Consider the following 113,308-nt stretch of genomic DNA (forward strand, 5'->3'; position numbering starts at 1 on the left):
ACGGCGCTGGTCTGGCAATACCCGGAACTGGGAAGTAACCGGACCGGTATCGCTCAACCCTGGCAAATTGCAGGAAATAGAGCGCAATAAATTGGCCGCTTAAACGCGGTCATTTGGACAACTGGGTTGAAAATCGCCGCTCTTGATGGTCACGAGACCATAAGTTTGCCTTAGATTGATTCCATAAATTGGTCGCTCGGGTCGCAAAGCGGACATTCAGGCTTAAGGCCTGGGCCCAGACTCCGAGGTTTCTTTAGTTCTATCGAATTGGAAAACAGTCTTTCCCAGGATCTAGCTTGCGTTAGGCTGCATGAATCTGATTAACAAGACGAAATGTTCCATTGGCAAGAGGGCCAGATACTCTTCCAGCCCTCTCGTAGCCATACCGCATAAGGCTATACATCAGTGAAAGAATGGAATTGCTAACATCGAATAACATCTGAACATCATTTTTATTTGTCTTTAGCTCAAAAGAATTGGGCAATTTTAACCACTCAGTGTTTCGAAGGACAGCATCAGGATCATGCACGGCCCCCTTGTATGGATACCAAACGCCGTGACTCTGCTGATAATTTATTCTGTTTCTCAACATCGATGGCCAGTTGCCTTTAGAGGCTCCAGATCTTGTCAAGGATGCCTTCATACCTGAAATTATATCTATGGCACTAGATTTATGCTTACCCAACCCCGACGTATTTGGAAGGTTATTTATTATCCAAGTAAGTAGATTATTAAATGAAAGCCATGTATCCGCGTGAGACTCTTTTAGCTTTTTATATTCAACACATCCGTTTTCGATTATTGAGATATAGAATCCATTCTCTATGCCAGAAACGCTATCACCCATCTGCGTAGCCTGGGCTACTTGGTAAACCATGTCCACATGAGTGGTATCTAACTGAGTGCATGCCCTGCCAAACAGCCTCAGAATCGCATGTGCGGCAAAAAAGGCAGAATAATACATTTGAATTGAAGCCCAACTGGTACTTTTGGGTAGCCTTTCCACTTTCCCTATGCACCACATTGTTTCTATTGAAGCTTGAGAGAACCTGTTGCAGTCATTAGCCAGAGCAGCAAACAAAAACCGCGGCTCCTGAAAACGAAGCTTGAACTCTGCCGCCCGGCCATTGGCGGTTGCAGCCAATGGATGCTCCAACAAATATCGCCCAGAGGCAAGCCACGCCTTTAAATCTGCCTCCGTGCGAGAAGTAACCTCAAATATTTGGTTCTGAGTGAGTTGATGAATCAAACGAATTTCAGGAAGCATTTAAAGCGAGAACTCCTGTTTCAATGACTCTTCGAAATGCTCAACAATTGGTTTGTAAGCATTGGATGGGTTCTCAATTTTTGATGGCCTAATCCGCTGCCCAACAACCTCAGTAAATTCATAATAGTTATCAGGGGAATAAATCGCGCCAAATCGGTCCTTAACTCTTGCGGTGATAATAGGGAAAAATCCTGCAATAGCCTTAAAAACTGTTGTGTTAAAGGCTTGCTCTTCAAGGTTGTGTGGAGCTAGTATCCCCTCATTAAAAGCTATCAAATACGAGTTATATATCTCGTATACCTCATCTGGTGATTTATTGCCAAAGAACTTTACCAGCGGCTTCATTGCAGTATTAAATACTGACCTTGTTATTTTTCCTTTTTCTCTTCTTGATGCTGACAATCTGTTGTATAAAGCGCTATCATTCTCGTTCGAGAACGTATCAAATAACTCTCGGAGATACTGTTCAGTATCATTTTCGTATTCAGCCAGCTTTTTTATGTCCAAAAGAAGTTCGGTTGGCACACCCTTTTGCTTGGAGTTAATGTCTATAAATAGCCTTGTTTCATCTCTCTTTGACAAGCCTTCATATACAATAACAGGAATTCTAAGGGCAGTTTTTGCTAGTCTGAATCCATATACCCGGTGTTGCCCATCAATAATAAGGAAAGATTTATTTATTGGCTTAAAGCTGATGGACTTGGTTTTTGAATCATAGCTGAACTCGCAGTCTTCCTGAGCGGATAGTACTATCGAACTTGGGATCGTCCCAAGCCCTGAATCAATATAGTTTGCGATTTCTGCGGCACGCTTTTTATCTAGCTCTCGTTGAAAACCCTCGATGGGATCTTCGTCCCTATTGATGACGTAGCAAGTTTCAGCAAGTATATCGCTAGGCATTGTAAAGGAATAGAATCTGTGCTCACCTTGGCGAACCAAACTCACGCTGCCAAAACTTTCTTTCTCAGTCATATTAAACCTTCTAATTATGTTCCGTGTTGGGATTGACTTCTGCCAATGGTAACCAGGCTCACTCTGACGAGCTTAAGGAATTCAACTCTCCAATTTTCGCCAAAAGGGAGAATAAGACACCTGCCGAAGGTATTAAACAATAGCCTACCTCACACTTATGGATACTGCCATTCAATCGTCTGCATAGCGTGCAGGCCCGCCTAATTACATCGCGCTAGCAGATCAAACTACTTAAGCCTTGGGGACAGCACGGCTGACTCCCTCTGACGTGGCACTATTCTGAACGATCTAAAAGCGGGGATTGAACGAGGGCTCCAAGAGAAAGTGAACATTGGCAGAGCGAATGTCCGCTTTTGTTTAAAAGGCGTCACTTTGGAATTGGCATCAATGGCAGACAACCTCAATTCCGCCCGGCCAATATATGGTGACAAACTGCGGCCACATTATGGTGTCATTACCAATCGAGCGGGCTTTGTCATTTCTGGGCAGACGGCAGACCTGGCACATGTTGACTTCCTTTACAGTTGGACGCATGGCGGCTTTGCTCCAATCACCCATCTCATTGTGCAAAATCGACTTTCTTCTTTTGGCATAGCCCCTGCTTGACATGGACAGGATCAAGCATGTCGCCAAAGGAGGCCCATCATGACCGCACAAAAAAGCATATTTAAACTATTTTTCGGGCTCGGTATCCTGCTGCTGGCGGCGTCATACGCACAGGCTGCTGTTATCTCCTGCAACACCAACCCGACCATCAACTACATGCAGATGAGCAGCACTGAAGCCACCGGTTGTCTTGCCTCGGGCTCCGGCAACATCACCGGCGCCAACCACAACGACCTGTTCATCAACAACGGCAGCACCGGTGAGGGTTACCTCAGCGCCGGCAAGACAGACGGCGCCAACCCATTCAACATTCACTACACCCAGAATGGCAGCACAGGGACCTGGAGCTTCGACAACAGCTTCTGGGACAACTACGCCCATGCCGCCCTTGGTTTCAAGTTCGGCACTGGCAACCAGCCAGATGAGTGGTTTGTATTCTCTCTCGCGGATGGCGTAAGTTCCGGATCATGGTCGTTTTTCCACGGCTCAAGCTTTAATAAGCCGAAGGGTGGCGGCCTTTCCCACGTCAACCTTTATTACAAAGACATCGCCAAGGTTCCCGAGCCAGGTACGCTCGGCTTGCTGGGCCTGGGCATTCTGGGCCTGGTCACTCTGCGCAGAAAACTGCACCGCCCAGCCTGACTGTCGGCTTTTCTTACACAACCTCCAAAGCTCCCACTGGGAGCTTTTTTATATCCGCAGAAATAATCCGCAACAAAAATACACACGCATGGCCTGTTATGCCTATGAATAGTGGGTAATTTTGAACAACGATGACCATGATGTGGTTCTGCAGACACTGATTTTCGTCACAGAAGCCAACGTCCCGATCAGACAAGCCCAATACACTTAAACCTGAAAAACGTACCCGTCCTGCCTGAATTGCCAATTCACAGGGCTTACGACAAAAACAATAGTGCGAATGGAGTGTATCAATGGTTCTTTCCCCTCGATTTTCTGTACGGGCGGTGTCCCTGGCTGTTGCAGCTGTATCCACCACCTTTGCTTTTCCTGTCAATGCCAGCATGGGCAACCTGGGCACCAGCTATGGCGTAATGCCTGTTGATGTCGCAACTGCCCAGTCACTGTCGATGTTTAACGATCAGGTTTCGGCCACCTACTACAACCCTGCCTATTTGACCAAAGACCCGAGGGGTGAGCTGACCACCGGGCTGCTGCATGCCGAGCAGGAACTGCGCGCATCCGGCCCGAATCGCGATGGTGATGTGGTTTCAAGCTCACCCAGCCAGCATGTTCTGATCGGCATGAAGACCAACCTGGGCTCCCTCACTCGCTTCGGTCATCCTCTGTATCTTGGCTTTATTGCCGGTGTGGAAAAGTACGGTAAGGAGATGCTGGCGTTTTCATCCGAAACCTCCGAAACCGGTCAGTTTTTGCAGTATGGAAAAGAGCCGCTGTTCCTGAATCTGGGGGGCGCAACCCGTATCTGGCGCGGAATAGACGCCGGTGTGTCGGCTCGCATCACACTGGAAGCGGAAGCCGAACTGATCGCAACGTCCAACCTGGCCGGCGATACGGAGAAGGAAAAGCTCAGCGTTAACGCCAAGCCGTCGCTCAAGAGCATTCTCAGTGTCAATATTGATCACGGAGAAACCTTCTGTCCTGACAGCAACTGCTTCCTGAGTGGCTGGGAGACCGCGATTGCGTATCGCACCAAGTCCACCTCATCAACCACCGTTTCATCCAACGTCATCGTCAGTCAGACCATTCCTGATCCGGGCTTGAGCCTGGCGGTTTCCACCATCGACTCTTTCCAGCCGGAAACCCTCAGCATTGGCACCCAGTATCGGGGCGAAGGCTGGCGGATCGGCGGCAGTCTGGAGCAGCAAAACTGGTCGGAACTGGAACGTATATTCGCCCGCGACAGCATCAAAGATCAGGGTGACGTTGCACCGGCCAGCCGGATGAAGTTTGACGACATTCTGGTGCCTCGGCTGGGTGGCGAGTACACCCTGAACGAAAACTTCGCCCTCAGAGCCGGCATTGCCTACGAGGAATCGCCGCTCAAATCGACCCGCAATCCAGAGGTTAACTACCTCGACACCGACAAGATTGTGCTTGGCCTGGGTCTCAGCGCCACCTACAACCGCACTCGCCTGCTGGCCTACCCGGTCCGCATTGATATCGGCTACCAGTACCAGCAACTGCAGGAACGCGATTTCACGATTGTTGACTTCAATGGCAACGAAGAAGCGGTAACGGCCGACGGCGACATCCACGTTGTCAGTGGCTCAGTCACCCTGAAGTTCTGAGAGGCTCATCATGAAAAAAACAATGATTGCACTCGCAACGGCGGGTCTCGGTCTAGTGGGTTGCGGTGGCGACACGCAGACGGTAAGCAAGCCAGCGGCTGCACCGGAACTCTATTTTGCCTATCCGGCAGACACCCCGGTCATGGCTGACGGGCAGCCCATGTTCACCACCGCCGTGCCGGTAAGTGCGCCTGTTTTTCTACGCTTTACCGACCGGATTACCACGCCCGAAAGCGATATCGCGGACGCTCTGATCCTGAAAGATGATCAGGGCAATAGCGTCACGCTGGAATCGGCGATGCTCACCGCCGGCGATAAGGGGTTGGCAGTAAAACCAGCTGAGGCTTTGTCCCCAGGCAGGGTCTACACACTGACAGCCGACGGCCTGGAAGTGGCCGGGCAAGCCGTGTCCCTCACCGACGATGGCATCGTGTTCAGGACCGAGCCGTCATCCAGTGGCCCTTTACTAAGCCAGACCGAAGGTGTCGACTTCCGCGTGGCAAGGCTGATCCCATTGGGTGACGACCGCTATCCTGCAACCGACCTGTCGGTGTTACGAGTTCAGTTTACTGAGCCGGTCAAGGCCTCAACGGTGGTCTACGGCGAAACCTTCAGCCTGCTCGACAGCGAGGGCGAACTGGTGCCCGCAGAGGTCTATCTGCGCGGGCACCGCCTGACCGTCGACCCGGATGATTATCTGGACCCGGCACAAACCTATTCGATCGAAGTGACCGACGGCATTCAGAGTGACATCCTTGGCGCCAATCTGACTGTGCCAGCGGAAGCACCCTGGACATTTCAGCCGATGGATACCCGGTCTCCCAACGGAGAACGCCAGTTTGCTGCGCAAAAAGCGGCAGACAGCGAGGGCCTGGTTGCTATTTCCGGCGCCGAATTCAACACCGTGAACCTTCAATCAAAACTGCTGGGTGACAACAACCCGACCACCGCCGGCGGGGTTGTTTTCGCGGAGCTCGGGTACATTCCCCGATTTGAGCGTGTTGGCAAAAGCGTGCCTTTGGCCATCGGCCGCGGATCGCTGATGACCGGCTCCAGCGTCGTAATTAATGTTGCCGGCGCGGTTCCGGCCGGTTTCGAATCCGAGGATGTGAGCGTTCGCTTCATCTCCGATGCCAACGGGTTCCTGATGCCCAACCCGTACACCGACGCCGAGGATGCCCCTCGACTGGTCGAGCTGTACATCGACATGGCGCTGAACGCCGATAATCCGGTGGCAAACGCCGCCTTCGCTCAACAGCTGATGCATGTACAACTGGTCGGAACCGCCATCGTCGAGGACGGCACCCTGACCATAGAGGCGGTCGGCGTCATTGAACCCGGGGTGATGGGCGTAGACCAGGCCTCAGGGCTGATCTCATTCCGGCTGGAAGGCTTCCGTTTTGAAAAGGACGCGCCATCGCCGGAGCAGTTTGCCGATCAGGAGGCACCGTTCATCAAGAGCTGGTCGCCAGGAAGCGATTACCAGAACCGACATCGGCCCGGCGATCCGGTTGTGATCTATGTGTCTGAGCCGGTGACCCCGAACAGCGTCAATGGTGATACGGTTAAGCTTTTCGCCGATGGCGTTGAACAGTCGGTGGAGGTGCAACTGAACGGTTCGGCCATCAAAATTCAGCCCACTGAGCCCTTGAAGCACCAGGTTCAATACAGTGTGATGCTGGATGGCCCGGCAGACACCTCCGGCAATCTGTTGGCGACAACCTCTCTGGATTTCAACCTCGCCCCAACCGAGCAAGGTACACCGTCGGAGCAATCCCCACTTCTTCTCACAACCATGCCCGGATACCCTTGCGCCAAGACAGGAGCGTCGCCAGGAGACGATCACCAGGGCCGTTGTGCCGGCGGAAAATCGACAGATGACCTGCTGCCGATAGCAGCGCTGGCAAAAGACCAGTCCATTCTGGTTCGGTTTTCCCAGAACATGGACCCGGCAACGTTCATACCGGGCAACACCCTGAACATCGAAAAGCAAAACGACGACAACTCCTGGTCACCCCTGCCGGCGAGCAACTACGATATTGAGGTTCAGAGCAGAGCGCTGATCATCCGCTCGGTAGCGGGATGGGATGAAGGCGCACGTTACCGATACACGCTCAACGATCAGGGCTCGCTCAGGTCAATGGCCGGGCTGCCTTTACAGGCAATTCCATTGAGCCAGGGTAAAGAAGAGCCAGGCAACAGAACGTTCGGAACAGGCCCGGTGGTCAACTACTTCGTCGCCACCGACAAGGTTGATGAGCTGCCGTTGCCACTTCGAAACCTGCCCACTGCCGATGCAAACGCAGACCTTGAGTACATCAAAGGGCTCGAAGACGGTTCCCAGAACGGCGAAGCACTTCCAAACAGCATTGGCCTGACAACCGATGAGAATGGCAGCGTCTCGGCAATTAACGATTCAACGCTGGTTGAAGCTGCCAATGTTGGCTGCGCCGTTGGAGAAGACTGTCCGGAAGATCAGTTTATCTATCTGACCGCCATGCTCGACACAGCTGTATCCAGCATGGCAGACGATACCGGTCGCGTGGGCGTGGACATTTTTCCAGCAGTACTTGCGACCACCTCAACGGATGTTTGGGTCAGTCTCGACACCAGTTTTGTCGATGCCTTCCCGGACTTTATCCTCAGCGTAGATCTTGAGCCGGACGAAGCCATTCCGACCGGCCCCATGTTTATGCGGATCCGCTACGAAGAAGATAATGAAGGCAACAAACTTGCCCCCAAAGGCTTTATCTTCAGCGACGAAAACGGTCAGCTGACGTTTGAAACCACGTTGAACGTCTATCTCGATGCGCCCTATTTGAACCCCAGTATTGGCCCTGCAGATCTAAACCATAATCTTCGGAGCTATCCCATCGATGATCTGACCATCCGCGGGCCAATTACCTTCCTGGAAGACGGGCGCATGCAGATAAGCCTCAACAACATTGAGCCAGTTGCGGTGAACGTTGAGGTTCGTGGCAATATCAACATCACTGCCGAAAACACCGGTGGACTTTGTGCACTTCCGTTTATATCCGGCCTATGCGGCGGAATCGCTAACCTGGCCATCGACGCCAACACTCGCATTCATCTGGTTATTCCACCAGACAAACTGAATGTGACCTATCTTTCGCCGTTCACTCAGTGATTAATCAGGCCAGCAACCGCTGGCCTTTTTATTGGCTACATCGAGACTCCGGGCGCAAATTGCCTTTTCACCTCACCGCCATTTCCTGCTAATCTGGTTGCACTTTGAAACCACGACAACCTGATCCAGCATAAAAACAATTCGGGAGCTCCCATGGAAAACGGCACTCACTACCGCACCTGCCACCTCTGCGAAGCCATGTGCGGCGTTGCCATTGAGGTTAATAACGGCAAGATCTCCTCCATCAAGGGTGACGAGCAGGATCCGCTCAGCCAGGGCCATATCTGCCCCAAGGCGGTGGCGTTGCAGGATTTGCATGAAGACCCGGAGCGTCTGCGCAGACCGGTTCGTAAAACCGCCAATGGCTGGCAGGAAATGTCGTGGGATGAGGCGTTCGATCTGGTCGCCCGACGCTTGCACGAAGTGCGTAGCAAGCATGGCAAAAACAGCATCGGGGTGTATCTGGGCAATCCCAACGTTCACAACCACGGTGCGCTGATGACCACGATGCCGTTTTTGCGCGCTATTGGCACTCAGAATCGCTTTTCAGCCACCTCCAATGATCAGTTACCACATATGCTGGCGAGCCTGGAAATGTTCGGGCACCAGATTCTGTTCCCGATTCCGGACATCGACAACACCGACCTGTTTATCTGTATTGGCGCCAACCCCATGGCCTCAAACGGCAGCCTGATGACCGTGCCCGATGTCCGTGGGCGGCTGAAAGCGCTGAAACAAAGGGGCGGCAAGCTGGTGGTCATCGACCCCCGCCGCACTGAAACAGCCAAGCTGGCGGACGATTTTCACTTTGTTCGCCCGGGCACGGATGCCTTACTGCTGATGGCCATGGTGTACACGTTATTTGACGAAAAGCTGGTCAATGCCGGCGCAACCGAGCGCCTGATCAAAGATATTGACCTACTGCACCTGGCCAGCCTGAGCTTTGCACCCGAGTCGGTTGCTGATCACACAGGGCTGTCTGCCGAGGCGATTCGCCAGCTGGCCCGTGACCTGGCCGGCACCCGCAAAGCCGCGCTGTATACCCGCATGGGCACCAGCACCCAGGCGTTCGGAGGCACAACCACCTGGCTGGCTTACTGCCTGAACATTCTTACCGGCAAACTGGACATCCCGGGCGGTGTTCTGTTCACTCAGCCGGCGGTGGATCTGGTTGCACTTGGCGCGATGTCTGGCCAGAACGGCCACTTCGGCAAGCGTCACAGCCGGGTAAAGAAGCTGCCAGAGTTCGCGGGTGAATACCCCGCCAGCACCATGGCGGATGAAATTCTGACGCCGGGCGAAGGCCAGATCCATGCGTTTGTCTCAGTGGCCGGTAACCCGGTGCTTTCCAGCCCCAATGGCCAGCGTTTGGAGCAAGCTCTGGGCGGGCTGGAGTTCATGGTGTCGGTCGATTACTACCTGAATGAAACCACCCGGCATGCCGACGTGATTCTGCCCCCGACGGCAGCCCTGGAGCGCAGCCATTACGATCTGATCTTCAGCATGTTTGCCGTTCGCAACGTCGCCAAATACAGCGAAGCTCTGTTTGATCCGGGCCCCGATGCCCGTCATGACTGGCAGATTCTTCTGGAGCTGGCCCACCGCCTGGAAAAACAGCGCAAAGGCGGCCGCCTGCCGTGGCGTGCAGAGCTTGGCTGGCGCGCGTTCAAGCGTTTGGGACCAGACCCGATTCTGGACATGATGCTGCGCAGCGGTCCTTACGGCGCCAGCCTGGGCAAGGCTGGCAAGCTGGTTCAGCCGGCGCTGGATCTGGTTATGGATATGCTGCCCAAGCGCCACCCTCTAAAGAGCCTGGCCAAACTCAGCCCGCTGAACCGGCGCTGGCAGGAATTGCCCAAAGGGCTGTCATTGTCCGCCTTGAAGGATTACCCAAGCGGCGTTGATCTCGGCTCGTTACAACCCAGCCTGCCAGACCGGCTGTTCACCCGGGATGGCAAGATCCAGCTTGCACCGCGCCGCTACCTGGCGGATATTGAACGCCTGAGAGCCCTGCTGGAGCGGCCGTCGAGCGACCAATTGCAACTGATCGGCCGCCGCCACGTGCGCAGCAACAACTCATGGATGCACAACAGTCAGCGCCTGGTGAAAGGCAAGAATCGCTGCACCCTGATGATGCATCCGCAGGATGCCACAAACCGTGGCCTTGTGGACGGTCAGCAGGCGCAGATCGGCTCCGGCGACCGCTCGGTGGTGTTACCCGTCGAGATTACCGAAGACATCATGCCCGGCGTTATCTCTATACCCCATGGCTGGGGACACAGCCGGCCCGGCACCGGCCAGTCGGTTGCGACCGCCCATGCCGGCGCCAGCATCAACGATATCCTGGACGACACCGAAACCGACCCGGTTTCCGGCACATCGGTACTGAACGGGCAGGCAGTGGAAGTGAAAGTCTGGCAAACTGGCGCCCAAAGCAAACAGGCCTGACCCACCGGGCAGGCCTCGCCATTCATTGATACGAGGTTCAACAATGCCCAGAGGACTGCAACTGTCGTTTATTGTTGTCGGGCTGGTGGTGATCGGGATTCTGCTGTTCTACATCTGGCGGCAATCCAGGGTGCTGAACGAAAACCGGATGCGCCAGAAGAAGGCGGAAGAGTTCCAGGCCAAGCGGCGCGACGAGATGATCGAAAGCATCCGCATTATTGCCCTCGCGGTGGAAGAAGGACAGGTGGAACATTCTGAAGCCTGCCTGCGCCTGAAGGGCCTGCTGGATTACGTGGCCCCGGAACTGCTGGACCAGGCGCCCTACCGGGTGTTTCAGGAAGTGCACGACAAGATCCAGCACATGCCCACCCACCGCGCCCGAAAGGCCACGGATGCCAAGCTGGTTCAGAAGATGGACAAGGAACGCTTCGCGGTAGAACGGCAGCACGCCGAGGATGTGCGCAAGGCGGCTACCGCCATTCGCCATTACCGGTTCGACTGAACCGCAGTTACCGGGCCAGCGGCATCATTCCGGCCATGGCCATGATGCCGTCCCGGTTATGAACCAGCGCATCAAACTGCTGCTCTACCCTTTGCCGGCTCAGGCCCAGTTCTTCAAAAACAGACTGGGGCACCGGCTCTGCCCGGCCCGGCATCAAGCCCCGGGCGGTGAGCAACTGCCGGCCCAGCCAGACAATTCTGGCCAGGTAATGATGAGGGCCGCTGTAGTCGGCATCCGCCTGGTGCCGCACCGCCAGGGTCACTTCATCGGGCATGCCCCAGTTCTCCAACAGGCGGGCGGCGATCTGTTCCCGGCTGAACCCCATCAGCTTCTGCTCCTGGGCCGCTCGGTCACCGGCCGGGTTATCTCCCAGCCAGCGCATCAGTTGCTCGTGGTAGGGCGGGAACACCTGCACCAGCACCAGGTCGCCAAAGTTGTGCAGCAAACCGGCCAGGTAGGCCAGCCCGAACAGGGGCCGCTTTGTTCTCGGCATCATCCCGGCGAGGATTCCGGCAGACTGGGCCTGCCAGGTGGCTTGCTGCCAGTAGTCCCGGTAGCCTTCGGGCTGATCCAGCGGCGCTTTGAGGGTACGGCCAAGGGCAAGGCCCATGGCCAGGTTCATCACGGTATCGAAGCCCAGTACCCGAGAGATGGCATCGTGTACCGAGCGCACCTGCCCGGCGGAGGCGTAAAAGGAAGACGATGCCCAGCTCACCACCTGGGCGGCCAGGCCCGGGTCGCTCTCCACGATGTCGACCAGGTCTCCCATGACGGCTTTCGGGTCTGACCGAAGGCGCATGATGCGCTGGGTGGTTTCCGGCAAGGGCGGCAGCTCCAGGGTGTCTTCAAGGCGCTGCAGAATGCGCAGACTGGTGAATTTGCTGGAGGCCGGGAACTGCATGGTCAGACCTCTCCGTACCGGGTGTTTTCGCCGAGCCAGCGGCGCACCAGGGCTTCGGCCACGCCGGGCTGCTTCACCAGCGCCGGAGCCATTTCCCTGACCGGCTCTATCCAGCCCTTGTCCCGCTCGAAATCGGCCAGGCGGAACTGCATCAGCCCGGTCTGGCGGGTGCCCAGCACTTCGCCGGGGCCACGGATTTCCAGGTCTTTCTCGGCGATAAAGAAGCCGTCCTGGCTGTCCCGCAGGGCCTGCAATCGGGCTTTACCATTATTCGACAGCGGCGGGTGGTACATAAGTACGCAAAAGCTCGCCTGGTGGCCCCGGCCGACCCGGCCACGCAACTGGTGGAGCTGGGCCAGGCCCAGCCGTTCGGGGTTCTCGATGATAATCAGCGATGCGTTGGGCACATCCACCCCCACCTCGATTACGGTTGTGGCCACCAGCAAGTCCAGCTCGCCGTTCTTGAAGCGTTCCATCACTTCGGCTTTTTCCTGGGCTTTCAGGCGACCATGCACCAGGCCCACTTTAAGATCCGACAAGCGCTCGGAAAGTTCCTGGGCCGTCACTTCAGCTGCCTGGCACTGCAGGGCTTCGGATTCTTCAATCAGTGTACACACCCAGTAGGCCTGGCGCCCCTCCCGGCAGGCGCTGCGTACCCGTTCGATGATGTCGTCCCGCCGGCTGTCTGGCAGCACAATGGTTTCAATGGGTTTACGGCCGGGCGGCAGCTCGTCAATAACCGAGGTATCCAGATCCGCATAGGCGCTCATGGCCAGGGTACGGGGAATGGGGGTGGCGGTCATGATCAGCTGGTGCGGGGCAAGGCTGCCACCCACGCCTTTTTCCCGCAGGGCCAGGCGCTGGTGCACGCCAAAGCGGTGCTGTTCGTCCACAATCACCAGCGCCAGCCGGTTGAACTGCACCTCATCCTGAAACAGGGCATGGGTGCCGATGGCTACCCGGGCTTCTCCGCTGGCGACAGCCTCCAGCGCTTCCTGCCGGGCCTTGCCTTTGACCTTGCCAGACAGCCACGCCAGCCGGATACCCAGAGGCTCCAGCCAGCCCCGGAAGTTGTTGTAGTGCTGCTCTGCCAGTATTTCCGTGGGTGCCATCAATGCCACCTGGGCGCCGGCGCCGATGGCCTGCAGTGCAGCTAGGGCCGCCACCACGGTTTTGCCGGAGCCCACATCCCCCTGCACCAGCCGCAACATGGGCAAAGGCTGGCTGAGATCCTGCCGGATTTCTTTCATCACCTGGCGCTGGGCGCCGGTCAGGCTGAAGGGTAACTCTTCCAGAAAACGTTCGGTCAGATCACCGGTAGGCAGCAGGGGCAAGGCCTGCCGGGCCTGTATCTGTTCCCGCACCTGCAGCAGGCTGAGCTGGTGCGCCAGCAACTCTTCCATCACCAGCCGCTGCTGGGCCGGGTGCCGGCCTTCCACCAACTGGGGTACCGGGGCACCGGCCGGGGGCTTGTGGACCAGTTTTACGGCTTCGGTAATGCCCGGCAGCTGGTAGTCCGCCAGCAGTTCCGGTGGCAACCAGTCTTTGATGGGGTAACGGTCCAGGTACTGCAGCGCCTGCTGGCACAGCCCGCGCACCCGGGGCTGCTGTATGCCTTCGGTGAGCGGATACACCGGGGTGAGCGTGGCTTCGTCACCCGCCGGCATGGGCGGCGGGTTCACCTGGTATTCGGGGTGGTAAAACTCGTAACCGGCGCGGCCCGGGCGGACTTCGCCAAAGCAACGTACCCGGGTGCCTTCGGTCAGCTGGTTACGCTGGGCGGCATTGAAGTGGAAAAACCGCATTACCAGAAAACCGCTGTTGTCCCTCAGGGTGACCTGCAGGCTACGGCGCCGGCCCATCACCAGGTCGGTTTTCATAACCTCCCCTTCCACCACCGCAACATCGCCAATGCGCAGGCTGCCCATGGGGATTACCCGGGTGCGGTCCTCATAGCGGTGAGGAAGGTGGAACAGCAAGTCCTGTACGGAATGGATGCCGAGTTTTGCCAATGTTCCCGCCAGGGCGTTTCCTACGCCCTTGAGCTGGGTAACGGAGATGTCTTCCAGTGACGTCATAGTGGCACTCAGGCGCCCTTGGCAACCGCCGGCGTTTCGGTTTTGGCTTTTTCGATCACCCGGCACTGGCTGGCCGCCAGCGACAGCACATCAATGGCCTTAGGCCGCGGGAAAGTCACCCGCCAGGCCAAAGCCACGGTCCGGAAAGGCACCGGCGCGGCAAACGGGCGAACCGCCAGGATATCTTCGTGGTATTTCATTCCGGTGGCCGCAGACAGCGGCAACACGGTAATACCAAGGCCGGATGCCACCATGTGGCGGATGGTCTCCAGGGAACTACCTTCGGTCACCAGGTCCGGTTTGTCACCATCGGCCCGTTTGGTGATGGCATCCACCAGCGGCGGGCAGGATTCCAGTACCTGGTCCCGGAAGCAGTGGCCCGGGCCCAGAAGAAGCAATTGCTCCCGGGACAGTTCGTCTGCGGTTATCTCATCTTTTGCGGTGAGCGGATGATCCGCCGGCAGCAATACCACGAAGGGTTCGTCGTACAGCGGCATGGTGACCACTTCCGACTCTTCGAACGGCAAGGCGATGATGATGGCGTCGAGGTCTGAATGGCGAAGCTTCTGGCGCAGGTTGGCGGTGTAGTTCTCTTCGATATACAACGGCATTTCCGGCGCCGCCCGGCGCAGTTCCGGCAGCAGGTGCGGGAACAGGTAGGGGCCGATGGTGTAGATGGCCCCCACTTTCAGCGGTGAGTTCAGCTGGTTTTTGCCGTCCTGGGCCATGTCTTTGATCACGCCCACCTGGTCCAGCACCCGCTGGGCCTGCTCGATGATGCGCTGCCCGGTTTCGGTTACCCGGATGCTGCTTTTGCTGCGTTCGAACAGGGGAATACCGAGTTCGTCTTCCAGCTTCTTAACCGCCACACTGAGGGTGGGCTGGCTGACGTGACAACGCTCGGCCGCGCGGCCAAAATGCCTTTCCCGGGCAAGCGTAACAACGTATCGTAACTCGGTGAGTGTCATGGTGAGCTCCGGTCGGATCGATCAGGTCGAAGTTTCACATACTTTATCAGCCTAAGCATAAGGATTGAAATTGTCTATGGCAATGACAGATCGCAACCCATCTGCACGAATTCTGGTGGCCGGCTGCGGCAAGCTTGGTGGCGACATTGCCCTGGCCCTGACCGGCGCCGGCCAGGTGTACGGTTTACGCCGCAATCCGGACAAGGTGCCGGCGGGAATTACCGGGATCGGTGCGGACCTCACCCGGCCGGAAACCCTGCAAGGCAAGCTGCCGGACAACCTGGACATTGTGATCTACTGCCTGACACCTTCAAGCTATGATGGCGAGGGCTACCACAACGCCTACGTCGCCGGCCTGCAGAACCTGCTGGATGCCATCGGCAACAACCCGCTGACCCGCCTGTTCTTCATCAGCAGCACCAGCGTGTACGCCCAGGACGATGACAGCTGGGTGGATGAAACCAGCCCCGCCGAGCCGGACCGGTTTACCGGCCAGCATATTCTGCAGGGCGAGCAAACGGCCCTGAACAGTATTCACCCGGCTACCGTGGTGCGCTTCAGCGGCATCTACGGCCCTACCCGCCAGCGGTTCCTGGAAGAAGTTCTGGAAGGCCGGATGAACCCGCAACCACCGGCACCGTTCAGCAACCGGATTCACGAACAGGATGCCGCCGGGGCCATCGCCTACCTGAGCCAGCAGGCATTGCAGGGCCAGGAGCTGGAAAACCTGTATATCGCCAGTGATTGCGAGCCGGTGCGGCTGGATGAGGTGGTGAACTGGGTTCGGCAGCAGGTGCCGTGCAAAGATCCGGTAGAGGGTGCCCGCAAGGGCGGACGTGCGGGGAGTAAGCGGTGTAACAACCAGCGGTTGCTGGCCAGCGGTTTCGAGTTCCGGTACCCCGACTACAAAGCGGGATACCGGGAGATGATCAACAACCTCAGCTAAGCACCATTACCGCTTCCATTTCCACCGGCACGCCTTTCGGCAGCGCTGCCACGCCTACGGCGGCGCGGGCCGGGTACGGCTCCTGGAAGTAGGTGGCCATGATCTCGTTCACCGTGGCGAAGTTAGCCAGGTCGGTCATGTAGATGTTCAGTTTTACGATGTCTTTCAGCTCACCACCAGAGGCTTCGCATACAGCCTTCAGGTTTTCGAAGACCTGACGGGTCTTGGCGGCAAAGTCACCGGGCACCACTTCCATGGTTTCAGGGTCCAGGGGAATCTGGCCAGACAGATACACGGTATCTCCGGCTTTGACTGCCTGGGAGTAGGTACCAATCGCCTGCGGGGCGTTTTCGGTCTGGATAACAGATTTATTGGTCATGACCTGCGTTTTCCTCTCGTTCAAAACGCCAATCCTCTCCCTTCAGCGTGGCGACTGTCAACCACGCTAAAGTCGCACTCAGTGGCGAACCCGGCTGATGTGAGTAACCGCACGGATATTGCGCACCCGGCGCATCACCCGGGCCAGGTGCCGGCGGCCATTCACGTGCACCACCAGGCTGACAATACCGAACTTCGCGTTCTGGTCTTCCACGTTGATGCGTTCGATATTGCCGTCGGCCATGGCTACGGCGTTGGCCACTTCGGCAATCACACCGCGCTGGCGCTCCAGTTCTACCCGCAACTCTACCGAGAATTCATCGGTGATGTCCTTGGCCCACTTCAGGTGGGTCAGACGGGCGCGCCCTTCGTCGTCTTCCGGCAGGCTGGAGCAGGTGTCGGAGTGGATGACCATCCCGTTCCCGGAATCCATAATACCCACCACCGGGTCACCCGGAATGGGTTTGCAGCAGCTGGCAAAGCGCACCAGCATGCCTTCGGTTCCGCGAATGGTCACCGCGCCCTGCTTTTCGGCCGGGGCGTTTTCCAGGTTTGCGGTAGTTTCCAGCCCTTCACCGCCGCTGACCAGCTGCCGCGCCACCAGGTAAGCCATGCGATTACCCAGGCCGATGTCACTGACCAGGTCATCAAAACTGTTCACCTGATTATGGCTGACCACAGCCTGGCGCTGGACTTCAGTAATGTCCGAAAGCTTGGCGCCAAAGCCTTTCAGGGAACGTTTGAGCAGGGTACGGCCCAGCTCCAGGGATTCTGCCCGCTTGCGGGTTTTCAGTACGTGGCGAATGCTGCTGCGGGCCTTGCCGGTTACCACAAAACTGAGCCAGGCCGGGTTGGGCCGGGCGCCGGGGGCGGTGATAACTTCCACCGTCTGGCCGCTTTGCAGGGGCTGGCTCAGAGAGGCCAGGTTGCGGTTAACACGACAGGCTACCGTGGCGTTGCCGATATCAGTATGAATGGCGTAGGCGAAATCCACCGGCGTTGCCCCGCTGGGCAGTTCCATAATCCGGCCCTTGGGAGTAAACACGTAGATTTCGTCCGGGAACAGGTCGACCTTCACGTGTTCGATGAACTCCATGGAGTCGTCGGCCCGCTCGCGCATTTCCATCAACCCTTTCACCCAGCGGTCCACACGGGACTGGTTGATGTTGGTAACGCCGGATTCCTCGTTCTTGTACATCCAGTGGGCAGCAATACCATTGTTGGCGATGTGCTCCATTTCCTCGGTACGGATCTGGATTTCAATGTTCACATGCATGCCGAACAACGTCGTGTGCAGCGACTGGTAGCCGTTCGCCTTGGGCATGGCTATGTAATCTTTGAAACGGCCCGGCAGGGGCTTGTACAGGCTGTGCACGGCGCCCAGAATGCGGTAACAATCGTCTTCCGTGTCGGTGATGATGCGGAAGGCGTACACATCCATGATTTCATGGAAAGATTTCTGCTTGAACTTCATCTTGTTGTAGATGGAGTTCAGGTGTTTTTCCCGGCCCAGTATCCGGCCCGGCAGGCCGCGCTCTTCCAGCTTTTCCTGCAGTTTGCCCCGGATGTCATCGATGATCTCCTTATGGCTGCCCCGCAGCTTGGCCACCGCTTTCGAGATGTATTTGGAGCGCATCGGATACAGCGAGGAAAAGCCCAGGTCTTCCAGCTCGGTAGAAATCGAATGCATACCCAGGCGGTTGGCAATGGGGGCGTAGATATCGAGGGTTTCGGTGGCGATGCGCTGGCGTTTTTCGTAGGGCATGGGGCCCAGGGTGCGCATGTTGTGCAGGCGGTCTGCCAGTTTTACCAGGATCACCCGGATGTCCTTGGCCATGGCCAGGGTCATTTTCTGGAAGTTCTCGGCCTGGGCTTCGGCGCGGGAGCGGAATTCAATCTGGGTCAGTTTCGATACGCCGTCAACCAGTTCGGCCACGTCTTCACCGAACTGTTCGCTCAGGGCGTCTTTCGGAATACCGGTGTCTTCGATAACGTCGTGCAGCATGGCTGCCATCAGGCTCTGATGGTCCAGCCTCAGGTTGGCAAGGATGCCGGCTACGGCCAGGGGGTGGGTGATGTAACGGTCGCCGCTTTTGCGCATCTGCCCTTCGTGGGCCTGTTCGGCGTAATAATAGGCCCGTCGCACCTGATTGATGCGATTGGTATCCAGATACGAGCTAAGCTCTCTGGCCAGATGTTCAACCGTTGGCTCTACCGACACCGCGCCTCCAATGTTTCTCTGAAAACCGGGGACAAAAAAGCCCGAATGCATGCATCCGGGCTTTTTTGTTGTCCTTCCGGCGGATTTCTATAGATACACTATAAAACCGCGCGGTCAGATTTCAATGCTTCTTAACGGTTGGCAGCAATTCTACGCACAACCGCAAGCGGGCATTTTAGTCTTCGTCGTCTTCGGTCAGCAGATCGCGAGTCACTTTGCCTTCGGCAATCTCGCGCAGGGCGATAACCGTGGGCTTGTCGTTCGCTTCCGGCACCATCGGCTCAGCACCCTTGGTGGCAATCTGGCGGGCGCGCTTGGTGGCCAGCATAACCAGCTGGAAGCGGTTATCTACGTTTTCCAGACAATCTTCAACGGTAACTCGTGCCATTATCTTCCCCGAACAAAAAGAATCACTGATTTAGCAGACCGCGTAGTTTACTGGCACCGGCTCAATTTGTATACAGTGGAAGCCACTATGCATGCCGGCACGCCAATCAGCTGCGGCCAGACAATCCCGACAGCAGGCTGGCGTGGCGAACTTGCTGCACGCCCATCTTCAGCCGGTGGCTGCGCGCAATCGCCAGAAGATCAGTCAGCGCCACACTGAAATCGTCGTTCACCACCAGGTAATCGAATTCTGCCGCGTGGCGACACTCCTCTTCTGCCTCCGCAAGCCGGCGCTCCACCACGTCTGGCGCATCCGTACCACGGCCAACCAGGCGCTGGCGCAGAACCTCGGCCGACGGCGGAACAATAAAGATGCTCACACATTCAGGAATCAGCCGGCGCACCTGTTCGGCACCCTGCCAGTCGATTTCCAGGATGACGTCCTGCCCGGTGGCCAGGGTTTCCCGCACCCATACTTGCGAGGTGCCATAGTAGTTGCCGAAAACGTCTGCATGTTCCAGGAAGTCACCCCGGGCAATCATCGCCTCGAACTCGTCCCGGCTGACGAAGTGATAGTTCACCCCGTCCTGCTCACCTTCCCTCATCGGGCGGGTTGTGTGAGACACCGAAACCCCCAGCCGGGAATCCTGGCGGAGCATTTCCGACACAAGGCTGGTTTTACCCGCGCCCGAAGGGGCGGAAATCACAAACAGGGTACCCTGCTCACCGGCCTGACTCATGGCGTGATGACTCCTGAACAACAGTTTGTGGCCACTACGGATGGCCAGAAAGCGGCAAATTATACGGGGTTTGACTTATCTCCGCACCCCGGGTGACTTTCTGCTGATAGTATTGGAACAAATTCCACGTTAGCTGACGGATACCGACATGGACAAACTGCTGATCATCATGGACCCCCAACACAAAGACCAGACCGCACTGACCCGCGGTGTTGAACTGGCCCGGGCAACCGGTGCCAGTGTGGAAGTGGTGGCGTTCGTGCATGACTACCTGGACGCCCTGCCGGGCGACCCGGAGGTACAGAACCGGGCCAAGAAGGCGCTGATGGACCTTCGCCAGAAATGGCTGGAACAGATGCTGGCGCTGGCCGACTGCAACGACCTGAAGATCAGTGCACGAACCGTCTGGGAAAAGCAGATTCACCTGTGGGTCATTGCCCAGTGCCAGAAAGAGAAAATCGGCGCCGTGGTCAAAACCGGAAACCGCTCGGAAACCTTCCTGTACACCCCGACAGACTGGCACCTGCTGCGGGAATGCCCGGCGCCGGTGATGCTGGTGGCCGGGCAGAAATGGAACAAGGCCCGACCGATCCTGGCAGCGGTGGACCTGAGCTCAGATAAAACGGTCAAAAAAGCCCTGAACAACCGGATTATCGACCAGGCCTGGCACCTGGCCAAAGCCCTGGGCACAGAGCTGCACCTGGTGCACGCCCTGCATACCTCGGTGATTCTGGCAGACCTGGACATCATCGACCCGGTTGCCCACGCCCGCAAACGGGAGGCGGCACTGAAGCCCCACATTGAACACCTGTGTAACACCTGGCACCTGGCGCCGGAGCAGGTTCATATCGCATCCGGCCCGGCCCAGAAGGTGATCCCCAGCGTGGCCAACAAAATCAAGGCCGACATGATAGTGATCGGCACCACCGGCAAAACCGGCCTGGCCGCCAGGGTGATCGGCAATACCGCCGAGAAGGTACTGACTCATTTGCGGACGGATTTGCTGGCTATCAAACCGGCGGAGTAAAACAAAGCGGGCCGGCTCAACCCGGCCCGTCAATCACTCCAGATTCTGGATCTGCTCCCGCATCTGCTCAATCAGCACCTTTAAGTCCACCGCTGCGCGGGTGACGGCGGCATCGATGCTCTTGCTGCTCAGGGTATTAGCTTCCCGGTTCAGCTCCTGCATCAGGAAGTCCAGGCGCCGGCCGATGGCATCGTCGTTTTGCAGGGTGTCGGTGACTTCACTGATATGGGCATCCAGGCGGTCCAGCTCTTCAGCCACGTCACTTTTCTGGGCCAGCATGACCATCTCCTGGGCCACGCGCTCCGGGTCCAATTCCACCTTGGCTTTCTCAAAGCGATCCCGAAGGTTCTGCTCCTGGGCAGCCAGCAGCTGGGGCATTTTCTCCCGAACTTCCGCCACCAGCTTGCCCATGGTGGTCAGACGCTCCTCGAACAATGGCCGCAGGCGCTCACCTTCCCGTTCACGAACCGTCATCAGCTCCTTGACAGTTTCCGCGAACAGCCCCGCTGCCGCTTCCTTGGCTGCGCTGTAATCCTTCTCCGGCAACGACATCACCCCCGGCCAGCGGAGAATATCCAGTGCGTTGATGTGGGCCGGGTTATCCAGCATACGGTTAATGTGGTTGGCTGCCTCGTTCACCGCCTGGGCCATTTCATCGCTGATCTCGAAGCTCTGCACCTCGCTCTCCACCGACTGCAGGCGCATGGAGATATCCACCTTGCCCCGCTTCAACCCCTGCTTGCGCAACTCCTCCCGAAACCGGTTTTCCAGTTCACGGAAAGCCTCCGGCAGGCGAAAAGACGGCTCCAGATAGCGGTGGTTTACGGTACGGATCTCACAGGTGAGAGTACCCCAGTCACCCCGGGTATCATTGCGGGCAAAAGCAGTCATGCTGCGGATCATAATGGCTCCAGTCATGTTCAACAGAGTTTCGAGTTTAACAGGCAAACGCCCGGAGCAGCGAACCCGACCAAATGCTATACTCGGTGCCCTTTCAAAACGCCCGACCGGCAACAGCCGGACATTCATCTTTAAAAAAACAGGACACACTATGCGACCAAGCGGCAGAACGCCCGAGCAACCCAGAGACGTCCGCATCACCCGCAACTACACCCGCCACGCCGAAGGCTCGGTGCTGGTTGAGTTCGGCGACACCAAGGTTATCTGCACCGCCTCGGTAGAGAACAAAGTACCGCCCTTCCTGCGCGGCGAAGGCAAAGGCTGGATCACCGCCGAATACGGCATGCTGCCCCGCTCCACCGGCAGCCGCATGGGCCGCGAAGCCGCCCGCGGAAAACAAGGTGGCCGCACCGTAGAAATCCAGCGCCTGATCGGCCGCAGCCTGCGCGCCGCGGTAGACCTCGAAGCCCTGGGCGAACACACCATCACAATAGACTGTGATGTCATCCAGGCGGACGGCGGCACCCGCACTGCTGCAATCACCGGTGGCTGCGTGGCCCTGGTAGACGCCCTGAACCACCTGGTAGCGAATAAGCGCCTGAAAAAATCTCCGCTTAAGCAAATGGTCGCCGCCATTTCCGTAGGCGTATTCAAGGGCACCCCGGTGGCCGACCTGGACTACCCGGAAGACTCCGAAGCCGAAACCGACATGAACGTAATCATGACCGATCAGGGCGGGTTCATCGAAATTCAGGGAACTGCCGAAGGCGCACCGTTCGAACAAACAGAGCTGGACGCCATGCTGACGCTGGCAAGGAAAGCGATTAATCAGTTGTTTGAACTGCAGAAAGAAGCCCTGAAAGGCTAACTCAGGAGTCTGGGGTGGCGTTGTGGCAAGCCTTCCCCAGAATTTCGAAGGCCATGGATGGCCTGAGAGAAGCGCACATGGATGTGCTCGTAGCGGTTCTGGGGAAGGCTTGCCACAACGGCGCCCTCCCCCAGATTAAGGATCGGCTTAAAAACCGATTTCGATATCGTAGTCCATGATCACCGGCGCGTGGTCAGAAAACCGCGTACCGTCATCAATCCAGCCATCGCGAATGGTCTTGCGAATCCCCGGCGTCAGCAAATGGTAATCCACCCGGATACCGGCCTTCTTGCGGGAACCCTCGGTCTGCTCCGGCCACCAGGTAAACTGGCTGCTCTGCTTGTTGATCTCACGGAATGCATCAATACAGCCCATCTCATCGAACAAACGATCCAGCCACGCACGCTCATGGGGCAGGAAGCCGGAAAAATCCGTCTTGTGGTAGAGCGGGCTGGCATCCGTTACATGGTGAGCCGTCTGCAAGTTGGCACAGAAGATAAACTGACGACGCTTGCGCAGGGTTTTCTGCATGTGCACGCCAAAGGCTTCCATGAACTCGTCTTTGTGATCGAGAACAGTCAGATCGTCTTCACCAGTCAGCTCTTCTTCGCGGCCCAGGGCACAGGGCGCCAGAACACAGGCTACAGATACCTTGTCGAAGTCGGCCTGGATAAAGCGACCTTCACGGTCCGCCTGCTCGTTGGCAAAGCCGTACATGATGGCTTTCGGGAAGTGGCGGGTATAAATGCCCACACCGCCGTGCTCGTTCAGCTCGCCATCGATGAAGTAGGCCTCATACCCTTCCGGAATCAGGTTTTTGTCTTCAACTTCGTAGGCACGCATCCGGTGGTCCTGAACACAGACAACATCAGCGTCCTGTTCTGCCAGCCAGTCAAAAAAGCCCTTCTCAACAGCCTGCTCCAAGCCATTGACGCTGATTGATACTACGCGCATACGTGTTCCCTGATTCGGTTTGTGTAGTATGATACCGGTTTTACGCTTTAATTAAAGATCCTATCCCGCCAGAAGCCTTGCCATGCATGACTATCAGCAAAAATTTATCGAATTTGCCATCCAGCGGAACGTTCTGCGTTTTGGAGAGTTCACCCTCAAATCCGGGCGCACCAGTCCGTACTTTTTCAATGCCGGACTGTTCAATACCGGCGACGACCTGCTACAACTAAGCAAAGCCTATGCCGCCGCGATAGAACGCAGTGGACTGGATTATGACATCATTTTCGGGCCTGCCTATAAGGGCATTCCGTTGGCTACGGTTACCGCCATGGCCCTTGCAACAGACGGTAACAGCAAACCTTTTGCCTTTAACCGCAAAGAGAAGAAAGATCACGGTGAAGGCGGTAATATCGTAGGCGCCCCCTTGCAGGGTAAAGTGCTGATTGTGGATGATGTGATCACCGCAGGCACCGCCATCCGGGAGTCCATTGATATTATCCGGGCCGCCGGGGCCGAGCCGGCCGGCGTATTGATTGCCCTGGACCGCCAGGAAAAAGGTAATGGCGAACTCTCGGCCATCCAGGAAGTCGAAAAAGAATTCGGCATTCCGGTCGTCAGCATCATCCGCCTTGAACAGGTACTGGACTACCTGAAGTCCAACCCGGAATTCGCCGGCCATGCGGAGAGCGTAGCCAGCTACCGGGACCGTTACGGAGTCTGATAAATGCAACACCGTGTGATCGCATCGCCGGTTCTCGCCGGTCTTGTCGCCCTGGGGCTCCTGGCCTCTGCCGGCGCGCAGGCGACCATGTATCGTTACACGGATGAAAATGGACAACTGGTGATCGGCAATACCATTCCCCAGGAAGCCACCAAGCGCGGCTATGAGATCCTGAGCGACAACGGCCGGGTTGTGAAAACCATACCCCGGGCGCTGACAGCCGAGGAAATCGCCGCGCGGGAAGCTGCCAGGCAAGCCGAAGAAGAGCGCCAGAGGCAGCTCGAGGCCCAGCAAGAGCTGGACCGGCAATTGCTGAAGCGCTTCAGCCATCCGGACCAGGCCATCCGGGCCCTGCGCCGGAAAATCCAGGAAATGAACAGCCTGATCCAGCTGAAACGCGGCAATATCAACGTGATTTCCGGGCAGCTGGATAACGAACAGAGCCGCGCCGCCGATATGGAGCGGGCGGGGCGTGAAATCCCCGAAGCCACGCTGGAGAAAATCCGCCGGCTGGAAGCCCAGATTCGTGAGGTGGAGCGGGAAATCTCAGCCCAGCAGCAAGACATCGAATCAGTGCGCAAGGCCTACGAGGAAGACGTTCTCAGGCTGGAAGAAATTACCGGGGAAAAACGAACCATTCCCCTGAACCCGGAAAGCGAAAATGCCGATCCGGAAACAACAGAGGGCGCTCAATGAGCGCCCTCTGCTTTTACACTACCGGCCTTAATCAGGCTGAGGCAGTTTCTTTCTTGGCCGCAGGCTTACGCGCCGCAGTTTTGCGGGCAGCCGGCTTCTTGGCGGTGACTGACTTCTTGGCGTCCTGGGCCGCCTCGGCCACGTCTTCAGCGGCTTCGGATACGGCATCAGCACTTTCAGCCGCTTCTTTCTCCAGCTTGGCAACCAGCTCAGCTGCGAAGTTACCGAAACGGCCGTTCAGGGAGCGCAGTTGCTCGAACAGGGTTTCGGAGTAGCCGTTGTAACGCTTGCGCAGGCTCTTCACGCTGTACTCGCGGGCTTCCGCTTCCAGCTTCTCGGCGTAGTCGAACGGCTTGGAGGCCAGCTTCTTCTGCTGCTCTTCCGCGGCGTTGATGCCCTTCTCTACGATATCCTGCAGTTGTTCCTGGTAAGATTTGAGTTTACCCATGATGACTCTCCTGACGTTTCAGACGTTCGTGATTTTCCAACTTCGGCCGGCACTTCAGCGATCAGCGCAGCCGGCTTCTGGTAACTTTCACGGTCAGGTTACGGGCAAAAATTAGAATGTTCATACTAGAACTGCTCAGGTAATCACCAACGGAAGATTACCCAACTCGGAACCAGCAAGTCTGAATCGGTATCCTGCACCCAGCCACCGCCATCGGCAGGCACCAGGTAGTATTCCGGACCGATTTCCGGCACCACCTTGATCTCCATAAGCTGGCCGTTGACCCGGTACTCGTAGAAGACTTCGTTCTCACCCGGGCGGATGACAATCTCCGGACCACCCTCGGGCGGCTGGTAATCGGAAATCACCAGCGGCTCCTGTGGCGTGACCACCGGAACGGCATCCAGGGCCCCCTCATCCTGGGCCACAGCCGGCACACAGAAGCAGCCCAGCAACAGGGCGGAACAGGCGATTCGTTTCATTTTCGTGGTACCCTTTGGTTCATCTTTCTGGCTAGAGTTGCACAAGCCAACCCACGCTTCAATCAGAATCCGGACCCGTTTTGACATGACTGAGAAAAAGACCCCACCCGTGGTTCTGGTAGACGGATCTTCCTACCTGTTCCGTGCCTACCACGCCCTGCCCCCGCTCACCACCAGCAAGAACCATCCCACCGGCGCCATCAAAGGCGTGGTGAGCATGCTGCGGCGGCTGGAGCAGGACTTCCCGGAATCAAAAGTCGTGGTGGTGTTCGATGCCAAGGGCAAAACCTTCCGGCACGACATGTACGAAGAGTACAAAGCCAACCGGCCGCCCATGCCGGAAGACCTGGCCATGCAAATCGAGCCGATCCACAACATTGTGCGGGCCATGGGCCTGCCGCTGCTGATTGTGCCCGGGGTAGAAGCCGACGACGTGATCGGCACCCTGGCCCACGAAGCCACCAGCAAAGGCATTGATGTGGTGGTTTCGACCGGCGACAAGGACATGGCCCAGCTGGTGAGCGACCACGTTACCCTGATCAACACCATGACCGAAACGGCCATGGACAGGGACGGTGTAGTGGAGAAGTTCGGCGTAACGCCAGAGCAGATCATCGACTACCTGGCCCTGGTGGGCGACAAGGTGGACAACATCCCGGGCGTGAACAAATGCGGCCCGAAAACCGCCGTGAAATGGCTGCAGGCCTACAACGACCTGGACAACCTGATCGAACACGCCGGCGAAATCAAAGGCAAGATCGGCGAATACCTGCGCGAAGCTACCGACACCCTGCCCCTGAGCCGTGAACTGGCCACCATCCGCCTGGATGTGGAACTGGAGTTCGGGCTGGAAGACCTCACCGAACGGGAGCAGGATGACGACAGCCTGCTGGAGCTGTTCAAGGAATACGAATTCCGCAGCTGGATTGCCGAGCTGGAAAACGCAGGCTCTGCCAGCGACAAGAAAGCCGCCGCCTCTGAGCCGGAGCCGACCAAGGCCATTGAGAAACAGTACTCAGTGATCACCGAACAGGCCGAGCTCGACAAGTGGCTGGAGCGCCTGAAAGCCGCCGACCAGTTCGCCTTCGACACAGAAACCACCAGCCTGCGTTATATGGACGCTGAAATTGTCGGCGTATCCTTTGCCATCGAGCCGGGCGAAGCGGCCTATGTGCCCCTGGGCCACGACTACATGGGCGCACCGGACCAGCTGGACCGCGACGATGTACTAGCCCAGTTCAAACCGCTGCTGGAAGACCCGAAACAGAAGAAGATTGGCCAGAACCTGAAATACGACAAGAACGTGCTGGCCAACCACGACATCCACCTGGAAGGCATCAGCGACGACACCATGGTGGAGTCTTACGTGCTCAATTCAGTAGCCACCCGCCACGATATGGACAGCCTGGCCCGGGAGTACCTGGGTGAGCAAACCATCACTTACGAATCCATCGCCGGCAAGGGCGCCAAGCAGCTCACCTTCAACCAGATTGACCTGGAAAAGGCCGGGCCCTACGCCGCCGAAGACGCCGACATCACCCTGCGCCTGCACCAAGCCCTGAGCCCGAAACTGAAAGAAACCGGCAAACTGGAATCCGTCTACCGCGACATCGACCTGCCCCTGGTACCGGTACTGTCGCGCATGGAACAACGTGGCACCCTGATCAGCGCCAGCACCCTGCGCCAGCACAGCCAGGAGCTGGCCGAACGCATGGCGGAGCTGGAGAAGGAAGCCCACAAGGTAGCCGGCGAAAGCTTCAACCTGGGCTCCACCAAGCAACTGCAGGCGATTCTGTACGACAAGTTCGGCCTGCGGGTGATCAAGAAAACCCCGAAGGGCGCGCCCTCCACGGCCGAGCCGGTGCTGCAGGAACTGGCCCACGAGCACGAACTGCCCCGGCTGATTGTGGAACACCGCAGCCTGAGCAAGCTCAAATCAACCTACACCGACACCCTGCCGGAGCTGATTCACCACCGTACCGGCCGGGTGCATACCTCTTACCACCAGGCGGTCACCGCCACCGGGCGCCTGTCGTCCTCCGAACCGAATCTGCAGAACATCCCCATCCGCACCGAAGAAGGTCGTCGCATCCGCCAGGCGTTTATCGCTCCGGAAGGTTACAAGCTGCTGGCAGCGGACTATTCCCAGATTGAGCTGCGCATTATGGCGCACCTGTCTGGCGACAAGGGCCTGCTGACCGCCTTCGAACACGGCGAAGACATCCACAAGGCCACGGCCGCCGAAGTATTCGGCGTCAGCCTGATTGAAGTCAGCTCCGACCAGCGCCGCAGCGCCAAGGCCATCAACTTCGGCCTGATCTACGGCATGTCTGCCTTTGGCCTGGCCCGCCAGCTGGGCGTGGAAAGAAAGGTGGCCCAGGAATACATCGACCGCTACTTCGAGCGTTACCCGGGCGTGCTGCGTTACATGGACAACATTCGCAAACAGGCCCACGACGATGGCTACGTGGAAACCCTGTTTGGCCGTCGGCTGTACCTGCCGGAGATCAACGCCCGTAACAAGCAGATGCAACAGGCTGCCGAGCGTACCGCCATCAACGCTCCCATGCAGGGCACCGCCGCCGATATCATCAAACGGGCGATGATCGATGTGGACCAGTGGCTGCACGCCGAGCACCAGAATGACGCATGCATGACCATGCAGGTGCACGATGAACTGATCATCGAAGTACGGGAAGACGCCGTGGAGAAGGTCCGCGAGGGACTGGTGAAACGCATGTCGGCCGCCGCAAAGCTGGACGTACCGCTGCTGGTGGAAGCCGGCGTGGGCGACAACTGGGACCAGGCCCACTAACCCGGCGCTCGCATGGCATAAAAGCTGCATCGGCCCAGGTGTCCGGGATAACACCCGATGCAGTGACATCCATGCGAGGCCTTTCCATGAATTCCGCAACCATTGAACGCAACTGGCTGTTCGATCCTTCCCTGTTAAAACTGGTACACCAGTGCCGGCGCCTGATCCAGTCCGAGTTCGGGGTAAAACTCCACCTTAACGAAGCCGACCTGGCGCAGAACCTGGCCAATTATGCCGGCAAGAGCCGGTCAAAGAACCTGGTGTATACCTGGCAAGCCCTGAAACAGCGGGTACCCGAGTTGAATGAGGAAACGGAAGAGGAAAGTGTGGCGCCGCGAATGTACCGGGGGCAGCCGATTGCCGAAAGCCAGCAGGTAAAGGAGTCTTCAGAAGGGGAACCCTGCCCCCGGCAGAAGAAAGTGATCTACCGGGGGCAGGTGGTGGGCTGATTCCGAAGGGAGTCAGCCCGGGGTTGATGTCAGCTGATTAGAACGCCTTGCTGACTTCGAAGGCAGCACTCCAGGCGCTGAGGTCGTATTCGCCAGTGTAGTTAGACGCACCAGCATTTGGGTCCTTCTGGGACGGCGCATCGTGCTGGTATTGGAACTCATTAACCTTCACGTCGTCCGCAAAGATCAGGGTTCCAACCGCCGCATCAACGGTCCAGCCACTGGCCACATCATTCCACTGTGCACCCAGCGTCAGCCAGTGGCGATCTTCAGATGGAATACGTGCCGTCACGAACTGGTCCACAGGTGACTCATCAAACGCGTAGCCTGCTTTGAAAGCCCACTCAGGTGTGGCTTGCCAGATACCACCTACGTTGAACTGCCAAGTATTTTTCCACTTCTCAGTGATGTGAGTGATTGGAGTGTCGCCTGTGCGACCGGTTGCTTTCGAAACGTCGCCGCTCGCGCCTTCTCTGGAGTTAATGTCCAGTTCTTCAAAGCGGCCCCAGCGAGCGTATGTGGCTCCCCCCAACACCGTAACAGTGTCAGTCAGTTTATGCCTCGCACCCACGGTGATGCTCTCAGGAATTGCCAGCGGCACGGTTACGTCTTCAGACAATGTCGTAGGTGAAACTCCACCCTGCCCATCAGAAACCGGGAATTTGGTGATTTTCACATCACCGTCCAGATTGAATTCAGTGTCAGTTTGGGCAGACAAACCAAACTGAGTACGCTCGTTCATTTCGTACAAAAAGCCTACTCGAAAGTTTACTGCGACATCGTCACCTTCGATATCGGCATAAGGCCTACCATAAGCTTGCTCGTATCCATCAGCTTGGGCACTAGCTCCCGCTTGAATCGCGGCCAGAGTGCCTGGAGGAAGCAACGAAGGGTCTGATACACCAGCCTGCGCCATAGCCTGAGCTATACCGGCCTGCAGGAAGCCTCCCCGAACATCTTGAAACTTGGTTAAGCGTCCTTCGGCATACATGATATTAACACCGAGGCCCATCGACAGCCCTTTTCCATTGTTTAGGGCAATGGAAGGAGAGAAGGATATTGCCGTTAGCTCTGTTTTATCCGCAAAGTAGCGGCCAACAAAGTCGTCGTCATAATCAGCCGCCAGGCCATAAGGAGCATGAATCCCGAAACCCACATCGATGGAATCATTCACTTCATGAGTCAAATAGAAGTTAGGCAACACCGCTAAATCTGCGATATCCCCACCCTTGGAGCCTGGTACACCTTCGCCGAAAAAGTTTCTGGCAGAGGCACTTTTCGCCTCAGCATCAATATCCAAAACCGCCGCACCAAAAGAAATATTGGTACCAGACAGCTGGCTCATGCCCGCCGGGTTGAACAATACCGTGGTAGCGTTTTCGGGGTTGGCGACAGCGCCGGCGTTGGCGACGCCCATCTGGCTGGCGCTTTGTTCGTTCAGAGAGAAACCACCGGCCATAACGGTTGCTGGAGCAGCAACAGCGGCCAGGGTAGCAAAGCGGATTGCTTTTACGAGTGCATTGGTGTTCTTGTGCATGGTGTCTCCTTATTAGTTTCGCGCGGAGTATACGCAGCACATGGCAACGGCCTCAAATGCCAAAGCTACTGATTCAACAGGCTAACCATCTACGACTTTTGTCTTAAATCAAAGCCCCGAAGCCGGGGCTTTGTACTGCGGAATTAATCGTGCTGGATCGAGAGTTTGTCGACGGTAGAGGACAGCTTGTCAGCCCCCTGGGCATCTGCGCCCAGTTTGATCATCAAACGCAGGTCGTTGGCGGAGTCGGCATGGGCCAGCGCATCCTCGTAGGTGATCGATCCTTCAGAGTATAGACGGTACAAGGCCTGGTCGAAGGTCTGCATGCCGGATTCGTTCGACTTCGCCATCAGTTCTTTGAGCTTGTGTACCTCTGCCTTACGGATCAGGTCAGCCACCAGCGGGGTGTTAATCAGGACTTCGATAACGGCCTTCCGGCCTTTGCCGTCCGGCGTCGGCACCAGCTGCTGGGCCACGATAGCCTTCAGGTTCAGGGACAGGTCCATCCAGATCTGGTTGTGCTGCTCGGGCGGGAAGAACTGGATAATCCGGTCCAGGGCCTGGTTGGCGTTGTTGGCGTGCAGGGTTGCCAGGCACAGGTGGCCGGTTTCGGCGAACTGCACGGAGTATTCCATGGTCTGGCGGGTACGCACCTCACCGATCAGGATAACGTCCGGCGCCTGGCGCAGGGTGTTCTTCAGGGCCACTTCGAAGCTTTCGGTATCAATACCCACTTCCCGCTGGGTCACGATACAACCCTGGTGCTGGTGCACGAATTCGATCGGGTCTTCGATGGAAATGATATGGCCGCGACTGTTGCGGTTACGGTGCCCCAGCATGGCCGCCAGCGAGGTGGACTTACCGGTACCGGTGGCACCCACAAACATGATCAGACCCCGCTTGGTCATGGCCAGGTCTTTGACGATTTCCGGCAGCGCCAGGTCGTCAATCTGCGGGATCTTCACTTCGATACGCCGCAGCACCATACCGCACAGGTTGCGCTGGAAGAAGGCGGACACACGGAAACGGCCGATACCCCGGGCGCTGATGGCAAAGTTGCATTCGTGGCTTTCGTCGAATTCGGCGCGCTGCTTGTCATTCATGGCGCCGTACACCAGCTCTCGGGTCTGTTCCGGGGTCAGGGCGTTCTTGGTGACCGGCAGAACCTTGCCGTTCACTTTCATGCTGGGTGGTACGCCTGCTGTAATGAACAGGTCTGAACCACTCTTCTCCACCATCAACCGCAACAGTTTTTCGAATTCCATCTTGCTACCTACTTATCTCAGAAGTTATCCGGCATCTTGGCCTTGGCACGGGCCTGTTCGCGAGAAATGAGGCCCTTCTGCAGCAAACGCTCCAGGCACTGGTCCAGGGTCTGCATGCCAATGGAGCCACCGGTCTGGATAGACGAGTACATCTGGGCGATCTTGTCTTCCCGGATCAGGTTCCGGATAGCCGGGGTACCGATCATGATTTCGTGGGCCGCAATCCGGCCGCCACCCATTTTCTTCATCAGGGTCTGGGAAATAACCGCCTGCAGGGATTCCGACAGCATGGAGCGGACCATGGATTTTTCTTCCGCCGGGAATACGTCAACCACCCGGTCAATGGTCTTGGCCGCGGAGGTGGTGTGCAGAGTGCCGAATACCAGGTGGCCGGTTTCGGCGGCGGTCAGGGCCAGGCGGATGGTTTCCAGGTCCCGCAATTCGCCCACCAGGATGATGTCGGGGTCTTCCCGCAGGGCCGAGCGCAGGGCTTCGTTGAAGCCCAGGGTGTCCCGGTGCACTTCCCGCTGGTTCACCAGGCACTTCTTGGATTCGTGCACGAATTCGATCGGGTCCTCGATGGTGAGGATGTGCTCGTAGCGGGTGTCGTTGATGTAGTCCATCATCGCCGCAAGGGTGGTGGACTTACCGGAACCGGTGGGGCCGGTGACCAGCACCAGGCCGCGGGGCACCGAGGAGATATCCTTGAAAACCTGGCCCATGCCCAGATCTTCCATGGTCAGAACCTTCGAGGGGATGGTCCGGAACACTGCGCCGGCACCACGGTTCTGGTTGAAGGCGTTAACCCGGAAACGGGCCACGCCGGGCACCTCGAACGAGAAGTCGGTTTCCAGGAACTCTTCGTAATCCTTACGCTGCTTGTCGTTCATGATGTCGTAGATCAGCCCGTGCACTTCTTTGTGCTCCATGGGCGGAAGGTTGATACGGCGAACATCGCCATCAACACGAATCATCGGGGGCAAACCGGAAGACAGGTGCAAATCCGACGCACCCTGTTTGGCCGAGAAGGCAAGCAGTTCAGTAATATCCATAGGATTCCTCGGAGGGCTTTTTCTTTTAGTCCAGAAGCGGCAAACTCACACTATGAGCAGCATAGCAGACAACATCGGGAGCGTAACCCGACGCATACAAAAAGCAACACTGAAGGCGGGGCGCGACCCCGACAGTGTGCGCCTGTTGGCAGTCAGCAAGACCCGGCCACCGGAAGACCTGCGCGCCGCATTCGGAGCCGGCCAACAGGCATTCGGTGAAAACTACCTTCAGGAAGCGCTCGACAAGATCGGCGCGCTGGACGACCTGGATGGCATCGAATGGCACTTCATCGGGCCTATCCAGTCCAACAAAACCCGGCAGATTGCCGAGGCCTTTGCCTGGGTACACAGCGTGGATCGCCTGAAGATTGCGCGCCGGCTGAGCGAACAGCGGCCGGAGTCTTTGCCGGCCCTGAACATCTGCCTGCAGGTGAACATCAATAACGAAGACAGCAAGTCCGGCTGCACGCTGGACGAACTGCCGGAACTGGCGTCTGCAATCAGTGACCTGCCGAACATCAGCCTGCGCGGACTGATGGCCATTCCGGACCCGGACCAGCCGGAATCGGAGCTGCGGCTGAGTTTCCGAAAACTGGCCGGCACCCTGAAAAACCTGAAACAGGACCACCCGGACGCCGGCCCGCTGGATACCCTTTCCATGGGTATGTCTGACGACCTGGAACTGGCCATTGCCGAAGGCGCCACCTGGGTTCGGGTGGGCACCGCCCTGTTCGGAGCCCGGGCGAAGAAACAGAGCCTGAGCTGATCGGCCCGGTTCCTGCTATCATCCGGATCAACGAATTCATCGACCAAGCCCGGAGTTTACCGTGAGCAACTCATCCACCATTTCCTTTATCGGTGCCGGCAATATGGCCAGCGCCATCATTGGCGGCATGCTTGATAACGGCTACCAGGCCGGGAACATCTGGGTCAGCGCGCCCGACGACAGCCACCTGCAGGCCCTGCGCGACCGCTTCGGCGTAAGCGTGACCACCGACAACCGCTACTGCGCCCAACAGGCCGACATGGTGGTGCTGGCGGTGAAACCCCAGGTGATGGCCGAGGTTTGCCGGGATATCGCCCCGGTGGTGCAGAACACTCGCCCGCTGCTGGTATCGATTGCCGCCGGCCTGGCGTCTGACACCCTGGACGGCTGGCTAGGTGGTGGCCTGCCCCTGGTGCGGGTAATGCCCAATACGCCGTCACTGGTTGGCAAAGGCGCCGCCGGCCTGTTCGCCAATGCGGCGGTAACAGCCGAACAGAAAACCATGGTGCAGTCGGTATTTGAAAGCATCGGCTCTGCCCTGTGGGTAGACGATGAAGAACAACTGCATGGCGTAACCGCGCTGTCGGGCAGTGGCCCGGCCTACTTCTTCCTGATGCTCGAAGCCCTGGAAGCGGCCGCCACTGAAGCCGGCATTGCCCCGGAAACAGCCCGGGAACTGGCCATTCAGACCATGGCCGGCGCCGCCGAAATGGCTGCCCGCAGCGAGCACGACCCGGCCCAGCTCAAGCGCAACGTGATGTCGCCCGGCGGCACCACGGAGCGGGCGATCAATACCTTCGAAGACGGCGGCATGCGAGACCTGGTGCAGAAAGCCTATAATGCCGCCTTCGAACGCTCGCAAGAAATGTCCAAAGAACTGGCAGACAAACAGTAACCGATAACGGAGACACAGCTTCATGCTGGCAGACATTGTCATTACCATCCTGCTGATCGCGTCCACCTTCTACATGACCATCGTGTTGCTGCGCTTTCTGCTGCAACTGGCGCGGGCGGATTTCTACAACCCCATTTCCCAGTTTGTGGTGAAGGCCACCAACCCGCCGCTGCGCCCCCTGCGCCGATTCATTCCCGGCTGGGGCGGCATTGACGGCGCCGCGCTGGTACTGGCCGTCATTATCCAGGCCATCACCTTCTTCCTGATCCTGGTCGCCCTGAACGGCGGCATCCCCGCCATCAACCCCATCACCCTGCTGGTGTGGGCGGTGCTGAACGTGCTCAGCCTGATTGTGAAGATCTACTTCTGGTCAGTTATCGCGGTGGTTGTGGTGAGCTGGATTGCGCCCCAGAGCGGTCACCCGGCTATCCAGCTGGTGGCGCAGATTACCGAGCCGGTGATGCGCCCGGTGCGCAACATGATGCCATCCATGGGCGGGCTGGACCTGTCTCCGATCATCGTGTTCCTGATCCTGAACGTGATTACTGTGGTGATCGATCACATGAAGGTGGCTGCCGGCCTCGGCTCGATCGGCCTCGGGATGTAAAACAGGTCTCGAAAATACATTTTGTTACACAAAAGTCGGAACGCAGACTTTTTGAGAGCCGGAAGATCAACCTTTTGATTTTCCGGCTTTTTTATTTTGTCATCCCGGGCCTTCCGCCTTGATCCGCGACAGGTTCGGGCGCCAAAAACCGGCAAAGCGGTTATGATTAACGGCATTTAATCTGGGAGCACCCGGAAGTCGCGCAGAAGGATAAACCGATGAAAATGCACGGAACTCTGTCGCAGCAGGTTGAGGCCTATCATAACTGGAAGAAGGAACTCATCCGGCAGATCGGCCGCTACCGGCTGTGGCTGCAGGACAACGACCTTTTCTCCGAAGACGTCAGCACCCGAATCCGTAACGGCCTGGAGCTGCTCATTGAAGATGAGCTGACCATCGCCTTTGCCGGGGAATACTCCCGGGGCAAGACCGAGCTGATCAATGCCCTGTTCTTCTCCGGCTATGGCCAGCGCATGCTGCCGTCCCAGGCGGGCCGCACCACCATGTGCCCCACCGAACTGTTCTACGACCGCAGCGCCAACCAGAACTACCTGCTGTTGCTGCCGATCGAAACCCGCACCGGCGAGCTCTCCCTGCAGCAACTGCGCAAGCAACCGGAGCACTGGGTCAGGCACGACCTGGACGAGCACGACCCCGAAGTGATGCGAGAAGTGCTGGCCGAAGTTGCCCGCACCAAGAGCGTAACGCCCCAGCAGGCCCGCAAGCTCGGGTTCGATGAAGACATGCTGGAGCACGACCGCAGCAACCCCGGCAACGTACTGGTACCGGCCTGGCGTAACGCCCAGATCAGCATTCGCCACCCGCTGTTCGAACGCGGCTTGCGCATTCTCGACACCCCGGGCCTGAACGCCCTGGGTTCCGAGCCGGAGCTGACCATCAGTATGCTGCCCCGGGCCCACGCCATTATCTTTGTGCTCAGTGCCGACACCGGCGTAACCGCCAGCGATATGGCGATCTGGAACGAGCACATCGACACCGAGTACGCCGACCACCGGGCCGGCCGCTTCGCGGTCCTGAACAAGATCGACGTACTCTGGGACGACCTGCAGGGCGAGCAACACACCAACGATGCCATCGAGCGGGTGCGCGGCTACACCGCTGACCACCTGGGCATCCGCCAGCAGGATGTGATTCCGCTGTCTGCCAAGCAGGGCCTGATCAGCCGTGTTCGTAATGACGACGCCCTGTTTAAACGCTCCAACATCGACCAGCTCGAGCAACTGATTGTCCGCCGCATACTGATGCACAAGGAAGAGCTGATCACCCAGAACCTGATCAACGATCTCCTGGGGATGCTGCAGAACAGCCAGGCGGCCATGCAAATCCGGCTGTCGGCCCTGGAAGAGGAACGCACGGCCTGTAACGGCGCCACCGTAGACAAGGCCTCCATTGCCCGGCTCGCCGAACGGGCCCACAAGGATTACGACTTCTACTACAAGAAGCTGATTACCCTGCGCTCATCCCGGCGGCTGATGGACTCCCAGGGCGAGATGTTGCGCAAGCTGGTGAGCGAGGAACGCTTTGAAACCCATGCCGCGCAGGTGCGGCTGAAAATGTCGAAAAGCTGGACGACCGCGGGCATGAATGCGGCGATGGATCACTTCTTCGAGCTGCTGGAAGCCGACCTGACCAACCTGCTCAGCGAGGGCCACCTTGCGGAAAAAATGGTTGGCGCCATCTACCGCCGCTATAACGAAGATAACCGGGCACGGCACCTGGAGCCTATCCCCCTGCGGGCCGGCCGCCATGTGATCGCAGTGCGGGAATTACGCAAGAAAGCCAGGCGGTTCAGGGTCAGCCCCAAGAACCTGCTGACCGAGCAATCCCTGCTGGTTCGCCGGTTCTTCAACGTGATGGTGGGTGAAGCCCGCACCCTGCATGCCCGGGTACGAGCTGACGTGGAGCGCTGGCCCCATGAGGCCTTGCTGCCGATTATGCAGTACTCCATGGAGCAGAAGCAGTTGCTGGAGCACCAGATCCGCCGCCTGCGCGACATGGTGCGAACCGACCGCGACACCCGGAGTGAACGGGAGCGACTGGACCACACCATTGCCGACCTGCGCAAACAACTGGAGCTGGCCGATGCCATGATGCGGCAAATCCGCAAGCCGGCCCCCACCCTGTTGCAGCAGAAGGTGGTCAATATTTCCGGCGCTGTCTGACATACCGGAGCCCGGGCAACGCACCCCCGGGCTCCGGGCCTTGCTCGCCGGCACCGCGCCGGTTGCAGCAACCACCCCCCGCCTTTAAACTGCAGTGCTGGCGCGTTTTTTCCGCGCACCCCATGGCCTATGGCCAGAACCTTGTGGACCGGATCAGGAACTCAACACACCCATGCCCGATTCCCTGCCCTCGGATTCCGTTGGCCTTGTCAGCCCGCAGACCATCCATTTTAACGCCCCGATCGACCTGGCTTGCGGCCAGTCCCTCGAGAACTACGACCTGGTGGTGGAAACCTACGGCACCCTGAATGCCGATGCGAGCAACGCGATCCTGATTTGCCATGCCCTGAGCGGGCACCACCATGCCGCCGGCTATCATTCGATGGAAGAGCGCAAACCCGGCTGGTGGGACAGCTGCATTGGCCCCGGCAAACCGATAGATACCAACCGCTTCTTTGTGGTCAGCCTGAACAACCTTGGCGGCTGCCACGGCAGCACCGGGCCCGGTTCCGTCAATCCGTCCACCGGCAAACTCTACGGCCCGGACTTTCCGGTTATTACCGTAGCAGACTGGGTAAAAAGCCAGGCCCGGCTGGCCGATCATCTCGGCATCCAGCAATGGGCGGCGGTTGTGGGCGGCTCCCTGGGCGGCATGCAGGCTTTGCAGTGGAGCCTGGATTTCCCGGAGCGGGTGCGGCATGCGGTGGTGATTGCCTCGACCCCCCGGCTCAGCGCCCAGAACATCGCTTTCAACGAAGTGGCCCGCCAGGCCATCACCTCCGACCGCGAATTCCACGAAGGCCGCTACTACGAACACGACGTCCTACCTCGCCGGGGGCTGATGCTGGCGCGCATGGTCGGCCACATTACCTATCTGTCCGATGCGTCCATGGGCGAGAAATTCGGCCGGGAACTGCGGGAAGAAGCCTACAAGTTCGGCTTCGATGCCGAATTCCAGGTGGAAAGCTACCTGCGCTACCAGGGCGAGCGTTTCTCCGAAAGCTTCGATGCCAACACCTACCTGCTGATGACCCGGGCACTGGACTACTTCGACCCGGCCTACGAGCACGGCGGCGACCTGTCAAAGGCCCTGGCACCGGCACAGTGCGAATACCTGGTGCTGTCATTCAGCACCGACTGGCGGTTCTCGCCTGAACGGTCGGAAGAGATGGTGAATGCCATGATCTCCGCCCGCAAGAAAGTCAGCTATGCGGAAATTGATGCGCCCTGGGGCCACGATGCGTTCCTGATCCCGACACCCAGATACACCGACATCTTCACGGCCTACATGGACCGTGTTGCCAGGGAGGTTGGCGCATGAGACCAGACCTCGAAATCATCCAGCAATGGGTTGAACCCGGCCACCACGTACTGGACCTCGGCTGCGGCGATGGCACCCTGCTTGATTTCCTTCAGCGGGAACGGGGCGCCAGCGGCTTTGGCCTGGAGATCAACCCGGACCACATCACCACCTGCATGGGCAGGGGCGTGAGCGTGATCGAGCAGAACCTGGATACCCAGGGCCTGGACAACTTCGATGACGGCATGTTCGATGTGGTGTTGATGACCCAGGCCCTGCAAGCCGTTCGCCGGCCAGACAAAGTCATCGAAGAAATGCTGCGGGTAGGCCGGGAAGGTATTGTTACCTTCCCCAACTTTGCCCACTGGCGACTGAGGTGGGGCCTGGCCCTGAGCGGCCGCATGCCCGAATCCAACGCGCTGCCGTATAAGTGGTATAACACGCCCAATATCCGGCTGTGCACCTTCAAGGATTTCGAGGCGCTGTGCCGCCAGAAAGGTATTCGCATCAAGAGCCGGCGGGTGGTCGACGGCCAGCACCAGAACAGCTGGCTGGCCAGGTTGTGGCCGAACCTGCTGGGAGAAATTGCCATCTACCGCATCACACGGGAGAACCCATGATGATCACACGCACTGTTTCAAAACTGGTGTTTCTGGCCTTTGCCCTGTTGGTAGCCGTTCAGGCCCAGGCCGGGGAGAAAGATTTTGGCGACTACCAGGTTAACTGGAGCGTTTTTCCCAGCACCTTCCTGGACCCGGAAGTTGCCAAGGCCAACAAACTGCAGCGCAGCAAGGGCATCGGCATCGTCAACATTTCCATCATGGCCGAGAACGAACACGGCCAGCCTGCGCCTGTGGGTGGCCAGGTTGAAGGCCAGGTGGCCAACGACATCCAGCAGGTAAACTTCCTGGCGTTCCGGCGCATCCAGGAAGGCGATGCGGTGTACTTCATCGCCCAATACCAGTACCGGTCCGGCGACCTGATGACCTTCAACATTACCGCCCGCCCCACCGGCCACCAGCAGGACCTGCCGGTGCGGTTTTCCCACACGCTGTTTAACGACTGAGCCTATGTCACAGAAACTCGTCATCGCCAGTAACAACAAGGGCAAGATTGCCGAACTGACCGACCTGCTCGGCCCACTCGGGCTTGAGCCCGTTGCCCAGGGCGCGCTGGGCGTGGGTGAAGCTGAAGAGCCGGCGGTCACCTTCGTGGAAAACGCCATTCTCAAAGCCCGCCATGCTGCCCGGGAAACCGGTTTGCCCGCACTGGCGGATGACAGCGGGCTGGCAGTGGATGCCCTTGAAGGCCAGCCTGGCGTGCGCTCTGCCCGCTATGCCGGCGCCAATGCCACCGATGCCGACAACGTGCAGGCCCTGCTGGCCGCCCTGAAAAACGTGCCTGAGGCAGAACGCAGTGCCCAGTTCCACTGTGTGCTGGTATACCTGCGCCACGCCGACGACCCCACACCGGTTATCTGCCACGGCCGCTGGCCCGGCAGAATCCTGGCCGAGGCCCGCGGTGAAGGCGGCTTTGGCTACGATCCGGTGTTCTACGCCCCCGAATTCGACTGCAGCGCCGCCGAGCTGACCCGGGAGCAGAAAGGCAGTGTCAGCCACCGTGGCCGCGCTCTGGCCAGCCTGCTGGAACAGTTAAAGGCGGAGGCCTGACGGCATGACCGCCACCTCCCCCGTGGCGGTCTGCCCGCCCCTGAGCCTGTACATCCACGTACCCTGGTGCGTGCGCAAGTGCCCCTACTGCGATTTCAACTCCCACGCCATCCGGGGCGATATCCCGGAAGCGGCGTACCTGCAGGCCATCCTGGAGGACCTGGAGCCCGACCTTGCCTACCTGCGCAGCCGCCCCATCGAAAGCGTGTTTATCGGTGGCGGCACCCCGTCACTGATGACCGGGGACTTCTACCAGCAGCTGTTTACGGCTTTACGCCAGCGTATGGACTTTAGCGACAACGCCGAGATTACCCTTGAGGCCAACCCCGGCACCCTGGAAGCCGGCCGCTTTGAGAGCTTTCGGGAAGCCGGCATTAACCGGCTGTCGATCGGTGTGCAGAGCTTCAACCCGGAGCACCTGAAAACGCTGGGCCGCATCCATAATGCCCAGGCCGCCCACGAGGCCATCGAAGCGGCCCGGGCCGCAGGTTTCGACAATTTCAATATCGACCTGATGCACGGCCTGCCGGGCCAGACCCCGGAACAGGCGATAGCCGACTTGCGAGAGGCCCTGAGCCACAACCCTGCTCACTTATCCTGGTACCAGCTGACCATCGAGCCCAATACCGAGTTCTTCTCGCGGCCGCCACCGCTGCCGGATGACGACCGGCTTTGGGCGATCTACCAGCAGGGCTCGGAGTTTCTGCATGCTGCCGGCTTCACCGACTATGAAGTGTCCGCCTGGTCCCGGCCCGGCCGGGAAAGCCGCCATAACCTGAATTACTGGTTGTTCGGCGATTACCTGGCCCTGGGTGCAGGTGCCCACGGCAAGGTCAGCCTCGAAGACGGGCGCATCATTCGTTACTGGAAAACCCGGCAGCCGGACGCCTATCTGAACCGGATCGGCAGCCGCACTTCAGGCACCGAAGCCATCGAGCCGGAAGACCGGGCACTGGAGTTCATGATGAATGCCCTGCGCCTGAAACAGGGGGCTGATGAGCAACTGTTCAATGAACGAACCGGTTTACCCCTGAGCACGGTTGCGGTACAACTTGAACCATTAAGAAAACAGGGTTTGTTGACCCCGCACCGGATTCAGGCAACGGAGCAGGGGCAGAGGTATCTGAACAGCCTGCTGGAGCAATTTCTCTGATGGTTACCGTACAGCGTCCACCGTTCCTGCCGGTAAAACCCATGCGCTCGCCCATGAAGGCGTCCCTGGTGCTGGCCGTCGGCCTGTTTCTGGTCATCGCGGTGCTTAACCAGTCCCTGAAAACCGAAGCAGCGCCCCAGGGCATTTTCAGCTTCCAGTTGGCGGCAACGGCTGAACAGAGCGGTGCCATACTGCAGAGCTGGGGGCAGGAGAACCTGGCTTTCGCAGAACTCTCGCTGTGGCTCGGGCTGCTGTTCACCGTGGCCTGGCTCGCGGCCCTGCTTCAGCTGACCCGGCACTTTACCCGGGACCGGCCGGGTATCCGGGAGCGCAAGGTGGCGCGCTGGGTGCGGGTACTGTTTGTAATTGCCGGGCTGTGTGACGTAGCGGAAAACTCGGTGCTGCTGAACAATCTGGCAACGCCGACCGATGCCATGAGCAGCTCCGCTGCCATTCTCGCGCTTATAAAGATTACCGGAGTGATGCTGGGTATTGCGGGACTGGTGGTGATCCGGGCGGCGCGCCGGCACCCCCTCAGCCAGCCTGGCTAAGCAGCGTAGCTGAGGAAGCGCCGGGGCAGCAGATCAGTTGGTGCGATAGAACAGCAAGTCCCAAACGCCGTGGCCGAGCTTCTCGCCACGCTTCTCGAACTTGGTGATCGGGCGGTCATCCGGGCGCGGGGAGTAGCCACCCTGCTCCTGGGTGTTGGCGAAGCCTTCGGCATCGTTCATCACTTCCAGCATGTGTTCCGCGTAGTTTTCCCAGTCTGTGGCCAGGTGCAGCACACCACCCACCCGCAATTTGTGACGGATGCGCTGAATAAACTCGGGCTGGATCAGGCGGCGCTTATGATGCTTCTTCTTGTGCCACGGATCCGGGAAGAAGATCATCACCCGGTCGAGGGATGCATCCGGCAGGCACAGGTCGATCACATCATTGGCGTCGATGTTGTAGACCCGCACGTTCTCCAGGCCACGGTCTTCCACATCCTTAAGCAGTGCGCCTACGCCCGGCAGGTGCACTTCCACGCCAATAAAATCCTGCTCCGGCGCGGCTTCGGCCATATCCGCCAGCGACTTGCCCATGCCGAAGCCGATCTCCAGGTTCAGCATGTTGTCGCGGCCGAACACCTCGCGGGGGTCAATCATACCGTTGTCGCGGCTCAGGCCGTACTTGGGCCAGCTGCGGTCAAAGGCCTTTTTCTGGCCTTCAGTCATCCGGCCCTGACGCAGTACAAAGCTACGCACACCACGGCGGGTGGTAATCGGGTTTTCGCCGGAAGTGTCCTTCGGGTCGTTCTGGTCGCTCATCTGTTATCCTCACGCGCCTTCGCGGATGTGTTATCAGGAAATTGCCGACAGTTTAACAGACTCCGCGGGGCCAGACCTGCTCCCGGACAGGTGAAACTCAGGCTGAAACCACCGGGCCCTGATTCTGCTGGCGATCAAGCTGACGGTAGCCCAGGGCTTCCATCAGATGGTTGCGGGCAATGTCCGGCTCGCCGTCCAGGTCTGCCAGGGTGCGGGCCACCCGAAGAATCCGGTGCAGGGCCCGGGCCGAAAGCCCCAACCGCTCCATGGCGGCCGACAACAATTTTTCGCTGCCGGCATCCAGCTGGCAGGACTGGTGCAGCAGATTACCTGCCAGGGCGGCATTCAGGCTCCCCCGCTCCGTTTGCGCAGCCCGGGCTTTCAGCACCCGTTCCCGGACGCTGGCACTGCTTTCTCCTGCCTCACCGGAGCCCAGCAGCACCTCGCCGGTCTGCACCGGCACCTCCACATGCAAGTCAAAGCGGTCCAGCAACGGGCCGGAGATCTTCGAGCGGTATCGCATCACCTGCGCCGGCCCGCACTGGCATTCAATGGTGGGATGGCCGCTGTAGCCGCAGGGGCACGGATTCATGGCGGCAACCACCTGGAACCGGGCAGGAAAGGTTACCTGCCGGGCAGCCCGGCTGATGGCAATCTCGCCGCTTTCCATCGGTTCCCTCAGTACTTCCAGTACCCGCCGCTGAAATTCCGGAAGCTCGTCCAGGAACAATACGCCCCGGTGCGCCAGGGAGATTTCTCCGGGGCGCGGGCTGCTGCCTCCGCCCACCAGGGCCACCGCCGAGGCAGTATGGTGCGGCGCCCGGAACGGTGGCTGGCGCCAGCCACCGGGCTTCACCGGCAAACCCGCAACGGAATGCACGCTGGCAACTTCCATGGCCGCGGCATCATCGAGCGCGGGCAGAATGCCGGGAAGCCGGCTGGCCAGCATGCTTTTGCCGGTGCCCGGCGGGCCGAAGAACAGCAGGTTATGACCACCGGCTGCGGCCACTTCCAGCGCTCTCCTGGGTACCTGCTGGCCCCGGACATCCGCCAGGTCGGCGCCGGCATACTGCCCCTGCGGCTCAGGATCTTCTGCCCGGGGCACCGGTACCAGCCTCGCCCGGCCCGACAAATGCTCGCACACCGTCAACAGGTGACTGGCCGCCAGCACATCGCCGTTACTGGCCAACGCGGCTTCATCGGCATTGTCCTGGGGCAGGAGCAGTGACCGCCCCGCCTCCCGGGCCGCCAGCACCGCCGGCAATATCCCTTTAAGTGGCCGCAACGCACCATCAAGGGACAACTCGCCAATACACTCCAGGTCTTTCAGGCTTTCGGCAGGAACCTGGCCGGAGGCCGCCAGGATACCCAGGGCAATGGGCAGGTCGAAGCGGCCGCCTTCTTTGGGCAGGTCTGCAGGGGCCAGGTTTATGGTGATACGGCGGGCGGGGAATTCAAACCCGGCATTGAGCAGCGCGCTGCGCACCCGGTCCTTGCTTTCCCGCACACCGGTTTCAGGAAGGCCAACAATCGACAACGCCGGCAAACCACCGGACAGGTGAACTTCAACGGTGACGGCAGGGGCAGAAACGCCAATGCTGGCGCGGGAATGGACAATAGCTAGCATGACAACCTTCCTTGGTAACAGACAAATGGCCCCCGGTTACGGATCAGGGCCGCCGGGCAGGCATCCTGCGCCCGGCTGTTTCATTTACGACTGCAGCTTCTGCTCCAGTTCGGCTACCCGTTTTTCCAGCGCTTCGACTTTTTCGCGGGTTTTCATCAACACCGCCTGCTGGGCATCAAATTCTTCCCGGGTCACCAGCTCAAGGCGGGACAGCACGGTCATAACGGTAGCCCGCGCCTGGGTTTCAAAATCTTCCCGGGCGGCACGGGCCATGTCGGGAACAAACTGGCCAAACTGGCCCTGCAACTGTGCAAAGAAATCCTGCGGCCCTTTCATCAAAAACCTCGCATATAACACTTCGTTCAAATCGGATTGCCGGCCAATTCAGACTATTGGCCATGGCAGTAACCGGGTTTGCGGGAGTGTATCACACCGCAGGCCCTGCCATACTGTACCCGGTCGGCATTATAATGGCCGCCAGATGGCCACCGGGCCTGCGCATTTTTGGACCGCAGCCCCGCAGCACGCACCACAACGGTGCAGGCGCTTGCGCCATTCTGGAACCAGGTATTTTTAACTTACTGATAATAAATACCTTTTTTGCGTTGGCACACCCGATGCTATAGACCTCGTACGCAATCCGCACAATTGATGTGCGAGGTGGCAGCATTTACCAAGGAGAAAGCAATGAAACTTGTGACAGCGATCATCAAGCCTTTCAAATTGGATGATGTCCGTGAGGCACTATCCGAGATTGGCGTTCAAGGCGTAACCGTTACTGAAGTTAAAGGCTTCGGACGGCAGAAAGGCCACACCGAACTCTATCGTGGCGCGGAATATGTAGTGGATTTCCTGCCCAAGGTGAAGGTTGAAATCGCCATCGGCGACAACCTGCTGGACCAGGTTATCGAAGCCATCACCAAGGCTGCCAATACCGGCAAGATCGGCGACGGCAAGATCTTCGTGACCGAACTGGAACAGGCGATCCGTATCCGGACCGGCGAAACCGGCGAAGAAGCGGTGTAAACCCGGCCTGATCCCCGAATCAGCCAACGCAAAAAACCTATAAACCTGAAGAGCCTTGTGCGGAGGGCTTCCTATGGAAACCAATCTCTTTCACCTGCAGTACGCTATAGATACCTTCTATTTTGTCATGTGCGGCGCATTAGTTATGTGGATGGCGGCTGGCTTTGCCATGCTCGAATCCGGCCTGGTGCGTGCCAAGAACACAACCGAAATCCTGACCAAGAACGTGGCCCTGTTTGCCATTGCCTGCACCATGTACATGGTATGCGGATACGCCATCATGTATGGCGGCAACGTGTTCCTCACCGGCATTGCCGATGTGGATGTAGACGGCGTTCTGGGTGACTTCGCTACCCGTGAAGACGGCTTTACCGGCGGCTCCATCTACTCCGGTGCAGCAGACTTCTTCTTCCAGGTGGTGTTTGTGGCTACCGCCATGTCCATCGTCTCCGGTGCGGTTGCCGAGCGCATGAAGCTGTGGGCCTTCCTGATCTTCGCGGTGGTCATGACCGGAGTAATCTACCCGCTTGAGGGGGCATGGACCTGGGGTGGTAAAGACGTGTTCGGCCTGTACAACCTGGGCGACCTGGGCTTCAGCGACTTCGCCGGCTCCGGCATCGTACACATGGCTGGTGCTGCAGCTGCCCTGGCCGGTGTTCTCCTGCTGGGTGCCCGTAAAGGCAAGTACGGCCCCAACGGCGAAATCCGCGCCTTCCCGGGTGCCAACATGCCGCTGGCTGCCCTGGGTACCTTCATCCTGTGGCTGGGCTGGTTCGGCTTCAACGGTGGCTCGGTGCTGAAACTGGGCGATATCGCCAGCGCAAACTCCGTAGCCATGGTATTCCTGAACACCAACGCTGCCGCCGCCGGTGGTGCCATTGCCGCCCTGCTGACAGCACGCCTGATGTTCGGCAAGGCTGACCTGACCATGCTGCTGAACGGCGCCATCGCCGGCCTGGTGGTGATCACTGCCGAGCCGTCCACTCCCAGCGCACTGACCTCCACTATCTGGGGTGCACTGGGCGGTATCCTGGTGGTGCTGAGTATCGTGACCCTGGACAAGCTGCGCATCGACGACCCGGTCGGCGCCATCTCTGCCCACGGTGTGTGCGGTCTGCTCGGCCTGCTGCTGGTACCGGTCACCAACGGCGACGCCAGCTTCACCGGCCAGCTGATCGGTGCCCTGACCATCTTCGTCTGGGTGTTCGTAATGAGCCTGATTGTCTGGGGCATCATCAAAGCGGTGATGGGTATCCGGGTAACCGAGGAAGACGAGTACGAAGGTGTGGACCTGTCGGAGTGTGGCATGGAAGCCTATCCGGAGTTTGTCAGCAGCAAGCAGTAATCCCGCTGCAAACCCAAACACAAGAGGGGCGCCGGTTGGCGCCCCTCTTGTTTTACTGGATGATTGACGGAACTAACCCACTCCCCGAAACAGGGCATCTTCGGCATGGCGAAGATACAGCAGCAATTCCATTTCCGCTTCGCGGACATCGTCGAAAGGCCCTTCTACCGTGCCTTCACGGGTCTGGAAATACCATTGCCCGTTAACCAACGAAAACCGCTCGCTCCGGAACCAGTGACGTTCCTGTTCACCGCTACGGACATCCATAACAACTCCTTCTGACTGCTAAACGGAAGACTGGCCATTAGATGACCATTGCAACCAGTTTAGACCAGCTTCGGAGCCTGTCCAATTTTTAATCAACCCTCTTCCGGGTGCACCTCGTCTTCTAGGGCATCCACCATAAACTGCGGCATGGCCAGGGCACCGTGGTGAATACCAGCGTTGTAGTAACGGGTTACGAACGGGCGGTTGTTGGCGTCTTCCTCGCGGAAATACTTCAGCGGGTTATCCTTGCTGCCCATGGTGCAGCTCCACCAGCCGGTGGGATAAACCGGCTGCGGGAACGGAAGGGTCTGCACGTGGCCGAAGCCGGCCTTGCGCATATCGGTGTGGATATCCTTGATGATGCTGTCGGTATGCAACAGCGGCGACTCACTTTGCTGAACGATGATGCCGCCTTCCCGGAGGGCGGCCATGGCATCGCGATAGAAATCCAGGGCAAACAGGCCTTCGGCCGGGCCGACCGGGTCGGTACTGTCGATAATCAACACATCGATGCTGTTGGGCTCGATGTCCCGCATCCACTGGATACCGTCGCCAAAGAAGAAATTGGCGCGAGGGTCGCCATTGGCCTCACACAGCTCCGGGAAGTATTTTTCCGACATGCGGGTTACCCGCTCGTCGATTTCCACCTGCCAGGCTTCTTCCACACCCGGGTGCTTGAGCACTTCTTTCAGGGTGCCGCAGTCGCCACCGCCCACAATCACCACTTTTTTCGGGTCTTTGTGAGTGAACAGGGCCGGATGGGTCATCATTTCGTGGTACAGAAAGTTGTCCCGGGTGGTGAGCATCACGCAGCCGTCGAGCACCATCAGGTTGCCGAAGGTTTCGGTTTCGTAGATTTCCAGCTTCTGGAACGGGGTCTGTTCCTCGTGAAGCTTGCCTTTAACCTGCAGGGAAAAGGCGGTGCCCTGGTCCTGGAATACCTCGGTAAACCAGCCTTCGTTCAATGCTGTCATGTCTGTCTCCCACTGTGTGCCACTGCATTGCGCCCGGGCATCTGAAAAGAGGCGTATTGTAGGGGCAGCGGTCAGCTCCTACAATGCAGCCTGACGCCGCTTTGCCGGCCACCCCGGGTTTCCTGACAGGATAGCAACAATGGCTGAAACCACCGCATCGCCGGCCCACAAGGTTTACAACATCGCCCACTGGAGCGACGGCTATATCTCCGTCAATCCGCAAGGCCAGGTGGAAATCCGGCCAGACCGCGGCCGGAGCGAGGCCAGCATCAACCTGCCAGACCTCACCGCCTCGCTGGCCGATGCCGGCATTGCCCTGCCGGTGCTGATCCGCTTTACCGATATCCTGCACGACCGGGTCAACAAGCTGTGCGGCGCCTTCAACAAGGTGACCGAAGAACACGGCTATCAGGGCCGTTACACCGCAGTGTATCCCATCAAGGTAAACCAGCAACGCCGGGTGGTGGAAGAACTGCTGGCGGCTGAACCTGCCGCGTCGGCCAATCAAGTGGGGCTGGAAGCCGGCAGCAAGCCGGAACTGATGGCGGTGCTGGCGTTATCGCGCCAGAGTGGTTCGGTGATTATCTGCAACGGCTACAAAGACCGGGAATACATCCGCCTGGCGCTGATTGGCCAGAAGCTGGGGCACCGGGTATTCATTGTGGTGGAGAAGCAGTCCGAACTGCCGCTGATCCTGGACGAAGCCAAAAAACTCGATGTGGCCCCGCTGATTGGTGTGCGGGCCCGGCTGGCAACCATTGGTAAAGGTAACTGGCAGAACACCGGCGGTGAAAAATCCAAGTTTGGCCTGTCCGCCAGCCAGGTGCTGGATGTGGTGCACACCCTGAAACAGGCCGGCGCCCTGGACACTCTGCAACTACTGCATTTCCACCTGGGCTCACAGATCGCCAACATCCGCGACATCCAGACCGGCCTGAAAGAATGCGCCCGCTTTTACAGCGAGCTGCGACAGCTGGGCGCGCCCATCGGCACCGTGGATATTGGCGGCGGCCTGGGTGTGGACTATGAAGGCACCCGTTCCCGCAGCAGCTGCTCCATGAACTACACCGTGTTCGAATACGCCTACAACGTGGTGCACGTGCTGCAGGCAGAATGCGACCGCCAGGGTTTGCCACATCCGGACCTGATCAGCGAGTCCGGCCGGGCCCTGACCGCCCACCATTCGGTGCTGGTGACCAACGTGATCGACCGGGAAGAACCGGACCACCGTGAACCCGCAGCACCCGCCGAGGAAGCACCGGCGCCCCTGCAGGATCTGTGGCGGGACCTGGAAAGCCTGAACGACGACGATTCCCCGCGCTCCCTGGCCGAGATCTACCACGACGTGTTACACGCCATGACCGACGTCCATGCCCAGTTCGCCCATGGCCTGTTGTCACTGCAGGAACGGGCCCAGGCAGAAACCCTGTACACCAGTTGCTGCCGCCTGCTGCGCGGCCAGCTGGACAGTGCCAACCGTGCGCACCGGGAAATCATCGACGAACTGAACGAAAAACTGGCCGAGAAGCTGTTCGTAAACTTCTCCCTGTTCCAGTCCCTGCCGGACGTGTGGGGCATCGACCAGATCTTCCCGGTGATGCCGATCAACGGCCTGAACCGGCCCCTGAACCGGCGGGCGGTTATCCAGGACATTACCTGTGACTCCGATGGCCGCATCGACCAGTACGTGGATGGCCAGGGCATCGAAACCACCCTGCCCCTGCCGGAACATAATCCGGATGAGCCACTGCTGATGGGCTTTTTCATGACCGGCGCCTACCAGGAAATTCTGGGCGACATGCACAACCTGTTCGGCGACACCCATTCGGTGGATGTGCGGCTGGACGAACAAGGGAACTACCGGATCGGCAAACCCATCACCGGCGATACCGTGGCCAAGGTGCTGCGCTATGTAAACTTCGAGCCGGACACACTGTTGCAGGCCTACCGGGAAAAATTCCGGGCCAGCACTCTCGAACCCGGCCTTCAGCAACAGCTGCTGGATGAGCTGACAGCAGGTCTGGAAGGTTACACCTACCTGGAAGAATAACTTTCAGCATTAATTTCGCCCGGAGCAATCCGAACCTTTCGGGCTGGCGTAAAAACACTCACTGACAACACTGTGGTGAGTGCATAGAATGATCAGATTAGCCAGCTCAAATCATGCGACCGTCAAGGAGCGTCCGGTGACGACACTGGATAAGCAACCCGCCAAAGCCGAGGGCCGCAGCAAGGACCCGTGGGGAGCCCTGCTGGAAAAAGTCGGCAAGAGCCAGGATCGGGCCGCGTATCACGCCCTGTTCGAGCACTTTGCACCACAGATCAAGTACTACGCCATCTCCAACGGCATGGCCAGCCATGCCGAGGAGCTGGTTCAGGAAGTTTTTATTTCGATCTGGCGCCGCTCGTGCCTGTACGACTGGAAAAAGGCCGCCGCGTCTACCTGGATATTCACCATCGCCCGTAACCAGCGCATCGACATGCTGCGCAAAATGCAGCGCACCAGCGCTGAAATGGCCGTGGAAACCGAAGATTTGTGGCAGATTCCCGGCGAAAACGAAGATGAACCGGTAACCTCCCTTCATCGTCTGATGTCTGAGCGGCGCATTCGCGAATCCCTCAGCCAGTTACCGGAAGAGCAGATTACCGTGATTGCCAAGGTATACATGGAGCATAAGTCACACCAGATGGTGGCCGACGAGCTCGATATCCCGCTGGGTACCGTTAAAAGTCGGGTACGCCTGGCACTGAACAAGCTTAAAGTGATTTTGCAGGACCAGAACGTATGACACGGCACCACCCCGACAGCCTGAGCCTGATGGAGTACAGTGCGGGCAACCTCACGGAGCCCCATGCCCTGTGCATCCGTTTGCACCTGGACCAGTGTGCTCACTGCAGAAGCCGGGTAGACACCCTGAACAGCCTGGGCGCCGTGATGATGGCTAAACAGCCCAAAGTCAGTGTGTCTGATACCAGTTTCGAGCAGCTGATGTCCCGTATCGACAGCGCGCCGGAGCCGGTTTCCCCAATCGCAGAAGCGCCGCGCATGAGCCCGCTGCAAAAACTGCTGGGTGACGACATCAACCAATTGCCCTGGAAACGTCAGCTGGGTGATGTCAGCGTGCTGGACATCACCGAGAAGTTCCCTGGCCAGGGCGAACGTGTGGTGCTGCAAAAACTGGTAGCAGGTGGCAAGGCTCCGGCCCACACCCACCGCGGCACTGAAACCACCATCGTGCTGCAGGGTGCTTTCTCGGACCAAAAAGGCGTGTTCAATCAGTGGGACTTCGTCGTGCTGAACGAGGAAGACGAACACAAACCGGTAGCCGTTGGCTGCGAAGACTGCATTACCCTGTCGGTTCTGAGCGCACCGCTGAAGCTTACCGGCACCTTTACCCGCCTTCTGAACCCGTTTATTCGATGACCTTTACCGCCGCAGCCCGTCTGCGGCGGCTTTTTCCCCGCTTTTACCAAGGCAAGTCGCTGCCATCCCAGCTGATAAAGCGGCCGTTATCATGCTCCTGCAAGGCTTCAATAACCCGGAACAGATTGTCTGCCGTGCCCTCAGGCTCGTGCACCGTCAGGTTCGCCAGAGACTGGCTGAACGGTTCACTCAGCCCCGACCGGGTGGTTCCCGGATGCAGCGCCACGCAGGCTACAGGCCGATAACGCCGGGGCAGCTCCACCGACAGGTTTTTCACCAGCATATTCAGCGCCGCTTTCGAGCAGCGGTAGGCATACCAGCCACCCAGGTGATTATCGCTGATGGAGCCCACCTTGGCTGAAATGGCGGCCACACGGGTTAGCTGCGGCCCCCGGAACCAGGGCGACAACGCCTGCACCAGAAGCCCGAACCCGACACAGTTCACCTGGAAGGCCCTGGCCAGATTATCCGCCGTCAAGTCCTCAAGGCGCTTCTCCGGAAACATGCGGTCGTCGTGCAGCAACCCGGCGGCGTAGACCAGCCGGTGAATGCCTCCGGAATCCGCCAGCGTTTGTGCCAGTTCATCATCCACCTCCAGCGGCACTGCAGACTCCGCGTCCCAGGGCCGCAGCTGCAGTCCTGGCGGCTTCCCCATCGCTTCCGTTGCCTTGTCCGGATTCCGGCAAAGACCGATCACCGGTTGCTCCGGAAACTCATCCAGATACTTCAAGGCCAGTGCCTGGCCAATCGCGCCGGATATACCGGCAATGATGGCTGCCATTGTGCTCTCCCCTGTCGTAGCCAAGGTTGTGATCAAACCGATTCATTCCAACCATACGAAAAAACAATGCAATCGGGCTCGCCTTCAGCAAACCAAAAGATTCAAACAGCCGTATGAATGATCACATCGACTTGGTACCCCCCGTGCAAGGCGAATACCGGTAGCCCCGAGCTACCCACCGATAACAGGAGAGAGTCCATGCAATATCAGGCACCTGCCAATGATCTTCGCTTTTTGCTGTTTGATGTCCTTGGTGCAGACAAGCTGCACGAACTGGAAAAATACGCCGATGCCACGCCCGACCTGATCTCGGCCGTGATCGACGAAGCCGGCAAACTGGCCGCGGAAGTGATCCAGCCCACCAACCAGGTTGGCGATCGCCAGGGCTGCAGCTACGACCCGGAGACCAAGCTGGTCAAAACCCCGGATGGTTTCAAGGCCGCTTACGACAAATTCGTGGAAGGTGGCTGGACCGCACTGGACGCACCCATCGAGTTCGGTGGCCAGGGCCTGCCCCACACCCTGAAATTCGTGGTAGACGAAATGGTGTGCTCCACCAACCTGTCGCTGGGTATGTATCCGGGCCTGACCCACGGCGCCATCAGCGCCCTTTACGCCCATGGCTCCGACGAGCTGAAGCAGACCTACCTGGAAAAACTGATCTCCGGTGAGTGGACCGGCACCATGTGCCTGACCGAGCCCCAGTGCGGCACCGATCTGGGCCTGATCCGCACCAGGGCAACCCCGAACGACGACGGCAGCTACGCCATCGAAGGTACCAAGATCTGGATTACCGGCGGCGAACACGACCTGGTCGACAACATTGTGCACCTGGTACTGGCCAAGCTGCCGGGCGCACCGGATACCACCAAGGGCATTTCCCTGTTTGTGGTGCCCAAGTTCCTGCCGGATTCCGGCGAGCGCAACCCGGCCCTCTGTGGTGGCCTTGAGCACAAGATGGGCATCAAGGGTTCCGCCACCTGCGTGATGAACTTCGAAGGCGCCAAGGGCTGGCTGGTGGGCGAGCCCAACAAGGGCATGAGCGCCATGTTCACCATGATGAACGAAGCCCGTCTGATGGTGGGCATGCAGGGCCTGGGCCTGGCGGAAATGGCTTACCAGGAGAGCCTGGCCTTCGCCAAAGAGCGTCTGCAAAGCCGCTCCCTGAGTGGCCCGAAGAATCCCGACGGCCCGGCAGACCCGATCATTGTGCACCCGGATGTACGCCGTATGCTGATGCGTCAGAAGGTACTGAACGAAGGCATGCGTGCACTGGCACTGTTTACCGGCCACCAGCTGGATCTCTCCGTGGCACACCCGGACGAAAAGGTGCGTGAAAACGCCGATGACCTGGTGCAACTGCTGACGCCGGTGGTGAAAGCCTTCCTCACCGACGAAGGCTACAACAACGCCAACTGGGGCCAGCAGGTGCTGGGCGGATCCGGCTTTACCCAGGACTGGCCGCTGGAACAACTGGTGCGTGATGGCCGTATCGCCCGCATCTACGAAGGCACCAACGGCATCCAGGCCATGGACCTGGTAGGCCGCAAGCTGGCCCTGAAAGGTGGCCAGCTGGTACGCGCCCTGTTTGCCGAGCTGACCGGCTACCTGAAGGACAACCCGGAAGCACCCTACCGGGAAGAACTGAAAGGCGCCATCAAGGGCCTGGAACAGGCCACCCTGTGGCTAGCCCAGAACGCTCCGAAAGACCCGGAGCAGGCTGGTGCCGCAGCCACACCGTACCTGCGGCTGATGGCCCTGACCGTGATTGGTTACCTGTGGTCACGGATGGCGGGCGTTGCAGGCCAGCAACTTGAGGCCGGTGAAGGCAACAAGCCATTGCTGGAAAGCAAGCAGGCCTCTGCCCGCTTCTACTTCGAAAAGCTGATGCCGGAAACCGACTGGCTGCTGAAAGACATCCAGAGCGGAAAAGACAGCCTGATGTCGCTTTCCGATGAGCACTGGGTGGCCTGACGCGCCACAAATGCCGGCCAGACCAAAAATCTGGCCGGAAATGACCGGTAAATGTCCATTCATGACCTTTATCAAGACATGTTTCCGGTCAATAATGAATACGTTGATTAGTGTCTCTGAACTAGTCCAACCCGCCTCCTTGTGAGGTTGGTACCTTCTTGAAGCCGCGCACTGCGCGGCTTTTTTTGTGGACAGATAATCAAACAGAGGTGCAGGCCCGGGACAACAGTGACACCAGCTCGCCCTGACGACGGGTGCCGGTTTTCCGGAATATATTGTTGAGGTGATACTTCACGGTTTCCCGTGACCGTCCCGAGATTACCGCAATATCCGACAAGCTCTGGCCACAAACAAGCTCAGCCGCAACCACCGCTTCCGCATCCGTCAGATCAAACAGACTCTTTAGCAGGTCGGCACTAATTTCGTTGCTCCAGCTCCAATCGTGTAATGTAACGAGCGCCCCCTGCGCTAGGCTCCCTGCCTCAGCCGTTCCCTGCAGGGGAGTCACCACCAGCGTGATGCGCTGCTGCCCGTGTTCAAGACTGAAAACCTGGTCATCAAGCTCCCGCCTGGCAATCGACGCCTCAACAGCAGCAGACAAGAGAACGGCAAACTGCCGCGCACTCTCGTTCCCATGGGCCACCAGCATGCCATCACTGTTTACCCTTAAACCGGCGTTGCGTTTCAGGATGTCATCCGCTTTGCCATTCCTGAAGGCCACCCGGAAGGATGCATCACAAACGATGATGCCTCGATTGACACGCTCGAGTACCAACCGCTCAACCGCCGGACCACACCGCCGCTGCATCAGCCGGGTATACAGGCCCACAGCTCGATGCAGGTGGGGTAAGAATCCATCAAAGACCTTGAGTTCTTCATAACTGAATTCAGGTTGATCAGGAGAACGCTGCATTCCGAAAAAGTTGAGGTAATACCCGTCCATATAGGCAATCGCTCCGGCAGCTTCACAAGCCCCGTAGCTTTCCAGCCACTCTCCTGCCCGGGTATCGCGCCGCAAGCGCTTAACATCCGGGCCAAGATCGATGTTACTGGCGACAAACCTGCAGTTACCTTCGCGATTGACCGATATCGCTTTTTCAACCAGTACGTCCCTATGGGAGACATGCTCGGAATAGAAACGCAGAGCCTCTTCGGGAATATTCACGGTCCAGGTACCGAGAAGAGAGTTTGCCGCAGTGTCGTAGATCGCAAACGATGCACTGTGGCCGTTAAACACCTGGATAAACCGCTGCAGAAACGGAAAGAAACCTTGTTCCGAGGTAACCGAATCGTAGATCAGGCCGATCAGTTCATGGAAGTCATGATTGAAAAAGCCTTCCCGGTCGGAGCAATGCACAGCGGTCCACTCTTGTATCGATGTTTCCTACACAATTTAGTGTAGGTTTCAAAGATATTCCAACCGCTTATAGTTACAAATTTCATACAAATAGCCGGCCCGCACTCCCCAAACGGGTGGGGCACCCCCCGACCACCCCTGCTATACCTCAATAACCCTTCCTCAGGGAGCCTTCGGGCAGAGCCTGGTTCATCCGGCGAATCAGGGTACTTTTTTGAATCAAGGAGTTGTTATGAACGGTTTTAAAAAACTGGCGTTGGCCGCAGCGGTCTCATCGGTTGTTGGTATTGCGGGATGTGGAGGAAGTAGCGGTGGAGGGAGTACCGGGGGCGAGACAGTATCCGGAGAAACTATTTCAGGTACCGCCACCGCTCCTGGTGAAGAAGGTACTATAGCCAGCTTTACCCAGCCGAGTATTTTTGAAGTCGCATTGAACTTTGTTGTAGCTCCTGTTGCTGCAGCCATTACCGGGCTCAACCCCGTAAAAGGTGCCACGGTAGAACTCATTCGCGTGGATGATGAGGGCAACCAAATCGGCGACGTGCTCGCTCAAACCTCCACGTCAACAACAGGAAACTACAAGCTAACACTGCCGCAAGGCGTTAACCTTGCAGGTAATCTCGTGGTTCGAATTACCGGGCAAAACAATAAGCAACTGCGCGCACAGGTTGTCGAAAAAGACGTCGATATAAACCCGGTGTCCGAGTTTGTTCTTCGCAAGTTCATCGAGACGGGTGCCGACCTAGATCAGTTGGTTGTCACCGATGTGGTCAAACTCAGTGGCAAGGTTGAAGAGTTTGATCTGACTGCCGGGGCCAATCTTGATGAAATGTTCAGCACACTGGAGAGCGAAGTCGGCGATTTCGTAGAGAGCGAGGTTGCCGTGGTAGCCGGTGGCAAGGGTGAGGCCAGCACAGTCGCTGGCGATTACCGGAGCGCCGCCTTCGCACTTGAACTCCACGACGCTGAAAATCACAGTTCGGGCACCTATGCCCACAGTTTGTGGGCATCCAGTTTTCAGCTGGCAGACGGTGGCGAAAACGTCGTCAACGTCACCCTGGTCGATGAAGATGATCTTTACGGAAGCCGGGGAGGCCCATCCTTGTCCAGCGCTGAATGGCTCAACCATGAGTCCGAATTCGAAGAGGTTAATGAAACCTTCGACGGCATTCTGACCCAATCGGGCATCCTCGCTATCCAGGGCGAGTTCGAAGAGGAAATCGAAGAGGAGGAAGGCTGGCGCTGGCCTGCAGTAACCTACAATCTGGTGCAGGCTGGTGAGCGAGGCCTGTTTTTTGTCCAACCCAATGAAGCCAGCGTTCGTTACGCCGTGATCGATACCAACGACGACGGCACACCCGATGCGCTAGACCCCTCCCAGAAACTGGGCGACGAGATCTCCCGGTCTTTTGAGGTCTTTGCACGGCAACCAACCAACTTTCAGAGCAGCGACCTGTCAGGCCAGTTTGGCCGGGTTTATATCGCGTCTGAAATCACGACCGGTGAGCTGATACTGAAAACCGAAGTCAACACCATCACCTTCGACGGCAATGGAAACTTCAACTACGCAGAGGTCATGGAAGGACATGGTCACCAGATCAGTCTTTCAGCAAGTGGCCCGGGCTATGTACCGATTACAGACCCAGCGGACACTGGCACCTTTGTTGTCGACAGTTCCGGTGATATCACAGAGGCCGGTGGTGAGCCTGCCGATGGTTTTATTAACGATACCGGCGACTTCATTGTCATGTCTGGCGGCGATGGCGAGCTTGGCAGTTACTCTGAGCTCGACATGACCCTGATGACCAAGCTGCCCACAGACAGTGGGCCCAGCGTGGCAGGCAAGCAATACCGGTTACAACTTATTTCGATGAAACTGGATACTCAGGAGCGTTTCCTGCTTTCCAGCAGCAAGTTCAATACTTTCCTGACCATGGCAAGTGAAACCGAAGGCGCAATCAGCGGTGGCTTCCTGGAAGTAGAAAAGATCACCCTGGGTGGGCAGCTATCTGTTTCTACCGACATGGTGGATGGTGCAGAGGCCTCTGCCAGCATCAGTGCCAACGGTGCAACGACGATAACCGTCGGTAGCTCTGAGGGTTCAACAACCTTGGATGGGTTCTTCAATGCAGACGCCTCACTTGGCTTGTTTGCACTGCGCTGGGAACCCACCGAGGGCGATCCGGATGAACTGGGGCTCGTGATTCTGACCGAGACAAACTAAGACCTGACCCGCAACCAAGCAGCGGCAAAAAGGCGGGCTCCCATGAGCCCGCCTTTTTGTTCTGAACCCACATGGTCGTCAGGAGGCTCGCTGCGGTACAATCTGCGCCAAATTCATGTTGAACTCTTCTGCCTACCGGAAAGCCTCAATGGCATCAAACCCTGCACAGACCGACGACTACGCTTTCCGCTTCGGCGGCATAGAACGCCTTTACGGCCGCAAAGCCCTGAACGCGTTCCGCAATGCCCACATCGCCATTGTCGGCCTCGGCGGCGTTGGTTCCTGGGCGGCAGAATCCCTGGCGCGCAGTGGCATTGGCGCCATCACGCTGATTGATATGGACGACATCTGCGTGTCCAACACCAACCGCCAGTTGCACGCATTGCAGGGCCAGTATGGCCGCACCAAGACCGATGCCATGGCTGAGCGGCTGCGGGCCATCAATCCCCAGGCGGATATCCGGGTGCACTTCGGGTTCCTGACCACTAAAAACGTGGCGGAGCTGATTACTGAAGATATGACCGGGGTGGTGGATGCTATCGACAGCGTGAAGGCCAAGGCGGCGCTGATTGCCCACTGCCAGAGGCGCAAGATTCCGATTGTCTGTGCCGGCGGTGCCGGGGGGCAGATGGACCCGACCCAGATCCAGGTGGCCGACCTGAGCAAGACCACCCAGGATCCATTGCTGGCCAAGGTTCGTAATATGCTGCGTCGGGAATACGGCTTTTCGCGAAATCCCAAGCGGCGTTTTGGCATTGAGGCCGTATACTCTCTGGAGCAGCTGACTTATCCGGCGGCCGATGGCGAAGTGTGCCTGCAGAAGCCGGCCACAGACGGCCCGGTAAGGCTGGATTGTGCCTCGGGTTTTGGCGCCGCCAGCCCGGTAACCGCCAGCTTCGGATTCTTTGCCGCGTCCCGGCTGCTGAACAGAATTGCACGCAAAGCCAACCTTTAATTAACCAACCGGAACCCGCTTATGGCCATTAGCACCACCCTGATCCTCGCAGGTATCGGCGTTACCTCCCTGATTTGCCAATGGGCTGCCTGGCGGGTTCGTATGCCGGCCATCCTGTTTCTGCTCGCTGGCGGCATCATCGCCGGCCCGGTAACGGGCTTTCTGCATCCGGAAGATATCTTTGGCGACATCCTGTTTCCGATGATTTCGCTGGCGGTGGCCATCATTCTGTTCGAAGGCAGCCTGACGCTCCGGTACGAGGAAATCAAAGGCCACGGCAAGATGGTGCGCAACCTGATCCCGGTCGGCACCATTGTTACCTGCATTATCGGCACCCTGGCCGCCCGCTGGATCCTGGAGGTGTCCTGGGAAGTGTCCCTGTTGTTTGGCGCCATTTCCGTGGTAACCGGGCCAACGGTGATTGCACCGCTGCTACGGGCGGTGCGGCCCACCTCCAAGCTGGCCAATATCCTGACCTGGGAAGGCATTATCATTGACCCGGTCGGCGCCCTGCTGGCGGTGCTGGTGTTCGAAGGAATTGTGTCCTGGGGCCAGGGCAATGTCTTCAGCCACTCCCTGTATATTTTCGGCAAAACCCTGCTGGTGGGTTTCCTGATCGGCGCGGCAGCCGGTTACCTGAATGGCCTGGTGCTTCGCAAGCACTGGATTCCCCAGTACCTGCACAATGCCGGCACGCTGACCTTCATGCTCGGTGTGTTTGCCATTTCCAACGAGATGGCCCATGAGTCCGGCCTGTTGACCGTGACGGTAATGGGCATCTGGATGGCCAACATGAAACAGGTGCCGATCGACAGCATCCTGGAGTTCAAGGAATCCCTCAGCGTACTGCTGATCTCGGCCCTGTTTATCATCCTTGCCGCCCGGGTAGAATTTACCGCCATTGCCGACCTGGGCTGGGGCCTGGTGGCAGTGCTGGCCTGCCTGATGCTGGTGGCCCGGCCTGCCAGTATCTTTCTGTCGGCCATCGGTACGTCCCTCACATGGCGAGACAAACTTTACCTGAGCTGGATTGCGCCCCGGGGTATCGTGGCAGCTGCTGTCTCCGCCCTGTTCGCTTTCCAGCTGGAACGGATCGGCTATGAGAGCGCCGGCGTGCTGGTGCCGTTGGTGTTCATGCTGATCATTACCACGGTGGTGATCCAGAGCCTGACGGCACGGCCGGTCGCCAAGCTGCTGGGCGTACAGGAACCGCCGGCCCATGGCTTCCTGATTCTGGGTGCCAACCCGGTAGCCCGCCTGATTGCCCAGGCCCTGAAAAAACACGAAATTCCGGCCATGCTGACCGATACCAACTGGGAAAACGTGCGCCAGGCCCGCATGGAGAACCTGCCGGTGTATTTCGGCAACCCGGCTTCGGAACATGCTGCGAAACATATGGACCTGACCGGCATCGGCAACCTGCTGATCCTGTCGCCGTACAAACAGATGAACAGCCTGGCCACATATCACTTCCTGGACTGGTTCGGCGAGCACTCGGTATTCGGGTTGACGGAAGGCGACCAGGACCAGCGCGCCCGCCTGCAAACCGCCGGCAAGGTGCAGCAGACCCGGGGTCTGTTTGACGGTGTGAGCTATGCCAAGCTGGCCAGTCTGGTGAGCCAGGGCTATACGGTGAAGACCACCCAGCTGAGCGAGGAGTTCAGTTACGAGCAGTTCCTGAACCAGTACCAGAACGAAGCCCTGGTGCTGTTTGTGATGGACGGGCGGGAACACATCCATCCGGTAAAAGCGATGGATGACCTGGAGCCGGAAGACGACTGGGTTCTGATCAGCCTGGTGCCACCACAGCCCCAGAAAGAACGGAAAGAGCGAGCATCCGATACCGACGACCAGAAACCCGCCAGCAACGAAGAGCAGCAGGCCTGACGGCCTGCTGAATCCAGCGGGGGCAGATCAGCGGCAGTCGAGCACCAGCTTGCCCCGCACGTGGCCTGCTTCCAGCAGGTCGTGGGCGTCACGAGCCTGCTCAAGCGGGAATACCCGGTCAACATGCACCCGCACATCGCCGTCTTCGATCAGCTCGGCAATTTCTTCCAGGTGGAAAACGTCCGGCCGGGTTTTCATGCCGTGGGCCCTCACGCCCATGGCTTCCGCGGCACTGACCACCTCATCGGCGGTCACCGTGGGAATGGTCACCAGCACACCGGATTCCGACAGGGTCTGCAATGACCGCTTGCCGGTTTCACCACCGATCAAATCCAGCACCACGTCCAGTCCATAGCACTCGTCCGCAATGTCGGTGGTGTGGTAATCAATCACTTCATGCACGCCCAGCTCGGCCAGGAAATCCCGGTTACTCGCAGACGCCGTGGCAATCACATGGGCACCGCGTTCCAGGGCGAACTGAACAGCAAAGTGGCCAACGCCTCCAGCCCCGGCGTGGATCAGGATCTTCTGCCCGGACTCCAACCCGGCCACTTCAAACAATGCCTGCCAGGCGGTCAGTGCTGCCAGCGGTACGCCTCCTGCGGTAACCAGGTCCAACTCTTCCGGCACGATGGCCAGTTCATCAGCCCGGGCCACCGCGTACTGGGCATAGGCCCCGCCAGACTCGGCAAAGCCGATCATGCCCATCACCCGGTCCCCCGGAGCCAGGGTGGTCACGTCATCGGCCACGGCCACGACTTCGCCGGCGGCATCGTAGCCCGGGGTCCACGGCATGCGGCCTTCGATCTGCGTGGCGACAAAACCCAGGCCTTTGCGGGTTTTCCAGTCGATGGGGTTCAGGCCGGCGCCGTGGACTCGAATCAACACTTCGCCTCCGGCGGGCACAGGTACCGGAGACTCCGTTACCTGCAGAACATCACTGCCCCCAAACCGGTCATAGACCACGTGGCGCATCGGCACAGCGTCAGTTGCTTCAGAGGATTCCATGGGTGTCTCCAGACAACAATGAGTCAAGCGCCTGAACAGGCGCGCAGTTTCAGCTTCAGACTAGCAGAATTTCACCCGGCAGGCTTTATAGGGGCAAACCACGACCACCCGGCACCAGGGCACCGGAGAGGATTTCGGCAAAGGCTTTCGGTGCCCGGGACGGCCGCTGGCTCTTCATATCCACGCAGGCATGGGTTGAAAGCCCCCGCAGCAGGGTTTTGCCATCGGCCACGCGAATCAGCTGGAACTGACGGGCCGAGCGGAACCGGCCGTCCCAGTCCGTCAGCCAGGTACCCAGCACCAGCTCGTCGCCGGCATTGGCAGACAACAGGTAATCCACCTCGGTGTGGGTGATGGCCATGGCCTTGCCGGTTTCTTCGTGCAGGGCCCAGGTCATCCCCAGGCTTTCGATGTGGGCCCAGCTGACGTCTTCCATCCAGCGCACGTAGACCACGTTATTGGCGTGGCCGAGGCGGTCGGTGTCTTCTTCCCGCACGGTGATGGGCAGGATGAACGGATCCGGCAGATCCCAGTTGTGTGCTTGTGACTCACTCATGGCTGTTTCATCGCTCAAGGCTGTTTCATCGCTCATGGCTGTTTCATCGCTCAAGGCTGCTCCCCCAGACCGGAAATAGCCTGCAAAGGTAGCCGGCCGATGCGGTCATTGTGAAGTGAACCAAAGTATAGAAAGCCGTTGTGCGGGTTCACCGAGGTGATTTCCTGCAAATGGCTGCCGGTGGTGTCGTGCAGGCTGGTGAGCATACGGCCGCGGTCATCAAAGGCCACTACCAGGCCGTATTCCTCCGGCTCGGGCTGGAAGCCGGCAGGCAGGCGAGCAACCAGGTTCTTCATCCAGGGCCGGCGGTGCATGGCGTCCACCTGGGGGTTACGCAGGGTCGGGAAGGCAACCCAGTAACGGCCCCGTTCATCCACGGCCAGGTTGTCCGGGAAACCGGGCAGGTTGTCTGCAAACACTTCGGTACGGCCGGCTTTCGGGCCGTTGATCCAGTATTTCAGGATGCGGTATTTCCAGGTTTCGTTTACCAGCAGGTAGTCACCATCCGGAGACACCGCCACGCCATTGGCAAAATACAGGTTACGCAGCAGTACTTCGGTTCTGCGGGTTTTCGGGTTGTAGCGCAGCAAGCGACCGTGGGGGCGCATTTCCAGCAGGTCCAGGATGTAATCCGGCTGGCGGAAGCGGGAGCTGGCATCGGTAAAGTAGATACGACCATCCGTGGCGACAATCACATCGTCGGTGAACCGGAACGGTGTGCCTTCCGCCTCCCGGGTGAGCACGGTAATCTCACCGTCCGGCGCTATCGACAGCAAGCCCTTCCAGGCATCCGCCACAATCAGGTTACCCTGGCGATCAAACACCATGCCCAGTGGCCGGCCTTCGGTCTGCAGCCAGGTTTCCACACGGCCGTCAGGAAATACCCGAACGATTTTGCCGTCCTGGGTGCCGGTATAGAGCACGCCGTTGGCATCCACCGTGGTGTCTTCCGGGCCGTACACCTGGCCCCGGGCCAGCAGATCGGCCTGTCGCAGCTGGTTATTGGGCGCCAGGATTCCGGTCAGGGCCGGAGGCTCGGGCGGCTCCCAGGCCTTGCTGTCGACAGGGGATGGTGTCAGCAGAAAGCTGCCCACCAGCACAAAGAGCACCAATATTGCGGCCAGTAACCATTTCATCATGCACGCCCGATCCGTTTTATGATTCTTCGTTTTGGACCACTCACCTTAGCAGACATCCACCGGTTGCCGGCAATGGCCGCGTCACACCTTACTGCTCCAGAAACCGCCGGCACAGGGTGGCGAAGGTATCGGCTTTTTCGGCGTGCAGCCAATGGCCGGTGCCTTCGATAATTTTCAGTTCGGCGTTCGGAAACAAGCGGCGGATGGTGTCCTGGTGTTTTTCCTGGATGTAGGCCGAGTCTGCGCCCTTGATAAAGAGCACCGGCCCTTCAAACGGGCCATCACCCTCCGGTGCGTCCGCCAGGTTCTGGTAATGGGCATCAATTACCGGCAGGTTCAGGCGCCAGCGGAAGATGATATCGCTGTCGGTCTGTTCTTCGGCCGGAATACGCTCCAGGTTCTTGAGCAGGAACTGGCGCACACCGGGGATTTCCACGAATTCTGCCAGCCGCTCGTCTGCCTGTTTGCGGGATTTGACCCCGTTCAGGTCGAGGCTTTTCATACCTTCGAGGATGTCGTCATGGCGGGGGTGGTAGGTCACCGGGGCAATGTCCGCCACGATGATGGCTTTCACCCGCTGCGGATAACTCAGGGCCACCTGCATGGCCACCTTTCCACCCATGGAGTGGCCCAGAATAGTGGCCTGGTCCAGCCCCTGGGCATCCATGTAGGCGATGATATCGGCGGCCATGGCCGAATAGTTCATTTCATCGCTGTGGGGAGAACTGCCGTGGTTGCGCTCGTCCAGCGCGTGAATCTGCCAGTTATCTTCCAGCCGGCGGGCAATGCCGCCCAGGTTCTCGAGGGATCCGAACAATCCGTGCAACAGGATCAGCGGCTCTCCCTGGCCGGAAATACGGTGATTCAGTTCAACGCCCATACGCAGGCAACCTCCGGTTATCTGAATGAACCGGATACACTACCACCGCCAGTGCACGGGGCAAGGGAAAATTCAGGCAGAAAAAAACCGGACAAAGGCCCGGCTAAATGGTCACATACATTACGACTGAGAAATCAGCAATAGAAGATGCTGTCCAGATACTCAGCCAGCGCCACGATGTTTTCGCGCTCGCTCTGGGTACGGGGAACAAAGATTTCCTGTGTCATACAACACCTCCAATTGGCGTTATGGCTACTTCAACCTGATGCCACACATGCTATCGTTTAAGGTGTTGATACCCGTTGACCAGCTGTGCCAATCGTTTGACATTTTGTATCAGCCTGAACCGAACCGCGGAGCCAGCGAACACCATGCATCCCCAAGCGGACCCAGCAACAACGCCCCATGTGGCGGCCTCCAGCACCCTTGCGCTGGTGCATTACCTCGAAAAGCAGGGCCTGCTGGACCGTGCCCGGGTGGAAGACATCGCAGGGGTGCGCCTGGAAGAACTGGATGACCCGGACCTGCGCATTCCCGCCAGCATTCACTACCAGCTATGGAAACTGGCCGAGCAGCTGACCGCAGACCCGGGCGTGGGCCTGCACGCGGGACAAGTGATCGACCCGGAACGCATGGGGCTGGTAGGCCATGTGTTCTTCAATTGCGACACCCTGGGAGAAGCCGTTATCCAGTACGTAAGGCTGCACCGACTGATCAACGAATCGGTGACGCTCAGCTTCGAGCAGACGCCGGAGCAGGCCATTCTGACCTGGCAACCGGATAACCCGGCCCACTACTGCCGGCAGGACATGGACCGCACCCTGGCCGCCGCCCTGTGCCGCACCCGGCACTTTATTCATCGGGGCATCGAGGCAGACTGGGTGGAAATTGCCCATCCGGAACCGGATTACGCCGCGGAATACCAGAAGCTGTTCGGCGGCCAGGTCCTGTTCGGCTGTGGCATTACCCGCATGGCCTTTGCCAGCAAGCACCTGGGGCACCGCATTCCGCACCGCAACCCCTATGTGTATTCGGCGGTACTGAAACAGGTAAACGCCGTACTGGCCCGGCTGCAAACCCGCCGGTCATTCAGCCGCAAAGTACGCCGGCTGATCTCCCGGCAAATGGCGACCGACCGTATTGACGCCGACACCCTGGCCAGGCAATGCCACATGAGCCGGCAAACCCTGTACCGCAGGCTGAAAAAAGAAGGCCTGAGCTTCCACGACCTGGTGGAACAGGTCCGCAAAGACAAGGCGCTGCGCTATGTTGCCGACGATCAATATGCCCTGGGCGAAATTGCTTTCCTGCTCGGGTTCTCCGAACTCAGCGCCTTCAGCCGCGCCTTCAAGCGCTGGACCGGCATGGCCCCCGCGCAATACCGGGCCAGGCACCAGGAGGCAAGCGCATGACCGGTGATACGCTGTCCTGGCTCGCCATCCCCCTGGCCTTGCTGTACCTGTCAGCCATCGCCTGCATCTATCGCATTCTCCTGACCTACCGCACCTCCCAGGGTGCCATTGCCTGGATTATTGCCTTGCTGGGCCTGCCCTACCTTGCCGTGCCGGCGTTCCTGCTGTTCGGACGCATCCGCTTTGGCGGCTACGTAAAGGCCCGGCGCATGGGCAACAAGGATTTGTCTGACCTGCTTGACACCTTTGAGAACCAGAGTACGTCGATCGCCAAGCCCGGCGACCGGCACTTCAGCGATGAACTGCAGGTGCTGTGCAAACTCAGCCGGCAGCCGTTTACCAGCGGTAACCGCTGCACGCTGCTGCGGGATGGCGAGGCCACCTTCGAGGCCCTGTTCGAAGCCATGGAACAGGCCACCCACTATATCCTGCTGGAGTTTTACATCGTGCGCTCCGATAAGGTGGGCCACCGGATCAAGGAAATCCTGGAGCGCAAACTGGCGGAAGGTGTGTCGGTGTGGTTTCTGTACGACGACATCGGCAGTGTCTCCCTGTCCCGCCGCTGGCTCAACGAACTGAGCGCCGCCGGGGCACGGGTTGCCTCCTTTGGCGACGGCAACATCCGCCGCCGGCGCTTCCAGATCAACTTCCGCAACCATCGCAAGCTGCTGGTGTGTGACGGCCACACCGGCTTTGTCGGTGGCATCAACCTGGGCGACGAATACCTGGGAACTGCCATGGACCAGGAGCCCTGGCGGGATACCCACTGCCGTATCGACGGGCCGGCGGTCATCGGCCTGCAACTGGCCTGGCTGGAAGACTGGAACTGGGCCAGCAACGACCGTCCCGAGCTGGAATGGGCGCCGGCAGAGCCACCTCCGGGGCAGCAGGAAGTGCTGGTACTGCCCTCCGGCCCGGCCGACACCTGGGAAACCTGCACCCTGTTTTTCCTGAACTGCATCAACAACGCCCGAACCCGCCTGTGGATCGCCTCGCCCTACTTCGTGCCGGATTTCCAGATCATGAACGCGCTGCAGCTGGCGGCACTGCGTGGCGTGGATGTACGCATCCTGATTCCGGAGAAATCCGACAGCCCGCTGATCCGGGTAGCGGCCTATTCCTACCTGGTGCAGGCCAGCCAGGCCGGCATCGGCATCTATCGTTACCAGCCGGGCTTCATGCACCAGAAGGTGGTACTGGTGGACGACCGCTATGCGGCCCTGGGCACTGCCAACATGGATAACCGCTCCATGCGCCTGAACTTCGAGATCATGGCCATTAACACCCACCCGGAGTTCATCGGGCAGGTAGAGCAGATGCTGGAAGACGACCTGAAACAGTGCCGGCTGATGACCGAAAGCGACTACCAGGACCGCTCACTTCCGTTCCGCCTGGGCTGTCGTGCCGTACGGTTGCTGGCACCGCTTCTTTGAACTGGTTCTCAGTGCAGGCTTGTGCCAATATGACCGCCCGAAAACCGGCAAGACAACAACCGATACTCCATGACCGCATTCAAACCCCGTGAGACCCTGACCGAGCAGGTCGCCCGCCACATCGAGAACCTGATTGCCTTTGGCCAGCTCCGTTCCGGCGAGCGCATCTACGAAAGCGCCATGGCCAAGGAAATGGACGTAAGCCACGGCTCCATCCGCGAAGGCCTGCTGCTGCTGGAAAAACGCCACCTGGTCAGGAACGTGCCCCGCAAAGGCGCCTTCGTAACCCCGCTGGACGAGCACTTCGTCAGAAGCCTGTACGAAACCCTGGAGCTGTACCTGACCCACACCGGCCGCAAACTGGTGCGGCAATGGCAACCCGAAGACATGGCCCGGCTGGAATCACTGCACAGCCAGATGCAGGCTTGCTACCAGAACAACGACCTGATGGCGTTCCTGGAGCTGGGCATCGAGTACACCAAGGCCTCGCTGGCCTACGCAGACAACTACTTTATTGTCTCTGCCATTGAAGACCTGTGGCCATCGGCCAAGCGCTGCGCGTTTGTAGCCTTCCGCCAGGGCGGGAAGCAGGTTCTGGAAGACAACCTGAAGCATATGGAAGAGTCGATCCAGGCCATTCGTGACCGGGACGAAGAGGCCCTGGCTTCGCTGCTGCACAGCTACGCACAACAGCAAAGCGACCAGGTACTGGCGGCGCTGGATCAGTAGAACAGCTGGGTGAACGAGAAGCCGATGTTCAGGTAGGCGGTCCAGTCGTCTTCATTGTTATAGGCACCAGCCAGCTGCACCGGGCCCAGGAAGGTATTGACCCCGGCAAACAGGCTCCAGGATCGTACCAGGCCAGACCAGCGGACATCGTCCATGGTGTCCCAGGCGTTACCGGTTTCAAAGCCCACGCCGGCGAACCAGGGCATCACCGGCCCGCCGAATTCCCGCCGGGCATAGGCCGACAGTAACGCTGCGTCGTTACCGGTGATTTCACCCGGTGCATAGGCCGACAGCTGCCGGAAGCCTCCCAGGCGGGCCGCATTCTCGATACCCGGCTCACCACTGACCACCTGCCGGGTGTACGCCAGGCCGGTGAGGTTGAACCGGCCCCAGGTGCCGGTGCCCAGGAGCATGCCGGTCACCGAATCGAACTCCCGGTCAGAACCCAGCCCGTCTCGCTCAAAACGGCCCCGGATACCAGCAAAGGCACCGGATTTCGGGTAAAAGGTATCGCTCAGGGAGTCGTGAACCAACTGCACACTGGCGTAGCCCTGATGAACATAGCTGGAAGGTGCCACCGACGCACCCAACTCATCGTCCACTGACGCCAGCCCGCGCACGTAGCCCAGGCGCACCTCACCGTTGCGGCCCAGCTCCATACCTACTGCCAGGTCTATCTGGCGGAAGCCTACATCAATCTCGGCAATCCGCTCGCCATCCTGGTACACGCTGTAATCATCCTGGCGGTATTCCACGCCCAGCACCGCGAACCGGTCATAGCCGTAATCCAGCGGCTGGTACCACTGGGTGCGCACCCAGGGCTGGGTCCCCAGCTGCAGGGCGGTCTGCCACTCGGCCCCCAGCTGGTTCAGTTCGGTCATACGCAGGCCCGCGGCCAGGTTAAAACGGGTGTCGCCGTCAAAGTTGTCTTCGTAGTTCAGGCCAAACGACAGGTAGTTCGGCCCCCAGCTTTTCTCCCGGGCCCGCACCATCAGCACCGATCCCTCTTCAGACGGGCGCATCGACCAGGACACTGTCTCGTAATAACCGAGGCCGTAGATGCGTTTCAGGTCATCTTCCAGCTGTTCGACATCCAGTGGCTCACCGGCTTGCTGGCGAATCCGCTCGCGCAGGAATTCACTGGCCAGGCGGTCACCCTGTGTGAACTCGATCCGGGCGATCGGCCCCGGCTGCCACATGCCGCCTCCGACCGAATCCCGCCAGGCCTGCCAGGCCGGGCCGGAAACCGCCAGCCGGTTCAGCGCCACCGCATGTTCGCGGGCAGCGGTCGCGCCCAGCTCGAACAGTACCGGGCCGTCAAAAAAGTCGGCAGAGGAGTGCCCTTCCAGGTCCGGCCGGATGAGTATGTCGCTGTCGGTCAGCCGGGCCAGCTGATCGTCGGTATTACGGCGGGTCATCATGGTGGTCAGCTGGCCAACCACCGAAAAGGCTTCCTGCATTTCCTCGTTGGTCAGCAGCGGGTCGGTGATATCCACCGCAATGATGATATCGGCGCCCATGTCCCGGGCCACGCTGACCGGCAGATTGTTGGCTACGCCGCCGTCTACCAGCAGCCGGCCGCTCCGTTCTACCGGCGCGTAGACTCCGGGGATGCTCATACTGGCCCGGATGGCTTCCGCCAGGTCGCCACTGCCGATCACCACTTCCACCCCGGTTTCCAGGTCGGTGGCCACCGCCCGGAACGGGATCGGAAGCTCATCGAAATCCTCAACCAAGGCGGCATTGCGGGTCAGTTCGTTCAGGATAAAACCCAGGTTCTGGCCGGTCACCAGGCCGCCACCCAGCCGGATACCGTCCATGCTCACCCCCAGGCCGGGGGCCAGCGGCAAACGCCAGTCATCCTGCTTGCGCCGGACCGGCTTGAAGGCCCGGCCGGGGTCGTCCCGGAAACTGGACAGCCAGTCCAGCTCGATAAACCGGCGTTCTATTTCCTCCACCGGCATACCGGAGGCATACAGGGCCGCCACCGCAGAGCCGGCGCTGGTGCCCACCACCAGGTCCACCGGCACCTTCATTTCTTCCAGCGCACGCAACACCCCCACATGGGCCATGCCCTTGGCGCCGCCGCCACTGAGCACAAGGCCTACCTTGGGGCGAACCTCGGGGCGCGACTGGCCCCAGGCTGGCGCTGCCAGCATGGCCAGCAACGTCAACGCAATGGCGAACAGCTTCGGGGGGCTCAAGATCGGGCGATCAGTGCTTTCTCTTGTCATCGTCGGCAAGGGAAAGGTGGGAGATATCCGGCACAACCGGCGGCGGAACCACCCGGTCTTCGCCAAGGTCGGTGCCGGGTGGCGCAAGGGTCCAGCCTTCCAGATGCTCAAACATGGGGGCTTCGGCTTCCTGGTGTTCCACCAGCGTGACTCCGGGCGGGTCCAGGCTCAGGCCGGAACCGGCCAGGATGTCATCCACTTTTTCACCCGCAACGGGCAGTCGGTCACCGGGCTCCGGTTCGGGCGCTTTACCGGTTCGGGCGGGAGCGTCCTGCGCAGCACCGGTAGGTGCCGGTGCCGGGCTGGCGGGGCGTTCCGGTGCCGACGGTGCCGGTTCCTGCCGGGGCTGCGGCCTGGATGGCACTGCACCGGCCATCGGTTGCACATAGGCCACCATGCCATGCTTTTTCAGAACCGCCTGGTATTTTTCGGCCTGTACCTGCTCAAGCTTGTTGCGGATAACCACCGGCTGACCGCTGAACATGCGGTCGAGCTGCTCGACACTGGCCTTGAACAGGGCCTTTGCGTTATTACGAACCGCAGCAGGGTCGGTGCCCGGCACGCACTCCCCTTTGAACACAAGCTGGAACATAGTTTTGCCTCGTTATTTTTCGCAGACCAATGCGCCAATGATAGCTGAAAACCATCGCCGGAACAGGCCAGCCCGGTGAGCCCCGGCAAATGCCTGCAGATTGCAAACAATTGAAAAATCCGGTGGGTACCGGAGGAAAATTGCCAAATCCTCTGCAACAATCTAACTTAATAATCTGTTACATTGTGTTACACAGATTTAAGGCGCGACCCAAGGAGAATAACCATGCGTGCCCTGTTGACATCCCTTGCTTCCGCCGCAGTCATCGCACTGGCGGCACCCGCAGCTCAGGCAGAAAACCTGGATGTTCTGATGAGCGGCGTATTCGCGGACAACGAAGCCACCTACATCGGCTTTGAAAGCATCGAGCGGGAAGACATCCCGGAACTTGCGGCGGTGGATCGCAAATACCTGGTGGTGGACTTCCGCTTTTCCGGACAGGAACCGGCCAACGAACAGCTTCAGGCCAGCGTGCACAAAGTCTGCATGGCCCTGCTTAAAGACCGCGACCTGATTCGTTCACTGTCGGATTCCGGTTACGACATGGTATCGGTTGCCTTCGACCGCCAGTCCCAGTTCGACTGTCTGTAAGCCAGAGCTGCCTCAGCTCTGGCCCAGCAGGCGCGGGAAGGCTTCCAGCGCGGTATTAACGGCATCCAGGTTGAAGGCTTCCACATCCGACAGCAACTTCTCACCGTACTGGGTCACCGACGGCGACCGATAGCGCTGCCCCCACTCAACCACTCTCAGGGCAAAGTCTTTCATCTGTTCCGGGTCGCCACTCTCGCGAACGTCTTGCCATTCGTTGCCGAAGTCTTCCGCCAGTTTTTCCCGCAACCAGCCCCGCTCCTGCATGCTCATGGTCTGGGCCAGCAAGCGCTCGGATTCTTTCGGTGTTCCATCGTCTTCCACCTGCTCGACGGTGGCCTCCACCCGGGGCAAGACCACCGAGAAGGTAGACCCCACGTCCGACTCACTCTCCACCGTCAGCTCGCCGCCCATCATTTCCACCAGTTTACGGCTGATTGCCAGGCCCAGCCCTGTGCCACCATAACGCCGGGAGCTCTGGCCTTCCTGCTGTTCAAAGGCGTCAAAAATGCGCTCCTGCTGGTCTGGCGCAATGCCAATGCCGGTATCGGCCACGGTCACCACCAGCCGGTAATACCGGGTTTCGGAGTCTTCCCCGCCCGGTTCGTCCAGCTCGCTGGCCACGGCCCGAACGGTGACCCCACCCTCGTGGGTGAACTTGATGGCGTTACCCACCAGGTTGAACAGCACCTGCCGCAGCCGGGTTTCGTCCAGCATCATGGCCGCCGGCATTTTCTTGCCAACGCTCACTTCCAGGGTAATGCCCTGCTCGGTGGCACGTAGATCGAAGATGTGGCGGACATCGCTCAGCAGCCGGCGCACCGACACAGGGCCAAAGTCCAGTCGCATCTTGCCGGCCTCAATCCGGGACAGGTCCAGGATGTCGTTAATCAGCATCAGCAGGCTGCGGCTGCCGGCACGGATGGCGTTGAGGTAGTTACGTTGCTGGGGGTCGGTAACCGAGTTATACAGCAGGTCACTGTAGCCGATCACCGCGTTCATCGGTGTCCGGATTTCATGGGACATATTGGCCAGGAATTCGCTTTTGGAGCGGCTTGCGGCCTCTGCCTGCCGCGCCAGCCGCTCCGCCTCCAGCTTGGCTGCCCGCAGCTCGTCTTCACTGCGCCTCAGGGCATTCTCCGACCGGATCCGCTCGTCGACTTCCAGCGACAGTTTTCGGTTCCAGTACAGGAAGATCAGCACCACCACGATGGCGATCAGGATAATCCGGCGCACCACGGTGTAGTCGGCTTCCTGCTCGATATCCAGGTGAATCCAGCGGTTGTACACCGCCTCGGTTTCCGATGCCGGCAAACCACTCAGGGCCTTGTTCAGTATCCGGTGCAGCTGCTGGGCCGACTGTCCCACGGCTAACCGCAGGTCATACTGGTACGGGGTGATGCTGGTAATACGCAGATTGGTCAGCCCCAGCCGGGCGACGGTGTAACTGACCGCCGGGATGTGGGTCACCATCACGTCCAGGTCACCGTTAGACAGCGCCAGCAAGCCTTCTTCTACGGTTTGCTGAGGATAAATGTCGAGGTTCGGATGATTGATCAGCAGGTAATCATGGCTGGCCTGGCGATTGACCACCCCTACCCGCTCGTCACGCAACTCCCGCAAATCCCCGATAAACCGCCCGGTGTCCCGAATCGCCAGGGCAATGGGCACGTTGACGTAGGCCCGGGTAAACAGGAAATCCTGCTCGGTACGGGGTGTTCGGGACATGCCCGGCAGGACATCCACTTCACCGGATTTCAGCTGTTCTTCCGAGGCACTGCGGCTATCCACCGGGACATATTCAAAGCGGATGTCCAGATCCTGTTCCAGGCGCTTGAGCAGGTCAACCACCAGCCCGGCGGGCCGGCCGTCCTGCTGGAATTCGAAGGGCGGCCAGTCTGACCGGACGCCCACCTTCAGCCCGGGATTGGCTTTCAGCCAGGCCCGCTCTGAACTACCAAGGGACTGGTTACCGGCGTCCATCTCCGGCGCGCTGGCCTGCAGCCAGGACTGCCGGATGCTGCGATGTTCCTGGTGGCCGAGGGCGGTGATGGCGCGATCGAACACCCGGAACAGATTGGCTTCTTCGATAGGCACCTGCAGCACGACATCCACCTCCCGGTGGTCGAGCAGCAAGGACAGGCCAACGCCGTTGATCATTGCCGATTCCAGGTAGTCGGACACCACCGGCACCGGCCCCAGAAACGCATCCGCCTTGCCCGACAGCAGCAGGCTGACAGCTTCGCCAAGATTGGCCGCCGGCACCGGGGTAAAGTTGTTTACCGGGTCCAGCAGCGGGTACTGGTTGGGGTCGTCACCGACAATGGCCACCCGGCTGCCTTCAAGGTCTGACGGGCCGCGGATTGCCGCCGCTCCGGCGTTCACAAAGACCCCATAGGTGAGCGACATCAGCGGCGCCGTATGGCGCACGCCCGGAATCACCGGGGCATCGGGAATGCGGGTCGTCAGGATGATATCCGGCTCGGGCTGGTTACCGGAGCCATCCAGGAGTTCCGGCTCTACCAGCACCCCCAGCTTGTTTTCAATCCGCTGCAGGTAATCGATCCAGATACCCGCCAGGGGGCCATCGCCGGTATCGAACACCAGGGGTACCTGGCTGTGGCGGATGCCCACCCGGAAGCTGTCCTGCTGCTCCAGCCACTCCAGGTCTTCCACGCCCAGCACCGGGTCCGGCGCAGCCAGTGGCGGATCTGCCAGCGCGGCCCCTTGAAATACCAGAAACAGCAGGCAGAACAATAACTGTGAAACAGACTTCACTGGATATCCTCGGCGGGTCCACTACATTTCAGGAAACCATACCCGTAAACGGGGTACATTGCATTTTGCCAACCCATCACAGAGGGCACTTCCATGGACACCAGCAAACATAGCCTGAGCACCCTGTTCGAACAACTTGGCATGCCGGCAGACAAAGCCAGCATCGAAGACTTCGTTGGCCGTCACTCGCCACTGCCCTCGGAAATCGCACTGCAGGATGCCCCGTTCTGGTCCGAGGCCCAGTCCCACTTCCTGGAGGAAGGCCTGGAAGAAGACAGTGACTGGGCAGAAATCATTGACGAGCTCGATGCCATGTTGAGGCACTGACGCCCGGCTTCAACTCTCGCCGGAACCCGACCCCCCGCGCCGGCGCCTGGCCCGGGGATGGCTCTGGTCATAGACCCTGGCCAGGTGCTGAAAATCCAGGTGGGTATACACCTGGGTGGTTGCGATATCGGCATGGCCGAGCAATTCCTGCACGGCCCGCAAGTCACCACTGGATTCCAGCATGTGGCTGGCAAAGGAATGCCGGAGCAGGTGCGGGTGCAGGCGCTGGTCGGCCCCCTGCAACACACCCCAGCGGGCCAGCCGGGCCTGGATGCTGCGCCGGCTCAGGCGGTCACCCCGCTGGCTGACAAACACTGCGGGCTCGCCTTCCGGCGCCAGGGACGACCGCATTGCCAGCCAGTTGTTCAGGGCCGTTACCGCCTTGCCGCCTACCGGCAGAATCCGCTCCTTGTTCCCCTTACCCAGCACCCTCACCTCCCGGCCTTTGAGGTCCAGGGAGAGCAGGTCAAGCCCGGCCAATTCTGCCAGCCGCAGGCCAGAGGAATACATCAGTTCGAACATGGCCAGGTCCCGGACTTCCAGCGGATCGTCCGGGTTTACTTCCAGCAACTGGTTGATCTGGTCGACATCGGCCACTTTCGGCAACCGGCGACCGGTTTTCGGAGCCCGGATATCCAGCGCTGGGTTATCCCGGGCCAGGCCTTCCCTGAGCAGATACTGGTAGAAGCGACGAATAGAAGACAGATGGCGGGCAATGCTGCGGCCGCCAAGGCCGCCTTTACTGAGGTGGGCGACATACCGGCGGACGTCGTGGCTGGACAGGCCCGCCCAGCAATCGCAACCGCCCCCTGTCAGCCAGAGCGCCAGGCGCTGCAGGTCACGCTGGTAATTATCGCAGGTGCGCGCGGAGTGCCGCTTTTCTGATTGCAGGTGGCGGATAAAGCCCGACAGCGGCGCGGCCAGCGCCTCGGGCGGCGTGCCGGGGGTGTCGAGGGCGCCGGGGTCAGCCTCCAAGGTCACCCCTGACCGCTTTCCACCGCCAGGTCAGACACCGATGCGCCGGAGCCATGGCGTTTGAGCATGGGCGGCAGCAGGCGGCTCAGGGTATCGCTGATATAACTCAGGAACAGCGATCCCATGCTCTGGTCAAAATAACCCGGCTCACAGCTACCCACCGCAAACACCCCGACCAGGCCTTCATGGCGCAGTGGCATCAGGGCGACCGAGGCGATCGGTTCGTCCCGGTCAGGGAACAGGAATTCCCGCTCATTCTCCCGAAACTGTCCGCACACCGCCCGCTCACCATCCAGCAGGCTACCCAGTCGTTCCTGGGCCAGGTCGGCATTGACAACATGCAGGGCACCCTGGCCGGAGCCGGGCAGTTCATCATTGCTGAACAGCAAGACAGACGCGGCATCCAGCCCGAAATCACTGCGGATACTGTCATCGATAGCCGCCGCCATGTCGTTCAGGTTTCGGGCTTCGATCACCTGCAGCAGCAGGCGTTTGCTCGTCTCGAACAGGCGGTCGTTGTGGCGGGCAATCGAGACCAGCTCGACCAGCTCCCGGCGCAGGGTATCGCGCTGCTCACGGAACAGATGAACCTGGCGTTCCACCAGGGAAATCGCACGTCCACTGTCGTGAGGCAGGGTCAGGGTGCGCAGCAGTTCATCCTGGTCGACAAAGAAATCAGGGTTGTCGCGCAGATAATCCGCTACCTGCTCACGGGTGAGTTCTGCGACCTTCTGGCGGGCCGTTTGTTCTGTCATCGTGTTCTCCTGAGCTGTCAGGACCTTGTTTTAGGGCTGCGAGGGCCTTTGCGCCGGCGCGGCGGAGCCTCGCCCGGCAGTCGTAACTGGCCTTCAAATACTGTTGTCGCAGGGCCTTCCATCATAACAGGGGTACCCTCACCCTGCCATTCGATCACCAGGCGCCCGCCACGCAGCTCCACATCTACCCGGGCATCCAGCAAGCCACGCAACTGGCCGGCAACCACGGCGGCACAGGCACCGCTGCCGCAGGCCAGGGTTTCACCGGAGCCCCGCTCGAACACCCTAAGCCGGGCGTGGCTACGATCCACAATTTGCAGGAAACCGATATTGGCCCGGGCCGGGAACCGCGGATGTTTCTCCAGCGCAGGCCCCAGGCTGGCGACCGGCGCGGTATCCACGTCGTCCACCACCAGCACACCATGGGGGTTGCCCATAGACACCGCCGACAATTCAATCTGCTGGCCGTCCACTTCCACCGTGTACACGGTTTTCTGGCGGTCGGCGGCAAAGGGAATGGCGGGCGGGTTCAGTTCCGGCACACCCATGTTCACCATCACCATGCCGTCTTTGCCAATTTTCAGTTCAATCACGCCCTTGGCGGTCTGCACCCGGACCACCCGCTTGTTGGTCAGGCGCTGATCCCGCACAAAGCGGGCAAAACAGCGGGCGCCGTTGCCGCACTGCTCCACTTCCGAACCGTCGGCATTGAAGATCCGGTAGCGGAAGTCGACATCCGGTAATCCGGGCGGCTCCACCACCAGCAGCTGATCAAAGCCAATGCCAAAGTTACGGTCGGCCAGCTCCCGGATCATTTCCGGGCGCAGGCGAAACGGCTGGCTGATGGCATCCACCACCATGAAATCGTTGCCCAGGCCGTGCATCTTGGTGAACCTCAGCAGCGGCCCCTGATTCCGTCTTTGCTGGTTCATCTCCGGTTCCCCGCTCATTCCGGCAGACAACTTTCAGGAGCCAGCTGGTCTTCCAGGGTTTCCCGGCGCCGGACTACATGCACCTTGTCACCATCCACCATCAGTTCCGGCGGGCGGTTTCGGGTGTTGTAGTTGGAGGCCATCACAAAGCCGTAAGCACCGGCAGAGCGCACGGCCAGAAGGTCACCGGCCTGCAGGCGCAGCTTGCGGTCCTTGCCCAGGAAGTCGCCGGTTTCACACACCGGGCCCACCAGGTCCCAGGCTTTTTCTTCGCCATCCCGGTGCGGCTGGACCGGAATGATCGCCTGCCAGGCGCTGTACAGGGCCGGGCGAATCAGGTCGTTCATGGCCGCATCGATAATGGCAAAATTGCGGTGCTCGGTGCACTTCAGGAATTCCACCCGGGTCACCAGGATGCCGGCATTGGCGGCAATGGAACGGCCCGGCTCCAGGATCAGCTCCAGCTGACGGTCGCCCATACGCTCGGCCAGGGCTTTCACATAGTCCGCCGGCTGGGGCGGCTGTTCCTGGTCATAGGTAACGCCCAGGCCACCCCCCATATCCAGGTGGCGAATGCGGATGCCCTGCTCCGCCAGCGAATCAATCAACGCCAGCACCCGGTCCAGCGCATCCAGGAACGGCGACACAGAGGTCAGCTGGGAGCCGATGTGGCAGTCCACACCGTGAATGTCCAGGTTCGGCAGGCTGGCCGCCCGGGCATAGACCTGCGGAGCTTCGGCAATATCAATGCCGAACTTGTTCTCTTTCAGGCCAGTGGAAATATAGGGATGGGTGCCGGCATCAACATCCGGATTCACCCGCAGGGAAACCGGCGCCTTCACTCCCAGCTCGCCGGCCACCTTGTTCAGGCGGTCCAGCTCGGTGTCGGATTCCACGTTGAAACAACGAACGCCGGCTTCCAGCGCCCGCTTCATTTCCCATTCCTGCTTGCCGACACCGGAAAACACCACTTTTCCGGGCTCGCCACCGGCCTTGAGCACCCGCTCCAGCTCACCGGCCGAGACAATGTCGAAACCGGCACCAAGCCGGGCCAGCACATTGAGTACAGCCAGGTTGCTGTTGGCTTTCACGGCGTAGCACACCAGGTGCGGCCGGCCAGCCAGGGCGTTGTCGTAGGCCCTGTAATGGCGCTCTAGGGTAGCCCTGGAATAGACATAGGCGGGCGTACCGAAGCGCTCGGCAATCTGTGCTACGGGGACGTCTTCGGCGTAGAGTTCGCCGTCACGGTAATTGAAATGATCCATGGTGTTCCTGACTGTTCGGGCAGAATCGGGTTGAGTGGTCAGCTTTCCGGCTTGTCGTCGCTTTGCTGTGTTTCAGCACTGTTTTCAACCGCCGGCACCGGAGCTTCCCGGTACAGGGGGCCTTTCTGGCCACAACCGGAAACCATCAGCGAAACCAGCACCAGGGCCGCCAGCCCCGGCCAGCGCACCTGCTTGACCTGCATACCCAATCCCCTGAGTGAATAATGGGCGAAGTATACCCGACACCCGGCCATTACGGCGAGGGAACCGGCTCCACCCAGGGCAATCCGATAACCGGGACGCCATCCACTTCTTTTCGGGTAAAGAGCCAGTATCATGGGAGCCATTCTGTCATTTACAGCCATAACGACAATCCGGAGACCCGCAAGGGACAACCGCTGTGAAAGAATTCCTGATCCAACGCTATCGCCAGGACCCGCTGGGCCCCGCCATTCCGCCCACGCTGGTACAGATCGATGACACCGGCCGGGTCATCCGGGCCGATCGCCATACCGATACCATGTTCGGCTACGAACCGGCGGAACTGATCGGCAAGCCGGTGCAACAGATTCTCGCTTCGCGCCAGGACGACCCCTTTGCACCGGCCAACCGGCACCGGCTCAATGACGGCCAGAAAGTCCTGGTGACCTTCCGCCACAAGGAGGGATTCTTCTTCACGGCCCGGCTGGGCCTGCACACCGAAATGCGGGATTCCGACCAGGCCGCCAGCGCCGCGATTACGCTGCGGGACAGCATCGCCATGGACAGCAGCCTGTTGACACTGGCGGAGCAGAGCGCCGGCTTCGGCCTGTGGGAACTGGATATCGCCAGCAACGAGATCGGCTGGACCGAAGGCGTTTACCGGTTACTGGAACTGCAGCCCGGCACCGAGCTGACGCCCGAGCAGGCCCTGTTCTACTGCCAGGCCGGCCAGAACCGGGTTCGGGCCCTGTTCCGCCGCAGCATCCGCACCGGCAAGCCGTTCCGGATTGACCTGTCCATCCTCACCGGCAAACAGAGCCAGCAAACCGTCACCCTCGCCGGCGGCCCTCTTGGCGACAGTCGGGAACCGCAGCGGCTGGGGGGCGTCATCGTCAATCACAGCGAAGCCATGCGCCACGATGACGAAAAACAACGGGTGCAGAGCATTCTGGAAGCCACCGGCGACGCCACCGAAGACCTGGTACTGGCTGTGAATACCCGGTTGGACCTGCTGCACTTCAATAAGCCCTGGGCCCGCCAGTTTTATAAAGCCTTCGGACTGGCCCCTTCTGTCGGCGACAACCTCAGCAAATTGCTGGGCGACTTCCCGAATGAGCGTCGGCTGATCGAACGCCTGTGGCAACGGGCACTGGAGCGGGACAGCTTTGTTGCGGAGATGCCGCTGAACCGTCAGGGCGAAGGCTTTCCGGTGTACGAATTCCATTTCCAGAGCCTGCGCGGTCCCCATAACGAAGTGGTTGGCGCAACCCATGTGGCGAGGGATATCAGTGACCGCCTGAAACGCAACCTGGACGATGACCGGCGCACCCAGTTTGACCCGGTCACCGGCCTGCTTAACCGTCGCGCGTTTCTCGAACACCTGGAACGGGCCCTTACCCACCAGCACCGGCGCCAGTTCACCGACAGCCTTCTGTTGCTGGACCTGGACAACTTCGAGCAACGCCAGGAAAACACCGGCAGCGGCGCCTGCGACCGTTATCTGAGGGAGCTGGCGGCCACGCTGGGGTTGCGGGTCCGGCAACGGGATACCCTCGCCCGGCTGGCCGGCGATACCTTTGCGCTGTACATCGAGAACTGCCCGGAACCCAGGGTGCGCAAACTGGCGGATGAAATCCGCGAGCAGATAGCCCGCTTCCAGTTCGACTGGCAGGGCCAGCAACTGCAAACCACCGCCAGCGGCGGGCTGTTGATTCTGGGCGGCGAGCAGCCGGAACAACCGGAACAGCTGCTGAGCCAGGCCGCAAACCTGTGCCACACCGCCAAGATCTCCGGCCGCAACCGGATTCACGCAGCCCACGCCAGGCATGGTGAACAACCGGCGGGAAGTTCCGACCAGCAACTGGAGCAGCTTCGCAACGCCCTCGACAACAACCACCTGCTGCTGGAATTCCAGTCCATGAAACCGGTGGCCAGCGTAACCTGGGGCGACCACATTGAAATCCTGTGCCGGGTTCCGGGTGCCAACCCTGACGACACGCCACTGACACCGAACCAGTTCCTGCCCATCGCCGAACGCTTTGACCTGGTAAAACGCCTGGACCGGCAGGTCATCCGCCAGACCCTCGACTGGCTGGACCGGCATCCACTGCTGGAGCCGCGGCTGAAGTACTGCGGTTTCAACTTGTCGCTGGCCAGCATCCTGGATGACAGTTTTGCGGAATTCATGGAACAGGCAGTGGCGCCGCTGGCCTACAAGCCGGAGTGTTTCTGCCTGGAAATACGGGAGGCCCATGCCACCCAGTATCCGGATGAAGTGGCGGTGCTGTGCGATGCACTGCACCGGGCCGGCTTCCGGGTCGCCCTGGAAGGGGCCGGTGCTTCGGTGGAAAGTTACAGCCTGGCCGCCAACCTGCCTGTCGATATCATCAAGCTGGATCAGCGGGTGATGAAGCACCTTGAGAAGGATCCGGTACAACAAATTATGGTAGATGCCCTGCACCGCATTGCCGAGGCTGCCGGCAAGGAAACCGTAGCCACCTTCATCGAAAACGATGAAACCTTGCGCAAGGTACGAACACTGGGGATTCACTTCGGCCAGGGCTTCCGGCTGGCAGAACCGCAACCACTGGAACAACTGAAACCGGCGATGGTGGAGCTGAGTACCGGACGTATCGGGGGCTGAGTTCCGCCGGCACAGAGGTTACCCCAGTGCCGGCGGATGATCAGGGCAGGATTACTTCAGGACGGCGCGGGCCCGGGCTACGGCGGCACGCACCTGGTTCGGCGCGGTGCCTCCCAGGTGATCACGGGCCTGCACGGAACCTTCCAGGGTCAGCACGTCAAACACGTCCTCGCCAATCACGTCAGAGAACTGCTGCAGTTCTTCCAGGGTCATCTCGGACAAGTCACGACTTTCAGCCACGCCAAAGGCGACAGACTTGCCGACAATCTCGTGGGCATCCCGGAAGGGTACACCTTTCTTCACAAGATAATCCGCCAGGTCGGTGGCGGTGGAGAAACCGCGCTTGGCCGCCACCCGCATGTTGTCCGCCTTGGCCTTGATGGCCGGGATCATGTCGGCATAGGCCTTCAGGCAGCCCTTGATGGTATCGACGGTGTCGAACAGCGGCTCTTTGTCTTCCTGGTTGTCCTTGTTGTAGGCCAGCGGCTGGCTCTTCATCAGGGTCAGCAGACTGATCAGGTGGCCGTTCACCCGGCCGGTCTTACCACGCACCAGTTCCGGTACGTCCGGGTTTTTCTTCTGGGGCATGATGGAAGAACCGGTGCAGAAACGATCCGGCAGGTCGATGAAATCGAACTGGGCGGAGGTCCAAAGCACCAGTTCTTCACTGAACCGGGACAGGTGGGTCATCAGCAGGGCAGAGAAACTGCAGAATTCGATGGCGAAGTCCCGGTCAGAGACCGAATCCAGGCTGTTTTCAGTCGGCCGGTCAAAGCCCAGCAGCTCGGCGGTCAGGTTGCGGTCGATCGGGTAAGTGGTACCGGCCAGGGCAGCAGCTCCCAGAGGCATCACGTTCACCCGCTTGCGGCAATCCTGCAGACGATCGGCATCGCGTACCAACATTTCGTACCAGGCCAGCAAATGGTGGCCGAAGGTAACCGGCTGTGCAGTCTGCAGGTGGGTAAAGCCGGGCATGATGGTGTCGGCTTCGCGCTCCGCCAGGTCCAGCAGGCCGGCCTGCAGGCGAGCCAGCTCTTCGGCGATCACATCGATTTCATCGCGCAGGTACAGGCGAATGTCGGTAGCGACCTGGTCGTTACGGCTGCGACCGGTGTGCAGCTTCTTGCCGGTGATGCCGATGCGATCGGTCAGCCGGGCTTCGATGTTCATGTGCACGTCTTCCAGGCTGACGGACCACTCGAAGCGACCGGCTTCGATGTCTTCCTTAACGCCTTTCAGGCCTTCGATGATCTGATCCCGCTCGGCGTCGGTGAGCACACCCACCTTGGCCAGCATGGTGGCATGGGCGATAGAGCCGGTAATATCATGGTGGTACAGGCGCTGATCAAAACCGACTGACGCGGTAAAGCGCTCGACAAAGGCATCGGTAGGCTCGCTGAAACGGCCACCCCAGGGTTTTTCGGAGGATGTGGCCTGGTCAGATTTCTTCTGATCCGTCATGGTCTATCTTTCCTGCTGACAGCCCGGCATCATCGTGCCGGCAGTGAATCGGTAAAAAGTTGCCGCAGTATAGCATTCTGACCCCGGTTAAGGAGACACCCCTGAAACCCGACATTGGCATAGGCAGGCAAGCGCCCGGCAGCTTCTACGTTCCCGATCTGTGCCGGGTGCGGGCGGTGTTCCTGATGCTGGTCACCAGCGAACTGTTCGTGCTGGTGTTATCCATTGTCCAGGCGGAACAGGGCTGGATTGACTGGAACTACTTCGGGCTGCTGTCGCTGTTTGTGCAATGGACCACCCTCACCAGCGCAGCGCTGATCTGCCTGCTGCGGCCCCGGCTGGCGCTCATGGGCATAGCCGGCGCCACCCTGGCCGTCGTCACCATCGTCTTGCTGGATGTGCTGGCCTTCAGCCTGTTTGCCGACAAGGTTCTGAACCCGCAGCCCGGCGGCATCCTGTGGCAAAGCATCGCCAAGAAACTGCTACTGGCACTGCTGATCACCCTGATGGTGCTGCGCTACTTCTATCTGCAACACCAGTGGCAACAACAGCAGGAGGCCGAAATGCAGGCCCGGCTCACCTCCCTGCAGGCCCGTATCCAGCCCCACTTCCTGTTCAACAGCATGAACACCATCGCCAGCCTGATCGACAGCCACCCCGAACTGGCCGAGGAAGCCGTACTGGACTTGTCCGAACTGTTCCGGGCCAGCCTGAGAACCACCGAACAGCTGGTCCCCCTGAGCCGCGAACTGGAACTGTGCCAGCGTTACCTTGCCATTGAAGGGCTCAGACTGGGCGAACGGCTGGCACTGGACTGGGCCATCGGGCCCGGGCTGGAGCAACAGGCAATCCCGCCGCTGACCCTGCAACCCCTGGTGGAAAACGCCATTTACCACGGCATACAACCCAGGGCGGAGGGCGGCACCGTGCGGATTGAAGTTTCCGCCAAGGATCGGTTTGTCTATCTGCTGGTACAGAACCCGGCCCCGGAGGCTGGCGAAAGCCGGCACAGCGGCAACCACATCGCCCTGGACAACACCCTGGCCCGGCTCCGGGCCCTGTTCGGGGAGTCCGCCGTGCTCAAGCGCAGCCGCCAAAATGACATTTATACCGTTACACTGAGGCTGCCCAGGCAGACGGTAAGCCAGTACAAACGCCTTGTTTCACGGTGAGACGATGGATTCACAACCGCAGCAAACCATATTGATTGCCGACGACGAGCCCCTGGCCAGGCAACGGATCCGCAGGCTGCTGGAAGACCTCCCCGGTTACCGGGTGTGCGGCGAAGCCACCGACGGCCACGACACCCTGCACAAAATTGCCGCACTGGAACCGGATATCCTGCTGCTGGATATCCGCATGCCCGGCATGGACGGCATGCAGGCGGCCGGCCAGATCAACCAGCTGGACAATCCGCCCGCGGTGATTTTCTGCACCGCCTACGACCACTTTGCCATCCAGGCCTTTGATGTGCAGGCCTCCGGCTACCTGCTCAAACCCGTACGTAAGGAAGCCCTGGCCCAGACCCTCGCCCGGGCCGGACGCACCAACCGGGTGCAGCGCCGCAGCCTGGCCGGACAGACCGGCCAGGACTCCAGCCAGCTGGCGGTTCGCACCCACCGGGGTACCGAGCTGATCGACCTGGACACCATCCTGTACTGCGAAGCCGACCAGAAGTACGTCACCCTGCACCATACCCGGGGTGAAACCCTGTGCGATTACACCCTGAAGGAACTCGAGCAGGCCTATCCGCAGCAATTGCTGCGCATTCACCGCAATACGCTGGTGGGCGTGCGCTTTATCCGTGGGCTGCAACGCAGCAGCGACGGCCACCACAGCCTTGCGCTGAAAGGGCTGCCTGCGGAACTGCCGGTGAGCCGGCGCCATGCCGGCCACGTGCGCCAGTGGTTACAGGAACACCAGCCCTCCCCCTGACGGGGTATGCCGGGGCAACCACGGGACTTTTTTACTGCCACAAGGTAACCTTGGGGCACATTTTCCCGAACGACAGTGAGTGCCATGTCCAAACGAACCCTTCGCATTGCAACCCGCAGCAGCGCACTGGCGCTGTGGCAGGCAGAATTCATCAAATCCGAGCTGGAGCGGCTGCACGACAACGTCACCGTGGAGCTGGTCAAGATCAAGACCCAGGGCGACAAGATCCTTGACGTTCCCCTGGCCAAGATCGGTGGCAAGGGCCTGTTTGTGAAGGAACTGGAAGAAGCCATGCTGGACGGCCGCGCCGACCTTGCCGTGCACTCTATGAAAGACGTACCCATGGAGTTCCCGGAAGGCTTGGGGCTGGTCGCCATCTGTGAGCGCGAAGACCCCACCGACGCCTTCGTCAGCAACCACTACGACAACCTGGACCAGCTGCCCCAGGGCGCCGTGGTTGGCACCTCGAGCCTGCGCCGTGAAACCCAGCTAAGGGCCAACCGCCCGGACCTGGAAATCAAGATGCTGCGAGGCAACGTGAACACCCGGCTAGCCAAGCTGGATGCCGGAGAATACGACGCCATCGTGCTGGCCAGCTCCGGCCTGAAGCGGCTGGGTTTCCACGATCGCATCCGCTACTGCATGCCGGATACCGTCTCGCTGCCGGCCGTCGGCCAGGGCGCACTGGGCATCGAATGCCGCCTGAGCGATGACGAACTGCTGGGCCTGCTGGAGCCACTGAACCATACCGACACCGCAGACCGGGTAAAGGCCGAGCGCGCCCTGAACCGCCGGCTGGAAGGTGGCTGCCAGGTACCCATTGCGGCCTATGCCCTGCTGGAAGACGACAGCACCCTTTGGCTGCGAGGCCTCGTGGGTGCAGTAGACGGCACCCGGATTTTCCGGGTGGAAGGCCGTGCGCCCCGCGCTGAAGGTGAACGCCTGGGCCGGGAACTGGCAGAACAGCTGCTGGCCATGGGTGCCGACAAGGTTCTGGCTGAAGTCTATGGTCACACCCCGAGCTGAAGCCCACCAGGCTCAACCGGAACTTGCTGGCCGGCGGATACTGATCTGCCGGCCGGAGCCGGAAGCCGACCGGCTGGCCGAAGCTTTCCGAGCGGCCGGCGCGCGGGTTCGGGTATTGCCCACCGTGGTTCGCGAACCCTTGCCGGAAACCCCGGAACGCCGCAGCCTGCTGCAGGAACTCGATAACTTCCACCATATCATTGCCGTCAGCCCCTATGCCGCACGGCTGCTGCTGGATGAGGTAGATCAGTGGTGGCCGCAGCCACCGATTGACGTGCACTGGTATGGCGTAGGCGCCGGCACTGCGGCGGCGTTTGCCGAAGCAGGGCTGCCGGCCGAGAAGCCGGATGACGGCTGGACCAGCGAAGCCTTGCTGGCGCACCCGTCGCTGCAGCACCTGGAACACGAAAAGGTTTTGCTGGCCCGGGGCGAGCAGGGTCGGGAGCTGATTCGCCAGACCCTGGAGCAACGGGGAGCCCGGGTAACGGTTCTGCCACTGTACCGACGCCTCCAGCCGTACTATCCTGCAGATAAGTTAAGCGAGATTTTTACCGGGTTCCGGCCCGAAGCGGTGATCGCCCTGTCCGGCGAAACCCTGAACAATCTCAAAGACATGGCCCGGGAATACCCGCATGCCCTGGACACTGCCCTGGTGGTTGTCCCGGCCGACCGGGTGGCCGAGCAGGCCAGGGCGACCGGATTCAGCAACCCGGTGGTTCCGGATGGCCTGTCCGACCGGGAACTGGTGAATTGCGTGGCTGTGCGGCTCGGGCCGCAGGCCGGTAACAACGGATAACCAAGTAAGGATGCCCGTGACTGAAACAACAGAACAACTACCCGCCACCATCGAGCCCGACAACAACGCCGAAAAACCGCGCCTTTGGCCCATCTGGGTGGTCGCCGGTATTGCCCTGCTCATTACGCTGATACTGGCCCTGTGGAGCTGGCAACAGTGGAACAACCACCAGGCCACCCTGCAGGTGATTACCGACCTGCGCCAGGATACCGCCCAGCTGGAAGACCTCTACGGCAGCCGGGGCAGCGAGCAGAGCCAGCGCATGCAGGCCATGGAGCAGAAGCTGGCCGAACAGCGTGAACTGATTGCCACCCAGCAGCGCCAGATTGACCACAACGCCCGGGAACTGCTGGAAGCCGGAAACCGCACCCGCACCGACTGGTTGCTGGCCGAGGCCGAATACCTGCTGCGCATTGCCAACCAGCGCCTGCTGATTGAAAAAGACATCAAGGGTGCCCTGTCGGCCCTGGAGTCTGCCGACGAAGTGCTGGCAGAGTCTGACGACATCGGCGTGTTCCCGGTGCGACAGCAACTGGCCAAGGAAGTGTTGTCCCTGAAAAGTATCGAAGGGGTCGACCGCACCGGCCTGTACCTGAAACTGGAAGCCGCCATTGCCAGCCTGCATGACCTGACCGACCAGGCCCTGATCCACGACCGTGCGCCCGGGTTCAGCATGGTCGGAGACGACCAGGCCCCGGAAGACGGCAGCAATATGCTCACCCGCGGCTGGAACCGGTTCGCCGATACCATGAAACAGGTGGTTGTGGTGCGCCGGCTGGACGAACCGGTCAAACCGCTGTTGTCTCCTGATCAGAGCGCCTGGGCCCGGCTGAACCTGCAACTGATGCTGGAAGAAGCCGAAATGGCGGTCTTGCGGGGTAACCAGCCGCTGTACGAGCGGGCGCTGAACAAGGCCATCAGCACCGTCAACGACTGGTATGACAACACCAACCCGGCTATCCAGGGCATCAGCGGCACGCTGACCGAACTGGCTGACCGGAATGTGGATCCCCGGTTGCCCGATATCAGCAAGTCCCTGGACCTGCTGAAAGAGCGCCTGGCCGGACGCACCGCTGCCGGCAGCAACGGAGGCGATGAATCATGATCCGCCTGCTGCTGATCCTGCTGATTGCCCTGCTGGTGGGCACCGGGCTGTCGCTTGGGCTGGCCTATGATCTCGGCTATATCCGTGTCAGCCTCGGCAACTACCTGATCGAAACCAATTTCTGGGTTGGCCTAGGGCTGATCGTTGTCCTGGTGATGCTGAGCCTGTTCCTGATCGGCCTGCTGAAGCGGTTCCGCCAGGGTACCGGCCTGATGGCCACCTGGGTCAGCCGCGGCAACGAACGCCGTGCCCGCCGGCGCACCACCAAGGGCCTGCTGGCACTGGCCGAAGGCAACTGGCCACGAGCCAGGAAACTGCTGGTGAGCTCCGCCAACCACGCCGACACACCGCTGATCAACTACCTGGCGGCAGCCCAGGCCTCGTTCGAATCCGGTGACCACGACTCGGTCGACCAATTACTGCGCCAGGCCTTTGAAAGCACCCCCGGCTCCAGCCTGGCGGTCGGTTTGACCCAGGCCCAGCTGCAGCTGGCGGGCAACCGGCTGGAACAGGCCCTGGCCACCCTGCTGCGCCTGCGCAAAGAAGCACCGCACCATCCGTTCGTGCTCAAGCTGCTGAAGAACACCTACCTGCGGCTGGAAGACTGGCGGGAATTGTCAAAACTCCTGCCGGACTTGCGCAAGCGCAGCGTGCTGACTGAAAAAGAACTGGATGACCTGGAAAGACAGGTATGGCACAACCTGCTGGAACAAGCCGCCGCCGACTGCGAACGCCGGCGCAAGGAAGATCCGGAAGCGACCCTGGAACCGCTGACCCGGCTATGGGACGAACTGCCACGCTTTGTACGCCGCGACGAGTACACCATCCGGGACTACGCGGGGTTACTGGCCCGGCTGGGCGATGAGGGGCAGGCCGAAACCCTGCTGAGAAAAGTGTTGCGCAACCACTGGAGTGACGAGCTGATCAACCTCTACGGGCGGCTTGAGGGCCACCAGCCGGATGAGCAGTTAATCATTGCCGAACAGTGGCTGAAAGACCGCCCGAACAATCCGGAACTGCTGCTGGCACTGGGCCGCCTGAGCCTGCGCAATGAACTGTGGGGCAAGGCACGGGAATATTTCGAAACCAGCCTGCGCCTGAAACGCAGCCGTGAAACCCTGGCGGAACTGAGCCGCCTGAATGCCCATATGGGCCATGAAGAGGCCAGCATCAAGTTGCTGATGCAGGGGCTGGAGACCGACAACGGCCTGCCCGAGCTGCCGATGCCCCGGGCCTGAGCCTTCAGCGCACAATATGAGCCCTCAGCGCCACAACATAAGCCATCAGCGCCGAACTCTGAGAGAGTCAGGCTAAGCAGCAATCAGGCCCTGGGGGCGTACTCCAGCACATCCGAGAAAAACGCCTGCGCAGGCAGGCCTTTTTCCAGCAGTGCATCCATCAGGGTATACACCATGGTGGGCGAGCCACTGGCATGCACTTCCACGTTCTGCCAGTCGGCCCCGGACGCCAGCACAGCCCGCACCAACTGGTCATGGTGACCACCCCAGTCATTATCCTCGTCATCCCCGACGACTGGCACAAAGCTGAAATTGCTCCGGTCTTCATGCCACTGTTGCGCCAGCGACCTCAGGTACATGTCCTCGTGCTTGCGCACGCCCCAGAACAGGGTCACGGGGTGGCTGTACCGGGTTTCCTGAAGGAATTCCACCAGGCTTTTCATCTGGGCAAAGCCTGTTCCGGCCGCCACCAGCAGCAACGGCTTGTCCGGCGCCGCAGCCAGGCAGGCCTTGCCACTGGGCAGTTCCACCGTTACATCCTGGCCGGAGGTGAGCGCATCAATCACCTTGCGGGCCGAAACCCAGTCCGGGGAAGCCTGGATGTGCAATTCGATATGCTCGGCGGCGGGGCTGCTGGCGATGGAGAAATAACAGGGATCTTCCCCCGGCAGGATGACCGAAAGATACTGACCGGCATGGAAGGCCACATCGCGGCGCCTCGGCAGCTTCAGCTCAACCCGGAACACATCGTGACTGATCAAGCGTACATCAACTACTTTGGCTGCATACTGACGGGGCGGATGGTTCGCAGTTGCCATAATGGCAGGTATCTCCAGTTTCAGGTCGGTCAGGGCAAGCGTCCGGCACATCATCAGCCGATCACCCACCGATAAGGTTTGTTGGTTCCGGGTATTCAGGGCCTGCCCCGTTATCAGGGTTGCCTCACAGATCTCGCAGACACCGTTGCGGCAGGCTGCCGGCGCCTGGATACCCGCAGCCGCGGCAGCGGACAGCAAATCCTCAGCGCCCGCTACGCCATAGCCCAGCCCGGCCGGCTGCAACTCAACCCGGTGTACAGCCTGTGCCTTGTCAGTCGGGGCGGGTGTCACGATTTTCAATACCGAGACTGTCCCAGATCTCATCCACCCGCTGCTTGACCTCATCGGTCATGGTAATGGCAGTACCCCACTCCCGGTCGGTCTCGCCGGGCCATTTATTGGTGGCATCCATCCCCATTTTCGAGCCAAGGCCAGACACCGGCGATGCGAAGTCCAGGTAATCGATGGGGGTATTCTCCACCAGCGTGGTGTCCCGGGCCGGGTCCATACGGGTGGTGATCGCCCATATTACGTCTTCCCAGCTACGGGCGTTCACATCATCGTCGGTCACAATCACGAACTTGGTGTACATGAACTGGCGCAGGAACGACCACACCCCCATCATCACCCGCTTGGCGTGGCCAGGGTACTGTTTCTTCATGGTGACCACCGCCAGCCGGTAGGAGCAACCTTCCGGGGGCAGGTAGAAATCCACAATCTCCGGGAACTGCTTCTGCAGGATGGGTATGAACACTTCGTTCAGCGCCACCCCCAGCACCGCCGGCTCATCGGGCGGGCGGCCAGTGTAGGTGCTGTGGTAGATCGGATCTTTGCGGTGGGTAATACGCTCCACGGTAAACACCGGGAACTGATCCACCTCGTTGTAATAACCGGTATGGTCGCCAAACGGGCCTTCAGGCGCCATATCATCCGGATAGATAAAACCTTCCAGCACAATCTCGGCACTTGCGGGAACCTGCAGGTCGCTCAGGCCGGCTTTCACCAGCTCGGTACGGCTGCCCCGCAGTAACCCGGCAAAGGCGTATTCAGACAGGGTATCCGGCACCGGCGTAACAGCGCCCAGAATGGTGGCCGGATCAGCCCCCAGGGCAACCGCAACCGGATAAGGCTTGTCCGGATTGGCCCGGCGAAACTCCTGGTAATCCAGCGCGCCACCGCGATGGCTGAGCCAGCGCATGATCAACCGGTTACGGCCGATCAGCTGCTGCCGGTAAATACCCAGGTTCTGCCGCTCCTTGTTCGGGCCGCGGGTAATCACCAGCGGCCAGGTCACCAGTGGGCCAGCATCCCCGGGCCAGCAGTGCTGCACCGGAATCTGGTACAGGTCGACCTTGTCTTTCTCGATCACCACGTCCTGGCAGGGCGCGGAACGGAGCACCTTCGGGCTCATGCGCATCACCTGCTTGAACAGCGGCAACTTCTCGATCGCATCCTTGAAGCCCTTGGGGGGATCCGGCTCCTTCAGAAACGCCAGCAGCTTGCCGATCTCCCGCAATGCCGACACATCCTGCTGGCCCATGCCCATAGCCACCCGCTTCGGCGTGCCGAACAGGTTGGCCAGCACCGGCATGTCGTAGCCCTTGGGATTTTCAAACAACAACGCCGGCCCACCGGCCCGCAGCGTGCGGTCGCAGATTTCGGTCATTTCCAGGTGGGGGTCGACTTCTGCGCTGATGCGCTTGAGCTCGCCCTGCTTTTCCAGCTGGGCAATGAAGTCTCTCAGGTCGTTGTATTTCATGGTCTGCTCCGTTTTGTTAACGGTACTACGGAGTTCGGGGCGATCCGGACTGCCCCTGGAGTTGTTACTTTTTTTCGGTGCTGGAACAAGGCCGGGAGGAGGTGCCAAAACGGAAAACAGTGGTTTTCCTGATAGTTTTGGCACCTCCTCCCGGCCTCGTTCTTCGAACTTCGCAAATCACGCCCGCCAAAATCAGGCGCGCGCAGAAACCGGTATCAACGACGCTTCATAGACTGGAAGAACTCGTCATTGGTCTTGGTATCCCGCAGCTTGTCGAGCAGGAATTCCAGAGACGCAGTGTCGTCGTCCATGGAGTGCAGTAGCTTGCGCAGGATCCACACCCGCTGGATTTCCGCTTCGCTCATCAGCAGGTCTTCGCGGCGGGTGCCGGAACGACGGATGTTGATGGCCGGGTAAACCCGCTTCTCGGCAATCTTGCGGTCCAGGTGCACTTCCATGTTACCGGTACCCTTGAACTCCTCGTAGATAACCTCGTCCATCTTGGAACCGGTATCCACCAGCGCTGTGGCCAGGATAGTCAGGCTGCCGCCCTCTTCTACATTCCGGGCTGCACCGAAGAAGCGCTTGGGCTTTTCCAGGGCATGGGCATCCACACCACCGGTCAGTACCTTGCCGGAAGACGGAATCACGGTGTTGTAGGCGCGGGCCAGGCGGGTGATGGAGTCCAGCAGGATGATCACATCCTTCTTGTGCTCCACCAGGCGCTTGGCCTTTTCGATCACCATCTCGGCTACCTGGACGTGGCGGGCCGGCGGCTCGTCAAACGTAGATGCCACAACCTCGCCGCGCACGGTGCGCTGCATTTCCGTCACTTCTTCCGGGCGCTCGTCAATCAGCAGCACCATCAGGTGACATTCCGGGTTGTTGCGGGTGATGGACTGGGCAATGCCCTGCATCAGCAGCGTTTTACCGGCCTTGGGCGGAGATACGATCAGGCCACGCTGGCCTTTACCGATCGGAGCCACCAGGTCCAGTACCCGGGAAGAGAGATCCTCTGTACTGCCATTACCCAGTTCCAGGGTCAGACGCTCCTGGGGGAACAGCGGGGTGAGGTTCTCGAACAGAATCTTGTTACGGGCGTTGTCCGGCTTGTCGAAGTTAATCTCGTTAACTTTCAGCAGGGCAAAATAACGCTCGCCATCTTTCGGCGGGCGGATCTTGCCGGAAACGGTATCGCCGGTACGCAGGTTGAAACGGCGGATCTGACTGGGAGAGACGTAGATATCGTCCGGACCGGCCAAGTAAGAGGCATCGCCGGAACGAAGGAAGCCGAAACCGTCCTGCAGAATTTCCAGTACACCATCACCGTAAATGTCTTCGCCGCTTTTGGCGTGTTTCTTCAGGATGGTGAAGATCACGTCTTGCTTGCGCGAGCGAGCCAGGTTATCCAGGCCCATTTCTTGCGCAATATCGAGCAATTCGGGCACGGATTTCTGCTTGAGTTCAGTAAGATTCATAGTTTGTTGGATTTTCAGGAATGGAAGTAAACGACAGTTGGAATGACAGGGGTGCCCCTGAACGCATTGATCTGATTAAGCTGAAACAAGGTGCTGGCTCGATGGAGCTACCGGTGCAGATGAAATCCGGATTAAGTATGCTGAAGCCAGAGAGTGGGAACAATCGTTCGCCGGGCAAGCGGCATAATCGACCACCTTGAAGCCTGATGTCAAGACCTGTGACCAAAATTAAACCAGCGGCTTGCCCTGCATCAGACCAATGTCGACACCCAAAATCTCTCTGGCGGCCACCCTCTTCCATTTACGAGCGCCAATCCGGATACTGACTCTATTATTGATACAGCCTTCTGGAGTCTTTCCATGAGCAGTGACCTTACCAGCGAACTCAAACCCCTGAACGTCGCCCTGTTAACCGTATCAGACACCCGCGGCCCCGCCGAAGACACCTCCGGCCAGTACCTGGAGGACCAGATTATCGAAGCCGGCCACCGGCTTCTGGCCCGTCGCATATTGCCGGACGACGTCTACCTGATCCGTGCGCTGATGTCCCTGTGGATTGCCGATCCGGAAGTTCATTCAATCATTATCACGGGCGGCACCGGCTTTATGGAACGGGACAGCACCCCGGAAGCCGTTGGTGCGCTGCTCGACAAGGAAATTGTCGGCTTCGGCGAAGAGTTCCGCCGTTTGTCCGCCGCCGAGATCGCCAGTTCCACCATTCAGTCCCGGGCCTTCGGCGGCATGGCCAATAATACAGTCATTTTCTGCCTGCCCGGCTCCACCGGCGCCTGCCGCACCGGGTGGGAAGGCATTCTGAAAAGCCAGCTCGACAGCCGCCATGGCCCCTGCAATTTCTCAGGGCTGACCTTGCGCAAGCCGGATCGTGCCTGCCAGCGGCTGCACGAAGTAATCGGCTCCCGGGCCGAGCGATAAGGAGACGTTATGGCTGGCCAGAAACTGATCTCCCTGGACGATGCCCTGAACCACCTGCTTGACCGGGCCACTCCGGTTACCCGTGCCGAGGCCGTCAACCTGACAGAATGTCTGGGCCGGATCCTGGCGGAAAACCATTATGTACCGGCCGATGTGCCGCCGGCCGACAACAGCGCGGTGGATGGCTACGCGGTTTACCACAGTGATGTACGTGATGGCGAAGCGCTGACCGTGTCTGACCGGGTTCCCGCCGGCACCGCCCCGGCGCCGCTGCAGCCGGGCACGGCAGTGCGCATCTTCACCGGCTCGGAGATCCCCGAAGGCGCCGATGCAGTGGTGATGCAGGAGCGGGTAGAGCGTACCGGCGACAGCATCGTGATCAACGCTACGGTCAGCTCTGGCCAGAACATCCGGCGCCGCGGGCAGGACCTTACCAAGGGGGCCCTGGCCCTGGCCCGGGGTACACGAATCCGGCCACAGGAAATGGGCCTGCTGGCGTCCACCGGTATCAACCGGGTGCCGGTACTGGCGAAGCTGAAAGTGGCCATCCTGACCACCGGCGATGAGCTGGTAGACCCGGGCCAGCCGCTGGCACCGGGGCAGATCTACAACACCAACCGGTATACCCTGCTGGGCCTGCTGGCCGAGGCTGGCTGCGACGTAACCCTGTGTGAAAGCCTGGAAGACACCCGCGATGCCACCCGCCAGACCCTTGCACGGGCTGCGGCAGAGGCCGACCTGATCATCACCAGTGGCGGGGTATCGGTGGGCGAGGAAGACCATGTGCGGGCCGTGCTCGAGGAATCCGGCAAGCTGTCACTCTGGCGCCTGGCAATCAAACCGGGCAAGCCGCTGGCATTTGGCGAAGTGGCGGGCACGCCGGTTATCGGACTGCCCGGCAACCCGGCGTCGGTACTGGTTACCTTTATGGTCGTGGCCCTGCCCTACATCCGCAAGCGCCAGGGCCGCTCCGATATTGTACTGACCGGTGAGCGGTTGCCTGCCGCGTTCGAGATTACCGAGACCTCGGTGCGCCGCGAGTTTGTCAGGGCCCGCAAGGAGAATGCCGGCTCCGAAGTGCAGGTTGCGGCCTTCCCCAACCAGAGTTCCGGGGTAATGAGTTCCGCCTGCTGGGCTTCGGGATTGGCAATAGTGCCCGAGAATACCCGGGTGGCCCGGGGCGACCTGGTTACGTTCTATTCCTTTAACGAATTGCTGAGCTGATGATGACCGAGCCTACCCTGACCGTTCGTTTCTTCGCCCGCCTGCGGGAGGAACTGGATACCGATTCCCTGAGCCTGCCCGCCAATGACGGGCAAACCGTCAACGACCTTCTGAGCCAACTGGCCAGCCGTGGCGGCCGGTGGGCCCAGCTTAAGGGCGACCAGCCGGTTATGGTGGCGGTCAACCAGGCCATGGCAAAACCCGCTACAGTGGTCAAAGCGGGTGATGAGGTAGCGTTTTTCCCGCCGGTAACCGGAGGTTGAGATGATTTCTGTGCAGACCGGGGATTTTGATACAGGCGCAGAATATGCCGCGCTGAGAGCAAGCGGTTCAGGCACCGGTGCCATTGCCACCTTCACCGGACTGGTCCGGGATTCCGGAGACCTGTCCGGCGTAACGGGGCTGTTCCTGGAACATTATCCGGGGATGACGGAGGCGGTTATTCAGGGGCTGATTGACGAGGCTTCCCGCCGCTGGAATGTCCGTGATGCCCGGGTGATTCACCGGGTCGGGCGACTAGCGCTTTCCGACCAGATCGTATTTGTTGGCGTGTGCAGCGCCCACCGGGGTGATGCCTTCGCCGCCTGCTCGTTCATCATGGACGCCCTGAAAACTTCCGCCCCGTTCTGGAAGAAAGAGATGACCTCTGACGGCGAGCACTGGGTGGAACAGAAGGCGTCTGATCGTGAACGGACCCAGGCCTGGTCTTCAGACTGACAGGCTCAAGGCACAAAAAAACCGCCCGTGAAGCGTTGTTCAGGGGCGGTTTTTTCAACAGCAGATCAGAGGTTGCTGTCGAGGAAGGCGGCCAGCTGTGACTTGGACAGGGCACCTACCTTGGTGGCGTCGACATTGCCGTTCTTGAACAGCATGAGGGTCGGAATGCCACGAATGTTGAACTTGGGCGGGGTCTGCTCGTTTTCGTCGATGTTCAGTTTGCAGACTTTGAGCTTGCCTTCGTATTCGTCGGCGATCTCTTCCAGAACCGGTGCGATCATCTTGCACGGGCCACACCACTCGGCCCAGTAATCTACCAGTACCGGAACGTCGGATTTCAGTACGTCCTGTTCAAAGGAAGCGTCGGTGACATTAACGATATTTCCGCTCATTACCTTTTCCTGATTCAGGCGCTCCCGGGCCGTTCTGGCCGGCCTCGGCGGAGTCGCTGTTGACTGTAGCAAACGGACTTTTCCGAAAGGGAAAATCCCGCCTGCCCGGATTTCGTTAGACGGATACTTTACGCGATTGGCCGCCTGAATGTGAAGCGGGAAGTATCCCGCGCAGGGTTGATTCGTGTCAGTAATGACCGCAGTCCGTTACTGACACACCCCTGTTTCTTCACTTATAGTACGACCAAGTTCACACCACACAGGATTCCTACCAACGTGACGGCCACCCCCAACGCCGAGAACGCAACACCCGCACCGGACATGCTGGCAGCCATTGATATGGGCTCCAACAGTTTTCACATGGTCGTGGCCCGCCTCGTGCACGGCGAGATCCGCACCGTGGAAAAAATGGGCGAGAAGGTTCAGCTCGGCGCTGGCCTGGACCAGTACAACCGCCTGACCGAGGCCGCCCAGCAACGGGCGCTGGAGTGCCTGAGCCGGTTTGCCCAGCGGCTTCAGGGCATGCCTGCGGCGGGGGTGCAGATTGTCGGCACCAACGCCTTGCGGGTGGCACGCAACGCCCACGAGTTTATTGCCCGGGCGGAGGACGTCCTGGGTTATCCGGTGGAAGTAATTGCCGGCAGGGAAGAAGCCCGCCTGATCTATCTGGGGGTATCCCACACCCTGGCGGACGATTCCGGTAAACGGCTGGTGATTGATATCGGCGGCGGCAGCACCGAGTTTATTATCGGCCAGCGCTTCGAGCCCCAGGAACTGGAAAGCCTGCACATGGGCTGCGTATCGTTCCGCAACCGCTATTTCCCGGACGGCAAGATCAGCCGCCGGCAAATGGACAAGGCCATCATCCACGCCGAGCAGGAACTGCAGAATATCCGCCAGCACTACCGGCAGGTGGGCTGGCAAAGTTCCGTGGGCTCTTCCGGGTCGATCAAGGCCATCGCCAATGTGCTGGCCGCCCTGAAGATTACCGATGGCACCATTACCCGCACCGCCATGGAAGAGCTGCGCAAGCGGCTGGTGGATATGGGCAAGGTGGAAAAACTGGCCGAGCTGGGTGTCCGGCAGGATCGCCAGAGCATTTTCCCGGCCGGCTTTGCCATTCTGCTGGCCGCCTTCCGGTCACTGGACATCGACGCCATGACCTTCGCCGACGGCGCCCTGCGTGAAGGCCTGCTGTACGACATCGTCGGGCGTATCCAGCATGAAGATGTGCGGGAGCGGACCATTTCCGCACTGCAGGAACGCTACCATGTCGACCAGGCCCACGGTGCCGCCGTTGAGCAGACCGCCATGGCCGCCTGGGAGCAGGTCGCCGACCAGTGGGGCCTGCGCACCGATGCCGACGAAGATGTGCTGCGCTGGGCCTGCCGGCTGCACGAAATCGGCCTGACCATTTCCCACAGCCAGTACCACAAACACGGCGCCTACCTGCTGCGTTACTCTGACCTGCCTGGCTTTACCCAGCAGTTCCAGAAAGACCTGGCCACCCTGGTGCGCGGCCACCGGCGTAAATTTTCAGCGGCGGTATTTGAAGGCATCGAGCCGGAAGACAAGCCCCGGCTGCGTTACCTGTGTGTGCTGGTCCGGCTTGCGGTGCTGATCCAGCATCCCCGCAACCTGGAACAACCGCCGGAATTTTCCCTGCACGGCCACGAGAACAAGCTGGTGGTGGAACTGCCCCAGGGCTGGCTGGACAACCGGCCGCTGACCCTGGCCGACCTGAAAAACGAGCGGGATTACCTGGCCCGGCAGGATTTCGTGCTGGAGATCAGCGGCCGCTGAGGCCGGCACTCAGCCGGCCAGTTCTGCCTCCAGGTTTTCCACGGTTTCACTGACCTCCAGCCACTCGGCTTCCACATCGTCCAGCTCCCGCTTCAGGCCGGTCTGCTGTGCCAGCAGCTCCTTCAGCTTCACCTTGGCGCTGTCGTCGTAGATAGCCGGATCGGACAACTCCTGTTCGACCCCGGCCAGCTCCTGCTGAAGCTGCTCCATCCGGGTTTCCAGGTTTCCCTGCTTCTTGCGCCAGGGGCTCAGTTTCTGGCGCAGCTCAGCTTCCTGGCGCTTGCGGGCCTTGCGCTCATCGGCGGTCAGGGCGGTGGCGCCGGTGGCAACCTTGTTTTCTGCCGCCTGTTCGACCACCTCACGTTTCGGAGGCTCATCGTCGTCCTTGCGGCGTTCCGCCAGCCAACGCTCGTAGTCTTCCAGGTCGCCGTCGTATTCCTGCACCGCACCGTCTGACACCAGCCAGAACTGGTCCACGGTGTTGCGCAGCAGATGCCGGTCGTGGGACACCACCACAATGGCTCCGTCGAAGTTCTGCAGGGCCATGGTCAGGGCCTGGCGCATTTCCAGGTCCAGGTGGTTAGTGGGCTCATCCAGCAGCAACAGGTTGGGTTTCTGCCAGGCAATGATCGCCAGCGCCACCCGTGCCTTCTCGCCACCGGAGAAAGAACGGATCGGGCTCAGGGCCTCGTCACCGTGGAAATCAAAGCCGCCCAGGAAATTTCTTACCTGCTGCTCGGAGGCCCTTGGGGCCAGACGCTGCAGGTGCAGGAACGGGCTGGCGTCCAGGTCCAGCGATTCCAGCTGGTGCTGGGCGAAGTAACCGATGGCCAGGTGTTCGCCACAGGTTCGCTCACCGGCAAGCAGCGTACCAGTGCCACGCAGTGCATCCATAAAGGTGGACTTGCCGGCGCCGTTCGGGCCCAGCAGGCCGATCCGGGACCCCGGCAACAGGGTGACGTTAATGTTCCGCAGAATGGCGGTATCGCCATGGCCCGCTACGCCGTGTCGAATCGACAGCAAGGGGTTCGATACCTTGTCGGCCATGGGGAAATCGAAGCCGAATGGCGAATCTACATGGGCCGGGGCAATCCGTTCCATGCGCTCCAGTGCCTTGACCCGGCTCTGGGCCTGCTTGGCCTTGGTGGCCTTGGCCTTGAACCGGTCAATAAAGCGCTGGATTTCGGCAATCCGGGCCTGCTGGCGCTCGAAGCCCGCCTGCTGCTGGGCCAGCCGCTCGCTGCGCTGAACCTCAAAGGCGGAATAGTTGCCGGTGTAGAGCACCAGTTTCTTCTGGTCGAAATGCACCAGGTGGGTGGCCACCCGATCCATGAAATCCCGGTCGTGGGAGATAAACAGCAGGGTGCCGGAGTAGCGGCGCAGCCAGTTCTCCAGCCACAGGCAGGCGTCCAGGTCCAGGTGGTTGGTGGGCTCATCCAGCAGCAACAGGTCTGACGGGCGCATCAGCGCCTGGGCCAGGTTCAGCCGGATGCGCCAGCCCCCGGAAAACGCCGATACCGGCCGCTCCGCATCGCTGTCGGCAAAGCCCAGGCCCCGCAACAGGGCTTCTGCCCTCCGTGGAGCAGACCAGGCTTCGTGCAGGTCCAGCTCGCCGTGAGCGTGGGCGATGGCGTGGTCATCGCCCCGGGCTTCGGCCTCGGCCAGTTCCCGTTCCAGCCGGCGCAGTTCGAAATCACCATCCAGGATAAAATCCCGGGCCGAGCGTGCCGAGGCTTCGACTTCCTGCGCCATATGGGCAATCCGGCAACCGCCGGGCAAGGATGCACCACCCTGCTCCGCCGCCAGCTGCCCCAGTAACAGCTTGAATAAACTGGACTTACCGGCGCCGTTGGCGCCCACAATGGCCACCCGCTGGCCGGGTTGAACTGTCAGGTTGACGTTTTCTAGCAACCAGACGCCGCCTCGTTGTAAACTGAGATCGGTTATCGTTAACATAGATTTACTTTATCCATGGAATTCTGCCGGAACGCGCCCTGCCATGACCGCTTGCCAGCCTGAACCGCTGAATCTGCCGGTAACAATGGAACCGGATAACCCACTCTGGCGTTATGCACTGGCCTGTTGGCGAAACCCCGGGCTGGCCCAGGGCTGCCTGGAGCTTCAGAAGCAGGGCTGGAGTGTTACCCGAATTTTATGCGCCGCGTGGCTGGGCGTGAACGGGCGCGTGTTCACCGGTATCGAGGACGCTAAGGTAACAGAGTGGCGCGACCGTGTAACCGGTAGCATCCGGTCGGCGCGAAAATCCATTCCCCGGCACCATGAAGACTGCCGGCAACTGCGGGAAGCCCTGGCCAGCGCGGAATTACAGGCGGAACAAACAGAACTGGCCCTGGCCTGGCAATCCATCATGACCTTGAATCCGGAGACCGGCACCATGCAAGACACCACCGCTGCCATCCTGCGAAACCTGGATGTTGCAGCCCCGGCCCGGACACCGGAGCCCGATCAGATGAATCAATTACACACACTGGCTGCACAGCTGGCCGATACTGCCCGGGGAGACAGCCAGCCATGTTCATGAAATGGCTGATTCGCCTGGCCTTTCCGGCACTGGGCCTGCTGTTGCTGCTGATGTTTTTCGGCCTGGGCGACCCGGAGACGGTATCCAAACCCACGGCAGAGAAAAAACCTGAAGAGGTGCCCCGCTTCGAGGGCCTGCTGCCCTCACCCATTCCGGTAGAGGGCCCCGACATTGTATTCAAGTGGCAGGATACCGAAGGCAACTGGCACTACGCCGACCAGCCTCCGGAGCAGGGCTCCTGGAACGCCCTGGCCATCGACCGGCCGAGCCAGACACACCAGGCCACAGGCGCCGATTCCGCCAACGACTGGCAGGCACCCTACCGCGCACCGTTCAGCCTCAATGGCTCCACCGACAGCAACGGTTCCTGACCTCCCCGGACAACTCCCTTACCACATGTTCAGTGGCATACTGGCGACGAACCCGTTACCTTGTCTTTCTTAACAAATCCAATAGGGCCCGGCGCCCTGATACACGTGTAAAGGACGGAAATATGAAGAAAACCCTGTTAGCTGTTGCCATGACCGGCCTGGTTGCCGGTTGCTCCACTTCCCAGGAACCGGCCAAGGACCCTGCCCTGGAGTCCACTCCGGAAAAGGTCAGCTACGGCATGGGCCTGGTACTGGGCGAGCGCATGGGCAACGACCTGCCAGACCTGCAGATGGAGCAGTTTCTTCAGGGCATCCAGCACGGCCACGCCGGCGATGAAGATGCCAAGCGCCTGAGCCGCGAGGAAATCCAGGAAGCTCTGATGGCGTATCAGCAGGATATGCAGGCCCAGCAGGAGCAGCAGGTCGAGGAACTGGCCCAGAAGAACCAGGCAGCCGGTGAGGCGTTCCTGGCTGAAAACAGCGAGCGTGACGGCGTAGAGACCACCGAGTCCGGCCTGCAGTACGAAGTCATTGAAGAAGGCAATGGCACTCAGCCGACCGCCGAAGACCAGGTGCAGGTGCATTACACCGGCGAGCTGATCAATGGTGAGGTTTTCGACAGCTCCCGTGAGCGCGGCCAGCCTGTCACCTTCGGCCTGAACCAGGTTATTCCGGGCTGGACCGAAGGCCTGCAGCTGATGAGCGAAGGCGCCCGTTACAAGCTGTACATCCCGTCAGACCTGGCCTACGGCCCGGGCGGCAACCAGGCGATCGGCCCCAACGAAGTGCTGGTGTTTGATGTGGAACTGCTGGCAGTGAATCCGGGCGAAGAATAAACAAAGGCCCTGAACAGCAAAAAACCGGCCTGATTGCCCAGGCCGGTTTTTTTAATGATTCGGTTGTTGACCCTGCCCGGATCAGGCGGATGCCATTTTGCCGGCGTGGGCATTGTGCAGGTGTTCGATCAGGAAATCTTCCAGCTCGAACCGGCTCTCAAGTACTTCGCCAAGCTTCGAGACTTCTTCAAACAGGAAGCTCACATCCTGTTCGGTCAGGATGCGGCCATCCACGTTGTCATTGAAGTTCAGCGCCACTTCCGTGGTTTCCTGGATGCGGGGATACACCTTGGCCGCCAGTTCTTCGCCACCGTCGTTGAATTCCCGGGCTTCGCGGATCAGCTGCTCGTAGATTTCAAAATGGCCGGTCGATACATAGTCCACCAGCACTTCGCACAGGCGAATAAACTTTTCCCGGAGCATGTCGGTTTGCGAGTAATCCGTCAGCGCTGACAGCTCACAGTAATGAACCAGCAGTTCCTGGCGCTCTTTCAGCCAACGGTCGATCAGCTCGCTGACGCCACCCCAACGCTCCCTGGCATTCCGGCAATTCTCCAACATGACGCCTGTCTCCCCTCAGTCTTTACGTCAGGCAACCAAGTTACCCCATGGCTGCAGCCTGCCGCAACTGTTTCAGCTATTCACCCAGTTTTTGGGTTGGTAGCTCCGGAACATGACAAACAAGCCAACCAGAATGACCAGGCTGAAGAACACAGCGGTCCAGCCCGGAATACTCAGACCCAGAAAACGCCAGACCACGGCTGCACAGTCTCCGGTGCCTTTGAGGGCGGTCTGCAGCACTTCAAACCAGGGCAGGACTTCGAGCATGTAATCCACTGAGGGGCCGCAGGCTGGCACCTGGTCTTCCGGCAGGCTTTGCAGCCATAACTGCCGTCCGGCTACGCCAAGCCCGGCACCGGCACTGAGCACCATCAGGAAGCCGTAAACCCGGTTACCGAAACCTTTGGGACCATGCAGGAATGCCAGCAAGCTGACCAGCCCGGCACCCATAAAGCCGAAGCGCTGCAACCAGCACAAGGGACAAGGTTCAAGCCCCATCACGTGCTCCATGTAGAAGGCCACCGCAAGCAGCCCGGCGCACACCAGAAATACAAGACCGAAAATCCATCTGCTCGTCAAAACACTACCCCGCATCACAGTTAGGGACTGCACGAAAACTCAGTGAGCAATCCTACCCCATGACGCGGGCAGAGCATAAGCGGTTAAAGCAAAAGGGGAAGAAAAATCGGGGATCAGGCGATGCGGGCAAACAGATCGTCGTCGCCCTGCTGGCCACCGGCCTGCACGGCTTCACCGGCGTCGTCCCAGCCGGCCTCCCAGGCCGCAATCACAACGTCACCGCGATAGGGGCAGCGGGTTTTGTCCATACCCATGGAACCGGCCATGTAACCCTGCCGATACGCCTTGTTCAAGGCTTCCACGTCCCATCCGAGTTTGATGTCTCTTGCCACGGTACAGCCTCCCTTACCTGATGTTAATAAACGTAACAACAGGTAAGGGAGGCGGCAAGCGGCAAAAGCACTTTCTGTGAGTCAGGTCGCTTTCAGGCTTTCAGATAGTCTTCCAGGAATTCGGAGAACGGCTGGGTATCGGCCGCTTCCATCGCCTGCTGCTCCGCCAGCGATTCCCGGGTCATGGCCTGGTAGGCCGACAGCACATCCGGCGCCAGAGTCTCATTACGGAGGGTTTGCTGATGCTGGCGGGACATTTCCAGGGTCCAGTCCCGGTGGCCAAGGCCGGACGCACTCATAGCATCGAGCACCCGGGCAGAAGGTACCGCCCAGTCGGAGCCCTGCAGCTTGTCGCGCTGTGCAGCCAGGGCGTTGCGGTAGGTCTCACCCTGCTCCCAGCCGTCCAGTTGTTCCGCCAGCGGCTGCAGCCGGTCCAGCAGTTCCCGGGCGGCATTGCCGACAGGTACACGCTCGCAGTTTGCCCGGCACAGGGCCAGTTCCTGCCAGCGGCCGGAAGCCACGACATCCTTGTAGTTGTCATCCAGCCGCTCGCATTCTTCGTCGCCAATACGCGGCGAGTCGGTCAGCAGGCAATCGAGCAGGAACAGGTCCAGGAAATCAACCTGCGCCTGGTTCACGCCGACCGGCGAGAAAGGATCGAGGTCCAGGCAACGCACTTCGATGTACTCCACGCCCCGGGCATCCAGCGCCTGTATCGGCTTTTCGCCCCGTTCGGTGGTGCGTTTCGGGCGCACCGCGCTGTAATACTCGTTCTCAATCTGCAGCACGCTGGTGTTGATCTGGATGAACTCGCCATCGCGCTGGGTGCCGATGGCCTCATAGGCCGGCCAGTTGGTGTGGATGGCGCGGTCCAGGGTGCGGGTGTAGGTGGCCAGTTCGTTGAAACAGATATTCAGGGAGGCCTGGGCATTGTTGTGGTAGCCCAGATCGCCCATGCGCAGGGAGGTCGCATACTGGCCGTGCCAGGTGCGGTCGTCGAAGCGGCTGAGATCGTGCTTCATGTTGGCAACGAAGCTGGAATCCAGCGCCGGAGACGCCCCGAACAGCAACATCAGCAGCCAGCTGCGGCGGCGGAAGTTGCGGATCAGCCAGAAGTACTGGTCGGATTTGAAATCCTGCAGGGAATCGCTGTTGCCCGTGACTTCCTGCCACTTCTGCCAGAAGCTGTCGGGCAGCGACAGGTTGTAGTGGGCACCGGCAATGCTCTGCATCACCCGGCCATAGCGCACCGCCAGTCCCTGACGATAAACATGCTTGAGCTGGCCGACGTTGGAACGGCCATACTCGGCGATGGGAATGCTCTGGTCGCCATCGATTTCGCAGGGCATGCTGGCGGCCCAGAACACTTCGTCACCCAGGTTCTGCTGCACATAACGGTGGGTGTCCCGCAGGGATTCCAGCATGGCACCGGTGCTGTTGAACACCGGGGTAATCAGCTCCAGCAGGGCTTCGGAGTAGTCGGTGGTAATCCGCCCGTGGGTCAGGGCAGAGCCCAGAGCCTCCGGATGGGGCGTCTGGGCGATGAAGCCGTTGGCATCCACCCTCAGACCTTCTTTCTCGACACCTTTCAGAAAACCGCTCCAGTCACTGGCGGCAAACTGCTGAAGCAGGGAGTGGCGGGAATCTGCCATGATTGGCTCCTGTTGAAGCGGCTACCCTTTTATGGGATAGCCGCCATTGATTCAAGGAAGTGGTTTAACGGCCGCCTTTACGGGCAGAGGCCAGTGCCTGTGCCAGCGCGCCAGCCATGGCACCCTGCGCGGGCTGGGAACCCTGGCCGCCACGGGGCTTGCGGTCGTTACCGCGGCCACCACTGCGATCGGCGCCACGGGCCGGCTTGGACGACGCCTCGGCACCGGGCTGGTCATCCATACGCATGGACAGGGCAATCCGTTTACGGGGAATGTCCACTTCCATCACTTTAACCTTAACGATATCACCCGCCTTCACCACTTCGCGCGGATCTTTGACGAAAGTATGGGACAAGGCAGAGATATGTACCAGACCGTCCTGGTGCACGCCGATGTCCACGAACGCGCCGAAGTTGGTCACGTTGGTGACGGAGCCTTCCAGCACCATGCCCGGCTTCAGGTCGTTCAGGGTTTCCACCCCTTCCTCGAAGTGGGCAAAGCGGAATTCCGGACGCGGGTCCCGGCCCGGCTTTTCCAGCTCGGAGATGATATCTTTCACTGTGGGCAGGCCGAACTGCTCGGTCACGTAATCCTGCGGGTTGAGGCTGCGCAGGAACGCAGAGTCGCCAATAATGTCGTCCACTTTCTTGCCGTTGCGCTGGGCAATGGCTTCCACCACGCCATAGGCTTCCGGGTGCACAGACGAGCGGTCCAGCGGGTTATCGCCACCGGCAATGCGCAGGAAGCCGGCAGCCTGTTCGAAGGTGCGCTCACCCAGCCGGGAGACTTTCATCAGCTGCTTGCGGCTGACGAACTTGCCGTTCTGGTTGCGGAAATCGACGATGTTCTGGGCGATACTCTGGTTCAGGCCGGACACCCGGGTGAGCAACGGTACAGACGCGGTGTTCAGGTCTACCCCTACCCCGTTTACACAGTCTTCCACCACGGCATCCAGGCTGCGGGATAACTGGACCTGGGACACATCGTGCTGGTACTGGCCGACACCGATGGACTTGGGCTCAATTTTCACCAGCTCTGCCAGAGGGTCCTGCAAACGGCGGGCGATGGAGACAGCACCCCGGATAGTCACATCCAGGTCCGGTAACTCCTTTGAGGCAAATTCGGAGGCCGAGTAAATCGACGCCCCGGATTCATTCACCACAATGCGGGCCAGCTTCAGTTCCGGATAACGCTTGCACAGGTCGCCCACCAGCTTCTCGGTTTCCCGGGACGCAGTGCCGTTACCGATGGCTACCAACTCAATCTTGTACTTCTGGCACCAGGCCGCCAGCTGGGCAATGGAGGACTCCCACTGATTTTTGGGCGCATGGGGGTAAATCGCGCCGTGGTCGACCACCTGGCCGGTGCCGTCAATCACCGCCACCTTCACACCGGTACGCAGGCCGGGGTCCAGGCCCAGGGTCGCGCGCGGGCCGGCGGGAGCCAGCAACAGCAGGTCTTTCAGATTGGCGGCAAACACGTTGATGGCTTCAGCTTCAGCGGCTTCGCGTACCTGGGACATCAGGTCAGTTTCAATCTGGGTAGAGAGCTTCACCCGCCAGGTCCAGCGCACCACCTCGCCCAGCCATTTGTCGGCAGCACGGCCGTTGTCGCGAATGCGCCAGTGGGCCGCAATGCGCTGCTCCGCCGGATGGGGCTGGCGGCGGTCGTCTTCGGCATCACCCATCACAAGGCTGTAGGCCAGGATACCTTCATTGCGGCCACGTAGAATAGCCAGGGCCCGGTGCGAGGGAACCTTCTTCAACGGCTCGATGTGGTCGAAGTAATCGCGGAATTTCGCGCCTTCGTTTTCCTTGCCTTCCACCACGCTGACTTTCAGCTGGCCTTCCTGCCACACGAAATCCCGCAGCGCGCCCAGCAGCTCGGCATCTTCGGCAAAGCGCTCCATCAGGATGTAGCGGGCGCCATCAAGCGCGGCCTTGGTGTCGTCAATGCCGGCTTCGGCATTCAGGTAACCGGCTGCGGTGGTTTCCGGGTCCAGGGTGGGGTCATCAAACAAGGCATCAGCCAGCGGCTCCAGCCCCGCCTCCTTGGCAATCTGGGCCTTGGTGCGGCGCTTGGGCTTGTAGGGCAGGTACAGGTCTTCCAGGCGGTTCTTGGTGTCTGCCGCTTCGATGGCCGTGCGCAGCTCGTCGGTCAGCTTGCCCTGCTCCTCGATGCTGTTGAGGATAGTGCCCCGGCGGTCTTCCAGCTCCCGCAGGTAACGCAGCCGCTCTTCCAGGGTACGCAGCTGGCTGTCGTCCAGGGAGCCGGTGATTTCTTTCCGGTAACGGGCAATAAACGGAACGGTGGCACCTTCATCCAGCAGGGCGACGGTGGCGTTTACCTGCTGCTCACGTACGCCGAGTTCATCAGCAATGCGCCGGGAGATACTGTTCATGCGACCTCTGTTATCTTGCTTACAAAATTAATGGGCAAAGGTACAGCGGCTTGGTGTTGCAGGCAAGCTGGATGCTGCGTGGTGGTGTAGAATAGCCGGACGCAACACTCACCCCGGTTTATTCTCTGGCGTCTTTATCGTGAACAAGCTCAACCCCAGACAGCGCGAAGCGGTTCGCTACGCCGACGGCCCCCTGCTGGTGCTGGCGGGCGCCGGCAGTGGCAAGACCAGCGTGATCACCCGCAAGATCGCCTACCTGATTGAAGAACTGGGCATTCCGGGCCGGCACATTGCCGCCGTCACCTTTACCAACAAGGCCGCCCGGGAAATGAAAGAGCGGGTCGGGCGCATTGTGGACCGGGGCAAGACCCGGGGGCTGATTGTCTCTACCTTCCACAACCTGGGCCTGAACATGATCCGGGAGGAGCATGCCCACCTGGGTTATCACCCCGGCTTCTCCATCTTCGATGCCGAAGATGCCAAGGCACTGCTGCAAGACCTGATGCTGCGCGAAGCCAGCGCCGAGGCCGGTGACGAGCTGAACGATGTGCAGATGACCATCTCGTCCTGGAAGAATGCCATGCGCAGCCCCTCCGAGGCCTACAGCAAGGCGGCAGACGAGCGTGAGCAGCGCATTGCCATCGTTTACAGGCACTACAACGAATACCTGAAAGCCTACAACGCGGTAGATTTTGACGACCTGATCCTGCTGCCGGTGCAGCTGTTCCGGGACAACCCGGAGGTGCTGGCCAAGTGGCGCCGGAAAATCCGCTACATGCTGGTGGATGAGTACCAGGACACCAACGTGTGCCAGTACGAACTGGTGAAACAGCTGGTGGCCGAGCGGGCCGCGTTTACCGTGGTGGGCGATGATGACCAGTCCATCTACGCCTGGCGCGGCGCCCGGCCGGAAAACCTGGCCCAGCTGAAGGAAGACTTCCCGAGCCTGAAAATCGTCAAGCTGGAACAGAACTACCGTTCCACCAGCCGGATCCTGCGCTGCGCCAACACGGTGATTGCCAACAACCCCCACGTGTTCGAGAAAGCCCTGTGGAGTGACCACACCGTGGGTGACGAAATCCGCATCATTCGTTGCCGCAACGAAGACGCCGAAACCGAGCGGGTGGCCACCGAAATTCTCGACCAGAAGCTGAAGAACGGCCTGGATTTCAAGGATTTCGCCGTTCTTTACCGGGGCAATCACCAGGCCCGACTGCTGGAGATGAAGCTGCAGGCCTACCAGATTCCCTACCGCATCTCCGGCGGCCAGTCGTTCTTCTCCAAGAACGAGATCAAGGATGCGATGTCGTACCTGCGGCTGATGATCAACCCGGACGACGATGCCGCCTTCCTGCGGGTGGTGAACGTGCCGCGCCGGGAAATCGGCCCGCGCACCCTGGAGCAACTCAGCCACTATGCCCGCTCCCGCAACGTCAGCCTCTTCAAGGCGCTGGGGGATATGGGTGCGGAAACCCATGTCACCGAGAAAGGCCTGGACCGGCTGCGCCGGTTCGCCCACTGGGTAGACAAGACCTGCGAGCGGCTGTTTTCGGAGAACCCGATTCCGGTGATCAAGCAGCTGTTCACCGACATCGAATACGAGGAGTGGCTGCACCAGCATTCCGGCAGTCCGAAGCAGGCCGAACGGCGGATGGAGAACATCTGGTACCTGGTGGAGTCGATCCAGCGCATGCTGGACGACGGCAAGGGCACGGCCGACGAGATCGGCATCGAGGATGCCATCGCCAAGCTGGTACTGCGGGACATGATGGAGCAGCGTGAAGAGGAAGATGACAGCGACAAGGTTCAGCTGCTGACCCTGCACGCCTCCAAGGGGCTGGAGTTCCCCCATGTGTTCATTATGGGCCTGGAGGAAGAGATCCTGCCGCACCGGAGCAGCATCGAGGAAGGCAATGTGGAGGAAGAACGGCGCCTGATGTATGTGGGCATCACCCGGGCCCGGGAAACCCTGGCGCTGACCTATGCTGCCTCACGCAAGCAATACGGGGAAAAACTGGAGACCATTCCCAGCCGGTTCCTGGATGAACTGCCGGAAGACGATGTGAACTGGGAGGGGCTGGGCGAATCAGACCAGCAGGCCAACCAGAAAAAGGGCAAGGCCACTCTCAGCGCCCTGATTGGCGACCTGGGCCTGTAAAACGACAAAACCCCGCACGAGCGGGGTTTTGTGTCACAAGCCAGGGATTACTGACTTGATTCCACCATGTGTTCAACGGCGGCAACAATTTCTTCATCAGAACAGCTGGCACAGGCACCTTTCGGCGGCATGGCGTTAAAGCCGTTGATGGCATGGCTGATCAGGGTTTCCAGGCCCTGCTCGATGCGGGGCGCCCACTGGTCGGCATTGCCGACAATCGGAGCACCAGCTGCACCAGTGGCGTGGCACGCAGTACAGGCTGCGTTGTACACGTCGCTGCCGGAACGGGCAGCAGCACCGGCGCTGGCTTCCTGGGCAGGCGCAGCTGCGGCTTCGCCACACTCTTCACCCTGCAGGCACACTTCGCCGATCGGCTTGATGCGGTCGCGGATTTCGTCTTCAACACTTGCTACTGCGGCGCCGGCGGCCAGGCCAAAACCAAGCAGAACTACAGCCAGGACTCTCTTCATCTTCACAATGCACCTCGCATTTGAGCGTTATAATCTTTCGGTCGCCGCATTATAGCGACTGTGCCCCGGCAAAAAAACCAATTGGCAGAATCAGAAATTGATTTCAACCATTTTAGTGACAGTTTCGTAGGGTGTATCTGAAATGTTACCGTTTCCGGTTACCATAGCCATCCGACATTCCTCCACCAGGTACCTAGAGCCCGACCATGCCACAGACGCCCGCCCCACGCCCGGATAAACGACGCAAATCCCTGCTGATCCTGGAATTCTCCAGCCTGGCTGTCCTGTTGGTGTCCATGGGCTGGTTCAGCAACCTGTCCAGCGCCGGCAACCCGGTGCATCCGGCCTGGCTGCTGGTTCCTGCGGTGGCCAGCCTGGGTGTTTTTCTCAGCTTTATCGGCCTGATGTACCTGCGCTGGGTAGCCTCGGTCAGCGATGACCGCCGCACCCGGCACCGGATTATTTTTGCGCTTCTGACCTTAACCCTGCTGGGCGTCTGGGTGTATGGCATTGCCAACACCTGGCTCAGCCTGACCGCCAGCCAGTAAGGACACACCATGCACCTGACCGCCCGTTTTCCCCTTACCTTCGTTGTATTTGCGCTGACGGCAAGCCCGGTGAGTTTCGCCCAGGATACCGGCGACAGCTCCGTAAACTGCGCCCTGATCCGGGACGGCGTGCAGCGGCTGGCCTGCTACGACGCCCGGAATGATCCCCAGACAGCCCGGGATAACGCCAGCGAAGAGGCACTGGAAACCTCTGAAGCACAGGCGGAACAACTGGCTGCCGACAAGGAGACCCGCGCGGAGATTGTCGGCAACGCCCTGGAGGATGACCCGGACGAAGGGGTCATGAAGTCACTGGTGAATAATTACCTGGCGGCCGAGCAGGCGGTGTTTTCCTTTGCCGGCAGCCTGGTAACCCACAAGCCCAACTACATCCTTCCGCTGACCTGGGTTGACCACCCCAACCCGAACCCGGTCAGCCCGCGGCTGGGCACCACTGGCTACGACTACTTCCTGGAGAATGAGGAAGCGAAGTACCAGATCAGTTTCAAGGTACCGTTGCTGACCGGCTTCTTTGATAAGCGCACCACGTTCTGGTTCGGCTATACCCAGAAGTCGTTCTGGCAGGTGTACAACCAGGACGAATCAGCGCCTTTCCGAGAGACCAACTACGAGCCCGAGCTGTTTTTCCGGCACCAGCTGGACTGGGATATCGGGCCGGGTACCCTGAACGGGATCACCATCGGCTTCAACCACCAGTCCAACGGCCAGGCGGACCCCCGGTCCCGGAGCTGGAACCGGATTAAGGCGTCCGCCGCCTACAGCTATGACCGATGGCTGTTCCAGGTGGAGCCGTGGTACCGGCTGCCGGAGAGTACCAGCGAGAATGATAATGCGGATATCGAGCGGTATCTGGGGCACGCGAGTTATAACGCGGTGTACAAGCTGACGGAGGATCGGACGTTTTCGCTGAAGTTGCTGAATAATTTGCGGTCGGATAACCGGACGTCGGTGGAGTTTGGGTACAGCTTTCCTATCGGGGAGACGTTGAAGGGGTTTTTCCAGTATTACAACGGGTATGGGGAGAGTTTGATTGACTACAATGAGCGGATTGAGCGGTTTGGTATCGGCATTATGTTGAATGACTGGCTTTGAGTGGGGTGCAAAGCCTTTGTCACGCTAGGCTTGGGTGCAAGGTCTGGGTGAGGGCACCCTCACCCAGCCCCCGAACAATACACTAGGCCTTCCTGCGGCCGCGTGCCTTCCGAAGTGACAGAGGCCTAGAGTCAGGCCCTGTTTAACCTTTCCATTTCCGCCAGAAGTTCTTCCGTTTTCTTTTCCATCAGGGCCTTGTCCGCCCGTGCTTCCACGTTCAGGCGAACCACCGGTTCGGTGTTGGACATGCGCAGGTTGAAGCGCCAGTTGTCGAACTCTACGCTCAGGCCGTCTACGTAGCTGACGTTTTTGGCGCCGGGGCTGTAGAGGGCTTCCATCGCGGCGAGGACTTTGGCGGGGTCGGCTATGGTGCGGTTGATTTCGCCGCTGGCCGGGTAGGCTTTTATTCTGGCGTCGATGAGGGACGACAGGGTTTGGCCGCTCTGGCACAGGCGTTCGGCGATGAGTAGCCAGGGGATCATGCCGCTGTCGCAGTAGGCGAAGTCGCGGAAGTAGTGGTGGGCGCTCATTTCGCCACCGTACACGGCGTCTTCGTCGCGCATTCTTTGTTTGATAAAGGCGTGGCCGGTTTTGCTTTCGATGGCTTCGCCGCCGGCGGCTTCTACCAGGTCCTGGGTGTTCCAGGTGAGGCGGGGGTCGTGGATGACTTTTCCGCCGCCGGTTTTTCTGAGGAACTGGTCCGCCAGCAGGCCGACGATGTAGTAGCCTTCGATGAAGCGGCCGGTTTCGTCGAAGAAGAAGCAGCGGTCGTAGTCGCCGTCCCAGGCGATACCCATGGCGGCGCCGTGTTCGATGACGGCATCTGCCGTGGCGGTGCGGTTTTCCGGCAGGATGGGGTTGGGTACGCCGTTGGGGAAGTGTCCGTCCGGCTGGTGGTGTACTTTGATAAATTCGAACGGCAGGTGTTGTTCCAGTTCATCAATCACCAGACCAGCGCCGCCGTTGCCGGCGTTGCAGACGATGGTCATGGGCTTGAGGGAGCTGGCGTCGATGTAGCCCAACAGGTGGTCTGTGTAGGCGGCCATCACTTCCAGGGTTTCGTACCTGCCCTGCTCCGGCGCATCAAAGAAGGGTTCGCGCACGCGGTCCCGGATGTCGTTCAGGCCGTTATCGGAGCTGATGGGCCGGGACTGGGGGCCGACCATTTTCATGCCGTTGTGGTCTTTCGGGTTGTGGCTGGCGGTGACCATGATGCCGCCGTCCATGCCGTAGTGGCTGGTGGCAAAGTACACCTGTTCGGTGCCACACAGGCCGATGTCGTAAACGTCGGCACCGGCCGCCATCAGGCCGGAGCTGAGCGCCTCGGAGATTTCCGGGCTGGACAGGCGGATGTCATAGCCGACGATGACTTTTTTTGCACCGGTGATTTCCACATAGGCCCGGCCGATTTTTTCTGCCAGGGGCGGGTTCAGCTGGTCCGGAACCCGGCCCCGGAGGTCATAGGCTTTGAAGCAGGACAGATCCATTGTCGGTGATTACTCCGCTGCCGAGGACTGCAGCTGGATGTAGTTCTGGATACCCATCTGGGAAATCATCTCCAGCTGGGTTTCGAGCCAGTCGATATGCTCTTCTTCGCTGTCGAGGATGCTCCGGAACAGTTCGCGGCTGGTAAAGTCCTGAACCTGTTCGCAGTAGATGATAGCTTCTTTCAGGTCGGTGTGTGCGGTGTGCTCAAGCTTTAGGTCGCACTCGATCATTTCCTGAACATTTTCGCCAATCAGCAATTTGTTCAGATCCTGCAGGTTGGGCAGTCCCTCCAGGAACAGAATGCGCTCGATCAGCTGATCGGCGTGCTTCATTTCGTCAATGGATTCTTC

The 113,308-nt window shown here is 59.7% G+C and carries 105 protein-coding genes (1 of these 105 cut by a window edge); 56 read left to right on the forward strand and 49 right to left on the reverse strand.

Annotation, left to right across the window (positions count from 1 at the left end):
- Positions 1–301: 301 nt before the first annotated feature.
- Both H3Z84_RS05705 and H3Z84_RS05710 read right to left on the reverse strand, forming a co-directional pair.
- A complete protein-coding gene (locus H3Z84_RS05705; RefSeq protein WP_199456800.1) occupies positions 302–1,267 on the reverse strand; it encodes a hypothetical protein in 966 nt (321 codons plus the stop codon).
- Positions 1,268–2,239, reverse strand: a complete 972-nt coding sequence (locus tag H3Z84_RS05710; RefSeq protein ID WP_199456801.1) for a DGQHR domain-containing protein — start codon at positions 2,237–2,239, stop codon at positions 1,268–1,270.
- Positions 2,240–2,626: 387 nt separating this feature from the next.
- Between H3Z84_RS05710 and H3Z84_RS05715 the strand changes: the two genes are divergently transcribed.
- The 6 genes from H3Z84_RS05715 to H3Z84_RS05740 all read left to right on the forward strand — a co-directional run bounded on the left by H3Z84_RS05715 (position 2,627) and on the right by H3Z84_RS05740 (position 11,216).
- Positions 2,627–2,845 (forward strand): hypothetical protein, encoded by a 219-nt coding sequence (locus tag H3Z84_RS05715; protein WP_199456802.1) that lies wholly within the window; start codon positions 2,627–2,629, stop codon positions 2,843–2,845.
- A gap of 39 nt (positions 2,846–2,884) precedes the next feature.
- Complete coding sequence (locus H3Z84_RS05720) at positions 2,885–3,487, forward strand: PEP-CTERM sorting domain-containing protein (RefSeq protein ID WP_228285767.1); 603 nt, start codon at positions 2,885–2,887, stop codon at positions 3,485–3,487.
- Between the two features lie 293 nt (positions 3,488–3,780).
- The gene (gene aupA, locus H3Z84_RS05725; protein WP_199456803.1) at positions 3,781–5,118 is read left to right on the forward strand and encodes an alkane uptake protein AupA; all 1,338 of its coding nucleotides are present in this window, start codon (positions 3,781–3,783) and stop codon (positions 5,116–5,118) included.
- A gap of 10 nt (positions 5,119–5,128) precedes the next feature.
- Positions 5,129–8,266 carry an Ig-like domain-containing protein gene (locus H3Z84_RS05730; protein WP_199456804.1) on the forward strand — a complete coding sequence of 1,046 codons (3,138 nt, stop codon included), beginning with the start codon at positions 5,129–5,131 and terminating at the stop codon, positions 8,264–8,266.
- Positions 8,267–8,419: 153 nt separating this feature from the next.
- Entirely contained in the window at positions 8,420–10,714 is a 2,295-nt protein-coding gene (locus H3Z84_RS05735; RefSeq protein WP_199456805.1) for a molybdopterin oxidoreductase family protein, read from the forward strand.
- A 43-nt stretch (positions 10,715–10,757) separates the two neighbouring features.
- Entirely contained in the window at positions 10,758–11,216 is a 459-nt protein-coding gene (locus tag H3Z84_RS05740; protein ID WP_022988801.1) for a DUF2489 domain-containing protein, read from the forward strand.
- Positions 11,217–11,223: 7 nt separating this feature from the next.
- Here H3Z84_RS05740 and H3Z84_RS05745 read toward each other — a convergent pair whose 3' ends face one another.
- The 3 genes from H3Z84_RS05745 to H3Z84_RS05755 are packed head-to-tail and all read right to left on the reverse strand — an operon-like array spanning position 11,224 to position 15,163.
- Positions 11,224–12,117 (reverse strand): HDOD domain-containing protein, encoded by an 894-nt coding sequence (locus H3Z84_RS05745; RefSeq protein WP_199456806.1) that lies wholly within the window; start codon positions 12,115–12,117, stop codon positions 11,224–11,226.
- 2 nt (positions 12,118–12,119) lie between these two features.
- On the reverse strand, positions 12,120–14,195 hold the full coding sequence (gene recG, locus H3Z84_RS05750; RefSeq protein ID WP_199456807.1) for an ATP-dependent DNA helicase RecG: 2,076 nt from the start codon (positions 14,193–14,195) through the stop codon (positions 12,120–12,122).
- 8 nt (positions 14,196–14,203) lie between these two features.
- Complete coding sequence (locus H3Z84_RS05755; RefSeq protein ID WP_199456808.1) at positions 14,204–15,163, reverse strand: hydrogen peroxide-inducible genes activator; 960 nt, start codon at positions 15,161–15,163, stop codon at positions 14,204–14,206.
- Positions 15,164–15,239: 76 nt separating this feature from the next.
- Here H3Z84_RS05755 and H3Z84_RS05760 point away from each other — a divergent pair, with 76 nt between their 5' ends.
- The gene (locus tag H3Z84_RS05760) at positions 15,240–16,109 is read left to right on the forward strand and encodes an NAD-dependent epimerase/dehydratase family protein (protein WP_199456809.1); all 870 of its coding nucleotides are present in this window, start codon (positions 15,240–15,242) and stop codon (positions 16,107–16,109) included.
- Here H3Z84_RS05760 and H3Z84_RS05765 read toward each other — a convergent pair.
- The 4 genes from H3Z84_RS05765 to gmk form a co-directional block, all read right to left on the reverse strand.
- Positions 16,102–16,488 (reverse strand): RidA family protein, encoded by a 387-nt coding sequence (locus H3Z84_RS05765; protein WP_022988806.1) that lies wholly within the window; start codon positions 16,486–16,488, stop codon positions 16,102–16,104. The genes H3Z84_RS05760 and H3Z84_RS05765 overlap by 8 nt on opposite strands.
- Before the next feature lie 78 nt (positions 16,489–16,566).
- Positions 16,567–18,708 carry a RelA/SpoT family protein gene (locus H3Z84_RS05770; protein WP_199456810.1) on the reverse strand — a complete coding sequence of 714 codons (2,142 nt, stop codon included), beginning with the start codon at positions 18,706–18,708 and terminating at the stop codon, positions 16,567–16,569.
- Positions 18,709–18,883: 175 nt separating this feature from the next.
- Positions 18,884–19,096, reverse strand: coding sequence for a DNA-directed RNA polymerase subunit omega (rpoZ, locus tag H3Z84_RS05775; RefSeq protein WP_199456811.1), 213 nt, complete (start codon positions 19,094–19,096; stop codon positions 18,884–18,886).
- A 106-nt stretch (positions 19,097–19,202) separates the two neighbouring features.
- Positions 19,203–19,835 (reverse strand): guanylate kinase, encoded by a 633-nt coding sequence (gene gmk / locus H3Z84_RS05780; protein WP_199456812.1) that lies wholly within the window; start codon positions 19,833–19,835, stop codon positions 19,203–19,205.
- A 148-nt stretch (positions 19,836–19,983) separates the two neighbouring features.
- Here gmk and H3Z84_RS05785 point away from each other — a divergent pair, with 148 nt between their 5' ends.
- Entirely contained in the window at positions 19,984–20,862 is an 879-nt protein-coding gene (locus tag H3Z84_RS05785; RefSeq protein ID WP_199456813.1) for a universal stress protein, read from the forward strand.
- A gap of 33 nt (positions 20,863–20,895) precedes the next feature.
- Here H3Z84_RS05785 and H3Z84_RS05790 read toward each other — a convergent pair whose 3' ends face one another.
- A complete protein-coding gene (locus tag H3Z84_RS05790) occupies positions 20,896–21,765 on the reverse strand; it encodes a YicC/YloC family endoribonuclease (protein WP_199456814.1) in 870 nt (289 codons plus the stop codon).
- A gap of 148 nt (positions 21,766–21,913) precedes the next feature.
- Between H3Z84_RS05790 and rph the strand changes: the two genes are divergently transcribed.
- The gene (gene rph / locus H3Z84_RS05795) at positions 21,914–22,630 is read left to right on the forward strand and encodes a ribonuclease PH (RefSeq protein WP_199456815.1); all 717 of its coding nucleotides are present in this window, start codon (positions 21,914–21,916) and stop codon (positions 22,628–22,630) included.
- Positions 22,631–22,777: 147 nt separating this feature from the next.
- Here rph and H3Z84_RS05800 read toward each other — a convergent pair whose 3' ends face one another.
- Positions 22,778–23,584, reverse strand: a complete 807-nt coding sequence (locus H3Z84_RS05800; protein ID WP_199456816.1) for an exodeoxyribonuclease III — start codon at positions 23,582–23,584, stop codon at positions 22,778–22,780.
- A gap of 82 nt (positions 23,585–23,666) precedes the next feature.
- On the opposite strand from H3Z84_RS05800, the gene pyrE reads away from it, so the two are divergent.
- Together pyrE and H3Z84_RS05810 are read left to right on the forward strand one after the other, a co-directional pair.
- Complete coding sequence (pyrE, locus tag H3Z84_RS05805) at positions 23,667–24,305, forward strand: orotate phosphoribosyltransferase (protein ID WP_022987603.1); 639 nt, start codon at positions 23,667–23,669, stop codon at positions 24,303–24,305.
- Between the two features lie 3 nt (positions 24,306–24,308).
- A complete protein-coding gene (locus tag H3Z84_RS05810) occupies positions 24,309–25,001 on the forward strand; it encodes a DUF4124 domain-containing protein (RefSeq protein WP_058339919.1) in 693 nt (230 codons plus the stop codon).
- Positions 25,002–25,032: 31 nt separating this feature from the next.
- Here the strand turns inward: H3Z84_RS05810 and H3Z84_RS05815 are convergent, their stop codons facing one another.
- Entirely contained in the window at positions 25,033–25,449 is a 417-nt protein-coding gene (locus tag H3Z84_RS05815) for a hypothetical protein (protein ID WP_022987601.1), read from the reverse strand.
- Positions 25,450–25,592: 143 nt separating this feature from the next.
- On the reverse strand, positions 25,593–25,931 hold the full coding sequence (locus H3Z84_RS05820) for a DUF2782 domain-containing protein (protein ID WP_058340011.1): 339 nt from the start codon (positions 25,929–25,931) through the stop codon (positions 25,593–25,595).
- Positions 25,932–26,016: 85 nt separating this feature from the next.
- Between H3Z84_RS05820 and polA the strand changes: the two genes are divergently transcribed.
- Together polA and H3Z84_RS05830 are read left to right on the forward strand one after the other, a co-directional pair.
- On the forward strand, positions 26,017–28,746 hold the full coding sequence (gene polA, locus H3Z84_RS05825; RefSeq protein WP_199456817.1) for a DNA polymerase I: 2,730 nt from the start codon (positions 26,017–26,019) through the stop codon (positions 28,744–28,746).
- Positions 28,747–28,832: 86 nt separating this feature from the next.
- On the forward strand, positions 28,833–29,195 hold the full coding sequence (locus tag H3Z84_RS05830) for a hypothetical protein (RefSeq protein ID WP_199456818.1): 363 nt from the start codon (positions 28,833–28,835) through the stop codon (positions 29,193–29,195).
- 37 nt (positions 29,196–29,232) lie between these two features.
- On the opposite strand, the gene H3Z84_RS05835 is transcribed toward H3Z84_RS05830, so the two are convergent.
- The 3 genes from H3Z84_RS05835 to H3Z84_RS05845 all read right to left on the reverse strand — a co-directional run bounded on the left by H3Z84_RS05835 (position 29,233) and on the right by H3Z84_RS05845 (position 33,049).
- Positions 29,233–30,732: an OmpP1/FadL family transporter gene (locus H3Z84_RS05835; RefSeq protein ID WP_199456819.1), complete on the reverse strand. Its 1,500-nt coding sequence runs from the start codon at positions 30,730–30,732 to the stop codon at positions 29,233–29,235.
- 143 nt (positions 30,733–30,875) lie between these two features.
- Entirely contained in the window at positions 30,876–31,997 is a 1,122-nt protein-coding gene (locus H3Z84_RS05840) for a PilT/PilU family type 4a pilus ATPase (protein WP_199456820.1), read from the reverse strand.
- A gap of 17 nt (positions 31,998–32,014) precedes the next feature.
- Positions 32,015–33,049 (reverse strand): type IV pilus twitching motility protein PilT, encoded by a 1,035-nt coding sequence (locus tag H3Z84_RS05845; protein WP_022987595.1) that lies wholly within the window; start codon positions 33,047–33,049, stop codon positions 32,015–32,017.
- Positions 33,050–33,101: 52 nt separating this feature from the next.
- On the opposite strand from H3Z84_RS05845, the gene H3Z84_RS05850 reads away from it, so the two are divergent.
- The 10 genes from H3Z84_RS05850 (at position 33,102) to H3Z84_RS05895 (ending at position 42,174) form a co-directional block, all read left to right on the forward strand.
- Complete coding sequence (locus H3Z84_RS05850; RefSeq protein ID WP_199456821.1) at positions 33,102–33,815, forward strand: YggS family pyridoxal phosphate-dependent enzyme; 714 nt, start codon at positions 33,102–33,104, stop codon at positions 33,813–33,815.
- A 61-nt stretch (positions 33,816–33,876) separates the two neighbouring features.
- Entirely contained in the window at positions 33,877–34,710 is an 834-nt protein-coding gene (gene proC / locus H3Z84_RS05855) for a pyrroline-5-carboxylate reductase (RefSeq protein WP_199456822.1), read from the forward strand.
- A 22-nt stretch (positions 34,711–34,732) separates the two neighbouring features.
- Complete coding sequence (locus tag H3Z84_RS05860) at positions 34,733–35,317, forward strand: YggT family protein (RefSeq protein ID WP_022987592.1); 585 nt, start codon at positions 34,733–34,735, stop codon at positions 35,315–35,317.
- A 218-nt stretch (positions 35,318–35,535) separates the two neighbouring features.
- Complete coding sequence (locus H3Z84_RS05865) at positions 35,536–37,500, forward strand: dynamin family protein (protein ID WP_199456823.1); 1,965 nt, start codon at positions 35,536–35,538, stop codon at positions 37,498–37,500.
- Positions 37,501–37,672: 172 nt separating this feature from the next.
- On the forward strand, positions 37,673–38,821 hold the full coding sequence (gene metX, locus H3Z84_RS05870; RefSeq protein WP_058339927.1) for a homoserine O-succinyltransferase MetX: 1,149 nt from the start codon (positions 37,673–37,675) through the stop codon (positions 38,819–38,821).
- The gene (gene metW, locus H3Z84_RS05875; protein ID WP_022987589.1) at positions 38,818–39,420 is read left to right on the forward strand and encodes a methionine biosynthesis protein MetW; all 603 of its coding nucleotides are present in this window, start codon (positions 38,818–38,820) and stop codon (positions 39,418–39,420) included. The genes metX and metW overlap by 4 nt, the downstream gene beginning before the upstream one ends.
- Positions 39,417–39,866 carry a DUF4426 domain-containing protein gene (locus tag H3Z84_RS05880; RefSeq protein ID WP_199456824.1) on the forward strand — a complete coding sequence of 150 codons (450 nt, stop codon included), beginning with the start codon at positions 39,417–39,419 and terminating at the stop codon, positions 39,864–39,866. The genes metW and H3Z84_RS05880 overlap by 4 nt, the downstream gene beginning before the upstream one ends.
- A 4-nt stretch (positions 39,867–39,870) precedes the next feature.
- Positions 39,871–40,470 carry an RdgB/HAM1 family non-canonical purine NTP pyrophosphatase gene (gene rdgB / locus H3Z84_RS05885; protein WP_199456825.1) on the forward strand — a complete coding sequence of 200 codons (600 nt, stop codon included), beginning with the start codon at positions 39,871–39,873 and terminating at the stop codon, positions 40,468–40,470.
- Between the two features lie 4 nt (positions 40,471–40,474).
- Positions 40,475–41,623: a radical SAM family heme chaperone HemW gene (hemW, locus tag H3Z84_RS05890; RefSeq protein ID WP_199456826.1), complete on the forward strand. Its 1,149-nt coding sequence runs from the start codon at positions 40,475–40,477 to the stop codon at positions 41,621–41,623.
- The gene (locus H3Z84_RS05895; RefSeq protein ID WP_199456827.1) at positions 41,623–42,174 is read left to right on the forward strand and encodes a hypothetical protein; all 552 of its coding nucleotides are present in this window, start codon (positions 41,623–41,625) and stop codon (positions 42,172–42,174) included. Before hemW ends, H3Z84_RS05895 begins: the two co-directional genes overlap by 1 nt.
- Positions 42,175–42,207: 33 nt before the next feature.
- On the opposite strand, the gene trmB is transcribed toward H3Z84_RS05895, so the two are convergent.
- The 3 genes from trmB to H3Z84_RS05910 form a co-directional block, all read right to left on the reverse strand.
- Positions 42,208–42,933: a tRNA (guanosine(46)-N7)-methyltransferase TrmB gene (trmB, locus tag H3Z84_RS05900; RefSeq protein WP_199456828.1), complete on the reverse strand. Its 726-nt coding sequence runs from the start codon at positions 42,931–42,933 to the stop codon at positions 42,208–42,210.
- A 97-nt stretch (positions 42,934–43,030) separates the two neighbouring features.
- Positions 43,031–44,560, reverse strand: a complete 1,530-nt coding sequence (locus H3Z84_RS05905) for a YifB family Mg chelatase-like AAA ATPase (protein ID WP_199456829.1) — start codon at positions 44,558–44,560, stop codon at positions 43,031–43,033.
- A gap of 84 nt (positions 44,561–44,644) precedes the next feature.
- The gene (locus tag H3Z84_RS05910) at positions 44,645–44,896 is read right to left on the reverse strand and encodes an accessory factor UbiK family protein (protein ID WP_022987582.1); all 252 of its coding nucleotides are present in this window, start codon (positions 44,894–44,896) and stop codon (positions 44,645–44,647) included.
- Between the two features lie 351 nt (positions 44,897–45,247).
- Between H3Z84_RS05910 and glnK the strand changes: the two genes are divergently transcribed.
- Positions 45,248–45,586: a P-II family nitrogen regulator gene (gene glnK / locus H3Z84_RS05915; RefSeq protein ID WP_011784068.1), complete on the forward strand. Its 339-nt coding sequence runs from the start codon at positions 45,248–45,250 to the stop codon at positions 45,584–45,586.
- A 73-nt stretch (positions 45,587–45,659) separates the two neighbouring features.
- Positions 45,660–46,931 (forward strand): ammonium transporter, encoded by a 1,272-nt coding sequence (locus tag H3Z84_RS05920; protein ID WP_199456830.1) that lies wholly within the window; start codon positions 45,660–45,662, stop codon positions 46,929–46,931.
- 72 nt (positions 46,932–47,003) lie between these two features.
- Here H3Z84_RS05920 and H3Z84_RS05925 read toward each other — a convergent pair whose 3' ends face one another.
- A complete protein-coding gene (locus H3Z84_RS05925; RefSeq protein ID WP_199456831.1) occupies positions 47,004–47,198 on the reverse strand; it encodes a DUF6316 family protein in 195 nt (64 codons plus the stop codon).
- Between the two features lie 92 nt (positions 47,199–47,290).
- Positions 47,291–48,172, reverse strand: a complete 882-nt coding sequence (gene speE, locus H3Z84_RS05930; protein WP_199456832.1) for a polyamine aminopropyltransferase — start codon at positions 48,170–48,172, stop codon at positions 47,291–47,293.
- Positions 48,173–48,311: 139 nt separating this feature from the next.
- Here speE and speA point away from each other — a divergent pair, with 139 nt between their 5' ends.
- The 3 genes from speA (at position 48,312) to H3Z84_RS05945 (ending at position 51,596) form a co-directional block, all read left to right on the forward strand.
- Positions 48,312–50,222, forward strand: coding sequence for a biosynthetic arginine decarboxylase (gene speA, locus H3Z84_RS05935; RefSeq protein WP_199456833.1), 1,911 nt, complete (start codon positions 48,312–48,314; stop codon positions 50,220–50,222).
- Positions 50,223–50,358: 136 nt separating this feature from the next.
- Positions 50,359–50,961 carry a sigma-70 family RNA polymerase sigma factor gene (locus tag H3Z84_RS05940; protein ID WP_323126969.1) on the forward strand — a complete coding sequence of 201 codons (603 nt, stop codon included), beginning with the start codon at positions 50,359–50,361 and terminating at the stop codon, positions 50,959–50,961.
- A complete protein-coding gene (locus tag H3Z84_RS05945; protein WP_199456835.1) occupies positions 50,958–51,596 on the forward strand; it encodes a ChrR family anti-sigma-E factor in 639 nt (212 codons plus the stop codon). Before H3Z84_RS05940 ends, H3Z84_RS05945 begins: the two co-directional genes overlap by 4 nt.
- A gap of 43 nt (positions 51,597–51,639) precedes the next feature.
- Here the strand turns inward: H3Z84_RS05945 and H3Z84_RS05950 are convergent, their stop codons facing one another.
- Complete coding sequence (locus H3Z84_RS05950; protein ID WP_199456836.1) at positions 51,640–52,377, reverse strand: SDR family oxidoreductase; 738 nt, start codon at positions 52,375–52,377, stop codon at positions 51,640–51,642.
- Positions 52,378–52,575: 198 nt separating this feature from the next.
- On the opposite strand from H3Z84_RS05950, the gene H3Z84_RS05955 reads away from it, so the two are divergent.
- Positions 52,576–54,351 (forward strand): acyl-CoA dehydrogenase C-terminal domain-containing protein, encoded by a 1,776-nt coding sequence (locus tag H3Z84_RS05955; RefSeq protein ID WP_199456837.1) that lies wholly within the window; start codon positions 52,576–52,578, stop codon positions 54,349–54,351.
- A 199-nt stretch (positions 54,352–54,550) separates the two neighbouring features.
- On the opposite strand, the gene H3Z84_RS05960 is transcribed toward H3Z84_RS05955, so the two are convergent.
- Complete coding sequence (locus tag H3Z84_RS05960; protein ID WP_199456838.1) at positions 54,551–55,708, reverse strand: helix-turn-helix transcriptional regulator; 1,158 nt, start codon at positions 55,706–55,708, stop codon at positions 54,551–54,553.
- Between the two features lie 232 nt (positions 55,709–55,940).
- Between H3Z84_RS05960 and H3Z84_RS05965 the strand changes: the two genes are divergently transcribed.
- From H3Z84_RS05965 to H3Z84_RS05975, 3 genes are all read left to right on the forward strand, one after another.
- On the forward strand, positions 55,941–57,932 hold the full coding sequence (locus H3Z84_RS05965; RefSeq protein ID WP_199456839.1) for a hypothetical protein: 1,992 nt from the start codon (positions 55,941–55,943) through the stop codon (positions 57,930–57,932).
- Positions 57,933–58,080: 148 nt separating this feature from the next.
- The gene (tcdA, locus tag H3Z84_RS05970; RefSeq protein WP_199456840.1) at positions 58,081–58,887 is read left to right on the forward strand and encodes a tRNA cyclic N6-threonylcarbamoyladenosine(37) synthase TcdA; all 807 of its coding nucleotides are present in this window, start codon (positions 58,081–58,083) and stop codon (positions 58,885–58,887) included.
- A 21-nt stretch (positions 58,888–58,908) separates the two neighbouring features.
- On the forward strand, positions 58,909–60,774 hold the full coding sequence (locus H3Z84_RS05975) for a cation:proton antiporter (protein WP_199456841.1): 1,866 nt from the start codon (positions 58,909–58,911) through the stop codon (positions 60,772–60,774).
- 27 nt (positions 60,775–60,801) lie between these two features.
- Here the strand turns inward: H3Z84_RS05975 and H3Z84_RS05980 are convergent, their stop codons facing one another.
- From H3Z84_RS05980 to H3Z84_RS05995, 4 genes are all read right to left on the reverse strand, one after another.
- Positions 60,802–61,782, reverse strand: coding sequence for an NADP-dependent oxidoreductase (locus tag H3Z84_RS05980; protein ID WP_022987571.1), 981 nt, complete (start codon positions 61,780–61,782; stop codon positions 60,802–60,804).
- An 85-nt stretch (positions 61,783–61,867) separates the two neighbouring features.
- On the reverse strand, positions 61,868–62,338 hold the full coding sequence (locus tag H3Z84_RS05985; RefSeq protein ID WP_199456878.1) for an acyl-CoA thioesterase: 471 nt from the start codon (positions 62,336–62,338) through the stop codon (positions 61,868–61,870).
- Positions 62,339–62,388: 50 nt separating this feature from the next.
- Complete coding sequence (locus tag H3Z84_RS05990) at positions 62,389–63,474, reverse strand: SMP-30/gluconolactonase/LRE family protein (protein WP_199456879.1); 1,086 nt, start codon at positions 63,472–63,474, stop codon at positions 62,389–62,391.
- A 91-nt stretch (positions 63,475–63,565) separates the two neighbouring features.
- Positions 63,566–64,357 (reverse strand): alpha/beta fold hydrolase, encoded by a 792-nt coding sequence (locus H3Z84_RS05995; RefSeq protein WP_199456842.1) that lies wholly within the window; start codon positions 64,355–64,357, stop codon positions 63,566–63,568.
- Between the two features lie 371 nt (positions 64,358–64,728).
- Between H3Z84_RS05995 and H3Z84_RS06000 the strand changes: the two genes are divergently transcribed.
- From H3Z84_RS06000 to H3Z84_RS06010, 3 genes are all read left to right on the forward strand, one after another.
- Complete coding sequence (locus H3Z84_RS06000; RefSeq protein WP_199456843.1) at positions 64,729–65,769, forward strand: AraC family transcriptional regulator; 1,041 nt, start codon at positions 64,729–64,731, stop codon at positions 65,767–65,769.
- On the forward strand, positions 65,766–67,202 hold the full coding sequence (gene cls / locus H3Z84_RS06005) for a cardiolipin synthase (protein ID WP_199456844.1): 1,437 nt from the start codon (positions 65,766–65,768) through the stop codon (positions 67,200–67,202). The genes H3Z84_RS06000 and cls overlap by 4 nt, the downstream gene beginning before the upstream one ends.
- Positions 67,203–67,271: 69 nt before the next feature.
- Positions 67,272–67,931: a GntR family transcriptional regulator gene (locus tag H3Z84_RS06010; RefSeq protein WP_058339947.1), complete on the forward strand. Its 660-nt coding sequence runs from the start codon at positions 67,272–67,274 to the stop codon at positions 67,929–67,931.
- On the opposite strand, the gene H3Z84_RS06015 is transcribed toward H3Z84_RS06010, so the two are convergent.
- Positions 67,925–70,165, reverse strand: a complete 2,241-nt coding sequence (locus H3Z84_RS06015; protein WP_199456845.1) for a patatin-like phospholipase family protein — start codon at positions 70,163–70,165, stop codon at positions 67,925–67,927. The two genes, H3Z84_RS06010 and H3Z84_RS06015, sit on opposite strands and share 7 nt — an antisense overlap.
- Positions 70,146–70,757 carry a hypothetical protein gene (locus tag H3Z84_RS06020; RefSeq protein WP_199456846.1) on the reverse strand — a complete coding sequence of 204 codons (612 nt, stop codon included), beginning with the start codon at positions 70,755–70,757 and terminating at the stop codon, positions 70,146–70,148. Before H3Z84_RS06020 ends, H3Z84_RS06015 begins: the two co-directional genes overlap by 20 nt.
- Before the next feature lie 225 nt (positions 70,758–70,982).
- Here H3Z84_RS06020 and H3Z84_RS06025 point away from each other — a divergent pair, with 225 nt between their 5' ends.
- The gene (locus H3Z84_RS06025; protein WP_199456847.1) at positions 70,983–71,348 is read left to right on the forward strand and encodes a hypothetical protein; all 366 of its coding nucleotides are present in this window, start codon (positions 70,983–70,985) and stop codon (positions 71,346–71,348) included.
- Between the two features lie 12 nt (positions 71,349–71,360).
- Here the strand turns inward: H3Z84_RS06025 and H3Z84_RS06030 are convergent, their stop codons facing one another.
- A complete protein-coding gene (locus tag H3Z84_RS06030; protein WP_199456848.1) occupies positions 71,361–74,123 on the reverse strand; it encodes an ATP-binding protein in 2,763 nt (920 codons plus the stop codon).
- 93 nt (positions 74,124–74,216) lie between these two features.
- On the opposite strand from H3Z84_RS06030, the gene H3Z84_RS06035 reads away from it, so the two are divergent.
- Positions 74,217–74,450, forward strand: a complete 234-nt coding sequence (locus H3Z84_RS06035) for a DUF2789 domain-containing protein (RefSeq protein ID WP_199456849.1) — start codon at positions 74,217–74,219, stop codon at positions 74,448–74,450.
- A 9-nt stretch (positions 74,451–74,459) separates the two neighbouring features.
- Here H3Z84_RS06035 and xerC read toward each other — a convergent pair whose 3' ends face one another.
- Genes xerC through lptM form a run of 5 tightly spaced genes read right to left on the reverse strand, consistent with a single transcriptional unit; the run spans position 74,460 to position 78,580 of the window.
- Positions 74,460–75,425: a tyrosine recombinase XerC gene (gene xerC, locus H3Z84_RS06040; protein ID WP_199456850.1), complete on the reverse strand. Its 966-nt coding sequence runs from the start codon at positions 75,423–75,425 to the stop codon at positions 74,460–74,462.
- Positions 75,426–75,427: 2 nt separating this feature from the next.
- Positions 75,428–76,180: a DUF484 family protein gene (locus H3Z84_RS06045; protein ID WP_199456851.1), complete on the reverse strand. Its 753-nt coding sequence runs from the start codon at positions 76,178–76,180 to the stop codon at positions 75,428–75,430.
- Positions 76,181–76,197: 17 nt separating this feature from the next.
- Positions 76,198–77,112 carry a diaminopimelate epimerase gene (gene dapF, locus H3Z84_RS06050; RefSeq protein ID WP_058340016.1) on the reverse strand — a complete coding sequence of 305 codons (915 nt, stop codon included), beginning with the start codon at positions 77,110–77,112 and terminating at the stop codon, positions 76,198–76,200.
- Positions 77,113–77,126: 14 nt separating this feature from the next.
- The gene (lysA, locus tag H3Z84_RS06055) at positions 77,127–78,377 is read right to left on the reverse strand and encodes a diaminopimelate decarboxylase (RefSeq protein ID WP_199456852.1); all 1,251 of its coding nucleotides are present in this window, start codon (positions 78,375–78,377) and stop codon (positions 77,127–77,129) included.
- Positions 78,378–78,415: 38 nt separating this feature from the next.
- Complete coding sequence (gene lptM / locus H3Z84_RS06060) at positions 78,416–78,580, reverse strand: LPS translocon maturation chaperone LptM (protein ID WP_145840232.1); 165 nt, start codon at positions 78,578–78,580, stop codon at positions 78,416–78,418.
- A gap of 197 nt (positions 78,581–78,777) precedes the next feature.
- Here lptM and H3Z84_RS06065 point away from each other — a divergent pair, with 197 nt between their 5' ends.
- On the forward strand, positions 78,778–81,222 hold the full coding sequence (locus H3Z84_RS06065) for an EAL domain-containing protein (RefSeq protein ID WP_199456853.1): 2,445 nt from the start codon (positions 78,778–78,780) through the stop codon (positions 81,220–81,222).
- A gap of 51 nt (positions 81,223–81,273) precedes the next feature.
- Here H3Z84_RS06065 and argH read toward each other — a convergent pair whose 3' ends face one another.
- Positions 81,274–82,683, reverse strand: a complete 1,410-nt coding sequence (gene argH / locus H3Z84_RS06070) for an argininosuccinate lyase (RefSeq protein WP_199456854.1) — start codon at positions 82,681–82,683, stop codon at positions 81,274–81,276.
- A 59-nt stretch (positions 82,684–82,742) separates the two neighbouring features.
- Here argH and H3Z84_RS06075 point away from each other — a divergent pair, with 59 nt between their 5' ends.
- From H3Z84_RS06075 to H3Z84_RS06100, 6 genes are all read left to right on the forward strand, one after another.
- Positions 82,743–83,855: a sensor histidine kinase gene (locus tag H3Z84_RS06075; protein ID WP_228285768.1), complete on the forward strand. Its 1,113-nt coding sequence runs from the start codon at positions 82,743–82,745 to the stop codon at positions 83,853–83,855.
- A gap of 4 nt (positions 83,856–83,859) precedes the next feature.
- Positions 83,860–84,618, forward strand: a complete 759-nt coding sequence (locus tag H3Z84_RS06080) for a LytR/AlgR family response regulator transcription factor (RefSeq protein ID WP_199456855.1) — start codon at positions 83,860–83,862, stop codon at positions 84,616–84,618.
- An 84-nt stretch (positions 84,619–84,702) separates the two neighbouring features.
- On the forward strand, positions 84,703–85,644 hold the full coding sequence (gene hemC / locus H3Z84_RS06085) for a hydroxymethylbilane synthase (RefSeq protein WP_199456856.1): 942 nt from the start codon (positions 84,703–84,705) through the stop codon (positions 85,642–85,644).
- Positions 85,625–86,440 carry a uroporphyrinogen-III synthase gene (locus H3Z84_RS06090; RefSeq protein ID WP_199456857.1) on the forward strand — a complete coding sequence of 272 codons (816 nt, stop codon included), beginning with the start codon at positions 85,625–85,627 and terminating at the stop codon, positions 86,438–86,440. Before hemC ends, H3Z84_RS06090 begins: the two co-directional genes overlap by 20 nt.
- A gap of 10 nt (positions 86,441–86,450) precedes the next feature.
- A complete protein-coding gene (locus H3Z84_RS06095) occupies positions 86,451–87,545 on the forward strand; it encodes a uroporphyrinogen-III C-methyltransferase (protein WP_199456858.1) in 1,095 nt (364 codons plus the stop codon).
- Positions 87,542–88,783 carry a heme biosynthesis HemY N-terminal domain-containing protein gene (locus H3Z84_RS06100; protein WP_022987541.1) on the forward strand — a complete coding sequence of 414 codons (1,242 nt, stop codon included), beginning with the start codon at positions 87,542–87,544 and terminating at the stop codon, positions 88,781–88,783. The genes H3Z84_RS06095 and H3Z84_RS06100 overlap by 4 nt, the downstream gene beginning before the upstream one ends.
- An 83-nt stretch (positions 88,784–88,866) precedes the next feature.
- Here H3Z84_RS06100 and H3Z84_RS06105 read toward each other — a convergent pair whose 3' ends face one another.
- The 3 genes from H3Z84_RS06105 to rho all read right to left on the reverse strand — a co-directional run bounded on the left by H3Z84_RS06105 (position 88,867) and on the right by rho (position 92,838).
- On the reverse strand, positions 88,867–89,901 hold the full coding sequence (locus H3Z84_RS06105) for a 2Fe-2S iron-sulfur cluster-binding protein (RefSeq protein WP_416240375.1): 1,035 nt from the start codon (positions 89,899–89,901) through the stop codon (positions 88,867–88,869).
- A complete protein-coding gene (ubiD, locus tag H3Z84_RS06110) occupies positions 89,873–91,360 on the reverse strand; it encodes a 4-hydroxy-3-polyprenylbenzoate decarboxylase (protein ID WP_058339961.1) in 1,488 nt (495 codons plus the stop codon). The genes H3Z84_RS06105 and ubiD overlap by 29 nt, the downstream gene beginning before the upstream one ends.
- 215 nt (positions 91,361–91,575) lie before the next feature.
- Positions 91,576–92,838 (reverse strand): transcription termination factor Rho, encoded by a 1,263-nt coding sequence (gene rho / locus H3Z84_RS06115; RefSeq protein ID WP_022987538.1) that lies wholly within the window; start codon positions 92,836–92,838, stop codon positions 91,576–91,578.
- 20 nt (positions 92,839–92,858) lie between these two features.
- Between rho and H3Z84_RS06120 the strand changes: the two genes are divergently transcribed.
- From H3Z84_RS06120 to H3Z84_RS06140, 5 genes are all read left to right on the forward strand, one after another.
- A complete protein-coding gene (locus tag H3Z84_RS06120) occupies positions 92,859–93,038 on the forward strand; it encodes a hypothetical protein (RefSeq protein WP_152521743.1) in 180 nt (59 codons plus the stop codon).
- A gap of 160 nt (positions 93,039–93,198) precedes the next feature.
- On the forward strand, positions 93,199–93,771 hold the full coding sequence (moaB, locus tag H3Z84_RS06125) for a molybdenum cofactor biosynthesis protein B (protein ID WP_022987537.1): 573 nt from the start codon (positions 93,199–93,201) through the stop codon (positions 93,769–93,771).
- A 9-nt stretch (positions 93,772–93,780) separates the two neighbouring features.
- The gene (glp, locus tag H3Z84_RS06130; RefSeq protein ID WP_199456860.1) at positions 93,781–94,995 is read left to right on the forward strand and encodes a gephyrin-like molybdotransferase Glp; all 1,215 of its coding nucleotides are present in this window, start codon (positions 93,781–93,783) and stop codon (positions 94,993–94,995) included.
- 2 nt (positions 94,996–94,997) lie between these two features.
- Complete coding sequence (gene moaD / locus H3Z84_RS06135; protein ID WP_199456881.1) at positions 94,998–95,258, forward strand: molybdopterin converting factor subunit 1; 261 nt, start codon at positions 94,998–95,000, stop codon at positions 95,256–95,258.
- A gap of 1 nt (position 95,259) precedes the next feature.
- A complete protein-coding gene (locus tag H3Z84_RS06140; protein WP_199456861.1) occupies positions 95,260–95,712 on the forward strand; it encodes a molybdenum cofactor biosynthesis protein MoaE in 453 nt (150 codons plus the stop codon).
- Between the two features lie 65 nt (positions 95,713–95,777).
- On the opposite strand, the gene trxA is transcribed toward H3Z84_RS06140, so the two are convergent.
- On the reverse strand, positions 95,778–96,104 hold the full coding sequence (gene trxA / locus H3Z84_RS06145; protein WP_014420340.1) for a thioredoxin TrxA: 327 nt from the start codon (positions 96,102–96,104) through the stop codon (positions 95,778–95,780).
- A gap of 321 nt (positions 96,105–96,425) precedes the next feature.
- On the opposite strand from trxA, the gene ppx reads away from it, so the two are divergent.
- Positions 96,426–97,907 carry an exopolyphosphatase gene (gene ppx, locus H3Z84_RS06150; RefSeq protein ID WP_206768879.1) on the forward strand — a complete coding sequence of 494 codons (1,482 nt, stop codon included), beginning with the start codon at positions 96,426–96,428 and terminating at the stop codon, positions 97,905–97,907.
- A gap of 9 nt (positions 97,908–97,916) precedes the next feature.
- Here ppx and H3Z84_RS06155 read toward each other — a convergent pair whose 3' ends face one another.
- Positions 97,917–99,863: an ATP-binding cassette domain-containing protein gene (locus H3Z84_RS06155; RefSeq protein WP_199456863.1), complete on the reverse strand. Its 1,947-nt coding sequence runs from the start codon at positions 99,861–99,863 to the stop codon at positions 97,917–97,919.
- A gap of 43 nt (positions 99,864–99,906) precedes the next feature.
- Here H3Z84_RS06155 and H3Z84_RS06160 point away from each other — a divergent pair, with 43 nt between their 5' ends.
- From H3Z84_RS06160 to H3Z84_RS06170, 3 genes are all read left to right on the forward strand, one after another.
- Complete coding sequence (locus tag H3Z84_RS06160; RefSeq protein ID WP_199456864.1) at positions 99,907–100,449, forward strand: TIGR02444 family protein; 543 nt, start codon at positions 99,907–99,909, stop codon at positions 100,447–100,449.
- The gene (locus H3Z84_RS06165; protein WP_199456865.1) at positions 100,440–100,820 is read left to right on the forward strand and encodes a DUF4124 domain-containing protein; all 381 of its coding nucleotides are present in this window, start codon (positions 100,440–100,442) and stop codon (positions 100,818–100,820) included. The genes H3Z84_RS06160 and H3Z84_RS06165 overlap by 10 nt, the downstream gene beginning before the upstream one ends.
- Positions 100,821–100,942: 122 nt before the next feature.
- Positions 100,943–101,656 (forward strand): FKBP-type peptidyl-prolyl cis-trans isomerase, encoded by a 714-nt coding sequence (locus H3Z84_RS06170; protein WP_199456866.1) that lies wholly within the window; start codon positions 100,943–100,945, stop codon positions 101,654–101,656.
- Between the two features lie 81 nt (positions 101,657–101,737).
- Here H3Z84_RS06170 and H3Z84_RS06175 read toward each other — a convergent pair whose 3' ends face one another.
- From H3Z84_RS06175 to H3Z84_RS06195, 5 genes are all read right to left on the reverse strand, one after another.
- Positions 101,738–102,217, reverse strand: coding sequence for an Rsd/AlgQ family anti-sigma factor (locus H3Z84_RS06175; protein WP_058339969.1), 480 nt, complete (start codon positions 102,215–102,217; stop codon positions 101,738–101,740).
- A 72-nt stretch (positions 102,218–102,289) separates the two neighbouring features.
- The gene (locus H3Z84_RS06180; RefSeq protein ID WP_199456867.1) at positions 102,290–102,796 is read right to left on the reverse strand and encodes a disulfide bond formation protein B; all 507 of its coding nucleotides are present in this window, start codon (positions 102,794–102,796) and stop codon (positions 102,290–102,292) included.
- Positions 102,797–102,909: 113 nt separating this feature from the next.
- On the reverse strand, positions 102,910–103,128 hold the full coding sequence (gene rmf / locus H3Z84_RS06185) for a ribosome modulation factor (protein ID WP_022989524.1): 219 nt from the start codon (positions 103,126–103,128) through the stop codon (positions 102,910–102,912).
- Positions 103,129–103,220: 92 nt separating this feature from the next.
- Positions 103,221–104,780 (reverse strand): glutamate--cysteine ligase, encoded by a 1,560-nt coding sequence (gshA, locus tag H3Z84_RS06190; protein ID WP_199456868.1) that lies wholly within the window; start codon positions 104,778–104,780, stop codon positions 103,221–103,223.
- A 64-nt stretch (positions 104,781–104,844) separates the two neighbouring features.
- Positions 104,845–107,181: a Tex family protein gene (locus H3Z84_RS06195; RefSeq protein WP_199456869.1), complete on the reverse strand. Its 2,337-nt coding sequence runs from the start codon at positions 107,179–107,181 to the stop codon at positions 104,845–104,847.
- A gap of 139 nt (positions 107,182–107,320) precedes the next feature.
- Between H3Z84_RS06195 and rep the strand changes: the two genes are divergently transcribed.
- Positions 107,321–109,339, forward strand: a complete 2,019-nt coding sequence (gene rep / locus H3Z84_RS06200) for a DNA helicase Rep (protein ID WP_199456870.1) — start codon at positions 107,321–107,323, stop codon at positions 109,337–109,339.
- A gap of 47 nt (positions 109,340–109,386) precedes the next feature.
- On the opposite strand, the gene H3Z84_RS06205 is transcribed toward rep, so the two are convergent.
- A complete protein-coding gene (locus H3Z84_RS06205) occupies positions 109,387–109,809 on the reverse strand; it encodes a c-type cytochrome (RefSeq protein ID WP_199456871.1) in 423 nt (140 codons plus the stop codon).
- Positions 109,810–110,015: 206 nt separating this feature from the next.
- On the opposite strand from H3Z84_RS06205, the gene H3Z84_RS06210 reads away from it, so the two are divergent.
- Both H3Z84_RS06210 and H3Z84_RS06215 read left to right on the forward strand, forming a co-directional pair.
- On the forward strand, positions 110,016–110,357 hold the full coding sequence (locus H3Z84_RS06210; RefSeq protein ID WP_022989529.1) for a hypothetical protein: 342 nt from the start codon (positions 110,016–110,018) through the stop codon (positions 110,355–110,357).
- Positions 110,358–110,366: 9 nt separating this feature from the next.
- On the forward strand, positions 110,367–111,470 hold the full coding sequence (locus H3Z84_RS06215; RefSeq protein WP_199456872.1) for a phospholipase A: 1,104 nt from the start codon (positions 110,367–110,369) through the stop codon (positions 111,468–111,470).
- A gap of 131 nt (positions 111,471–111,601) precedes the next feature.
- On the opposite strand, the gene H3Z84_RS06220 is transcribed toward H3Z84_RS06215, so the two are convergent.
- Together H3Z84_RS06220 and bfr are read right to left on the reverse strand one after the other, a co-directional pair.
- Entirely contained in the window at positions 111,602–112,957 is a 1,356-nt protein-coding gene (locus H3Z84_RS06220) for a phosphomannomutase (RefSeq protein WP_199456873.1), read from the reverse strand.
- Between the two features lie 9 nt (positions 112,958–112,966).
- Positions 112,967–113,308: the 3' portion of a bacterioferritin gene (gene bfr, locus H3Z84_RS06225; protein ID WP_029654367.1), read on the reverse strand. Its footprint extends 135 nt past the window's final position; only the last 342 of its 477 coding nucleotides appear in the window; its start codon lies off the right edge, out of view — the gene reads right to left on this strand; it ends in the stop codon at positions 112,967–112,969.

It is taken from the genome of Marinobacter sp. bablab_jr003, assembly GCF_016464245.1.
GTDB lineage: Bacteria > Pseudomonadota > Gammaproteobacteria > Pseudomonadales > Oleiphilaceae > Marinobacter > Marinobacter vinifirmus.

Excerpts from the sequence above, each read along its gene's own strand:
- H3Z84_RS05790 (WP_199456814.1), bottom strand. The coding sequence starts at position 21,765 with ATGATCCGCAGCATGACTGCTTTTGCCCGCAATGATACCCGGGGTGAC.
- H3Z84_RS05880 (WP_199456824.1), top strand. The coding sequence starts at position 39,417 with ATGATGATCACACGCACTGTTTCAAAACTGGTGTTTCTGGCCTTTGCC.
- argH (WP_199456854.1), bottom strand. The coding sequence starts at position 82,683 with ATGACGGATCAGAAGAAATCTGACCAGGCCACATCCTCCGAAAAACCC.
- H3Z84_RS05815 (WP_022987601.1), bottom strand. The coding sequence starts at position 25,449 with ATGGGTAAACTCAAATCTTACCAGGAACAACTGCAGGATATCGTAGAG.
- H3Z84_RS06205 (WP_199456871.1), bottom strand. The coding sequence starts at position 109,809 with ATGAAGAGAGTCCTGGCTGTAGTTCTGCTTGGTTTTGGCCTGGCCGCC.
- H3Z84_RS06160 (WP_199456864.1), top strand. The coding sequence starts at position 99,907 with ATGACCGCTTGCCAGCCTGAACCGCTGAATCTGCCGGTAACAATGGAA.
- ppx (WP_206768879.1), top strand. The coding sequence starts at position 96,426 with ATGCTGGCAGCCATTGATATGGGCTCCAACAGTTTTCACATGGTCGTG.
- H3Z84_RS06100 (WP_022987541.1), top strand. The coding sequence starts at position 87,542 with ATGATCCGCCTGCTGCTGATCCTGCTGATTGCCCTGCTGGTGGGCACC.
- H3Z84_RS05755 (WP_199456808.1), bottom strand. The coding sequence starts at position 15,163 with ATGACACTCACCGAGTTACGATACGTTGTTACGCTTGCCCGGGAAAGG.
- H3Z84_RS05740 (WP_022988801.1), top strand. The coding sequence starts at position 10,758 with ATGCCCAGAGGACTGCAACTGTCGTTTATTGTTGTCGGGCTGGTGGTG.
- H3Z84_RS06220 (WP_199456873.1), bottom strand. The coding sequence starts at position 112,957 with ATGGATCTGTCCTGCTTCAAAGCCTATGACCTCCGGGGCCGGGTTCCG.
- pyrE (WP_022987603.1), top strand. The coding sequence starts at position 23,667 with ATGCATGACTATCAGCAAAAATTTATCGAATTTGCCATCCAGCGGAAC.
- rph (WP_199456815.1), top strand. The coding sequence starts at position 21,914 with ATGCGACCAAGCGGCAGAACGCCCGAGCAACCCAGAGACGTCCGCATC.
- H3Z84_RS06210 (WP_022989529.1), top strand. The coding sequence starts at position 110,016 with ATGCCACAGACGCCCGCCCCACGCCCGGATAAACGACGCAAATCCCTG.
- H3Z84_RS05830 (WP_199456818.1), top strand. The coding sequence starts at position 28,833 with ATGAATTCCGCAACCATTGAACGCAACTGGCTGTTCGATCCTTCCCTG.
- H3Z84_RS05845 (WP_022987595.1), bottom strand. The coding sequence starts at position 33,049 with ATGGATATTACTGAACTGCTTGCCTTCTCGGCCAAACAGGGTGCGTCG.
- H3Z84_RS05980 (WP_022987571.1), bottom strand. The coding sequence starts at position 61,782 with ATGGAATCCTCTGAAGCAACTGACGCTGTGCCGATGCGCCACGTGGTC.
- H3Z84_RS06155 (WP_199456863.1), bottom strand. The coding sequence starts at position 99,863 with ATGTTAACGATAACCGATCTCAGTTTACAACGAGGCGGCGTCTGGTTG.
- H3Z84_RS05925 (WP_199456831.1), bottom strand. The coding sequence starts at position 47,198 with ATGGATGTCCGTAGCGGTGAACAGGAACGTCACTGGTTCCGGAGCGAG.
- cls (WP_199456844.1), top strand. The coding sequence starts at position 65,766 with ATGACCGGTGATACGCTGTCCTGGCTCGCCATCCCCCTGGCCTTGCTG.
- H3Z84_RS05840 (WP_199456820.1), bottom strand. The coding sequence starts at position 31,997 with ATGGAATTCGAAAAACTGTTGCGGTTGATGGTGGAGAAGAGTGGTTCA.
- H3Z84_RS06000 (WP_199456843.1), top strand. The coding sequence starts at position 64,729 with ATGCATCCCCAAGCGGACCCAGCAACAACGCCCCATGTGGCGGCCTCC.
- dapF (WP_058340016.1), bottom strand. The coding sequence starts at position 77,112 with ATGAACCAGCAAAGACGGAATCAGGGGCCGCTGCTGAGGTTCACCAAG.
- H3Z84_RS05850 (WP_199456821.1), top strand. The coding sequence starts at position 33,102 with ATGAGCAGCATAGCAGACAACATCGGGAGCGTAACCCGACGCATACAA.
- H3Z84_RS05955 (WP_199456837.1), top strand. The coding sequence starts at position 52,576 with ATGCAATATCAGGCACCTGCCAATGATCTTCGCTTTTTGCTGTTTGAT.
- H3Z84_RS05865 (WP_199456823.1), top strand. The coding sequence starts at position 35,536 with ATGAAAATGCACGGAACTCTGTCGCAGCAGGTTGAGGCCTATCATAAC.
- lysA (WP_199456852.1), bottom strand. The coding sequence starts at position 78,377 with ATGGATCATTTCAATTACCGTGACGGCGAACTCTACGCCGAAGACGTC.
- H3Z84_RS06015 (WP_199456845.1), bottom strand. The coding sequence starts at position 70,165 with ATGACAAGAGAAAGCACTGATCGCCCGATCTTGAGCCCCCCGAAGCTG.
- H3Z84_RS06035 (WP_199456849.1), top strand. The coding sequence starts at position 74,217 with ATGGACACCAGCAAACATAGCCTGAGCACCCTGTTCGAACAACTTGGC.
- H3Z84_RS05910 (WP_022987582.1), bottom strand. The coding sequence starts at position 44,896 with ATGAAAGGGCCGCAGGATTTCTTTGCACAGTTGCAGGGCCAGTTTGGC.
- metX (WP_058339927.1), top strand. The coding sequence starts at position 37,673 with ATGCCCGATTCCCTGCCCTCGGATTCCGTTGGCCTTGTCAGCCCGCAG.
- polA (WP_199456817.1), top strand. The coding sequence starts at position 26,017 with ATGACTGAGAAAAAGACCCCACCCGTGGTTCTGGTAGACGGATCTTCC.
- H3Z84_RS05860 (WP_022987592.1), top strand. The coding sequence starts at position 34,733 with ATGCTGGCAGACATTGTCATTACCATCCTGCTGATCGCGTCCACCTTC.
- hemW (WP_199456826.1), top strand. The coding sequence starts at position 40,475 with ATGACCGCCACCTCCCCCGTGGCGGTCTGCCCGCCCCTGAGCCTGTAC.
- H3Z84_RS05820 (WP_058340011.1), bottom strand. The coding sequence starts at position 25,931 with ATGAAACGAATCGCCTGTTCCGCCCTGTTGCTGGGCTGCTTCTGTGTG.
- H3Z84_RS05835 (WP_199456819.1), bottom strand. The coding sequence starts at position 30,732 with ATGCACAAGAACACCAATGCACTCGTAAAAGCAATCCGCTTTGCTACC.
- moaB (WP_022987537.1), top strand. The coding sequence starts at position 93,199 with ATGAGCAGTGACCTTACCAGCGAACTCAAACCCCTGAACGTCGCCCTG.
- H3Z84_RS06215 (WP_199456872.1), top strand. The coding sequence starts at position 110,367 with ATGCACCTGACCGCCCGTTTTCCCCTTACCTTCGTTGTATTTGCGCTG.
- H3Z84_RS05745 (WP_199456806.1), bottom strand. The coding sequence starts at position 12,117 with ATGCAGTTCCCGGCCTCCAGCAAATTCACCAGTCTGCGCATTCTGCAG.
- H3Z84_RS06045 (WP_199456851.1), bottom strand. The coding sequence starts at position 76,180 with ATGACAGAACAAACGGCCCGCCAGAAGGTCGCAGAACTCACCCGTGAG.
- tcdA (WP_199456840.1), top strand. The coding sequence starts at position 58,081 with ATGGCATCAAACCCTGCACAGACCGACGACTACGCTTTCCGCTTCGGC.
- H3Z84_RS06090 (WP_199456857.1), top strand. The coding sequence starts at position 85,625 with ATGGTCACACCCCGAGCTGAAGCCCACCAGGCTCAACCGGAACTTGCT.
- H3Z84_RS05945 (WP_199456835.1), top strand. The coding sequence starts at position 50,958 with ATGACACGGCACCACCCCGACAGCCTGAGCCTGATGGAGTACAGTGCG.
- speE (WP_199456832.1), bottom strand. The coding sequence starts at position 48,172 with ATGACAGCATTGAACGAAGGCTGGTTTACCGAGGTATTCCAGGACCAG.
- H3Z84_RS05715 (WP_199456802.1), top strand. The coding sequence starts at position 2,627 with ATGGCAGACAACCTCAATTCCGCCCGGCCAATATATGGTGACAAACTG.
- H3Z84_RS06080 (WP_199456855.1), top strand. The coding sequence starts at position 83,860 with ATGGATTCACAACCGCAGCAAACCATATTGATTGCCGACGACGAGCCC.
- rpoZ (WP_199456811.1), bottom strand. The coding sequence starts at position 19,096 with ATGGCACGAGTTACCGTTGAAGATTGTCTGGAAAACGTAGATAACCGC.
- H3Z84_RS05895 (WP_199456827.1), top strand. The coding sequence starts at position 41,623 with ATGGTTACCGTACAGCGTCCACCGTTCCTGCCGGTAAAACCCATGCGC.
- recG (WP_199456807.1), bottom strand. The coding sequence starts at position 14,195 with ATGACGTCACTGGAAGACATCTCCGTTACCCAGCTCAAGGGCGTAGGA.
- H3Z84_RS05710 (WP_199456801.1), bottom strand. The coding sequence starts at position 2,239 with ATGACTGAGAAAGAAAGTTTTGGCAGCGTGAGTTTGGTTCGCCAAGGT.
- H3Z84_RS05760 (WP_199456809.1), top strand. The coding sequence starts at position 15,240 with ATGGCAATGACAGATCGCAACCCATCTGCACGAATTCTGGTGGCCGGC.
- H3Z84_RS05975 (WP_199456841.1), top strand. The coding sequence starts at position 58,909 with ATGGCCATTAGCACCACCCTGATCCTCGCAGGTATCGGCGTTACCTCC.
- H3Z84_RS05735 (WP_199456805.1), top strand. The coding sequence starts at position 8,420 with ATGGAAAACGGCACTCACTACCGCACCTGCCACCTCTGCGAAGCCATG.
- H3Z84_RS06175 (WP_058339969.1), bottom strand. The coding sequence starts at position 102,217 with ATGTTGGAGAATTGCCGGAATGCCAGGGAGCGTTGGGGTGGCGTCAGC.
- H3Z84_RS06170 (WP_199456866.1), top strand. The coding sequence starts at position 100,943 with ATGAAGAAAACCCTGTTAGCTGTTGCCATGACCGGCCTGGTTGCCGGT.
- H3Z84_RS06195 (WP_199456869.1), bottom strand. The coding sequence starts at position 107,181 with ATGAACAGTATCTCCCGGCGCATTGCTGATGAACTCGGCGTACGTGAG.
- H3Z84_RS05985 (WP_199456878.1), bottom strand. The coding sequence starts at position 62,338 with ATGAGTGAGTCACAAGCACACAACTGGGATCTGCCGGATCCGTTCATC.
- aupA (WP_199456803.1), top strand. The coding sequence starts at position 3,781 with ATGGTTCTTTCCCCTCGATTTTCTGTACGGGCGGTGTCCCTGGCTGTT.
- H3Z84_RS05800 (WP_199456816.1), bottom strand. The coding sequence starts at position 23,584 with ATGCGCGTAGTATCAATCAGCGTCAATGGCTTGGAGCAGGCTGTTGAG.
- rho (WP_022987538.1), bottom strand. The coding sequence starts at position 92,838 with ATGAATCTTACTGAACTCAAGCAGAAATCCGTGCCCGAATTGCTCGAT.
- H3Z84_RS05950 (WP_199456836.1), bottom strand. The coding sequence starts at position 52,377 with ATGGCAGCCATCATTGCCGGTATATCCGGCGCGATTGGCCAGGCACTG.
- trmB (WP_199456828.1), bottom strand. The coding sequence starts at position 42,933 with ATGAGCGACCAGAACGACCCGAAGGACACTTCCGGCGAAAACCCGATT.
- rdgB (WP_199456825.1), top strand. The coding sequence starts at position 39,871 with ATGTCACAGAAACTCGTCATCGCCAGTAACAACAAGGGCAAGATTGCC.
- H3Z84_RS05920 (WP_199456830.1), top strand. The coding sequence starts at position 45,660 with ATGGAAACCAATCTCTTTCACCTGCAGTACGCTATAGATACCTTCTAT.
- H3Z84_RS05995 (WP_199456842.1), bottom strand. The coding sequence starts at position 64,357 with ATGGGCGTTGAACTGAATCACCGTATTTCCGGCCAGGGAGAGCCGCTG.
- H3Z84_RS05990 (WP_199456879.1), bottom strand. The coding sequence starts at position 63,474 with ATGAAATGGTTACTGGCCGCAATATTGGTGCTCTTTGTGCTGGTGGGC.
- glp (WP_199456860.1), top strand. The coding sequence starts at position 93,781 with ATGGCTGGCCAGAAACTGATCTCCCTGGACGATGCCCTGAACCACCTG.
- gshA (WP_199456868.1), bottom strand. The coding sequence starts at position 104,780 with ATGGCAGATTCCCGCCACTCCCTGCTTCAGCAGTTTGCCGCCAGTGAC.
- H3Z84_RS05905 (WP_199456829.1), bottom strand. The coding sequence starts at position 44,560 with ATGCTAGCTATTGTCCATTCCCGCGCCAGCATTGGCGTTTCTGCCCCT.
- gmk (WP_199456812.1), bottom strand. The coding sequence starts at position 19,835 with ATGAGTCAGGCCGGTGAGCAGGGTACCCTGTTTGTGATTTCCGCCCCT.
- H3Z84_RS06140 (WP_199456861.1), top strand. The coding sequence starts at position 95,260 with ATGATTTCTGTGCAGACCGGGGATTTTGATACAGGCGCAGAATATGCC.
- moaD (WP_199456881.1), top strand. The coding sequence starts at position 94,998 with ATGACCGAGCCTACCCTGACCGTTCGTTTCTTCGCCCGCCTGCGGGAG.
- trxA (WP_014420340.1), bottom strand. The coding sequence starts at position 96,104 with ATGAGCGGAAATATCGTTAATGTCACCGACGCTTCCTTTGAACAGGAC.
- H3Z84_RS05765 (WP_022988806.1), bottom strand. The coding sequence starts at position 16,488 with ATGACCAATAAATCTGTTATCCAGACCGAAAACGCCCCGCAGGCGATT.
- H3Z84_RS06020 (WP_199456846.1), bottom strand. The coding sequence starts at position 70,757 with ATGTTCCAGCTTGTGTTCAAAGGGGAGTGCGTGCCGGGCACCGACCCT.
- ubiD (WP_058339961.1), bottom strand. The coding sequence starts at position 91,360 with ATGAAATACAACGACCTGAGAGACTTCATTGCCCAGCTGGAAAAGCAG.
- H3Z84_RS05705 (WP_199456800.1), bottom strand. The coding sequence starts at position 1,267 with ATGCTTCCTGAAATTCGTTTGATTCATCAACTCACTCAGAACCAAATA.
- H3Z84_RS06095 (WP_199456858.1), top strand. The coding sequence starts at position 86,451 with ATGCCCGTGACTGAAACAACAGAACAACTACCCGCCACCATCGAGCCC.
- hemC (WP_199456856.1), top strand. The coding sequence starts at position 84,703 with ATGTCCAAACGAACCCTTCGCATTGCAACCCGCAGCAGCGCACTGGCG.
- H3Z84_RS05720 (WP_228285767.1), top strand. The coding sequence starts at position 2,885 with ATGACCGCACAAAAAAGCATATTTAAACTATTTTTCGGGCTCGGTATC.
- H3Z84_RS05810 (WP_058339919.1), top strand. The coding sequence starts at position 24,309 with ATGCAACACCGTGTGATCGCATCGCCGGTTCTCGCCGGTCTTGTCGCC.
- H3Z84_RS06120 (WP_152521743.1), top strand. The coding sequence starts at position 92,859 with ATGGAAGTAAACGACAGTTGGAATGACAGGGGTGCCCCTGAACGCATT.
- lptM (WP_145840232.1), bottom strand. The coding sequence starts at position 78,580 with ATGCAGGTCAAGCAGGTGCGCTGGCCGGGGCTGGCGGCCCTGGTGCTG.
- metW (WP_022987589.1), top strand. The coding sequence starts at position 38,818 with ATGAGACCAGACCTCGAAATCATCCAGCAATGGGTTGAACCCGGCCAC.
- H3Z84_RS05785 (WP_199456813.1), top strand. The coding sequence starts at position 19,984 with ATGGACAAACTGCTGATCATCATGGACCCCCAACACAAAGACCAGACC.
- H3Z84_RS06025 (WP_199456847.1), top strand. The coding sequence starts at position 70,983 with ATGCGTGCCCTGTTGACATCCCTTGCTTCCGCCGCAGTCATCGCACTG.
- H3Z84_RS05730 (WP_199456804.1), top strand. The coding sequence starts at position 5,129 with ATGAAAAAAACAATGATTGCACTCGCAACGGCGGGTCTCGGTCTAGTG.
- glnK (WP_011784068.1), top strand. The coding sequence starts at position 45,248 with ATGAAACTTGTGACAGCGATCATCAAGCCTTTCAAATTGGATGATGTC.
- H3Z84_RS05965 (WP_199456839.1), top strand. The coding sequence starts at position 55,941 with ATGAACGGTTTTAAAAAACTGGCGTTGGCCGCAGCGGTCTCATCGGTT.
- H3Z84_RS06165 (WP_199456865.1), top strand. The coding sequence starts at position 100,440 with ATGTTCATGAAATGGCTGATTCGCCTGGCCTTTCCGGCACTGGGCCTG.
- H3Z84_RS06010 (WP_058339947.1), top strand. The coding sequence starts at position 67,272 with ATGACCGCATTCAAACCCCGTGAGACCCTGACCGAGCAGGTCGCCCGC.
- speA (WP_199456833.1), top strand. The coding sequence starts at position 48,312 with ATGGCTGAAACCACCGCATCGCCGGCCCACAAGGTTTACAACATCGCC.